Source organism: Halobacillus andaensis, assembly GCF_014636475.1.
GTDB lineage: Bacteria > Bacillota > Bacilli > Bacillales > Halobacillaceae > Halobacillus_A > Halobacillus_A andaensis.
Window position 1 is genome coordinate 346,030 of sequence record NZ_BMEL01000001.1, and the last position, 115,343, is coordinate 461,372.

Annotated in this window: 120 protein-coding genes and 1 riboswitch (2 of these 121 only partly in view); of the genes, 101 read left to right on the top strand and 19 right to left on the bottom strand. The window is 39.1% G+C overall.

Annotation, left to right across the window (positions count from 1 at the left end):
• The 8 genes from IEV27_RS01820 to IEV27_RS01855 form a co-directional block, all read left to right on the top strand.
• Positions 1 to 449: the 3' portion of a hypothetical protein gene (locus IEV27_RS01820; protein ID WP_188376787.1), read on the top strand. 151 nt of this gene lie to the left of the window's left edge; only the last 449 of its 600 coding nucleotides appear in the window; the start codon falls outside the window, past its left edge; the stop codon is at positions 447 to 449.
• A gap of 18 nt (positions 450 to 467) precedes the next feature.
• Positions 468 to 2,357 (top strand): 1-deoxy-D-xylulose-5-phosphate synthase, encoded by a 1,890-nt coding sequence (gene dxs / locus IEV27_RS01825; protein WP_188375742.1) that lies wholly within the window; start codon positions 468 to 470, stop codon positions 2,355 to 2,357.
• Positions 2,358 to 2,362: 5 nt separating this feature from the next.
• Positions 2,363 to 3,178 (top strand): TlyA family RNA methyltransferase, encoded by an 816-nt coding sequence (locus tag IEV27_RS01830; RefSeq protein ID WP_188375743.1) that lies wholly within the window; start codon positions 2,363 to 2,365, stop codon positions 3,176 to 3,178.
• A 62-nt stretch (positions 3,179 to 3,240) separates the two neighbouring features.
• Positions 3,241 to 3,690 carry a transcriptional regulator AhrC/ArgR gene (gene ahrC, locus IEV27_RS01835; protein WP_188375744.1) on the top strand — a complete coding sequence of 150 codons (450 nt, stop codon included), beginning with the start codon at positions 3,241 to 3,243 and terminating at the stop codon, positions 3,688 to 3,690.
• A gap of 18 nt (positions 3,691 to 3,708) precedes the next feature.
• Entirely contained in the window at positions 3,709 to 5,433 is a 1,725-nt protein-coding gene (gene recN, locus IEV27_RS01840) for a DNA repair protein RecN (protein WP_188375745.1), read from the top strand.
• A gap of 154 nt (positions 5,434 to 5,587) precedes the next feature.
• Entirely contained in the window at positions 5,588 to 6,838 is a 1,251-nt protein-coding gene (spoIVB, locus tag IEV27_RS01845; RefSeq protein WP_188375746.1) for a SpoIVB peptidase, read from the top strand.
• A 229-nt stretch (positions 6,839 to 7,067) separates the two neighbouring features.
• On the top strand, positions 7,068 to 7,841 hold the full coding sequence (spo0A, locus tag IEV27_RS01850; protein WP_188375747.1) for a sporulation transcription factor Spo0A: 774 nt from the start codon (positions 7,068 to 7,070) through the stop codon (positions 7,839 to 7,841).
• A gap of 121 nt (positions 7,842 to 7,962) precedes the next feature.
• Positions 7,963 to 9,309, top strand: a complete 1,347-nt coding sequence (locus tag IEV27_RS01855) for an aspartate kinase (protein ID WP_188375748.1) — start codon at positions 7,963 to 7,965, stop codon at positions 9,307 to 9,309.
• Positions 9,310 to 9,610: 301 nt separating this feature from the next.
• Here IEV27_RS01855 and IEV27_RS01860 read toward each other — a convergent pair whose 3' ends face one another.
• Genes IEV27_RS01860 through IEV27_RS01870 form a run of 3 tightly spaced genes read right to left on the bottom strand, consistent with a single transcriptional unit; the run spans position 9,611 to position 12,550 of the window.
• Positions 9,611 to 10,351, bottom strand: a complete 741-nt coding sequence (locus IEV27_RS01860) for a 3'-5' exonuclease (protein WP_188375749.1) — start codon at positions 10,349 to 10,351, stop codon at positions 9,611 to 9,613.
• The gene (locus IEV27_RS01865; protein ID WP_188375750.1) at positions 10,351 to 12,261 is read right to left on the bottom strand and encodes a DUF294 nucleotidyltransferase-like domain-containing protein; all 1,911 of its coding nucleotides are present in this window, start codon (positions 12,259 to 12,261) and stop codon (positions 10,351 to 10,353) included. The genes IEV27_RS01860 and IEV27_RS01865 overlap by 1 nt, the downstream gene beginning before the upstream one ends.
• Before the next feature lie 52 nt (positions 12,262 to 12,313).
• The gene (locus IEV27_RS01870) at positions 12,314 to 12,550 is read right to left on the bottom strand and encodes a DUF2627 domain-containing protein (RefSeq protein WP_188375751.1); all 237 of its coding nucleotides are present in this window, start codon (positions 12,548 to 12,550) and stop codon (positions 12,314 to 12,316) included.
• 135 nt (positions 12,551 to 12,685) lie between these two features.
• Between IEV27_RS01870 and IEV27_RS01875 the strand changes: the two genes are divergently transcribed.
• The 11 genes from IEV27_RS01875 to IEV27_RS01925 all read left to right on the top strand — a co-directional run bounded on the left by IEV27_RS01875 (position 12,686) and on the right by IEV27_RS01925 (position 24,798).
• A complete protein-coding gene (locus tag IEV27_RS01875) occupies positions 12,686 to 14,755 on the top strand; it encodes a sigma-54 interaction domain-containing protein (protein WP_188375752.1) in 2,070 nt (689 codons plus the stop codon).
• A 23-nt stretch (positions 14,756 to 14,778) separates the two neighbouring features.
• Entirely contained in the window at positions 14,779 to 15,681 is a 903-nt protein-coding gene (yqiS, locus tag IEV27_RS01880) for a phosphate butyryltransferase (protein WP_188375753.1), read from the top strand.
• Between the two features lie 15 nt (positions 15,682 to 15,696).
• On the top strand, positions 15,697 to 16,791 hold the full coding sequence (gene bcd / locus IEV27_RS01885; RefSeq protein WP_188375754.1) for a branched-chain amino acid dehydrogenase: 1,095 nt from the start codon (positions 15,697 to 15,699) through the stop codon (positions 16,789 to 16,791).
• A gap of 20 nt (positions 16,792 to 16,811) precedes the next feature.
• Positions 16,812 to 17,897 (top strand): butyrate kinase, encoded by a 1,086-nt coding sequence (gene buk, locus IEV27_RS01890; protein ID WP_188375755.1) that lies wholly within the window; start codon positions 16,812 to 16,814, stop codon positions 17,895 to 17,897.
• 15 nt (positions 17,898 to 17,912) lie between these two features.
• Complete coding sequence (gene lpdA, locus IEV27_RS01895) at positions 17,913 to 19,334, top strand: dihydrolipoyl dehydrogenase (RefSeq protein WP_188375756.1); 1,422 nt, start codon at positions 17,913 to 17,915, stop codon at positions 19,332 to 19,334.
• A 74-nt stretch (positions 19,335 to 19,408) separates the two neighbouring features.
• Entirely contained in the window at positions 19,409 to 20,347 is a 939-nt protein-coding gene (locus IEV27_RS01900) for a thiamine pyrophosphate-dependent dehydrogenase E1 component subunit alpha (RefSeq protein WP_229734896.1), read from the top strand.
• A 15-nt stretch (positions 20,348 to 20,362) separates the two neighbouring features.
• On the top strand, positions 20,363 to 21,346 hold the full coding sequence (locus IEV27_RS01905) for an alpha-ketoacid dehydrogenase subunit beta (protein WP_188375758.1): 984 nt from the start codon (positions 20,363 to 20,365) through the stop codon (positions 21,344 to 21,346).
• A gap of 18 nt (positions 21,347 to 21,364) precedes the next feature.
• A complete protein-coding gene (locus tag IEV27_RS01910) occupies positions 21,365 to 22,657 on the top strand; it encodes a dihydrolipoamide acetyltransferase family protein (protein WP_188375759.1) in 1,293 nt (430 codons plus the stop codon).
• Positions 22,658 to 22,774: 117 nt separating this feature from the next.
• Positions 22,775 to 23,206: a BrxA/BrxB family bacilliredoxin gene (locus IEV27_RS01915; protein ID WP_188375760.1), complete on the top strand. Its 432-nt coding sequence runs from the start codon at positions 22,775 to 22,777 to the stop codon at positions 23,204 to 23,206.
• Positions 23,207 to 23,289: 83 nt separating this feature from the next.
• Positions 23,290 to 24,240 carry an aromatic acid exporter family protein gene (locus IEV27_RS01920; protein WP_188375761.1) on the top strand — a complete coding sequence of 317 codons (951 nt, stop codon included), beginning with the start codon at positions 23,290 to 23,292 and terminating at the stop codon, positions 24,238 to 24,240.
• 57 nt (positions 24,241 to 24,297) lie between these two features.
• Complete coding sequence (locus IEV27_RS01925; RefSeq protein ID WP_229734898.1) at positions 24,298 to 24,798, top strand: L,D-transpeptidase; 501 nt, start codon at positions 24,298 to 24,300, stop codon at positions 24,796 to 24,798.
• Between the two features lie 75 nt (positions 24,799 to 24,873).
• On the opposite strand, the gene prli42 is transcribed toward IEV27_RS01925, so the two are convergent.
• On the bottom strand, positions 24,874 to 25,005 hold the full coding sequence (gene prli42 / locus IEV27_RS01930; protein WP_229734807.1) for a stressosome-associated protein Prli42: 132 nt from the start codon (positions 25,003 to 25,005) through the stop codon (positions 24,874 to 24,876).
• Between the two features lie 172 nt (positions 25,006 to 25,177).
• Here prli42 and IEV27_RS01935 point away from each other — a divergent pair, with 172 nt between their 5' ends.
• The 5 genes from IEV27_RS01935 to IEV27_RS01955 all read left to right on the top strand — a co-directional run bounded on the left by IEV27_RS01935 (position 25,178) and on the right by IEV27_RS01955 (position 31,743).
• Complete coding sequence (locus tag IEV27_RS01935; RefSeq protein ID WP_188375764.1) at positions 25,178 to 26,836, top strand: acyl-CoA mutase large subunit family protein; 1,659 nt, start codon at positions 25,178 to 25,180, stop codon at positions 26,834 to 26,836.
• Between the two features lie 16 nt (positions 26,837 to 26,852).
• Complete coding sequence (mce, locus tag IEV27_RS01940; protein ID WP_188376788.1) at positions 26,853 to 27,665, top strand: methylmalonyl-CoA epimerase; 813 nt, start codon at positions 26,853 to 26,855, stop codon at positions 27,663 to 27,665.
• A gap of 5 nt (positions 27,666 to 27,670) precedes the next feature.
• A complete protein-coding gene (locus IEV27_RS01945; RefSeq protein WP_188375765.1) occupies positions 27,671 to 29,218 on the top strand; it encodes an acyl-CoA carboxylase subunit beta in 1,548 nt (515 codons plus the stop codon).
• A 70-nt stretch (positions 29,219 to 29,288) separates the two neighbouring features.
• Positions 29,289 to 30,416 carry a M20/M25/M40 family metallo-hydrolase gene (locus IEV27_RS01950; RefSeq protein WP_188375766.1) on the top strand — a complete coding sequence of 376 codons (1,128 nt, stop codon included), beginning with the start codon at positions 29,289 to 29,291 and terminating at the stop codon, positions 30,414 to 30,416.
• Between the two features lie 82 nt (positions 30,417 to 30,498).
• On the top strand, positions 30,499 to 31,743 hold the full coding sequence (locus tag IEV27_RS01955; RefSeq protein WP_188375767.1) for a DNA polymerase IV: 1,245 nt from the start codon (positions 30,499 to 30,501) through the stop codon (positions 31,741 to 31,743).
• Between the two features lie 35 nt (positions 31,744 to 31,778).
• Here IEV27_RS01955 and IEV27_RS01960 read toward each other — a convergent pair whose 3' ends face one another.
• Positions 31,779 to 32,795: a S8 family peptidase gene (locus tag IEV27_RS01960; RefSeq protein WP_281063569.1), complete on the bottom strand. Its 1,017-nt coding sequence runs from the start codon at positions 32,793 to 32,795 to the stop codon at positions 31,779 to 31,781.
• 255 nt (positions 32,796 to 33,050) lie between these two features.
• On the opposite strand from IEV27_RS01960, the gene IEV27_RS01965 reads away from it, so the two are divergent.
• The 11 genes from IEV27_RS01965 to IEV27_RS02015 all read left to right on the top strand — a co-directional run bounded on the left by IEV27_RS01965 (position 33,051) and on the right by IEV27_RS02015 (position 44,724).
• Positions 33,051 to 33,608 (top strand): beta-class carbonic anhydrase, encoded by a 558-nt coding sequence (locus IEV27_RS01965; RefSeq protein ID WP_188375769.1) that lies wholly within the window; start codon positions 33,051 to 33,053, stop codon positions 33,606 to 33,608.
• 260 nt (positions 33,609 to 33,868) lie between these two features.
• The gene (locus tag IEV27_RS01970) at positions 33,869 to 34,084 is read left to right on the top strand and encodes a hypothetical protein (protein WP_188375770.1); all 216 of its coding nucleotides are present in this window, start codon (positions 33,869 to 33,871) and stop codon (positions 34,082 to 34,084) included.
• A 46-nt stretch (positions 34,085 to 34,130) separates the two neighbouring features.
• Entirely contained in the window at positions 34,131 to 34,439 is a 309-nt protein-coding gene (locus IEV27_RS01975) for a MerR family transcriptional regulator (RefSeq protein WP_188375771.1), read from the top strand.
• 26 nt (positions 34,440 to 34,465) lie between these two features.
• Positions 34,466 to 35,224, top strand: a complete 759-nt coding sequence (locus IEV27_RS01980; RefSeq protein ID WP_229734809.1) for a TetR/AcrR family transcriptional regulator — start codon at positions 34,466 to 34,468, stop codon at positions 35,222 to 35,224.
• Between the two features lies 1 nt (position 35,225).
• Positions 35,226 to 36,137, top strand: a complete 912-nt coding sequence (locus IEV27_RS01985; protein ID WP_188375772.1) for an ABC transporter ATP-binding protein — start codon at positions 35,226 to 35,228, stop codon at positions 36,135 to 36,137.
• On the top strand, positions 36,137 to 37,741 hold the full coding sequence (locus IEV27_RS01990; protein ID WP_188375773.1) for an ABC transporter permease: 1,605 nt from the start codon (positions 36,137 to 36,139) through the stop codon (positions 37,739 to 37,741). Before IEV27_RS01985 ends, IEV27_RS01990 begins: the two co-directional genes overlap by 1 nt.
• A gap of 229 nt (positions 37,742 to 37,970) precedes the next feature.
• On the top strand, positions 37,971 to 38,888 hold the full coding sequence (locus tag IEV27_RS01995) for a proline dehydrogenase family protein (protein ID WP_188375774.1): 918 nt from the start codon (positions 37,971 to 37,973) through the stop codon (positions 38,886 to 38,888).
• 29 nt (positions 38,889 to 38,917) lie between these two features.
• Positions 38,918 to 40,465, top strand: a complete 1,548-nt coding sequence (gene pruA / locus IEV27_RS02000; RefSeq protein ID WP_188375775.1) for an L-glutamate gamma-semialdehyde dehydrogenase — start codon at positions 38,918 to 38,920, stop codon at positions 40,463 to 40,465.
• A 122-nt stretch (positions 40,466 to 40,587) separates the two neighbouring features.
• Positions 40,588 to 41,850 (top strand): PucR family transcriptional regulator, encoded by a 1,263-nt coding sequence (locus tag IEV27_RS02005; protein ID WP_188375776.1) that lies wholly within the window; start codon positions 40,588 to 40,590, stop codon positions 41,848 to 41,850.
• Between the two features lie 142 nt (positions 41,851 to 41,992).
• Positions 41,993 to 43,474 (top strand): flotillin family protein, encoded by a 1,482-nt coding sequence (locus tag IEV27_RS02010; RefSeq protein WP_188375777.1) that lies wholly within the window; start codon positions 41,993 to 41,995, stop codon positions 43,472 to 43,474.
• Between the two features lie 266 nt (positions 43,475 to 43,740).
• Positions 43,741 to 44,724, top strand: coding sequence for a DUF4003 family protein (locus IEV27_RS02015; protein ID WP_188375778.1), 984 nt, complete (start codon positions 43,741 to 43,743; stop codon positions 44,722 to 44,724).
• A 24-nt stretch (positions 44,725 to 44,748) separates the two neighbouring features.
• On the opposite strand, the gene IEV27_RS02020 is transcribed toward IEV27_RS02015, so the two are convergent.
• The 3 genes from IEV27_RS02020 to yxiS all read right to left on the bottom strand — a co-directional run bounded on the left by IEV27_RS02020 (position 44,749) and on the right by yxiS (position 48,668).
• Positions 44,749 to 45,363, bottom strand: a complete 615-nt coding sequence (locus IEV27_RS02020; RefSeq protein WP_188375779.1) for a spore coat protein — start codon at positions 45,361 to 45,363, stop codon at positions 44,749 to 44,751.
• Between the two features lie 104 nt (positions 45,364 to 45,467).
• Entirely contained in the window at positions 45,468 to 48,227 is a 2,760-nt protein-coding gene (gene ppc / locus IEV27_RS02025) for a phosphoenolpyruvate carboxylase (protein WP_268235618.1), read from the bottom strand.
• 129 nt (positions 48,228 to 48,356) lie between these two features.
• On the bottom strand, positions 48,357 to 48,668 hold the full coding sequence (gene yxiS, locus IEV27_RS02030) for a protein YxiS (RefSeq protein ID WP_188375781.1): 312 nt from the start codon (positions 48,666 to 48,668) through the stop codon (positions 48,357 to 48,359).
• A 96-nt stretch (positions 48,669 to 48,764) separates the two neighbouring features.
• Here yxiS and msrB point away from each other — a divergent pair, with 96 nt between their 5' ends.
• Positions 48,765 to 49,337: a peptide-methionine (R)-S-oxide reductase MsrB gene (gene msrB / locus IEV27_RS02035; RefSeq protein WP_229734813.1), complete on the top strand. Its 573-nt coding sequence runs from the start codon at positions 48,765 to 48,767 to the stop codon at positions 49,335 to 49,337.
• 160 nt (positions 49,338 to 49,497) lie between these two features.
• Here the strand turns inward: msrB and IEV27_RS02040 are convergent, their stop codons facing one another.
• From IEV27_RS02040 to IEV27_RS02055, 4 genes are all read right to left on the bottom strand, one after another.
• Positions 49,498 to 50,859, bottom strand: coding sequence for an aldehyde dehydrogenase (locus IEV27_RS02040; RefSeq protein WP_188375782.1), 1,362 nt, complete (start codon positions 50,857 to 50,859; stop codon positions 49,498 to 49,500).
• A 17-nt stretch (positions 50,860 to 50,876) separates the two neighbouring features.
• Complete coding sequence (rnz, locus tag IEV27_RS02045; RefSeq protein WP_188375783.1) at positions 50,877 to 51,794, bottom strand: ribonuclease Z; 918 nt, start codon at positions 51,792 to 51,794, stop codon at positions 50,877 to 50,879.
• 79 nt (positions 51,795 to 51,873) lie between these two features.
• Positions 51,874 to 53,025, bottom strand: coding sequence for a glycosyltransferase family 2 protein (locus tag IEV27_RS02050; protein ID WP_188375784.1), 1,152 nt, complete (start codon positions 53,023 to 53,025; stop codon positions 51,874 to 51,876).
• Complete coding sequence (locus tag IEV27_RS02055; RefSeq protein WP_188375785.1) at positions 53,022 to 53,774, bottom strand: glycerophosphodiester phosphodiesterase; 753 nt, start codon at positions 53,772 to 53,774, stop codon at positions 53,022 to 53,024. The genes IEV27_RS02050 and IEV27_RS02055 overlap by 4 nt, the downstream gene beginning before the upstream one ends.
• Positions 53,775 to 53,853: 79 nt before the next feature.
• On the opposite strand from IEV27_RS02055, the gene IEV27_RS02060 reads away from it, so the two are divergent.
• From IEV27_RS02060 to IEV27_RS02080, 5 genes are all read left to right on the top strand, one after another.
• Positions 53,854 to 55,470, top strand: coding sequence for a M20/M25/M40 family metallo-hydrolase (locus tag IEV27_RS02060; RefSeq protein ID WP_188375786.1), 1,617 nt, complete (start codon positions 53,854 to 53,856; stop codon positions 55,468 to 55,470).
• 109 nt (positions 55,471 to 55,579) lie between these two features.
• Complete coding sequence (locus IEV27_RS02065; RefSeq protein ID WP_188375787.1) at positions 55,580 to 56,545, top strand: MBL fold metallo-hydrolase; 966 nt, start codon at positions 55,580 to 55,582, stop codon at positions 56,543 to 56,545.
• A gap of 4 nt (positions 56,546 to 56,549) precedes the next feature.
• Positions 56,550 to 57,344 carry an SDR family NAD(P)-dependent oxidoreductase gene (locus IEV27_RS02070; protein ID WP_188375788.1) on the top strand — a complete coding sequence of 265 codons (795 nt, stop codon included), beginning with the start codon at positions 56,550 to 56,552 and terminating at the stop codon, positions 57,342 to 57,344.
• Positions 57,345 to 57,415: 71 nt separating this feature from the next.
• Positions 57,416 to 57,751, top strand: coding sequence for an iron-sulfur cluster biosynthesis family protein (locus IEV27_RS02075; protein ID WP_188375789.1), 336 nt, complete (start codon positions 57,416 to 57,418; stop codon positions 57,749 to 57,751).
• Positions 57,748 to 57,966: a YqkE family protein gene (locus IEV27_RS02080; RefSeq protein WP_188375790.1), complete on the top strand. Its 219-nt coding sequence runs from the start codon at positions 57,748 to 57,750 to the stop codon at positions 57,964 to 57,966. The genes IEV27_RS02075 and IEV27_RS02080 overlap by 4 nt, the downstream gene beginning before the upstream one ends.
• 225 nt (positions 57,967 to 58,191) lie before the next feature.
• On the opposite strand, the gene IEV27_RS02085 is transcribed toward IEV27_RS02080, so the two are convergent.
• Entirely contained in the window at positions 58,192 to 59,109 is a 918-nt protein-coding gene (locus IEV27_RS02085; protein ID WP_188375791.1) for an aldo/keto reductase, read from the bottom strand.
• 90 nt (positions 59,110 to 59,199) lie between these two features.
• Here IEV27_RS02085 and IEV27_RS02090 point away from each other — a divergent pair, with 90 nt between their 5' ends.
• The 22 genes from IEV27_RS02090 (at position 59,200) to IEV27_RS02195 (ending at position 76,110) form a co-directional block, all read left to right on the top strand.
• Positions 59,200 to 59,745 (top strand): NUDIX hydrolase, encoded by a 546-nt coding sequence (locus IEV27_RS02090; RefSeq protein ID WP_308808300.1) that lies wholly within the window; start codon positions 59,200 to 59,202, stop codon positions 59,743 to 59,745.
• A gap of 123 nt (positions 59,746 to 59,868) precedes the next feature.
• The gene (spoIIM, locus tag IEV27_RS02095) at positions 59,869 to 60,507 is read left to right on the top strand and encodes a stage II sporulation protein M (protein ID WP_188375793.1); all 639 of its coding nucleotides are present in this window, start codon (positions 59,869 to 59,871) and stop codon (positions 60,505 to 60,507) included.
• Positions 60,508 to 60,616: 109 nt separating this feature from the next.
• Complete coding sequence (gene fur / locus IEV27_RS02100) at positions 60,617 to 61,078, top strand: ferric iron uptake transcriptional regulator (RefSeq protein ID WP_188375794.1); 462 nt, start codon at positions 60,617 to 60,619, stop codon at positions 61,076 to 61,078.
• A gap of 177 nt (positions 61,079 to 61,255) precedes the next feature.
• Positions 61,256 to 61,474, top strand: coding sequence for a DUF4227 family protein (locus tag IEV27_RS02105; RefSeq protein WP_229734814.1), 219 nt, complete (start codon positions 61,256 to 61,258; stop codon positions 61,472 to 61,474).
• 5 nt (positions 61,475 to 61,479) lie between these two features.
• Complete coding sequence (gene xerD / locus IEV27_RS02110) at positions 61,480 to 62,364, top strand: site-specific tyrosine recombinase XerD (protein ID WP_188375796.1); 885 nt, start codon at positions 61,480 to 61,482, stop codon at positions 62,362 to 62,364.
• Positions 62,365 to 62,459: 95 nt separating this feature from the next.
• Positions 62,460 to 63,638: a phosphopentomutase gene (gene deoB, locus IEV27_RS02115; protein ID WP_188375797.1), complete on the top strand. Its 1,179-nt coding sequence runs from the start codon at positions 62,460 to 62,462 to the stop codon at positions 63,636 to 63,638.
• A 12-nt stretch (positions 63,639 to 63,650) separates the two neighbouring features.
• Positions 63,651 to 64,469, top strand: a complete 819-nt coding sequence (locus IEV27_RS02120; RefSeq protein ID WP_188375798.1) for a purine-nucleoside phosphorylase — start codon at positions 63,651 to 63,653, stop codon at positions 64,467 to 64,469.
• A gap of 18 nt (positions 64,470 to 64,487) precedes the next feature.
• Complete coding sequence (locus tag IEV27_RS02125; RefSeq protein ID WP_188375799.1) at positions 64,488 to 65,789, top strand: pyrimidine-nucleoside phosphorylase; 1,302 nt, start codon at positions 64,488 to 64,490, stop codon at positions 65,787 to 65,789.
• Between the two features lie 121 nt (positions 65,790 to 65,910).
• Positions 65,911 to 67,083, top strand: coding sequence for a D-alanyl-D-alanine carboxypeptidase family protein (locus tag IEV27_RS02130; protein ID WP_188375800.1), 1,173 nt, complete (start codon positions 65,911 to 65,913; stop codon positions 67,081 to 67,083).
• 91 nt (positions 67,084 to 67,174) lie between these two features.
• Positions 67,175 to 67,528 (top strand): anti-sigma F factor antagonist, encoded by a 354-nt coding sequence (gene spoIIAA, locus IEV27_RS02135; protein ID WP_188375801.1) that lies wholly within the window; start codon positions 67,175 to 67,177, stop codon positions 67,526 to 67,528.
• Positions 67,525 to 67,965: an anti-sigma F factor gene (gene spoIIAB / locus IEV27_RS02140; protein ID WP_188375802.1), complete on the top strand. Its 441-nt coding sequence runs from the start codon at positions 67,525 to 67,527 to the stop codon at positions 67,963 to 67,965. The genes spoIIAA and spoIIAB overlap by 4 nt, the downstream gene beginning before the upstream one ends.
• A gap of 9 nt (positions 67,966 to 67,974) precedes the next feature.
• Positions 67,975 to 68,730 (top strand): RNA polymerase sporulation sigma factor SigF, encoded by a 756-nt coding sequence (gene sigF, locus IEV27_RS02145; protein WP_188375803.1) that lies wholly within the window; start codon positions 67,975 to 67,977, stop codon positions 68,728 to 68,730.
• Positions 68,731 to 68,823: 93 nt separating this feature from the next.
• Positions 68,824 to 69,441: a stage V sporulation protein AA gene (locus IEV27_RS02150; protein WP_188375804.1), complete on the top strand. Its 618-nt coding sequence runs from the start codon at positions 68,824 to 68,826 to the stop codon at positions 69,439 to 69,441.
• Positions 69,428 to 69,838, top strand: a complete 411-nt coding sequence (locus IEV27_RS02155; RefSeq protein WP_188375805.1) for a stage V sporulation protein AB — start codon at positions 69,428 to 69,430, stop codon at positions 69,836 to 69,838. Before IEV27_RS02150 ends, IEV27_RS02155 begins: the two co-directional genes overlap by 14 nt.
• Before the next feature lie 14 nt (positions 69,839 to 69,852).
• Positions 69,853 to 70,305 carry a stage V sporulation protein AC gene (gene spoVAC, locus IEV27_RS02160; protein ID WP_188375806.1) on the top strand — a complete coding sequence of 151 codons (453 nt, stop codon included), beginning with the start codon at positions 69,853 to 69,855 and terminating at the stop codon, positions 70,303 to 70,305.
• A 12-nt stretch (positions 70,306 to 70,317) separates the two neighbouring features.
• Positions 70,318 to 71,334: a stage V sporulation protein AD gene (gene spoVAD / locus IEV27_RS02165; protein ID WP_188375807.1), complete on the top strand. Its 1,017-nt coding sequence runs from the start codon at positions 70,318 to 70,320 to the stop codon at positions 71,332 to 71,334.
• The gene (spoVAE, locus tag IEV27_RS02170; protein WP_188375808.1) at positions 71,331 to 71,681 is read left to right on the top strand and encodes a stage V sporulation protein AE; all 351 of its coding nucleotides are present in this window, start codon (positions 71,331 to 71,333) and stop codon (positions 71,679 to 71,681) included. Before spoVAD ends, spoVAE begins: the two co-directional genes overlap by 4 nt.
• Positions 71,682 to 71,706: 25 nt before the next feature.
• Positions 71,707 to 73,173: a spore germination protein gene (locus IEV27_RS02175; RefSeq protein WP_188375809.1), complete on the top strand. Its 1,467-nt coding sequence runs from the start codon at positions 71,707 to 71,709 to the stop codon at positions 73,171 to 73,173.
• Positions 73,174 to 73,318: 145 nt separating this feature from the next.
• Positions 73,319 to 74,647: a diaminopimelate decarboxylase gene (gene lysA / locus IEV27_RS02180; protein WP_188375810.1), complete on the top strand. Its 1,329-nt coding sequence runs from the start codon at positions 73,319 to 73,321 to the stop codon at positions 74,645 to 74,647.
• Positions 74,628 to 75,062, top strand: a complete 435-nt coding sequence (locus IEV27_RS02185; RefSeq protein ID WP_188375811.1) for a peptidylprolyl isomerase — start codon at positions 74,628 to 74,630, stop codon at positions 75,060 to 75,062. The genes lysA and IEV27_RS02185 overlap by 20 nt, the downstream gene beginning before the upstream one ends.
• A gap of 19 nt (positions 75,063 to 75,081) precedes the next feature.
• Positions 75,082 to 75,540, top strand: coding sequence for a M50 family metallopeptidase (locus IEV27_RS20050; RefSeq protein WP_188375812.1), 459 nt, complete (start codon positions 75,082 to 75,084; stop codon positions 75,538 to 75,540).
• Between the two features lie 204 nt (positions 75,541 to 75,744).
• Positions 75,745 to 76,110 carry a GNAT family N-acetyltransferase gene (locus IEV27_RS02195; protein ID WP_188375813.1) on the top strand — a complete coding sequence of 122 codons (366 nt, stop codon included), beginning with the start codon at positions 75,745 to 75,747 and terminating at the stop codon, positions 76,108 to 76,110.
• Positions 76,111 to 76,140: 30 nt separating this feature from the next.
• Here the strand turns inward: IEV27_RS02195 and IEV27_RS02200 are convergent, their stop codons facing one another.
• Positions 76,141 to 76,611 carry a DUF309 domain-containing protein gene (locus tag IEV27_RS02200; protein ID WP_188375814.1) on the bottom strand — a complete coding sequence of 157 codons (471 nt, stop codon included), beginning with the start codon at positions 76,609 to 76,611 and terminating at the stop codon, positions 76,141 to 76,143.
• Positions 76,612 to 76,715: 104 nt separating this feature from the next.
• Here IEV27_RS02200 and IEV27_RS02205 point away from each other — a divergent pair, with 104 nt between their 5' ends.
• From IEV27_RS02205 to IEV27_RS02270, 14 genes are all read left to right on the top strand, one after another.
• Positions 76,716 to 77,492, top strand: coding sequence for a segregation/condensation protein A (locus IEV27_RS02205; RefSeq protein WP_188375815.1), 777 nt, complete (start codon positions 76,716 to 76,718; stop codon positions 77,490 to 77,492).
• Between the two features lie 50 nt (positions 77,493 to 77,542).
• Positions 77,543 to 78,124, top strand: coding sequence for an SMC-Scp complex subunit ScpB (gene scpB / locus IEV27_RS02210; RefSeq protein ID WP_188375816.1), 582 nt, complete (start codon positions 77,543 to 77,545; stop codon positions 78,122 to 78,124).
• 589 nt (positions 78,125 to 78,713) lie between these two features.
• Positions 78,714 to 79,751 carry a D-alanyl-D-alanine carboxypeptidase family protein gene (locus IEV27_RS02215; protein ID WP_188376791.1) on the top strand — a complete coding sequence of 346 codons (1,038 nt, stop codon included), beginning with the start codon at positions 78,714 to 78,716 and terminating at the stop codon, positions 79,749 to 79,751.
• Positions 79,739 to 80,329, top strand: coding sequence for a nucleoside recognition domain-containing protein (locus IEV27_RS02220; RefSeq protein WP_188375817.1), 591 nt, complete (start codon positions 79,739 to 79,741; stop codon positions 80,327 to 80,329). The genes IEV27_RS02215 and IEV27_RS02220 overlap by 13 nt, the downstream gene beginning before the upstream one ends.
• Positions 80,326 to 80,841, top strand: a complete 516-nt coding sequence (locus tag IEV27_RS02225; protein ID WP_188375818.1) for a spore maturation protein — start codon at positions 80,326 to 80,328, stop codon at positions 80,839 to 80,841. The genes IEV27_RS02220 and IEV27_RS02225 overlap by 4 nt, the downstream gene beginning before the upstream one ends.
• Before the next feature lie 133 nt (positions 80,842 to 80,974).
• Positions 80,975 to 81,703 (top strand): pseudouridine synthase, encoded by a 729-nt coding sequence (locus IEV27_RS02230; RefSeq protein ID WP_188376792.1) that lies wholly within the window; start codon positions 80,975 to 80,977, stop codon positions 81,701 to 81,703.
• Between the two features lie 53 nt (positions 81,704 to 81,756).
• On the top strand, positions 81,757 to 82,308 hold the full coding sequence (gene resA, locus IEV27_RS02235) for a thiol-disulfide oxidoreductase ResA (RefSeq protein WP_188375819.1): 552 nt from the start codon (positions 81,757 to 81,759) through the stop codon (positions 82,306 to 82,308).
• 27 nt (positions 82,309 to 82,335) lie between these two features.
• Complete coding sequence (gene resB, locus IEV27_RS02240; protein ID WP_188375820.1) at positions 82,336 to 83,961, top strand: cytochrome c biogenesis protein ResB; 1,626 nt, start codon at positions 82,336 to 82,338, stop codon at positions 83,959 to 83,961.
• 30 nt (positions 83,962 to 83,991) lie between these two features.
• The gene (gene ccsB / locus IEV27_RS02245; RefSeq protein ID WP_188375821.1) at positions 83,992 to 85,179 is read left to right on the top strand and encodes a c-type cytochrome biogenesis protein CcsB; all 1,188 of its coding nucleotides are present in this window, start codon (positions 83,992 to 83,994) and stop codon (positions 85,177 to 85,179) included.
• A gap of 86 nt (positions 85,180 to 85,265) precedes the next feature.
• Positions 85,266 to 85,982: a response regulator transcription factor gene (locus tag IEV27_RS02250; protein ID WP_188375822.1), complete on the top strand. Its 717-nt coding sequence runs from the start codon at positions 85,266 to 85,268 to the stop codon at positions 85,980 to 85,982.
• Positions 85,982 to 87,766, top strand: coding sequence for an ATP-binding protein (locus IEV27_RS02255; RefSeq protein ID WP_188375823.1), 1,785 nt, complete (start codon positions 85,982 to 85,984; stop codon positions 87,764 to 87,766). Before IEV27_RS02250 ends, IEV27_RS02255 begins: the two co-directional genes overlap by 1 nt.
• Before the next feature lie 39 nt (positions 87,767 to 87,805).
• Positions 87,806 to 87,986, top strand: a riboswitch (cobalamin riboswitch).
• 176 nt (positions 87,987 to 88,162) lie between these two features.
• Positions 88,163 to 88,567, top strand: a complete 405-nt coding sequence (locus tag IEV27_RS02260; protein ID WP_188375824.1) for a DUF4430 domain-containing protein — start codon at positions 88,163 to 88,165, stop codon at positions 88,565 to 88,567.
• 5 nt (positions 88,568 to 88,572) lie between these two features.
• Positions 88,573 to 89,088, top strand: coding sequence for an ECF transporter S component (locus IEV27_RS02265; RefSeq protein ID WP_188375825.1), 516 nt, complete (start codon positions 88,573 to 88,575; stop codon positions 89,086 to 89,088).
• A 95-nt stretch (positions 89,089 to 89,183) separates the two neighbouring features.
• Positions 89,184 to 89,453: a helix-turn-helix transcriptional regulator gene (locus tag IEV27_RS02270; protein WP_188375826.1), complete on the top strand. Its 270-nt coding sequence runs from the start codon at positions 89,184 to 89,186 to the stop codon at positions 89,451 to 89,453.
• Between the two features lie 34 nt (positions 89,454 to 89,487).
• On the opposite strand, the gene IEV27_RS02275 is transcribed toward IEV27_RS02270, so the two are convergent.
• Complete coding sequence (locus IEV27_RS02275; RefSeq protein WP_188375827.1) at positions 89,488 to 89,736, bottom strand: ferredoxin; 249 nt, start codon at positions 89,734 to 89,736, stop codon at positions 89,488 to 89,490.
• A 117-nt stretch (positions 89,737 to 89,853) separates the two neighbouring features.
• On the opposite strand from IEV27_RS02275, the gene IEV27_RS02280 reads away from it, so the two are divergent.
• Genes IEV27_RS02280 through IEV27_RS02295 form a run of 4 tightly spaced genes read left to right on the top strand, consistent with a single transcriptional unit; the run spans position 89,854 to position 93,276 of the window.
• Positions 89,854 to 90,927 carry a YpbB family protein gene (locus IEV27_RS02280; RefSeq protein WP_188375828.1) on the top strand — a complete coding sequence of 358 codons (1,074 nt, stop codon included), beginning with the start codon at positions 89,854 to 89,856 and terminating at the stop codon, positions 90,925 to 90,927.
• Complete coding sequence (locus IEV27_RS02285; protein ID WP_188375829.1) at positions 90,905 to 92,434, top strand: RecQ family ATP-dependent DNA helicase; 1,530 nt, start codon at positions 90,905 to 90,907, stop codon at positions 92,432 to 92,434. Before IEV27_RS02280 ends, IEV27_RS02285 begins: the two co-directional genes overlap by 23 nt.
• The gene (locus IEV27_RS02290; RefSeq protein ID WP_188375830.1) at positions 92,421 to 93,017 is read left to right on the top strand and encodes a CPBP family intramembrane glutamic endopeptidase; all 597 of its coding nucleotides are present in this window, start codon (positions 92,421 to 92,423) and stop codon (positions 93,015 to 93,017) included. Before IEV27_RS02285 ends, IEV27_RS02290 begins: the two co-directional genes overlap by 14 nt.
• Positions 93,010 to 93,276, top strand: a complete 267-nt coding sequence (locus IEV27_RS02295; RefSeq protein ID WP_188375831.1) for a hypothetical protein — start codon at positions 93,010 to 93,012, stop codon at positions 93,274 to 93,276. Before IEV27_RS02290 ends, IEV27_RS02295 begins: the two co-directional genes overlap by 8 nt.
• 30 nt (positions 93,277 to 93,306) lie before the next feature.
• Here the strand turns inward: IEV27_RS02295 and IEV27_RS02300 are convergent, their stop codons facing one another.
• The 3 genes from IEV27_RS02300 to IEV27_RS02310 are packed head-to-tail and all read right to left on the bottom strand — an operon-like array spanning position 93,307 to position 94,370.
• Positions 93,307 to 93,876 (bottom strand): manganese catalase family protein, encoded by a 570-nt coding sequence (locus IEV27_RS02300; protein WP_188375832.1) that lies wholly within the window; start codon positions 93,874 to 93,876, stop codon positions 93,307 to 93,309.
• A 21-nt stretch (positions 93,877 to 93,897) separates the two neighbouring features.
• Positions 93,898 to 94,125 (bottom strand): spore coat protein CotJB, encoded by a 228-nt coding sequence (locus IEV27_RS02305; protein WP_188376793.1) that lies wholly within the window; start codon positions 94,123 to 94,125, stop codon positions 93,898 to 93,900.
• 26 nt (positions 94,126 to 94,151) lie between these two features.
• On the bottom strand, positions 94,152 to 94,370 hold the full coding sequence (locus IEV27_RS02310) for a spore coat associated protein CotJA (RefSeq protein ID WP_188375833.1): 219 nt from the start codon (positions 94,368 to 94,370) through the stop codon (positions 94,152 to 94,154).
• A 180-nt stretch (positions 94,371 to 94,550) separates the two neighbouring features.
• Here IEV27_RS02310 and IEV27_RS02315 point away from each other — a divergent pair, with 180 nt between their 5' ends.
• The 5 genes from IEV27_RS02315 to IEV27_RS02335 all read left to right on the top strand — a co-directional run bounded on the left by IEV27_RS02315 (position 94,551) and on the right by IEV27_RS02335 (position 99,702).
• A complete protein-coding gene (locus IEV27_RS02315; RefSeq protein ID WP_188375834.1) occupies positions 94,551 to 95,453 on the top strand; it encodes a MerR family transcriptional regulator in 903 nt (300 codons plus the stop codon).
• Between the two features lie 124 nt (positions 95,454 to 95,577).
• Positions 95,578 to 96,162 (top strand): genetic competence negative regulator, encoded by a 585-nt coding sequence (locus tag IEV27_RS02320; protein ID WP_188375835.1) that lies wholly within the window; start codon positions 95,578 to 95,580, stop codon positions 96,160 to 96,162.
• Between the two features lie 117 nt (positions 96,163 to 96,279).
• The gene (locus IEV27_RS02325) at positions 96,280 to 97,215 is read left to right on the top strand and encodes a D-alanine--D-alanine ligase (protein ID WP_188375836.1); all 936 of its coding nucleotides are present in this window, start codon (positions 96,280 to 96,282) and stop codon (positions 97,213 to 97,215) included.
• A gap of 126 nt (positions 97,216 to 97,341) precedes the next feature.
• Positions 97,342 to 98,622 (top strand): Glu/Leu/Phe/Val family dehydrogenase, encoded by a 1,281-nt coding sequence (locus IEV27_RS02330; protein ID WP_188375837.1) that lies wholly within the window; start codon positions 97,342 to 97,344, stop codon positions 98,620 to 98,622.
• Positions 98,623 to 98,718: 96 nt separating this feature from the next.
• Entirely contained in the window at positions 98,719 to 99,702 is a 984-nt protein-coding gene (locus IEV27_RS02335) for a YpdA family putative bacillithiol disulfide reductase (protein WP_188375838.1), read from the top strand.
• Between the two features lie 130 nt (positions 99,703 to 99,832).
• Here the strand turns inward: IEV27_RS02335 and IEV27_RS02340 are convergent, their stop codons facing one another.
• Positions 99,833 to 100,804 carry an asparaginase gene (locus IEV27_RS02340; protein WP_188375839.1) on the bottom strand — a complete coding sequence of 324 codons (972 nt, stop codon included), beginning with the start codon at positions 100,802 to 100,804 and terminating at the stop codon, positions 99,833 to 99,835.
• A gap of 90 nt (positions 100,805 to 100,894) precedes the next feature.
• On the opposite strand from IEV27_RS02340, the gene prsW reads away from it, so the two are divergent.
• From prsW to spoIVA, 15 genes are all read left to right on the top strand, one after another.
• A complete protein-coding gene (prsW, locus tag IEV27_RS02345; protein WP_188375840.1) occupies positions 100,895 to 101,560 on the top strand; it encodes a glutamic-type intramembrane protease PrsW in 666 nt (221 codons plus the stop codon).
• A 101-nt stretch (positions 101,561 to 101,661) separates the two neighbouring features.
• The gene (gene sleB, locus IEV27_RS02350) at positions 101,662 to 102,453 is read left to right on the top strand and encodes a spore cortex-lytic enzyme (protein WP_188375841.1); all 792 of its coding nucleotides are present in this window, start codon (positions 101,662 to 101,664) and stop codon (positions 102,451 to 102,453) included.
• Positions 102,454 to 102,464: 11 nt separating this feature from the next.
• Positions 102,465 to 103,808, top strand: coding sequence for a germination protein YpeB (gene ypeB, locus IEV27_RS02355; RefSeq protein ID WP_188375842.1), 1,344 nt, complete (start codon positions 102,465 to 102,467; stop codon positions 103,806 to 103,808).
• 314 nt (positions 103,809 to 104,122) lie between these two features.
• Complete coding sequence (locus tag IEV27_RS02360; RefSeq protein WP_188375843.1) at positions 104,123 to 104,785, top strand: flagellar brake protein; 663 nt, start codon at positions 104,123 to 104,125, stop codon at positions 104,783 to 104,785.
• A 164-nt stretch (positions 104,786 to 104,949) separates the two neighbouring features.
• Positions 104,950 to 105,624: a (d)CMP kinase gene (gene cmk, locus IEV27_RS02365; RefSeq protein WP_188375844.1), complete on the top strand. Its 675-nt coding sequence runs from the start codon at positions 104,950 to 104,952 to the stop codon at positions 105,622 to 105,624.
• A 5-nt stretch (positions 105,625 to 105,629) separates the two neighbouring features.
• Complete coding sequence (locus IEV27_RS02370) at positions 105,630 to 106,220, top strand: lysophospholipid acyltransferase family protein (RefSeq protein WP_188375845.1); 591 nt, start codon at positions 105,630 to 105,632, stop codon at positions 106,218 to 106,220.
• A 91-nt stretch (positions 106,221 to 106,311) separates the two neighbouring features.
• Positions 106,312 to 107,454, top strand: a complete 1,143-nt coding sequence (rpsA, locus tag IEV27_RS02375) for a 30S ribosomal protein S1 (RefSeq protein ID WP_188375846.1) — start codon at positions 106,312 to 106,314, stop codon at positions 107,452 to 107,454.
• Between the two features lie 15 nt (positions 107,455 to 107,469).
• On the top strand, positions 107,470 to 108,513 hold the full coding sequence (gene fni, locus IEV27_RS02380) for a type 2 isopentenyl-diphosphate Delta-isomerase (RefSeq protein ID WP_188375847.1): 1,044 nt from the start codon (positions 107,470 to 107,472) through the stop codon (positions 108,511 to 108,513).
• 63 nt (positions 108,514 to 108,576) lie between these two features.
• Entirely contained in the window at positions 108,577 to 109,173 is a 597-nt protein-coding gene (locus tag IEV27_RS02385) for a YphA family membrane protein (RefSeq protein ID WP_188375848.1), read from the top strand.
• Between the two features lie 185 nt (positions 109,174 to 109,358).
• Positions 109,359 to 110,669, top strand: a complete 1,311-nt coding sequence (gene der, locus IEV27_RS02390; protein ID WP_188375849.1) for a ribosome biogenesis GTPase Der — start codon at positions 109,359 to 109,361, stop codon at positions 110,667 to 110,669.
• Between the two features lie 19 nt (positions 110,670 to 110,688).
• Positions 110,689 to 111,729 (top strand): NAD(P)H-dependent glycerol-3-phosphate dehydrogenase, encoded by a 1,041-nt coding sequence (locus IEV27_RS02395; protein WP_188375850.1) that lies wholly within the window; start codon positions 110,689 to 110,691, stop codon positions 111,727 to 111,729.
• Between the two features lie 60 nt (positions 111,730 to 111,789).
• Positions 111,790 to 112,050 carry a stage VI sporulation protein F gene (locus tag IEV27_RS02400; RefSeq protein WP_188375851.1) on the top strand — a complete coding sequence of 87 codons (261 nt, stop codon included), beginning with the start codon at positions 111,790 to 111,792 and terminating at the stop codon, positions 112,048 to 112,050.
• A 199-nt stretch (positions 112,051 to 112,249) separates the two neighbouring features.
• A complete protein-coding gene (locus IEV27_RS02405; protein ID WP_188375852.1) occupies positions 112,250 to 112,447 on the top strand; it encodes a DUF2768 domain-containing protein in 198 nt (65 codons plus the stop codon).
• A 13-nt stretch (positions 112,448 to 112,460) separates the two neighbouring features.
• The gene (locus IEV27_RS02410; RefSeq protein WP_188375853.1) at positions 112,461 to 113,183 is read left to right on the top strand and encodes a YphF family lipoprotein; all 723 of its coding nucleotides are present in this window, start codon (positions 112,461 to 112,463) and stop codon (positions 113,181 to 113,183) included.
• Between the two features lie 795 nt (positions 113,184 to 113,978).
• Positions 113,979 to 115,343 carry the 5' portion of a stage IV sporulation protein A gene (gene spoIVA / locus IEV27_RS02415; RefSeq protein ID WP_188375854.1) on the top strand. It continues 114 nt past the right edge of the window, so only the first 1,365 of its 1,479 coding nucleotides appear in the window; its start codon is at positions 113,979 to 113,981; the stop codon falls past the right edge of the window.

The following is a 115,343-nucleotide window of genomic DNA, read 5'->3' on the forward strand; positions in this document are numbered from 1 at the left end:
TTACTGGGGTAGTTTTTGATATGCTAGGAATAGCAGCAACTGCAGCCTCAGAGCCCCCATTTCACGCAATGGCCGCTGAAAAGATTCCCGGAGCTAAAGAAGCTATTATCATCGTTAGAAACGCAGATCGCTTCGCAAGTTTCTGTAACGACGTAATAGGGGATATATCTGGTATAGTGAGTGGAACAGCCACAGCTGTTGTTGTCATTCAATTAGCTAACGTTTTCGGTCATTCCGATGGTTCAACCGTTCAAATCACACTGTCAGTAGTATTGACGAGTATTGTTGCAGCATTAACTGTTGGTGGTAAGGCTGTTGGTAAATTTCTTGCCATACATTCTTCGACAAAGATTATTTTTATGACTGCTCGAGTGATTGCGTGGATTGAATCAAACTTTAAAATAAACATACTTTCCGCTTCAACAAAATCCACTCGAAAATCACGATAAAAATAAGGGGGTCCATTTATGGATCTGTACAAGATTAAAGATCCTTCTTTTGTGAAGGGAATGTCAATTGATCAATTAAATGAACTATCTGCAGAAGTAAGAAAATTTTTGATCGAAAATTTGTCTTCAACTGGAGGTCATTTAGGAGCAAATTTGGGCGTTGTTGAATTAACACTTGCTCTGCATAAAGTATATGAAAGCCCTAAAGACCGTTTTCTTTTTGATGTCGGACATCAGTCCTATATCCATAAAATCTTAACAGGACGAGCAGGAAAATTTGATACGCTCCGTCAATACCAAGGTCTTTGCGGGTTCCCCAAACGTAATGAGAGCGAGCATGATGTTTGGGAAACCGGTCATAGTTCGACCTCTCTTTCGGCTGCTATGGGAATGGCGATCGCAAGGGACTTAAATGAAGAAGACCACTCGATTCTTCCGATTATTGGAGATGGAGCATTAACAGGGGGAATGGCCCTTGAAGCTTTAAACCACATCGGAGATGAGAAAAAGAATGTAACCGTTATCTTAAACGATAACGAAATGTCCATCGCTAAGAATGTGGGTGCTCTTCATAGTGCTCTAGGACGCATGCGAAGCGCAGGCAAATACAATCGAGCAAAAGATGATTTAGAATGGCTCCTAAAACGGATTCCTGCTGTTGGCGGAAAGCTTGCTCAAGCTGCTGAACGCCTTAAAGACAGCATGAAGTATTTTGTTGTTCCAGGAATGTTTTTTGAGGAACTAGGTTTTACTTATTACGGCCCTGTTGATGGCCATGATTATCATGACTTATTAGAAAATCTGAATTACGCGAAGAAAACAGAAGGCCCTGTTATTATTCATGTGATTACTCAAAAGGGGAAAGGCTATCATCCTGCAGAATCTGATCAAAAAGATAAGTGGCACGGTGTAGGTCCATATAAAATTGAATCTGGAGAGAAGATTAAAGCAGTCGATTCTCCTCCTGCTTGGAGTGAAGTAATTAGTGAAACGCTAAGAAAAGAAGCGCGTAAAGATAAAAGAGTTGTTGCAGTCACTCCTGCAATGGTACTTGGTTCTAAATTAGAAAAATTCCAGGCCGAATTTCCGGACAGACTATTTGATGTTGGTATAGCAGAACAACATGCAACAACATTATCGGCAGGTTTAGCTACTCAGGGTATGAAACCTTTCTTAGCTATTTATTCTACATTCCTTCAGCGAGGTTATGATCAAGTGATCCATGATGTGGCTCGCCAAAATCTAAATGTGATGTTCGGTATTGATCGTGCCGGACTTGTTGGAGCTGATGGAGAAACACATCAAGGCGTATTTGATGTAGCTTTCTTACGTTCGGTTCCTAATATGGTTGTCATGATGCCGAAAGATGAAAATGAAGGACAGCATATGGTTCACACGGCCGTAAATTACGATGACGGTCCAATAGCTGTGCGCTACCCTCGAGGCAATGGAAATGGAGTAGAAATGGACGAAGATCTTATAACTATCCCAGTCGGAAGCTGGGAAGTGCTGCAAGAAGGAACAGATGCAGTGATTTTAACATTTGGAACGACTATCTCTATGGCGCTTGAGGCAAGTAAACGTTTACGAAAAGAAGGTTTATCTGTCCGTGTCGTTAATGCACGATTTATTAAACCGTTAGATGAGCCGATGCTTCACGATATTATGAAAGACAACCTTCCGATCCTAACAGTCGAAGAAGCGGTTCTTCAAGGAGGATTTGGTTCAAGCGTGCTTGAATTCAAAGAAGAGAATAACTATACTTCTTGGATTAAACGCTTAGGCGTTCCTGACCGATTTATTGAGCATGGAAGTGTACCTAAGCTTTGGGAAGAAATCGGGCTAACAGAAGATAATATTATTAAACAAATAAAAGGAATTACTTTAACTAAACAGCAAAGGGCTTAATATAAATGGGAAAAAAAGTACGGTTAGATGTTCTACTAGTTGAAAAAGGACTTATAGAAACAAGAGAAAAAGCTAAACGAACAATAATGGCTGGGCTGGTTTTCCAAGAGCAAGTTCGTTTAGATAAACCTGGTGTGAAGATCGATGAAAATGCGGAAATTACGATTAAAGGAAGACCTTTGCCGTATGTAAGTCGCGGTGGACTAAAGCTAGAGAAAGCTTTAAACGATTTTAATCTTAATATTCAAGGTAAAATTATGATTGATGTCGGCTCCTCAACAGGTGGGTTTACTGATTGTGCGTTACAAAATGGCGTGGCACGAAGTTATGCCGTAGATGTGGGCTACAATCAGCTGGATTGGAAGCTTAGAAATCATGAGCAAGTTATTGTGATGGAACGGACGAATTTTCGGTATATGACGTTAGATGATTTAAAACATGGGCAGCCTGAATTTGCGACGATTGATGTATCTTTCATCTCATTAAGAATTATCCTCCCGGTTCTTGCATCGCTAATAAAAGATGGAAGTGATGTAGTTGCATTGATTAAACCGCAGTTTGAAGCAGGTCGAGAGCAAGTTGGAAAAAAAGGCATCGTTCGAGAGCCTAAAGTCCATAAGAATGTAGTATCCAATATTTTAACGTTCGCTCAGGAACACGGTTATAAAACGAAAGCCTTAACCTTTTCACCGATTACAGGCGGAGATGGAAATATTGAGTTTTTAGCTCACTTTCGGTATGGAACAGCATCGGAAGAACCGGGGCCTGCAATTGATATTGATGAAATTGTAAAAGAAGCGCACGATAAACATAAAAAGTAATGAAAAAGAGGCTCACAGGCAGCCTCTTTTATTAAAGCAGATATAGTTTAGGGAGGGTGAATATGAATAAAGGGCAGCGCCATATAAAGATTCGAGAATTAATTACGAATGATGACATTGAGACACAAGATGAATTAGTCGATCGTTTAAAGGGTATGGGATATAACGTAACTCAGGCCACAGTTTCAAGAGATATTAAAGAACTTCACTTAGTTAAAGTTCCTATGATGGATGGGCGCTATAAATATAGTCTCCCTGCTGATCAACGTTTTAATCCATTAGAAAAACTTAAACGTTTAATGATGGATGCGTTTGTTAGCATTGATCGAGCTGGTCACTTCATAATTTTGAAAACATTACCAGGTAATGCTAACGCAGTGGGTGCTCTGATTGATAACCTTGAATGGGAAGAAATTATGGGTACAATTTGCGGAGATGACACATGCCTTATTATTTGCAGAAGTCAGGAACAAACCGAGGATATAAGTGAACAGCTGTTAAATATGCTATAAACTGAGGTGACTCACTTCATGCTAACAGAATTGTCAATTAAAGACTTTGCTATTATTGATCAAGTGTCTATTCATTTTAAAGAAGGGTTAACGGTTCTAACAGGTGAGACTGGAGCTGGGAAATCAATCATTATTGATGCTATTCAGCTATTATCAGGTTCACGTGGTTCTGTGGAATTTGTTCGCCATGGTACAAATAAAGCGGATATAGAAGGATTATTTACAGTTGAAAAGCATCACCCTGTTTATTTGAAGGGAGAACATTACGGGGTTGAGATTGATGATGGTATGATTGTTCTTCAACGCACAATAACCAGTCAAGGGAAGAGCATTTGCAGAGTAAACGGCAAACTTGTTACGTTAGGGATTCTAAAAGAATTTGGCCGTTCCCTTATCGATATTCACAGTCAGCATGAAACTCAATCATTAATGGATCCTGAACGGCACATTGAGTTATTGGATTTATATGCGCGCGACGAAATAGAACGTACATTGGCGGATTACACAATGCTATACAATCAGCTTAGTACCTTAAAGAAACGACACAAAGAATTAAGTGAAAACGAGCAGGAAATGGCGCAAAGGTTGGATTTGCTTGAGTTTCAATTTAGGGAACTGCAAGAAGCGGAGCTTTCTCCTTTAGAAGACGAGCAGTTAACCGAGGAACGGCAAAAGCTTATGAATTATGAAAAGCTTTATCAAGGCATTCATGACGCCTATTATGCTTTATACGGTGAACAGCGAGGTTTGGATTGGCTAAGTCATGCGATGTCTTCTCTTGAAGGTGCGGCAAATTACGATAGCCAAGTCGAGAAATTATCTGAAGAGATGACGAATTCTTATTATTTAGTTGAAGAACTGAGTTTTCAGCTAAGTTCCCAGATGGCTGAGCTTGAATTTGACCCAGACCGGCTGGATTTTATAGAATCTCGTTTAAACGAGCTAAACCGATTAAAGAAAAAGTACGGGCAAACTGTAGAAGACATGATGGAATACATGTCTCGGATCGAAGAAGAGATCGATGAAATACAAAACAAAGACTCTCATTTATCTCGTCTTCAGACTGAAATTGATGAGTGCGGAGAAGATGCTGTCCTGGAAGCCAAACATCTACATGACATTCGTAAAGGTGCATCCCAACAGCTTATAAATTCAATTCACCACGAATTGAAGGACTTGTATTTAGAAAAAGCAGCCTTTGACGTTGGATTTAGTGTTAAAGAAGGAAATACAACAGACCCATCAATAAATGGAAAGTCAGTAAAACTTCACAAAAAAGGTATGGATATTATTTCTTTTTTAATTACCACTAATCCTGGGGAACCTTTAAAAGAAATACATAAAACAGCATCTGGTGGAGAGTTATCCCGAATCATGTTAGCTTTAAAGCGGATTTTTTCCAAGCATCAAGGCGTTACAAGTGTTATTTTTGATGAAGTGGACACGGGGGTAAGCGGCAGAGTGGCTCAAGCCATTGCTGAAAAGATTTATGGGATTTCTGAAGGCTCTCAAGTGCTTTGTATCTCTCACTTGCCTCAGGTGGCTGCTATGGCAGATACGCATGTCAGAATAGAAAAGAAAGTTGAAAATGACCGTACTTCTACCGTTGTAAAAGAGTTATCGGATAAAGATAAAGCGGATGAAATATCCCGGATGATTACGGGTGCTGAATTGACGGCTACGACAGTTGAGCACGCAAAAGAATTATTATCACTAGCGAATAAACATAAGCAAAACGCATGAATATATTCATGCGTTTTTTCTTTTGGTGAATGTTTCATGACTAGGGAAACCATCCTATATTTTCTGTGATTATGCTCGTTTAAAAAAGTGCTTTAAGGCCCACATTATAAGTAAGCCAAATGATTGGTTCAGGAGTAAAAAGGAGTGGTAGACCTTGGATAAAAAACAGAGGGTGAAATATATTCTAGGCTCCATGCTCCTGTTGATGATGCTTGTTATTCCTTTATTAAGTCCACTTCAAGAGTATATATCAATTCCAACCGAGATCAACCTGTCTTCATCACAGCCAGTAAATGCCTCAATGAGTGATGAGGAAGGTTCAGTCCCTGCCTTTTCTATGGAGAAAACAAACACCTCAAACGCTATATTCCACGAGTATGCTGGAATTCCTGTTAAAAAAACAGATATGAAGCGAGTAAAAAATATTCGATTAGTTCCAGGGGGACAATCGGTAGGTGTAGAGTTACAGACAAAAGGTGTATTAGTGGTCGGTCACCACCTTGTTAGTGAAAATAAAGATCAACAGACATCACCGGGAGAGAATGGAGACATTCAAGTAGGAGATATTCTTTTAAAAGGGAATGGTAAAGAATTAAATCATATGGAAGACCTCTCCACTATCGTTAAAGAAGCTGGAGAGAAAAATAAAGGTGTGAAATTTGACGTTAAGCGTGGTGAAGAAACGTTTAATACCACGATTAAACCTGAAGAGAATAAAAAAGAGGATCAGTTCCAAATAGGCCTTTATGTTCGTGATTCTGCAGCAGGAATTGGGACGATGACTTTTTATGATCCCGATACGAAGAAATACGGTGCTCTTGGGCATGTGATTGCAGATATGGATACAAAGAAGCCAATCGAAATTCATGAAGGAACAATTGTGAATTCTCGAGTAACTTCAATTCAAAAAGGGAATCAAGGAGTTCCGGGAGAGAAGAAAGCAGAGTTTTCATTAACAGATGATCGAATGGGAACGATAACAAAAAATAGCTCTTTTGGGGTCTTTGGTGAATTAGAAAATCCAATTAAAAACGATCAATATAAAGATGGTTTACCCATTGCTTTGGATGATGAAATTGAAGAAGGACCAGCTAAAATTCTCACCGTTTTAAATGGGGACAAGTTACAATCGTTTGATGTTGAAATTGTCCGCAATATGCCAAAGGATTCACCTGTGACTAAAGGAATGGTAGTAAAAATTACGGACCCAGAATTACTGGATAAAACCGGCGGTATAGTGCAAGGGATGAGTGGGAGCCCAATTATTCAAAATGATAAAATTATTGGTGCTGTAACCCATGTATTTGTAAATGATCCTACTTCAGGATACGGTGTTCACATTGAATGGATGCTAGAAGAAGCTGGTATTGATATTTATGAAAACGTACAGGATAAAGCAAGTTAAAGGATAGGGAGCTCAAAAAGAGCTCTCTATTTTTTGTTCGACAAAATTCGACAATAATAAATTTAGATTGTTGAAAAATATCGAATTAAATAGAAAATAAGAGCAAATAGAAGCATTTTCAAGATAATCTTATTTTTTACAAATAAATTTGATATAATAAAGAGGGTTACCATTCCTGATGTCGAATTCATATAGTAAGTCAGGATTATTTTGTAAGGAGGAAGGGTAAATGGATAAAATTAAAGTGTGTTTAGCTGATGATAACCGTGAACTAGTAAGACTTCTGGAGGATTATTTCTCAGATGCTAAAGATATTGAAGTAATTGGTACGGCGTTCAATGGCAGAGATTGCTTGGAAATGTTAAAGGAAAAGAAACCGGATGTTCTCATTCTTGATATTATTATGCCGCATGTTGATGGACTAGCTGTCTTACAGGAACTAAAAGGCAGAGAGCAATCGCCGGAAGTTATTATGCTCACTGCTTTTGGACAAGAAGAAGTGACGAAAAAAGCTGTGGAGTTAGGTGCTGCTTACTTTATGATGAAACCGTTTGATTTGGACCACTTAGGGGAGCAAGTTAGACAGATTAAACATGTGGGAGATCCAATCAATCGCGCAATGGGAAGCAGTTATACGAGGTCGAAAAAGCCTGATTTAGACACAAGTATTACCCATATTATTCATGAAGTAGGAGTTCCTGCACACATTAAGGGTTACCTGTATTTAAGAGAAGCCATTACTATGGTGTATACAGACATTGACCTTCTTGGTTCCATTACAAAAGTCCTTTACCCAGACATTGCTGCTAAATACAATACGACGGCCTCAAGAGTAGAACGAGCCATACGTCATGCCATAGAGGTAGCTTGGAACCGTGGAAATATTGAAGCTATTTCTTCCTTGTTTGGCTACACGATCTCCTCTACGAAAGCAAAACCGACAAACAGTGAATTTATTGCGATGGTTGCTGATCGTTTAAGATTAGAACATAAAGCATCTTAATAGGAATAAATAAAGATTCTCCTCATCCGTGAGGGGAATTTTTATTTCATCTTCTCGACAGATTATGGTACAATTCTTAATTATTAGACACTTTAGTTCATCATAACAGGGAGTTGTAACAATGAAAGTCGTAAAATTTGGCGGCAGTTCAGTTGCCGATGCCAATCAATTAAGAAAAGTAACTGAAATTATTAAAGCTGATCCTGAAAGAAAAGCTATTGTTGTATCAGCGCCAGGAAAAAGGCACTCGAAAGATACTAAAACCACAGACCTTTTAATAGCTCTTGGGGAATCTGTACAAATTAATGTAAAGAATCAAGTCATTTACGATCAAGTGATTGAACGCTTTGCCTCTATTATAAGAGAACTTGAATTGGATCACTCCATATTAAGCACGATTCAAGAGAGAATTGATGCCGCTTGTGCTCTTATTAAAACCGATCTTAAAAGAGGTATGGATTCTTTAAAATCTTGTGGAGAAGACGGTACAGCACTTATGTTAAGTGCCTACTTGAACAAGAGGGAACTGGAATCTTCTTATGTAAACCCGAAGGATGCAGGCATTTTTGTGAGTGACCAGCCTGGCGGTGCTTTGGTATTAGATGAAAGTTTCGATCAGCTCTATAAGTTAAGGGAAAGAGAGGGAATTCTTGTAATCCCTGGATTCTTTGGCTATACGCTAGAAGGAGATTTAGTCACCTTTTCCCGCGGTGGATCCGATATTACAGGCTCCATAGTAGCTGCAGGTATGAAAGTGGATTTATATGAAAACTTTACAGATGTAGACTCTGTTTACTGTGTTAACCCGATGATTGTAGATCAGCCTAAAGAGTTAAAAACATTAACCTATCGGGAAATGCGTGAATTGTCTTATGCAGGCTTTTCCGTTTTCCATGATGAAGCATTAATTCCTGCATTTAAAGAAAAAATACCTGTGTGTATTAAGAATACGAATAACCCTAGCGGTGATGGAACAATGATTGTAGCAGAACTTCCTGAAAGAGAAGGCCACGTGGCTGGTATAGCAAGTGACTCAGGGTTCTTAAATCTATATGTAAGCAAATACTTAATGAACCGTGAAGTAGGTTTTGGTCGTAAGCTGCTACAAATCCTTGAAGAGGAAGGCATTTCATTTGAACACGCTCCATCTGGAATTGATGATATGTCTGTCATTATTAGGGATCATCAGCTTCCTCAAGAGAAGGAAGAGTGTGTTAAAGAGCGAATCATGAAGGAATTAGATGTAGATACCATTTCGATCGAACGTGATATGGGAATGATTATGATTGTAGGAGAAGGCATGAACGAAGCCATTGGTATAGCCGGCAAGGCTACTACGGCATTCAGAGATGCTGAAGTGAATATTGATATGATTAACCAGGGCTCTTCAGAAGTGTCCATGATGTTTGGGATTAAAGCAGAGGACTTAAATCGGGCTGTTCAATCACTATATCGCGCATTTTTCTAAAACAAAAAGATTGGAACGATGCAGGCATGATATCACTCGGTTCCTCGATTATGGTTTAGAGAAAAGGAACGGAAAAAGCGCCGTTTTCCGCGATCTCCGGGGCCTCTCTCCTGGCTGATCGTCCCGCAGGAGTCGTCACTTTTCCGTTCCCTTTTGATCAAAATAGGCGTTCGCAACTATTGAAGTATGAAGCCTCGTTGAAGAGGAGAGCCTAGCTGCCACTTGGTCACGCAAGGAATGTTTACACTTTCAAGATAAAAGAGAAAACTAAAGCTTCTATACAATCTAAGCGGGAAACCTATTAACGGTTTCTCGCTTTTTGTTTTTCTGAAAGCAGAGTTTTTAACTCATCGAACGTTAGGTCTTTTTCTGAAGTAATATCTTCAAGTAAATAACTGTATAATTCAGCGGTCATCGTGGCATCGTTTAAAGCATGGTGCCTTGTTCGTCTTTGGATATGAAATTTCTTTAAAAGAGGGTCAAGCTGATGCTTTTCGTTAGGATACAGAAACTTGGCAAGCTTTTGTGAATCTATAACAGGGGTGTCTAAAGACGGAAGCTTCCACCGTTTAAGCATTGTTTGTATAAACCTCATATCAAATTTAGCGGGGTGAGCCACTAGTACGGATCCCTTACAAAAGGAAAGAAACTCCTGAAAACCATCCAAAAAAAAGTCGGATTGTACCAGCTGTTCTTTTTTTAGGCCTGTTAATTTAAGGGTTTGTTTGCCTACGGGACGTATCGGGTTAACTAATTTGTAAAACGTTTGATTTTCACAAATCGTATGTCCATTCATTCGTATGGCCCCAATGGAGATAATTTCATGGCCAATCTCAGGAATAAAACCTGTGGTTTCTAAATCAAAAATAGTGTAATCAAGCTCAAGTAAGCTTTTATCCTCAACTTCAGGGCGCTCATACTCTTGCAATTGAATACACAGTTCCCGGTGAATGTCACTATTAATAAAAGGACGTATTTTATAATAATAAATTGGTTTCTCAAAGAATAAATACTTTAATATTTGTAAATCAATGGGTAGCATTACATCACCCGATTTCGATTATAGCTGAGTTCGAGTACTTGCTGAAGTCGTTTAGCTATGTTAAGGGCTTCTTTAAGGGATTTCCGTTCATCTTTGTTTAATTTTCCGAGTTTTAGCTCGTTAGACAGCGGCTCATTATTTTTTAATTGGTCTAAGTTTTCGTTGATTCGAAAAGCCATTAACCGGTGAAGGGCGAGTTTTGCGTTTTCAGCATCCCGCGGATGAAATCTTTCCTGCTCGGCCAATGCGTTGAGCCGGCTTACGGTATTGATGTTTTCAATGCCATATTTCATGCTGTAAATTCGAATGGCATTTACGATTTGCATTATAGCTGACTTTTTAAGATTTAATGTTTTTCGTTTTCCAACACCTGAAATTCGGCCAAAGGGTTGCACGGGCACCCTGAACCGTAACGTATCTTTCATAAGAAGCTGATGGAGACCTAGCGAACGTTGAACTCGAGTAGTCACATATTTTTTAAGGTCATAAGCTAATGAAAAATCACCGAAAATCGGACGGAAGTCCATAAATATAGTGAAATCACGAATTTCTTCCGCATCCATTTTTTTAATCCATTGATCGATACTTTCATGCCATTGACTCTTTTGCTGACGCCATTTATCTTCTTTCGCCATGATCCCTCCCGTACAGAATGGAAAGCCGCATTGGTTAAGTAGGGAGTTTATTTTCTCGGAAAGCAATTTAAAGTAGGAGTTAATCTGCTCCTTGTTGCGAGAGTGTTCATAATCTGCCAGTATCATTCCGTTATCTTGATCAGTAGAAAAAGCTTGCTCTTTACGTCCTTCACTGCCCATAACGAGAAAACAATAGTTAATTGGCGGAGCACCTAACCCTGCTGCAATCATTTCATCTTCGGCAATTTGAACAATCTGCTTATGGATCCGATCATTGTAGTTTGTAATGAGCTCTGCAATATCGTAAGCCATCATATGATCTTCAATCAAGCTAGAGACAAAATCTTGAAAGCGGGTATTATAAACAGGTGACAAATCTTTCAATTCATCAACGCTAGTGGCATTTGAAATTCGATATGTTAGATCAAAATAAACAGAATTACTGATCGTAAAAAAGGAAGACTGTCGTAATATCCCTACAATTTTATCTTTATGGTGCACAGGAATAATTTCAGTAGGATGATGTTTTAAGTAACTTAACGCATCGTAAATAAACTCTTGATCACTTATGGAATAAGGCTCTTCTGACATGTGTAGATAGACAGAATCTCTATGGTTATTTTCAAAGTAAGCCTTCAGCAAATCGCCATATCCTATCATCCCTAAAAGGTTCTGACGATCTTCACTAACGAGCAGCGCTTCAATTTTTTGCTGTTGAAGCATTCGCGCCGCTTTCTCAATGGAATCTTGAGGGTGGATAAAAGCAGGTTGTTCCATATAAGCTCCTGCTCTTTTTTTGTATAACTCACGATCATCCTCTTCATCTGTAGATGAGCTTTTAAATTTCACTTCATCATACAAGCTTTTCATTAAATGGCTTATCCCCTCCATGACTACTTTTGAGAATTGGGTGTTGTTAGACATAATTTTCAAAAAGGATTCACGCTTAAAGCAAAGTGTCTTAATAGGTTCTAACGCTTGTACAGAAAATCTCATTTCTCCGCTTGTGAGTAAAATCATTACTCCAACTAGATCACCAGGGTAATAAAACCTCACGGACAATTGCCTTCCATTCGAACGGTGCATAATATTCTTAGCCAAGCCTGATAATAAAAAGTGGATATCAATCGTATCTTCACTTTGATCTTCATGAATAATAAATTCATTGCTGCTATACTCTTTGACTTCAGCATTATTAATGATTTCATCAAATTCTTTGTCTGAAAGAAGGTCAAATGGATATTGAGTTCTGTAAAAATCTAAGGAATGAGCCAAGGTGATTACCTCCTTTGTAAATGTTCTTTTAAAAAAGTAGAGAGAATTTACTCTACTTTTTCTTAAAACGTCCTTTAGTTAAATTTCTTTTTCGGTCACGATGCAAAATGAAGCCACCAATAAAGGCAATTCCACCAATCACACATAGGAGTCCGAAAACACCTTGAATGACGATATGAAAGAAAACAGGATGAAACACATTAAATAAAGCATCCCGTATTAGTTTTATCCCAATCACAGCTATTATGCCGGGTGTAGCAATAAGCAAAAGAGCGATCAATCTCATCATAATAACCCCTTTATTTGTTCAATCCTTCATTAGTATATCAGAAGCACTTTGAACTGAAAATAGAGTTGGCTCTTGCTAAAACGTGCACAATCATGTACGATAAAATTGCGCAAAAAATTGCAGGGTGTGAAAACTATGAAAAGAGTATTAATTGTTGGAGCAGGTAAAGGCGGTACAGCACTTATGAAACTGTTGAGTGAAACAGATAAATTAAGTGTTGTAGCTGTGACCGATATAAACCCGCACGCCGTCGGATTCAGTAAAGCGAAATCCTTAGGAATTCCTACTGGGGAAAATTGGAGAGCGTTTATACATAAAGATATCGATATTGTAATTGAAGCTACTGGCAAGGAGGATATTTTTGAACAAATACGGGCAGAACGTCCTGCGCATACCGTTGTAATTCCGGGTGCAGTGGCTTATATTACCTCTGAGCTTTTAGAAGAAAAAGAAACGCTGCTGAAAGAATTTAAACAGCAAACGAATAATCAAGAACTTATCCTTAATAGCATCCACGATGGCATGATTGTAATTGGTCATGATGAACGTGTATCTTTTTTAAATAAAAGTGGAGAAAAAATACTTGGGAAGTCCCGAACTTCGATTATTGGCAAAGATGTTAGAGAAGTCATTCCGGCATCAGGATTGCCACAATTATTAGAGACGAAAACGAAAGAAATAAATCAAGAGTTAGAATTAGAAAATGGAAAAAAAGTCATTACAACGCGGATTCCTTTAATTGGAGCAGATGGTGAGCCTGTTGGTGCTTATGCTGTTTTCAAAGATATTACTGAAGTGGTTGAATTGGCGGAAGAAATTACAGATTTAAAAGAAGTAAAAACAATGCTTGAAGCGATCATTCAATCCTCTGATGAAGCGATTTCTGTGGTCGATGAAAATGGAAGCGGTTTAATGATAAACCCTGCATACACACGAATCACTGGCTTGGAAGAGAATGAAGTGATAGGCAAACCTGCAACGGTAGATATTTCCGAAGGGGAAAGTATGCACATGAAAGTGTTGAATACGAGACGTCCGGTACGAGGTGTACGGATGAAAGTGGGTCCTGCGAAGAAGGATGTTCTCGTCAACGTCGCTCCAGTGATTGTCGATGGAAAAGTGAAAGGAAGCGTAGGGGTTTTACACGATGTCACAGAAATTCAATCGTTAACGAGTGAATTAAAACGAGCCAGACAAATCATTAGAAGCTTAGAAGCTAAATATACATTTGCAGATATTACAGGAGATTCTCAAGAACTAACCATTGCATTAGAACAAGCAAGGGTGGGAGCGAAAACGCCTGCTACCGTATTGTTAAGAGGTGAATCAGGGACTGGTAAAGAACTATTTGCTCACGCCATTCATAATGAAAGCAATCGGCGTCACAATAAGTTTATTCGAGTGAATTGTGCGTCAATTGCGGAGTCGCAATTAGAAAGCGAATTGTTTGGATATGAGGATGGAGCCTTTGAAGGTGCAAAGCAGGGCGGTAAGAAAGGGTACTTTGAAGAAGCTAATCATGGAAGTATTTTTCTGGATGAGATTGGTGAACTTACGTTGCCGATGCAAGCAAAGCTTCTGCGAGTTTTACAAGAAAAAGAACTCGTTCGCGTTGGTGGAACGAAGCCGGTTGTTGTTGATGTGCGAGTCATCGCTGCCACAAATATTAATTTAGAAAAAGCTATTATGCGTAAAACGTTTCGAGATGATCTCTATTATCGTCTCAACCGGCTGCCAATATATATTCCGCCTCTCAGAGAGAGAAAAGAGGATTTGTCACCTCTAATCACTCATTTAATTCAAAAGTTAAACGAGGATTATGGAAGAAATGTACGAACGATTGATGATGAAGCTTTTGAAAAGCTTGTGGATTACGATTGGCCTGGTAATGTGCGAGAGCTTGAAAATGTAATCAGCCGAGCTATGATTTTTATGGAGCACACAGAAGAAGTAATTCGTAAAAGTCATATTCCAACCTTACTAAAAACAGAAACGAATCATTATGGTGAAGAAGCGGCCTGGCAAAGATCAAGCCTTCAAGAAGCTGTGGATGATTATGAGAAAAGTTTATTAACGGATGCGTTTAGAACGCACAATTTTAATAAAACTAAAACGGCAAAAGCATTAGGCATCTCGATTAGAAATTTATATTACAAACTAGAAAAGTACCAATTGGACAAAGATGATTTGCAAGGTTTTTCATAGTATGCAAAAAAGGAGTGGTGAGTATGAAGTCGCTCGACGAACTTATCACCAATTTAAAACACCAAAAATCTAATAAAGTAGCGGTTGCACAGGCTGCTGATAAAGAGGTGCTCTTAGCCGTAAAGAAGGCTGTTGAATTACAGTTAGCTACCTTTATTCTTACAGGGGATAAGGAAGAAATTCAGCGTCTTGCTGAAGAGGTAGAACTTGATGTTCACGCAAGAAGCGAGATACAAATTGTTGATTGTTTAAATGAAGAAGCGTCTTTAGAAGCTGTTAAATCAGTTAACAAAGGTTCAGCTCACGTGGTTATGAAAGGAAATGTTGATACCAAATCGCTGCTTAAAGCGGTCCTTGATAAACAGTATGGATTGAGAACAGGCAGAATTTTATCTCACGTTGCCCTTTTTGAAATTCCCGGCCAGGAACGATTAATATTCTTAACGGATTCAGCAATGAATATTGCACCAACCTTAGAAGAGAAAGTTCAAATTGTTAAGAATGCAGTTGATGTAGCAAAACGGAGTGGCTGGGCGATGCCTAAAGTAGCTCCTTTAGCAGCAGTTGAAGTTATTAATCCTTCGATGCAGGCAACTATTGATGCCGCTTCTCTCACACAAATGAACCGGAGAGGACAAATTAGCGGTTGTGTAATAGATGGGCCCTTAGCTTTTGATAATGCTGTAAGCAGGATCTCTGCTGACCAAAAGGGTATCAACTCTGAGGTAGCAGGAAATGCAGATATCTTAATGGTTCCTACGATAGAAGTAGCGAATGCCTTATACAAATCATTCATGTACTTTGCTCACGCAAAAGTTGCAGCGGTTATTAGTGGTGCAAGCGCCCCAATTGTCCTAACTTCTAGATCGGACACATCTGAAAGTAAAGTTTATTCATTAGCTTTAGCCTTACACTCAAGCAAATAGTAGGAGGAATTAAATATGGAAATTTTTAAGTATATGAGCAAATACGATTATGAACAATTAGTCATGTGTCATGATGAAGCCTCTGGTTTAAAAGCAATTATCGCCATTCATGATACTACGCTAGGACCTGCACTAGGTGGAACACGAATGTGGACCTATGGCAGTGAAGAAGAAGCGATAGAAGATGCTTTGCGCTTGGCTAAAGGAATGACTTATAAGAATGCGGCAGCTGGCCTTAATCTTGGTGGAGGAAAAACTGTTATTATCGGTAATCCCCGGGAAGATAAAAATGAATCGATGTTCCGTGCGTTTGGCCGCTACATTCAAGGGTTAAACGGGAGGTACATTACAGCAGAGGATGTAGGGACGACTGTTCAAGATATGGATGTAATTCATGAGGAAACAGATTACGTAACCGGCATTTCTCCAGCTTTCGGTTCTTCAGGAAATCCTTCTCCAGTAACAGCTTACGGCGTATATCGAGGAATGAAAGCTGCGGCAAAAGAGGGATTTGGCAGTGACTCCTTAGAGGGGAAAACGATAGCCGTGCAAGGCGTAGGAAATGTAGCTTACCATTTATGTCGTCACCTTCATGAAGAAGGAGCGCATCTAATTGTGACAGATATTAATGAAGAAGCTGTACAAAAAGCTGTAGATGAATTCGGCGCACAAGCAGTGGGGATAAACGAAATTTATAGCGTGGATTGTGACATTTACGCTCCGTGTGCGTTAGGTGCTACAATTAATGATGAGACGATTCCGCAAATTAAAGCTAAAGTAATTGCAGGGGCAGCGAACAATCAGCTAAAAGAAACAAAACATGGTGACATCCTTCATGAAAAAGGTGTCGTTTATACTCCAGACTATGTTATAAATGCAGGTGGAGTAATAAACGTAGCAGATGAATTGAACGGATATAATAAAGACCGGGCCATGAAGCGCGTAGAGACCATTTATGATAACGTTACAAGAGTTTTTGAAATTGCTAGACGCGATCATATTCCTACTTATAAAGCGGCTGATCGAATGGCGGAAGAGCGTATTGAGTCAATGCGCAAATCTCGCAGCCAGTTCCTACAAAATGGACACCATATTTTAAGCAGACGATAGGCAACGGAGGGTAAAGGATTTTGCAGATACATCGAATATTAGTCATTAACCCTGGATCAACCTCAACGAAGATTGGAGTTTTTGATAACGAAGCGGAAATTTTTGAGAAAACGATTCGGCATTCACATGAGGAGATCAATCAATATAACCGAATCATTGACCAATATGATTTTCGTAAATCAGTCATATTAAAAGAACTGGACCAAGCGGATATTAACATTCACTCTTTAAGTGCAGTCTGTGGCCGAGGCGGTTTACTGCGTCCAATTGAAGGCGGAACATATGAAGTAAATGATGCCATGCTAGAGGATTTGAAAAATGGCTATAATGGTGAACACGCCTCTAACCTTGGAGGGATTATTGCCAGCGAGATTGCTAAAAGTATGAATATAAACGCTTATATCGTGGATCCGGTTGTAGTGGATGAACTTCAAGACATTGCGCGAGTTTCAGGAGTTCCTGAAATCCCCAGGAAAAGCATATTTCATGCCTTAAATCAGAAAGCGGTAGCTAGAAGGGTAGCAGAAGATCTTAGTAAACCTTATAATAAATCTCGTTTAATTGTTACTCATATGGGTGGAGGTATTACCATTGGGGCGCACGCGGACGGTCGTGTAATTGATGTGAATAACGGTCTTCATGGAGATGGCCCCTTTTCACCCGAACGTGCTGGTACAGTCCCTGCTGGTGACCTTGTATCTATGTGTTTCTCTGGCCACTATTATAGAGACGAAATCATGAAAAAGCTTGTTGGTCAAGGCGGATTAATGGCGTATCTTGATACGAACGATGGCTTAGAAGTAGAAAAAATGATTGAACATGGGGACAAAAAAGCAAAACTGATTTATGAGGCAATGGCTTATCAAATTGCCAAAGAAATTGGCAGTATGAGTGCAGCACTTGAAGGGCGTGTTGATGCTATTGCATTAACAGGCGGCTTAGCCTACGGAAAAGACTTTACCGATGAAATTTCCAAAAGAGTGAGCTGGATTTCGGATGTATTAATCTACCCGGGAGAAAATGAGTTAGAAGCTTTAAATGAAGGAACTCTCCGCGTGCTGAATCGAGAAGAACTGCCAAAGCATTATCCAAATTTTGCTGAGTAAAAGGAGTCGTTTAGAATGGCAGAAGAGTATGACTTAGTCGTATTAGGTGGGGGTACAGGTGGTTACGTAGCCGCTATACGTGCTTCTAAATTAGGATTAAAAGTGGCTGTTGTTGAAAAAAGAGAAATGGGTGGAACTTGCCTGCATCGTGGGTGCATTCCTTCAAAGGCATTGCTTCGAAGTGCTGAAGTATTTCGTCAGACAAAAGAAGCAGATGCGTTCGGTATCGAGACATCCACTCCTACTCTTAACTTTCTGAAGGTACAAGAGCGTAAACAATCGATCGTAGATACCTTACATAAAGGCGTTCAAGGATTGATGAAAAAAGGGAAAATAGACGTATATGAGGGATTTGGCCGGATTTTGGGTCCTTCAATTTTTTCACCATCCGCAGGAACGATTTCAGTTGAATTAAATAACGGGGAAGAGAATGACATGTTGATACCCAAAAATGTTTTAATTGCAACTGGATCCAGCCCGAAAACACTTCCAGGTTTAGAGATTGACGGAAAATATGTAATGACCTCAGATGAAGCACTCAATATGGAAGAACTCCCTAATTCCGTTATAATTGTAGGCGGCGGTGTCATCGGTATTGAATGGGCATCGATGCTGGCTGATTTCGGGGTAGAAGTGACCGTTCTTGAATATTTACCTCATATTCTACCAACGGAAGACGAAGACGTATCGAAAGAAATGTTAAAACAGCTGAAGCAAAAAGGCGTTACCTTTGTCACTGATATAAAAGTGTTGCCAGAAAGCTTAAAGGTGGAAGGGCAAGTTGCTATCCAGGGAGAAGTTAACGGTGAAACAAAAACGTATGAGGCAGAACGTATGCTTGTTTCTGTGGGACGCTCCGCTAATGTGACAAATATAGGGCTGGAGAATACGGATATTGAAGTAGATCGTGGGGTAATTTTAACCAATAAATATTATCAAACGAAAGAGTCCCATATTTATGCGATAGGCGACGTAATTGGCGGTATGCAGCTGGCTCATGTAGCCTCTCATGAAGGGATTACAGCAGTTGAACATATGGCTGATAAGCACCCGCATGTTATGAATTATGACCAGGTACCAACTTGTATTTATTCAAGTCCAGAAGCAGCAAGTGTAGGGATAACGGAAAAACAGGCTAAAGATGAAGGGTATAACATCAAAGTTGGTAAGTTTCCATTTAAAGCAATTGGGAAAGCTTTAGTTTTTGGAGAAACCGACGGGTTTGTTAAAATAATTGCCAATAAAGAGAATGATGATTTACTCGGAGTCCACATGGTTGGACCACATGTAACAGACATGATCTCGGAAGCCGGACTTGCTAAAGTTCTCGACGCTACACCTTGGGAAATCGCTGAAAGTATACATCCTCATCCAACGCTATCAGAGGCAATCGGTGAGGCAGCTATGGCTGTAGATGGTAATCAAATTCATGGATAATTAACAAAGGAGGAATTCCTGTGGCTGAAAATCGTCATAAAACGTTAGGGTTAAGTGATGATGAAGTGCTGGACATGTTCCGCACAATGTTATTAGCACGAAAAATTGATGAAAGAATGTGGCTTTTAAACAGAGCTGGTAAAATCCCGTTCGTCATCTCATGTCAAGGTCAAGAAGCCGCTCAAGTAGGAGCATCTTTTGCTCTGGATCGTGAAAAGGATTACGCCTTACCTTATTATCGAGATATGGGCGTTGTTCTTGCTTTTGGTATGACAGCGAAAGATTTAATGTTATCTGGATTTGCAAAAGCTGAAGATCCAAACTCAGGCGGCCGACAAATGCCGGGTCACTTTGGCCAAAAGAAAAACCGTATCGTAACAGGTTCATCTCCCGTTACCACTCAAGTTCCACATGCAGTGGGGATTGCGCTAGCTGGGAAGATGGAAAATAAAGACTTTGTTTCTCTTGTTACATTTGGAGAGGGCTCTTCAAACCAGGGGGATTTTCACGAGGGTGCAAACTTTGCTGGGGTTCACAAATTGCCTGTTATTTTTATGGTAGAAAACAATAAATACGCCATTTCTGTTCCAGTTTCTAAGCAATTAGCTTGTGAAAAAGTATCTGATCGCGCAATAGGTTATGGAATGCCAGGACACACCGTCGATGGAAACGATCCATTAGCTGTATATGAAGTCGTTAAAGAAGCAGCTGATCGTGGACGAAATGGTGAGGGGCCAACTTTGGTTGAAGCTGTTTCCTATCGTTTAACTCCGCACTCCAGCGATGACGACGATCGAACATACCGAGAGCGTGGTGAAGTGGACGAAGCGAAGAAGAAAGACTCCATCGTTACGTTTGCTCAATACTTAAGAGAACAAAATATATTAACGGAAGAAAAAGAAAAAGCTTTAAACGAAGAATTAGATCAGTTAGTCAATGAAGCAACGGATTATGCAGAAAATGCAGCGTATGCTGAAGCTGAATCCGCACTGCATTATGTCTACGAAGAGTAAGGAGGGGGAGATCGTATGGCCGTAATATCATATATTCAAGCTGTGACTCAAGCTTTGAAAGAAGAAATGCAACGAGATGAGAAAGTGTTTGTTTTAGGTGAGGACGTTGGGAAGCGTGGAGGCGTTTTTCGTGCAACTGATGGTTTATACGAAGAATTCGGTGAAGCCAGGGTACTAGATACTCCACTCGCTGAGTCCGCTATTGCAGGAGTGGGTATTGGCGCTGCGATGTACGGAATGAGACCGGTAGCTGAAATGCAATTTGCTGATTTTATTATGCCTGCGGTAAACCAAATCATTTCCGAAGCCGCAAAAACACGCTATCGTTCTAATAATGACTGGTCGGTTCCAATGACTATTCGTGCGCCTTATGGCGGCGGTGTTCACGGAGCTCTGTATCACTCCCAGTCAGTAGAAGCTTTATTTGCTAATCAGCCTGGTTTAAAAATTGTTATGCCTTCAACTCCTTATGATGTTAAGGGCTTACTAAAGGCATCTATTCGAGACAACGACCCTGTTCTATTTTTCGAACATAAAAGAGCGTACCGTTTAATTAAAGGTGAAGTTCCTGATGAGGATTATACGCTACCAATAGGGAAAGCTGATGTTAAACGCGAGGGTTCAGATATTACTGTAATTACCTATGGACTTTGTGTGCATTTTGCTTTGCAAGCGGCAGAAAAACTTGCAGAAGAGGGTATTGAGGCACATGTTTTAGATTTAAGAACAGTTTACCCGCTTGATCAAGAAGCGATCATTGAGGCGGCTTCTAAAACTGGGAAGGTATTGCTCGTTACAGAAGATAATAAAGAAGGTGGAATTATATCTGAAGTTTCAGCGATCATCAGCGAAAATTGCTTGTTTGATTTGGATGCGCCGGTAAAACGTTTAGCAGGACCGGATATTCCTTCCATGCCTTATGCGCCTACAATGGAAAAATACTTCATGATGAACCCTGATAAAGTCGAGAAAGCAATGCGTGACTTAGCGGAATTTTAATATAGAGGAGGAGTTCCCATGGGGTTAGAAAAGATTAATATGCCTCAGCTCGGGGAAAGCGTTACAGAAGGTACGATCAGCTCTTGGCTCGTACAACCCGGTGATCAAGTTAATAAATATGATCCAATTGCAGAGGTAATGACAGATAAGGTGAACGCTGAAGTTCCGTCATCTTTTACAGGAACGATTAAAGAGCTTGTTGCACAAGAGGATGACACCATTGAAGTGGGCGAGCTTATGTGCTATATCGAAGTTGAAGGAGCGGGCAGCACAGAGGAAGCGCCGGTTGAAAAGGAAGTAGTTGAAGTGGAGAAGTCATCCGACTCGCCTGCGTCTTCTTCACAGTCAAAGCAGAATAAGACAGCAATAAGCGATGACACGACGAGCAAGACACGTTACTCACCAGCGGTTATGACCCTTGCTCAAGACAATAATATTGATTTAAATCAAGTAGAAGGTTCTGGACGAGGCGGTAGAATCACTAGAAAAGACGTTGAGAAAATTATTCAAAGCGGCGATATTCCGACTTCCGCATCCTCAGAGTCTGATCAGTCTGAAAACAAACGCTCAGAATCAGCGACGGCTCAACCTTCTGGCGTACAAACAGCTGAAGGGGATATTGAAATCCCGGTTACTGGCGTAAGGAAAGCCATTGCCCAAAATATGGTGAAGTCTACAACTGAAATTCCTCATGCTTGGATGATGGTAGAAGTTGACGTCACTGGATTGGTAGAGCTTCGCAACTCTGTTAAAAACCAGTTTAAAGAAAAAGAAGGGTATAGCTTAACTTTTTTCTCCTTTTTCGTAAAAGCTGTGGCTCAAGCCTTAAAAGAATATCCGCAATTAAACAGCACGTGGGCTGGTGACAAAATTATTCAGCGAAAAGCTGTAAACTTAAATATAGCTGTAGCAAAAGAAGACGAGCTCTTCGTCCCGGTTATTAAAGATGCAGATGAAAAAAGCATTAAAGGAATCGCTAAAGACATTACTGCGTTAGCTTCAAAAGCACGTCAAGGAAAGTTGACTTCGAAGGATATGGAAGGCGGCACTTTTACAGTAAATAACACAGGGTCTTTCGGTTCTGTACAGTCGATGGGCGTCATTAACCATCCGCAGGCAGCGATTCTTCAAGTAGAATCCATTGTTAAAAAACCAGTGTTCCAGGATGGCATGTTCGGAGCACGTGATATGGTTAACCTTTGCCTATCTCTAGATCATCGAGTGCTCGATGGTTTGGTAGCAGGTAATTTCTTAGCACGTGTTAAAGAGATTCTTGAAAAAATGACGAAGGACAATACTTCCGTTTATTAATCCAATCCCCTGGTTTTTCCCCAGGGGATATTTTTTATTGTGTTTTTCTTAATTGAAAGGCTGTATAAATATTGATAAACTATTGTTAGCACTTATAGAAAAGGGGCCACGAATGATATGGATTTCAATATTTTTATGAACGATGTCGTAACAAAAGCTCGTGAAGAAATTACACAAGCAGGGTATACAGAATTAACAACTAAAGAAGAAGTTGATGAAGCTTTAAATAAAGAAGGTACTACTCTAGTGATGATTAATTCAGTGTGCGGGTGTGCAGGTGGTATAGCTCGTCCGGCAGCCTCTCATGCGATTCATTATGATAAGCGCCCAGATCAGCTTGTAACTGTATTTGCTGGACAAGATCGTGAAGCTACGGAAAGAGCACGCGAATATTTTGAAGGGTTCCCTCCTTCCTCTCCATCTTTTGCTTTACTAAAAGATGGGAAAATCCAAACAATGGTTGAACGACATGATATTGAAGGCTTTGAACCAATGGAAGTCATCGCAAAATTACAGCGTCAATTTGAAGAATATTGTGAGGAAGTGTAAGCAAAACTAGTAGAAGTCGAGGATCTTTGTTATGCAAAGGTCCTCTTTTGTGTAGAAATGGATAACTTGAGGTGGAATAACCGTTGAAGATTGGGTATCGTACGATAAAAACAGCTATCGGCACACCATTTGCCATATGGATTGCTACTTTATTAAATTTAGAGAATTTTGCATCGGCAGGAATTCTGACGATTCTATGTATACAAATCACAAGGAAACGTTCGATGTTATCTGCGTGGCATCGGTTTGCTGCGTGTATGATTGCTATCGTTTTTTCATTTATTTTTTTCGAGTTAATCGGGTATAATCCTCTTGCAATAGGTCTTATGTTATTTGTTTTCATCCCTACAACCGTATGGCTTAAGATTACACCGGGCATTGTGACCAGTTCTGTCATTATCCTGCATCTTTTTGTAGCTGAACCAATTGGGTGGGGAATTATTATAAATGAATTTTTATTAATCATTGTAGGGATTGGAACTGCGTTACTGCTTAATTTATACATGCCTAGCCTAGAAGGGAAGCTGGAAGATTATCAATTAAAAGTTGAAGATAACTTTTCAACGATCCTTAAAGAAATTGCTCGCTATTTACGCGATGGTAATGAGGTTTGGATCGGTAAAGAACTTACCGAAACAGCTTCTCTTCTTGAGGAAGCTAAATCACTGTCTTTTCGTGATGTGGAGAATCATTTATTAAGAACGCATAATAAGTATTACCATTATTTTCATATGAGAACGAAGCAATTCGAAATACTGGAGCGTATACTTCCGCTCGTTACGCGAATCTGGGGAGATAATAAGCATGCCCATGTAATTGCCGATTTTTTTGAAGATCTATCAGGAGCCATTCATCCGGGAAATACGGCCGTCATTTACTTGCAAAAGCTAAAAGAAATGAGAGATGAGTTTCGAAATGATGATCTGCCTGCTACGCGGGAAGAGTTCGAAAAAAGAGCGAGCCTTTTTCACTTATTAAATGAAATTGAACAATACTTAATATTTAAACGCTCCTTTAAGAAAAGTGATGTATAAGCTCAAGGGAATGAGGCATACTTTGAAAAAAGGATGACAATGATGCCTTTCATTCATATGTTTTATTTTATAACTGCGTTATTTCTCCCTCCAGCTGTAACTGATGATACATTAGTAATTGTAAATAAATCTTCTAATGAACTAGTGGCTTATCAATACGGTGAAGCGATCTTTCAATCAGAAGTAGCGACAGGAAAAACGAAGGAATTGACGCCTGAGGGTGAATTTACATTTAAAGTAAAAGCTATTGATCCTTATTATAGGAAGAAAGATATTCCTGGAGGAGATCCCGAAAATCCTTTAGGGAGCCGCTGGATTGGATTTGACGCTAAAGGAACCGATGGAAGAATCTATGGTGTTCATGGAACCAATGACCCTGATTCAATCGGGAAAGCTGTGTCGGCAGGATGTATTCGAATGGAAAATGAAAAAGTTGAAAAGCTTTACTCTTTAGTGAAAGAAGAAACAGACATTATTATTACTTCAGAAACTGTAGAATTTGACGAGTTATATGAAAATTGGGAGAAAGATCAATTAAAGCAAATTTTAGGAGGCTAAGCCGAGCATCTGCTCGGCTTTTTTATGTAAAAAAAAGAGCCTATTAAATAATAGACTCCTTCATTTAGCTGCGTATTATAAAAAGAAAGAAGCTCCTGCGAGAAGAGAAGATAGGAACATAGAAAGGATCATTAGGTAAATGATGAACTTCATACGTTTCTCACGTTTAGACTTTTTCTTTTTTGCTGGTTCATTTTGATTAGCCAAGGTATAGTAACCTCCTTCATTTCCTACTACAAACATTTTAAATGATATCAAAGAATTGGACAAGGGAGAGAAATGAATTAAAATAGTATTATGAATTCTACTAATTTTTTGAAACGTAAGCGCTTTATTTCTGGTATGCTTACTATATAGTTTTACTAGAGGGGGTAGACACATGGGAAATTCATCAGATTTTCAGCAAGGAAAAGAGAAGTGGGAAGCAGATGTTGAAAAAGCAAGTCAACGTTTCCCTGAACGAAAGAAGCAATTTGTAACGAGCTCTGATATTGAAATTGATGCTTTGTATACTCCATCTCAAGAGGAAACACACTCATATGAAAAAGATTTAGGATTCCCGGGGCAGTATCCTTATACTCGAGGAATACAGCCTACCATGTATCGTAGCCGTTATTGGACGATGAGGCAATATGCAGGATTCGGGTCGGCGAGCGAAACGAATAAGAGATTTCGTTATTTATTAGGTCAAGGCCAAACCGGGCTTTCTGTTGCATTTGACTTACCTACTCAAATTGGTTATGACTCTGATGACCAGATGGCCGAAGGAGAAGTCGGGAAAGTTGGGGTAGCGATTGATTCACTTAAGGATATGGAAGTTCTTTTCGATCAAATCCCTTTAAATGAAGTAAGTACTTCGATGACAATAAATGCTCCCGCCTCTATTCTGTTAGCTATGTATATTGCTGTAGGTGAAAAACAAGGAGTAAAAGCAGAGGAACTCACAGGCACCATTCAAAACGACATTCTTAAAGAATACATTGCAAGAGGTACATATATCTATCCTCCTAAACCGTCGATGAGATTAATCACGGATATTTTTGCGTATTGTCAGGAGAACTTACCGAAGTTCAATACCATTAGCATTTCCGGCTATCACATTAGAGAAGCTGGTTCAACGGCGGTCCAAGAGGTAGCTTTTACGATTGCAAATGGAATCGCCTATGTAGATGCCGCCATTGAAGCTGGATTAAAAGTGGATCAGTTTGCTCCACGTTTAGCTTTCTTCTTCAATGCTCATAATCAATTTTTTGAAGAAGCAGCAAAATACCGTGCGGCAAGAAGAATATGGGCTAAGATTATGAAGGAGCATTACCAAGCTGAGGATCCTAAAAGCTGGAAGATGCGGTTTCACACCCAAACGGGCGGTAGTACATTAACAGCCCAGCAGCCAGATAATAATATCGTCAGGGTCACCCTTCAAGCTCTAGCAGCTGTAATGGGCGGTACGCAAAGTTTACACACGAATTCTAAGGATGAAGCACTCGCTCTTCCAACTGAAGACTCTGCTCGAATCGCGCTTCGAACGCAGCAGATTATCGCACAGGAAAGCGGTGTGGCTGATACAATTGACCCTCTTGCAGGATCCTATTATGTGGAAGCGCTAACAGATAAGATTGAAGAACAAGTAAATGAGTACTTAACCCGCATATCTGAAATGGGCGGGGCGGTTCAAGCTGTGGAAGAAGGATATATGCAGCGTGAGATTCATCAAACGGCTTATGACGCCCAAAAGAGAATTGAATCGAAAGAAGATATAATCGTTGGGTTAAATGAATATAAAGTGGATGAAGAAATCAATCCAGATTTATTAAGAGTAGATGAAAAATTAGAAGAAAATCAAATCAATCGAACTCAGCAAGTACGGGTGACTAGAGATCAACAAAAAGTAGATAAATGTTTAGAGTTGCTAAGAAAAGCAGCCAATACTAACGATAACGTAATGCCTCATATCGTCGAATCAGTGAAAGCTTATGCCACTGTAGGAGAAATTGCGAACGTACTCAGAGCCGAATTTGGAGAATATACGGCAATGTAGGAAGGATGACATAATGATGAAACCTATTCGTGTATTAATCGCTAAGCCGGGTTTAGATGGCCATGATCGAGGAGCTTTAATTATTGCCCAAGCATTAAGAGACCATGGGATGGAAGTTATTTATACTGGATTAAGACAGTCCCCTGTGCAGATTGCAAGAGCAGCTGTTCAGGAAGACGTAGATGTAGTCGGTCTGTCTTCATTATCAGGAGCCCATAAATCTTTATTTCCTAAAGTAGTAGAAGCTTTGGCCGATGAGCAGGCAGCAGACATCCCAGTTATTGGAGGGGGAGTCATTCCAGCAGAGGATATTCCTTATCTTGAGGAAAAAGGGGTCGCTAAGATTTTCACTAGCGGAGCACCAACGGATGCCATAGCTGTTTATATTAAACAGTTAATGAATCATGATACGATAGAACCACCTAAGAAAATTGCTCATATAGGAATAGCCGTGGAAAGCTTAGAGATGGCACTGCCTTTTTACCAAAATACATTAGGTCTTTCATTAGAAGCTGTTGAAGAGGTAAGTTCAGAAAAGGTCCGTGTGGCATTTTTTCCTATAGGAGATACAAAGATTGAATTACTTGAGCCTACCAGCGATGATTCTCCCATTCATCAATTTATTTCAAAAAAAGGAGAAGGCATTCACCACATTGCACTAGAAGTGGATGATATTTCGCATAGATTGCAACAATATATAGATGAGGGCGTTGCCTTAATTCATAACGAGCCTAAAGAAGGAGCCCACCAAAGTCAAATTGCTTTTCTGCATCCAAAAGCTGCGAAAGGCGTTATGTATGAACTTTGTCAACCGAACCAGGAGGACTGATTGAAATGGATATTTACGATAAAATTAATGAACTCTATGATAAGCGCCGGCAAGTTCAATTAGGCGGCGGTGACGAACGTATTGATAAACAACATGAAAAAGGCAAGTGGACAGCAAGGGAACGAATCGATTACTTAGTAGACGAAGGCTCCTTTGTAGAGTTGAATCCATTTATTGAACATCGGCATAATGATTTCGGGATGAACGGAAAAGAAGCTCCCGGAGAAGGTGTAGTAACAGGGTACGGAAAAATTCATGGAAAGCCGATTTATTTATTTGCACAGGATTTTACCGTTTTTGGCGGAGCATTAGGTGAAATGCACGCGAAAAAGATTGCTGCGGTAATGGATTTGGCAGTGAAAAATGGTACGCCATTTATTGGATTGAATGATTCAGGCGGAGCTAGGATTCAAGAAGGTGTGTCCTCTTTAGACGGATACGGACAAGTTTTCTATCGCAATTCTATATATTCAGGAGTTATTCCTCAAATAAGTGTCATTATGGGTCCTTGTGCTGGTGGAGCTGTGTACTCTCCAGCCATTACAGACTTCGTTATTATGGTGGAAAAATCTTCGCAAATGTTTATTACGGGTCCTAAAGTTATTGAAACAGTAACCGGAGAAAAAATATCTTCAGAAGACTTGGGTGGAGCGGACGTACATAATTCGCTCAGTGGAAATGCTCATATTAAAGCAGAAAATGAAGCAGAAGCGTTAGACGCAGTACGTCAGTTAGTTCAGTATTTACCCCAGAACAGTAAAGAAAAGCCACCTATACTTGAAGTAGATGAATCAGATGATTACCGCCCTGATTTAACAGATAAGATTCCTTTTGATCCGATTCGTCCTTATGATGTGCGTACTATTATAGACGAGGTTGTAGATGAGGGTTCTTTTTTTGAAATACATTCAGATTTTGCTAAAAATATTGTAGTAGGATTTGGAAGATTGAAGGGTGAAAGTGTAGGTCTCATTTGTAATCAACCCAAATATATGGCCGGCGGATTAGACATTGATTCAAGCGACAAGGCGGCTCGATTTATTCGATTCTGCGACTCTTTTAACATTCCGTTAATTACTTTTGAGGATGTAACTGGATTTTTCCCTGGTATAAAGCAGGAGCATGGCGGTATCATACGTCACGGTGCAAAGATTCTATATGCCTATTCAGAAGCCACTGTTCCTAAACTTACCGTGATAACAAGAAAAGCATATGGAGGCGCTTATGTAGCTTTAAACAGCAAGTCCATAGGAGCTGACCTTGTTTATGCCTGGCCTAATGCTGAAATCGCTGTAATGGGACCTGAAGGAGCAGCGAATATCATTTTTGCTAAGGAGATTCAGGAAAGTGAAGCACCAGAAGAGACAAGGCAAAATAAAATCAACGAATATCGTGAAAAGTTTGCTAATCCTTATGTCGCTGCAGGGCTTGGGATGATTGATGACGTTATTGATCCTCGAGAGACGCGACTTACTCTGATTAAAGCTTTGGATATGTTGAGAAATAAACACGAAGATCGTCCATATAAAAAACATGGAAACATACCACTTTAATTGACATGCTATGATCGTTCGGCTAGCGTACAGAGGGTAGTATGTTTACATAGAGAGGGGTTTTGGTTTTATGGTAACGATTAACAAGCAACGACTATTAGATGAATTTTTAGAGTTGGTGCAAGTTGACTCTGAAACAAAAGAGGAAGCTGAAATAGCTGAAGTTTTAAAAGATAAATTTACCCAGTTAGGACTTGAAGTCATAGAAGATGATGCGAAAGAGAAAACCGGTCATGGTGCGGGAAATTTAATATGTAATTTACAGGGCTCTAACCAAAGTGCAGATACGATTTATTTTACATCTCATATGGATACAGTGGTACCTGGCAATAACATTAAACCTTCTGTAGAAAATGGGTATGTAATTACAGATGGAACAACCATTCTTGGTGCGGATGATAAAGCTGGGATTGCAGCTATTCTGGAAGCGGTCAGAAGTCTTAAAGAACAAAACATCGACCACGGAGATCTTCAATTTATTATTACAGTGGGGGAAGAAAGTGGCCTTGTTGGTGCAAAAGCACTAGAGGCCAGGCACTTAAAAGCCAAGTATGGCTATGCCATAGACAGTGACGGCCAAGTTGGAAACATCATTGTAGCTGCTCCTACTCAAGCTAAAATTTTAGCGAAAGTAAAAGGGAAAACCGCCCATGCTGGTGTAGCTCCTGAAAAAGGAGTGTCAGCTATCACGCTTGCTTCTAAAGCTGTGGCGAAAATGCCGCTTGGACGGATTGATGAGGAAACCACGGCAAACATTGGCAGATTTGAAGGTGGAAAGCAAACGAATATAGTTTGTGATTACGTCGAAATCTTAGCAGAAGCTCGTTCTTTAGTGCCTGAAAAAATGGAAAAGCAAGTTGAAAAGATGAAACAAGCTTTTACTGAAACGGCTGAAGAAATGGGCGGTGAAGTTGAGCTTGATGTAGAAGTTATGTATCCCGGGTTTAAGCACGCTGAAGGAGATCAAGTCGTAGAGGTTGCGCGAGCAGCGGCAGCAAAAATTGGCCGCGAAAGTGAGCTGTTAACGAGCGGTGGAGGAAGCGATGCTAATATAATCGCTGGATTTGGCATTCCTACTGTAAACTTAGCTGTAGGTTATGAAGAAATTCATACGACCAATGAACGAATCCCTGTAGCTGAACTCGAAAAAGTTGCAGAATTCATTACCTCAATTATAGTTGAGGCTTCTGAACAATAAAACAAAGAACAGCCATGTCAAATACATGGCTGTTTTTATGGTATAATGTGAGAACAACCGTTCGAAAAAAGGAAGGATCACTATGTCGAAGTGGTATCCAAAAAGCGGCCGCGTCATTTTTCACGTTGATATGAACAGCTTCTATGCTTCCGTTGAAACGGCTTTTAACCCTGCATTAAAAGGTAAACCTTTAGCCATTGCAGGGAATCCAGAAGAGCGTCGAGGGATCGTTGTTACGAGTAGTTATGAAGCAAGAAAATATGGCGTTAAAACGACAATGCCTGTTGGAGAAGCAAAGCGTCTTTGCCCTGATTTGATCGTTATGCGTCCTACGTTTGAACGATATCGAACAGCTTCTAAAGAAATGTTTAAAATTTTAGCTGACGTGACCGATCTCGTGCAGCCTGTTTCTATTGATGAAGGTTACCTTGATATTACTGGCTGTGAAGCTCAAGGGTCTCCCCTTGAAATTGCAGATAAAATACAAACAAGAATTAAAGAAGAGTTAGATCTACCCTGCAGTATAGGGGTTGCGCCTAACAAATTCTTAGCTAAAATGGCGTCAGATATGAAGAAACCTATGGGGATTACAGTATTACGTAAACGGGATTTACCGAAACAGTTATGGGTTTTGCCCATTGAAGAAATGTATGGGGTTGGAGAAAAGACAGCTGAGAAGTTAAGAAAAATAAAGATTTATACCATAGGAGATCTTGCGCATCATTCTACTTTTGAATTGAAACAGCTTTTAGGAGTAAATGGCGAAAGGTTGCAAAATAGAGCAAATGGAATTGATGAGCGGCCTGTTGACCCAGAAGCAGTCCACGAGTTTAAAAGTATAGGTACGTCTACTACACTAGCTCAAGACACAACGGATGATATTGAAATACGTCGAATATTTAGACAACTGGCTAATAAGGTTGAGGCACGAATGAAAAATAAAAGCGTCGTTGCTAAAAATGTGCAAATCACGATTCGTTACCATGATCGAAAAACGATAACACGCAGTAAACAGCAATTGGATTTTTTAGAAACGGGAGATGATCTCTTTCAAGTCTCTATGCAGTTATTTGACGAACATTGGAATCAAATGCCCGTTAGACTGTTAGGCATTACAGCTCAAGACTTAGCTGAAAAATCTGAAGTGACTCAGCAGCTGGACATATTTAGTTATGAGCAGTATGCGAGTAAAGAAAAGCTTTATAAAGTCATGGAGAGTTTAACTGAGAAATATGGGGAAGATACGTTTCGCTCTTTAAAAAACAACGAAGAAGCAAAGGTCACCACAAGTTTCCAAAAAGATTTCTTAGATGATTATAAAAAATAGCCACCTGTTTTTTCTAAAACAGGTGGCTTTATATTTTAGGATTTTCTTGAGGCAGTGACTTTTCTTTTTCGACTCGGTAAGTTATATGGAGTAGTAAAGGTTGTAAATAATTGTTCGAACTGATCTAAGATAGCCAGGGCGAGTAAACCATTTCCTTCCGCAGATTTTGGGTAACCAAGGGGAATCGTACGTCTAACAAGCTGTGCGTAAAGTTCTGCCTCAGTTAACCTCCTGTCAAACTGCTCCTCAGCTATCTTCGTTATTAATGCCAATGCCCCGGAAACGTGAGGAGTAGCCATAGAGGTGCCTGATAACTTTGCATATTTGCTGTCTAAATAAGTAGATAGTATGTTTACGCCCGGTGCTACGAGGTCAATTTCATCATTTGTGTTACTGAATGGAGCAATTTCTTTATTAAAATTTATCGCACCAACTTGAATGACTTCATTGTACGAACCTGGATAAGCGAGCTCATCTGTATCATGACGGTCGTCTCCCTCATTTCCCGCCGCACAAACGACAGGTATTCCCTCATCAACGGCTCTCTTGACCGCTTCGTAAAGTTCAGGTACATCAGTAGGTCCGCCAAGGGACATGGAGATCGCCCTTACTTTTTCGCCATTTTCACCTTCCCAGTCTATGGCGTAATGTATTCCATCAATAATCCATTGATAGTCACCGCTTCCATCCTCGCTTAGCACTTTAACCACTAAAATATTGGCAGCAGGTGCCACACCGTATATACCTTCTTCATTAGCTGAAGAAGCAGCAATTGTACCGGCTACATGGGTTCCGTGACCATTATTATCATCATAATTTTCTTCATCCCCATTGTCGTCGGTAGTAAAATTCTTTCCTCCAACAATGCGGTCCTTTAAATCAGGGTGATCAATCTGACAGCCCGTATCGATGACTGCAATTACGTTTCCTTTTCCCTGCTCGGTTTTTTCCCATACATCAGGAGCTTGAATCATTTTTACACCCTCAGGTGTTTCAGAGGAAACCTCGATAATTTCGTCAATTTCATAAGGGATTAAATGAATTTTACTCATCATACTCCTCCTTCATAAGTTATACAGCAAGGTACACTATTGGATTTTTGCTATGAATAAACATCAGCTCTTAAGGGTTAAAATTGCACATATGGTACATGTTCCCTTGTTTATATTTGTAAAACGTTGAGAAAGACCTATATTTTTAAAAATAGATGCAATTTTTAAAATTAAAAAGGCAGAACACTTTTCAACAGGCTGAAAGAACGCTAATATAGTATAAAAAGAAATAATGAGAGAGTAGGAGTAGATAAGATGAAGTTACTTGAAGAAATTTTGGCTCATAACGAACAGTTTGTGGATAGTAAAGCCTATGAAAAGTATCAGCGTGGAAAACTCCCTAATAAGAAACTTGTGATTGTTTCTTGTATGGATACGAGATTAGTAGAATTACTTCCTAAAGCGATGAATGTAAGAAATGGTGACGTAAAAATCGTCAAAACCGCTGGTGCAGTGGTTTCTCATCCATTTGGCAGCATTATGAGAAGTATTCTTGTAGCGATTTACGAACTAGGTGCAGAAGAGGTTTGCGTTGTTGGTCATTACGATTGTGGAATGGCCAGTTTAGAGTCGGAGAGCATTATGAATAAAATGAAAGATCGAGGAATTCAAAAAGAAACATTAAATACGTTAAATTATTCAGGTGTTGAGTTAGAGCAATTCTTGCAAGGCTTTAGCAGTGTAGAAGATAGTGTGAAACAGAGTGTTTCCACTGTTAATAATCATCCTTTATTGCCCGAAGGTGTTCCTGTTCATGGCCTCATTATTGATCCAGAAACGGGTAAGCTAGATAAAGTTATTGACGGATATTAATAAGTAAAAAACACAACTCAATTTATTGAGTTGTGTTTTTTTTATAGACCTATGTTATTATTCCTTACATGAGCGGCGGAATGTGGTGGGTTTAATGTTAGATTTTCTTACATAACAACTGACAAACAATTATTTTTCATCTATCCTTATACTAACGAAACAGAAAAGGGGAGCAGCTAGTTAGTTTTGTGAAATCATTTTCCATTTCGTCCTAGTCCTGTTTACAATAAGAAGTTTTTAATTAAGGGAGGAATAGTTAAATGGAACAGTCTAAAAGTTATAAGGCGAGAGATGAGTATAATTGGATTATGGATATTTCAGAACCTAATCAGTTAAGAAATGCCGTTTATGAAATGAAACAGTATTATATTAATAAACTTATAGAAGCTAAATTGTTAGATGATTCAGCTAAGGATGAATGTACACTTACTGTTAGTCAGCTTAAAATAATTATGGATCATCACCAGCTTCTGTAGGCGGGATACTTCAATTAAATAACTTTGTTGATTAAAGGAGTTAATTATGTCTTCTTATAAGGATAAGAAAGTCATTACAATTGGAATTGTGAATGAAATCACAGGTTTGACGTGCCGAATGATTCGTTATTATGAATCACGGGGCCTGATTTTTCCAGAACGAACGGAGCGAGGAACAAGAAAATATTCCTTCTCTGATATCGAATTATTGATGGAAATTGCAGATAAACGGGAGGAAGGAATCCAAACCTATGAAATCAAACAAGAATTATTAAACGACAATAAAAAACGTGAAGTACGAGACCAATTGATTCAAGGTCAGCTTAATGCCCAATTTAATATGAAAAAGTTGTAAACCGCCGTGGATATGGCGGTTTTTTAATGGCTGTACTTATACATATTAAGTTAAAAGCTTTGCATAAAATTATTATTGACCATACTGGTCGAAAGGAATATAATGTAATGGACCACATTGGTCTACGGATCCTGAAGGGGGTAATTTCCATTACTCATAAGTTTGAGAGTTTAGAAGAAGAAAAGAAAAACAGAATTTTAAATGCCGCTTTTAAAGTATTTGCGGAGAATTCATATGAACAAGCTTCAACGAATGCCGTAGTTAAAGAGGCACAAATAGGAAAAGGCATGTTGTTTTATTATTTTAAGAATAAAAAAGCATTATATCGTTATCTCGTTGAATATAGTTTTGACTTTATAAAGGAAAAGTACCTCGTGCATATTGATGGAGAAGAAAGAGATCTTATTGAAAGGTTTAGAAAAACAACAATCATTAAAATGCAAGCGTTCAGAGAGTTTCCGCATGTTTTTAACTTTATAGGCAATGTTTTAGTAAATGGTGAAGAACAGCTGCCAGAGGGGTTAAAGCCGAAATATATAGAACTGCAAAGGCAAGGATTTGCAAAGCTATATGAGAATATAGACTATTCGTTGTTTCGCGATGACATTGACAGAGAGAAGGCCTTTCAACTTATTCAATGGTCTATAGACGGTTACCAGGAACATATTAAAGCTAAGTTAAAAGATGAAAATATAACGACCCTGAATATGGATAAATATTGGGAGGAATTTAACGAATATTTAGAAGTGTTAAGAACGAGTTTTTATAAAAAAGGGGTGATTTAAAATGTCAGTTCTAAAAACGAATCATTTAACGAAAAAGTATGGTGACTTTAAAGCGCTTGATGCTGTAAATATTGAAGTGAAAAAAGGAGAAGTTTATGGGTTCATTGGGCCAAACGGGGCGGGAAAATCGACGGCTATACGAGTGCTGCTTGGCATTTTGAAAGCAACAGAGGGAAGCGCTGAGATTTTTGGTCAAGACGCTTGGAGAGACGCAGTAGAGATTCATAAACGCATTGCTTATGTACCCGGAGATGTCAACCTGTGGCCGAACTTAACAGGTGGCGAAGTCATAGATTTGTTTATGAAACTACGAGGAAATAAACAAAGCAATTATCGTGAAGAACTTATGAAAAGGTTTGATTTGGATCCTACCAAAAAGTGCAGAACGTACTCTAAGGGGAACCGCCAAAAAGTAGCTCTCATAGCCGCCTTTGCATCTGATGCTGATTTATATATTTTAGATGAACCTACCTCTGGCCTGGACCCTTTAATGGAACGAGTATTTCAAGAGTGTGTTCTAGAAGTAAAAGAAAAAGGGAAAAGTGTGTTACTTTCAAGCCATATTCTTTCAGAAGTAGAAAAATTATGTGATCGTATCGGTATTATTCGCCAGGGGAAGATTATTGAAACTGGTACGTTACAAGAATTAAGGCATTTAACGAGAACAAATTTATTAGTAGAAACGAGGAATACAATAGCAGGGTTACATCATTTGAAAGGTGTGCATGAGCACGAAGCTGAAGGAAACACCCTTCGTTTTCAAGTGGATACAGAAGAGTTGGAGCATGTGATCGCCCATATCGCTCAGTACGGAGTCATAAAACTGGAAAGTGCGCCGCCGACATTAGAAGATTTATTTATGCGTCATTATGAGGGAATGGAGGATTCATCCGAAAGAGGAGGTGTATCCTAATGTTACGGAAGTCTCTTGCACAGACGAAGGTTTTAACTTTTTTTGTTATTCGACGAGATCGTATTCGTATACCAATTTGGATAATTTCCATTGTCGCTTTTACATTATTAGTCGTGCTATCATTTACAAGTTTATATGGAACTGAGCAAGAAAGGTTATCTATGGCTGAAACAATGTTGAATCCGGCGATGACGGCTATGGTAGGTATAGGGTATGGATTAGACAATTACACGATCGGTGCGATGATGGCCCACCAAATGTTACTTCTAAGCAGTGTCACTGTAGGAATAATGAGTATTCTACTAATAGCCCGCCATACACGTGGCGATGAAGAGGAAGGGCGGATCGAGCTCATTCGTTCGCTTCCATCGGGAAGACTATCTACTTTATTAGCTTCGGTTATTGTATTGTTTGGTGTGAATGTGCTTCTAGCCATGTTATTAGCTGTTGGATTGTTTGCTTCTGGAGTAGATAGTATAGATTTGGAAGGTTCGCTATTGTACGGGGCAGTCATGGGAGCAACAGGCATTTTTTTCACTGCTGTAACAGCCCTGTTTGCTCAACTGTCTGAATCATCGCGAGGAACAGTCGGTCTATCTATGATTGTTCTTGGAATCGCGTATCTTGTACGTGCTATTGGGGATGTAAGTAACGAAACCCTATCATGGTTTTCTCCGTTTGGCTGGGTAACTCGTACTGAAACATATGTAACTAACATTTGGTGGCCGCTTTTACTATTATTAATGGTTTCTATTGTTCTGTTCGCGGTTGCATTTTATCTTAGCAGCATTCGTGATTTACAGGCTGGCTTTTTGCCTTCAAAACCAGGGAGAAAACATGCTTCCCCATTTCTGCAGGGGCCAGTAGGGTTAGTAGTCAGGCTCCAACGGACAGCTATTATTTCTTGGGCAATCGGTATGTTTGTGCTTGGTGCTTCTTATGGGTCTGTGCTCGGTGACCTTGATTCTTTTTTTGAAGAAATAGATATGATGGAAGAGCTGTTACAACCTATATCTGGTGTTTCTTTAACAGAGCAATTCATTACAATGTTAATGTCAGTGATTGCTATGATCGCTACCATTCCTCCTTTAATGATCCTATTTAGACTTAAGGGGGAAGAAATAAAAAATCGAATGGACTCATTTTTAAGTCAATCAATTTCTCGCTATCAATTAGCAGGAAGTTATTTTCTAGTATCTTTAGTCGTAGGTTTCTTCATGCTTTCCTTCGCTGCTTTAGGTATGGGGAGTGTAGGCACCACAGTCATGAACAATGAAATTACATTATTGACTTTTTATCAAGCTGCAATTGTCTATTTACCTGCTATGTGGTGCATGATTGGGTTGGCTGTGCTTTTTGTAGGATTCAAACCTTCCTGGTCCGTTTTGACTTGGTTGTATTTAGGATTCTCTTTTATAGCCGTGTATTTAGGAGGTTTATTTCAGTTCCCGGAATGGGTGTTGAATTTATCACCTTACGCTCATATCCCTAAACTCCCAGTTGAAGACATGTCCTTTATTCATGTCATTATATTAATCGTACTTGCATTATTAGTTGCAGCGGCAGGGTTTGTTGGATACAGAAGAAGAGATATAACAGGGTAAGAATTATGAATGAACTCGTCATTTTCTAAAAGGGGAAATGACGAGTTTTTTATTTGACTTTTCACAAGTTGTGCATGGACCACAATTGAAAAGGCTTAAGTTTGTGGTATATCCACGTTGTCACCAACTGACATTAATCGTTATAATTTTCTTAATAGATCAAATACTAAAAAATCTATTGAATAGATCCACATGGTTTTAAATGCATGATAGAAAGGGTGTGGTGATCTTGGAAGCCATAAGTAAGAATTTTTTCTTATACCTTTCCAACAACAAAGTCTTAGATCGTTTAGCGAAGCGATTTGGATCAAGATTTGGGGCTGACAAGATTGTAGGAGGAGAAACATTTAGTCAGGCAATACCAATTATAGAACAGCTTAACCATGATGGATTGCAAGTGACGGTTGATCATTTAGGTGAATTTGTTACTTCAGAAGAAGAGGCTCGTAACCGTGCTGAAGAATGTGTAGAAGCGGTTCAATTGATTGCTGAAAACCAACTGCAGTCAGAGATCTCTTTAAAGCTAACTTCTTTAGGTCTCGATATCAGTCATCAATTAGTAATCGAAAATATGGAGAAAATCCTCAAAGAGGCTCAAGCACGTGAGGTAACGGTTACAATTGATATGGAAGACTCATCGAGGTGTGAGTCCACTTTAGAAATTTATAAATCTTTAAAAAAAGATTATTCAAATTTAGGTACAGTTATTCAATCGTACCTTTATCGTTCAGATTGTGACATTGAGGAACTTCATTCCGTCGACCCATATTTAAGACTTGTGAAAGGCGCCTACAAAGAATCTGGAAAAGTAGCATTTATTGACAAAGAAATGGTCGATTCTAATTTAAAACACTTAATTAAGAAAAATTTAAAGAATGGGCATTATACGGCGATAGCTAGTCATGATGATGCGATCATCAATTATACGAAACAGCTTGAACGAGAGATGTCTCTCTCTAAAGATCAATTTGAGTTTCAAATGCTTTATGGAATGCGCAATGAAACTCAAAAGCAGCTTGTGAAAGAAGGATATACTGTACGTGTTTATCTGCCTTATGGAGAAGATTGGTACGGTTATTTTATGAGACGCTTGGCTGAACGGCCGGCAAATGTTGCTTTTGCTATTAAAGGTATTTTTAGTAAATAAATTTTAAAATTGGAAAGGGGAATAAAACTATGGTTACACCTTATAAGCATGAACCGTTTACAGATTTTACAATTGAGGAAAATAAGAAGGCTTTCGAAGAGGCGCTCAAGCAAGTAAAGCAAGAACTTGGTCAAAAACACGATCTTCTCGTTGATGGGGAAAGAATTCGTACCGATCAAGAAATTGTTTCTACTAATCCGGCTAATACAAAAGAAGTAGTCGGAACAGTTTCAAAAGCAAACCAAGAGATAGCTGAAAAAGCCATTCAAGCAGCTGCCACTGCATTTGAAGATTGGAGAAAATGGGATGAGCGTGCACGTGCCGAACTACTATTCCGTGCAGCAAGTATTATTCGCCGTCGTAAGCATGAATTCTCAGCTTATCTTGTTTATGAAGTAGGAAAGCCTTGGAAAGAAGCCGATGCTGATACTGCTGAAGCAATAGACTTCCTTGAATACTATGGTCGTCAAATGATTGAACTAAAAGATGGCAAACCTATTGAAAGCCGTGACGGTGAGCAAAACCGTTATATATACACCTCTACTGGTGTAGCTGTTGTTATTCCACCTTGGAACCTGGCATTTGCTATTATGGCTGGAACAACAGTTGCCCCACTAGTCACAGGAAGCACAGTTGTTATGAAACCGGCCAGTAATAGTCCGGTTATTGCAGCAAAGTTTGTTGAAGTCTTAGAAGAAGCGGGACTTCCTAAGGGTGTACTAAACTTTGTACCTGGAAGCGGAGGAGAAGTTGGAGATTATTTAGTGGATCATCCAAAAACGGCCTTAATCTCATTTACTGGCTCCCGCGACGTCGGAACGCGTATTCTTAAGCGAGCGGCAGACATTAAAGAAGGACAGACTCACATTAAGCAAGTCATCGCTGAAATGGGTGGGAAAGATACTGTAGTAGTTGATAACAAAGCTAACCTTGAAACTGCAGCTGAAGCCATCGTCGTATCTGCTTTTGGATTTTCTGGTCAGAAGTGTTCTTCCGGTTCCCGTGCAGTGGTGCATGAAGACGTTTACGATGAGCTGCTTGAAATGGTCAAAGAGAGAACAGAAAAATTAACTGTTGGAAATGCGACAGAAGAAAATGTGTATATGGGTCCTGTAGTAGATCAAGGAGCCTATGATAAAGTAATGAGCTATATTGAAGTTGGTAAAGAAGAAGGAAGACTAGTTACAGGAGGAAAAGGAGACAATTCTAAAGGGTATTTTATCGAACCAACAGTGTTTGCTGACTTGGCACCTAAATCCCGCATGCAGCAAGAAGAAATTTTTGGACCGGTTGTATGTTTTACAAAAGCTAAAAACTTTGACGAAGCTATTGAGATTGCCAACAACACAGAATATGGTTTAACGGGTGCTGTCATTTCTGACAATCGTGATCACCTAGAAAAAGCGAAACGTGATTTCCATGTCGGTAACCTTTACTTTAACCGTAACTGTACGGGCGCCATTGTAGGATACCAGCCATTCGGCGGATTTAAGATGTCCGGCACCGACTCTAAAGCTGGCGGACCAGATTATCTTGCCCTTCACATGCAAGCAAAAACTATCTCTGAAATGTATTAAGAGACAGGGGTTAAGAAGCTCTCCATAACTGGAGAGCTTTTTTTCTTTTTCTTTCCATCATTAATCGCTATAATAATGGGTAACTAGTCACAAAGTGACGCCTTGGAAAGGTATGGATTTTTATGGAAGTAAAAGAGTTGATTTTTCAAGTAGACGATGTACACAAAGCTACAGAGCTTATTAGTTCAAGATTAAAAAAACCCGTGATTATAGAAAATAAAAACTTTGAACTGATTTCTTACAGCTCTTCTTTTGATGAGTTTGATCAAACACAACAAAAAACGATCCTTTCCAAAAAGTGCCCAATCTTTATTATTGACCGTCTTAAAAAAGAAGGGATTGTTCAAAGGTTAGAAAAGAGACCTGACCCCATTAGGGTTCAGCCGATTGAAGAACTTGGTTTTCATCAACGAATCGTCATTTCCGCCAAGCATCTTGGACATACGATGGGATATGTTTGGGTGCAAGAATCTGATCGATTATTAAAAGATGACGAGCTTACATTTTTAGAAGAGATTACGCCTCATATAGGAAAGTTAATTTATGATGTTTATGCCAAGGCTAATGCGAAAGAAGGGCGTAAGGAAGAACTTATTTGGAAAATGCTTCATCACGAGTATGGCAGTGAGAGTCAGATTCGTCACGATGCATCTTTGGCCAAGCTTCCCTTGCCAGAGCGATTTTCAGTGGCTGTCTTTTCCATCACAACACCGAAGCATAAATACATGCTTGATTATTTAGAAAAGGTTATTCAACAATCTCCAGAACGAAAACAACTGCAATATTTGAAAACAGAGTTTCAGATCATTATCGTGGTTCTAGGAACAACAGAAGAGGAATTTTCTTCACGCGAAATTGCGAGGAGATTAACTGATGATGTTAAATATGAGACAGGGGAAAAAGAATTTTATCATTTTCTCATAGGAGTAGGAAAAGAGTATACGACTCTATACAATTTAAGAAAAAGCTTTTTAGAAGCCTTAGAAGTCATTGAAACAGCAAACTTTATCACACCTCGACCTGAGTCAATGCCCCGTGAGTTTGCTAAGCTGGGCATTTACCGCTATCTTGCTGCTCTTTATGAAAAAAATAGTTCAGAAGATTATTACAGCGAGGATCTGCTTAAACTAATTCAAAATGACACAGAAAAACAAACCAATCTATTACGTACATTAGAAGTCTACCTTGCTAATAATGGCAAAGGGAAACAAACAGCCACTCAATTGTATATACATCCTAACACGCTTAATTATCGAATCAAACAAATTCAAGAGCTGACGAATATTGATTTTAATGATTTTAATATGAAAAGCTATATTTATACTGAACTGCTTCTGCTTAACAACGTGGAGGCTTATTATCAGCGTTATATGGAAGCATTATAAATCTTCCTCATGTTTGAGGGGGATTTTTCTGTTTTTATAGAAGAAATTACAAAAGTAGTGAAACTTTTGTAAGGTTGTCATCGTTATGTAATATAGTATCCATTTCAGTGAAATGGAAAGTAAAAAGAGGAGGGGTTAAAAAATGCTAGAAAGTACTTTATCCGTAATTATTTTAATGATCTTAGGAGTGGTGGCCCTCGCAGGGGGAATCATCACCTTTGTCATTTTTCGATTGCGTTACAAAACAGCAAGCTCAAATGAAGCATTAATTGTAACAGGGCCAAAGCTTGGTGATCCCGAAAAAGAAAAAAACGTATTTGAAGATGATAACGGTCGTTCCGTTAAGATCATTCGAGGTGGAGGATATCGCTTACGTATGTTCCAAACGGCTACACCGATCGATTTGACTTCTTTTCAACTGCAAGTAAACTCAGAAAAAGCATATACGAAAGAGGGAATTCCCGTACGTGTAGCAAGTACTGCGGTCATTAGTATCGGGAGCGAACTGGAAATTATGGCGAATTTTGCTGAGAAATTTTTAGGGAAGAAGCAGAATGAACGGGAATCTGAATTGAAAGATGTGTTGAACGGTCACCTTCGTTCAATTATTGCTTCACTTCCAATCGAAAAAATTTATAACGATTTCAAAGAAGTAAATACACAAGTGAAGAAAATTGCCGAGTCGGATTTAAAGGGAATGGGTTTTGAAATTACGTCGTTTGCTTTAAATGACGTAGAAGATGTGGATCAAGAGAATGGTTACATAGACGCACTAGGTCGCCCTCATATTGCTGAAGTGCAGAAAAAAGCAAATATGGCGGAATCTGATGCAACAAAAGAAACTCGCATTTATCATGCAAAAAATGATCAGGAAGCAAAAGATGAAGAAAACCGCCGTCTCACTGCTGTAGCTGAATCTACAAATGAAAAAGAAATTAAAGAAGCTGAATTTCAAAAAGAAACAAACCGTGCTAAAGCAAAAGCTGATCAAGCAGGCGAACTTGAAAGACAAAAACTTGCTCAGCAAATTAAAGAAGAAGAGCTGAAGGTGAAATACATAGAGAAGCAGCGAGCCGTTGAGCTGGAAGAAGAAGAAAACAAACGTAGACGCTCTATCGCCGATGCACAAGCTTATGAAGTAACCAAGCGAGCGGAAGCCGAAGCAGATACCGAGCGAATTAAGGGTGAATCTGAAGCGGAGGTCATCCGCCAGCGTGGTATGGCAGAGGCTGAATCGAAGGAGCGTATGGCCAAAGCGATGGAACATTATGGCGAAGCTGCGATCATGGAAATGTTGATCGGTGTGTTACCTGACTACGCAGAGAAGGTTTCAGCGCCGCTGTCACAAATTAAAGACATGCGAGTCATTGATATGGGAGGATCCAATTCTCAAGGCGGATCGGCTAAAGTAGCGAATAGTGTAACGTCTACGATGTTGGGCATCCAGGAATCTTTGAAAGAAACAACAGGCATGGACTTAAAAGCAATGCTTGAAAGCTATGTATCTCGAGGTCACGTAAATAACTTTAGTTCAGAGGCTAACAAGTCGTTCGAAGAAGTCTCATCAACAAAGGAAGAAGATTCACAACCGGATGAAAGTGGTAAAGAAGAAAACCAATCATAAAAAGTAAATTCATTTAAATGTAAAGAGCATGTAGTATATCCGTTGTACTACATGCTTTTTTATGATCAAGCTCTGTTAATCGCTATTATTGAGGAAAAAGCTTATTAGAGATGCTCCTACCGAAAAAAGGTGGCAAGAACCTATAGCGGCATGTATTAAGAATACTCGATATAATCATTTCATAAAAAGCTGTTTCAAAAAAGTCGTTGAAACTTTTTGAAAGAGAAGACGTAAATAAAAGTAACTTCAAATAAGGACGTGATCAAATGGAAGCGGATGAATTGGCGCCAAATATTAAAGAATATAAGCAAATCTTTTATGACATGGCTGAGGAGTTTAAGTGGACGGATAAAAAAGTTCTCATGCTCGCGGCTTCTGTTTATGTTATGCATGACCAGCGATTTTCTCCCCGGCAATTTAAGGAACTGTGCGAGTATATAAAAAAAGAATCTGGGCTTTTTTCTCCTTTGAAGTCAGATTTGCGCTTTACAGTGGCTGCTCTTTTAGACGTACATGGAGAGGCCCCAAAAGAAAAGTATGATAAGTTGCATCATGTGTACGATAAGTTAGTTGAGCACGGGTTTAAAAAAGGAAATTTTACGTATATTGCAGCTCTCATTATTCTAACGGGTGAACGATTACAAGCAGAAGATGACCAAATGAATCGAGCGCTTACTATTTATAAAGAAATGAAAAATGAACACCCTTTTCTGACAGCAAAAGAAGATTATCCGTTGGCTTTCCTTCTGTCTAAAACAGATGGAGAAGTAAAGGATGTCGTAAATAGGGTGGAATTTTTTTATAAGAAATTGAGTCAGGATGTTTTCCGTAAAGGAAATGATCTTCAATTCTTAAGTCACATTTTATCTTTGGATGAAGAACACGAAAACGAGCGTTTAGTTGAAAGGGCTGGCCACATCTATGATCAAATGAAACATCTTTCCATTAAACCTAAAACTGTCCATTACCCTGAAATCGGATTGCTTTCTCTTTTTAATGAAGGAACCAAAGAGTTAGAAACCATTAAAGCAGTTAAAAAAGATCTTGATCAATCTAAACACTTCAAATGGAATAAAGACATAAATTTTAAAATGGCAGTTAATTTGTCGGTTAGTCATCGTCTGAAGGACTCAAGTATTGCAGCCACAGGATTATTTACAACCATAGAATCAATTATGCAAGCGCAGCAGGCTGCCATGATGGCAGGAATGGTAGGGGCAGTAGCTGCTTCAAATACTACCAACACTTAAAAAAACAGCCAATTGGCTGTTTTTTTAATGTAAATCCTGGTTTGGAGCTGGAGCATAACTATTCGTCATTTGAGCAATATCTTGAGGGGCCAGTTGAGGGACTTGATAGTACCCGTGTTTATTTTGGTACAGAAACACTTCGTAACTCATTTCAATGAGATTAGGAACACTATCGGCTATCACTCTTCTTAAGACTGGATTCGTCATTTCTAATGCAGTCATTGACATTAAAGAAGCTAAGCCTTTCGTTTGACCAAGCATATAAGCGGAAAGGCCTTGATCGGATAGGTCATTAATCGACTCATTTGGCTTTTTAGGCTTAGTGGGCTGCATACCATAGGTTACATCATTATTTTGTTCCATCTTGTAAATGTGAGTCGACTGGGATGGTTTAGCTCCGGTTTGTAAGCATTCAACCATAATGTTATACAACTCTGTTAAAAATGATGACTGACGTGAAGCGATTTGTTTAAGCTCCTCATCTTGCATGTGCTGATCGTATAATTGATATTGATCTAATAAGCTTATAACGGAAGCAATCACTTCATGAGCATCAAACAATTCGTGCCCTCCATGACTCATAGAAGTGGGAAGGTTAGCAGAAGACTGTGGATTATTATTTGGCAGTTGTTGGTCCATATTTATTCCTCCTATAAAATGAATTCCTCCCTATTGTGATGCTCTAGACTATAATTATGCATAGGCAAATAAAAATCCCGAGCTATAGTAGCTCGGGACAATCGTTAACCCGTATTTCGAAGTCCTGCAGCAATTCCGCTTATTGTAAGCAAAACTTCCGTTAGTAATTCTTCATCAGTTTCATCAAGTTCTCGAAGTTCCTTGATCAAATCGACTTGTAAGAAGTTTAAGGGATCCACGTAAGGGTTGCGCAAACGAACAGATTCTTGAATAGTCGGTTGATGATCAAGTAACTCGTTGTCACCTGTAATCTTGAGTAGAATCTCTTTAGTTGTATTATATTCATCAACGATGTTTTGGAAGATGCGTTCACCCATTTCCCGATCATTTACAAGAGCTGAATATTCTTTAGCCGTAGGCATATCCGCTTTTGTAAGAGCCATTTGTAAATTGTCGATTGTGGACCGGAAAAATGGCCAGTTTTGATACATTTGTTTTAAATGAGTTAAATTTTGATCGTTTTGATCCGCATATCCTGCAAGGCCGGTACCTGCTGCATACCAGGCAGGGAGGAGCTGACGGTTTTGAGTCCAAGCAAAGACCCACGGAATGGCACGCAGGTTTTCGAATTTTGTACTGTCTTTACGTTTCATAGGACGTGATCCAATATTTAATTCACTGATTTCTTGTAGAGGTGTCACTTCATTGAAATAAGTTAAGAAGTCTTTATCAGCAAATACAAGCGACTGATATTTTTCCAATGAAGCATTTGCGATATCCTCCATCACCTGCTCCCAATGCTCCTCCCAGCTTGTAGCTTGTTCTGTTTCTCTTGAAACGTGAGCCGCTCCTTCAAGAAGGGTAGAAACACCTTGTTCCAGACTACGATAAGCAATGTCAGTTAATAAGTATCTAGAAGATAACACTTCACCTTGCTCGGTAATCTTTACTCCATCTCCAAGTGTTTCTACAGGCTGTGACGCAATGCTTCGGTTTAGCGGACCGCCGCCGCGACCAAGAGAACCACCGCGGCCATGGAAAAACTTAAGTCCTACGTTAAAGTCTTTAGCCATTTCGTGTATCTCTTGTTGAGCTTTATACAATCTCCAGTTAGCCGTTAGAGTACCACCATCTTTACTGCCATCGGAATAGCCCAGCATAATTTCCTGATCGTTACCGCGGGCGTTTAAGTGTTTCTTATACACATCCATAGAAAATAGGGTTTGTAGGATCTCAGGTCCGGCTTTTAAGTCATCTACAGTCTCGAGTAAAGGAGCAATGTCTAAATTGCTCTCTACTTTACCATCCGCATGCAATCTGTAAATTCCTGCTTCTTTTGCAAGAAGGAGAACTTCCAGTAGGTCACTGGCCGATTCTGTCATGCTGATCAAGTAAACTTGAATGGAGCGTTTGCCAAACTCTTTATGTGCTTCTCTAATGAGTTGGAAAACTTTAAGCATTTCTTGAGTTTCTTCAGAATAATCTTCATTTAATAAGGAAATAGGGCGGGGATCCCTTAGTACTTGACCAAGTAAATCCACTTTTTCTTGTTCGTTTAATTCAGCATAATTTTCAGTAATATCAACTTTTTGCAGCAGCTCGGTTATGGCCGTTTCGTGTTCGCCGCTGTGGTTACGAATATCTAATGTAGCTAAATGAAAGCCGAATAGCTTAACTTGTCTAATCAGTTTCTTTAACATTTTTAATTCGCGTTTAGTCGGATGATGGTAATGTACGTTTTCTTGAATTTCTTCTAAATCTTTTTGTAATTCATCCGCTGTTTCATAACCAACCCTTGATGTTCCTACTTGGCGCAAACGCTCAAGAATAATGGCAAACTTGCGTCGGTAAATTTCACTCTCAACCCGCCAGCGTTTGTCTTCAGGGATGGTCTCCTCTTCTTTTCGAATCGTATTCAAAAAGTCTTCACTTATCTTGACTCTTGTAGTCGAATGACTAAACCGTTTCATCAATTCAACTAACACAGCATCATATTTTTTTAGTACTAATTTACGTTGTCTTTCTAAAGTAGACCACGTAACTTCGGGAGTAACATTCGGATTTCCATCACGGTCGCCGCCAATCCAGGAACCAAAATGCAAGAAATTTGGCACTGTCCAATCTTCATCAGGATAGACCTCTTCTAAGCGATTTTCCAGTTCCTGATGAATGTCGGGCAGTACATCGAACAATGTTTGATCAAAATAATACAGACCATTACGTACTTCGTCCATTACCGTTGGTTTTCTGTGGCGTAGTTCATCTGTCTGCCATAATACGGTTACTTCATTAAACAAGCTTTCTTCAATGTTTTCTCGTTCGTGGCTTGTTAATTGAGGGTGGTCTAACTTGATTAATATATTAGCAATTCTTTTTTGAATTTCCAATACAGTTCGTTTTGTTGCTTCTGTTGGATGTGCAGTGATTATAAGTTCTAGAGATAATTCATTTAACACGTTTTGAATGACATCTTTTTCAATGTTATTTTCTTTAAGATTAGTTACAGCACTTTCTAAGGAGTAGGGCTGTACTCCATGATCCTCACGTAATTGATATTCACGACGTCTGCGGATGCGGTGGTTTTGTTCCGCAATATTGACAAGGTGAAAATAAATAGAGAAAGCACGGATAACTTGTCCTCGTATAGGGGGTTCAAGATTTGAGATTTTTTGTTTTAACTTTTCATAAGTATCAGATTCGCGGTTTTCCCTTAAATCCTTTGTAAGCTTGCGAATCGATTCCACCTTGTTAAGTAATTCTTCTCCACCATGGTGGACAAGAATCTCACCAAGCATGTTTCCTAGTAAGTTTACGTCCCGTCGTAACGGTGTCGTATGGTCATTATTTTTTGTTTGTAGTGTCACGCTTTCACCATCCTGTATAATCATTGTGATTACCACGGTTTGTAGACCGTGACTCATATTTTAATTATGTTATCAGAATTTTTTGGATAGTCAAATGAATAGGTTGAGGAAAACCTTATTGAAAACGCTTTATTTATCACTTTCTGTGCGATTTTGTTCGATATATTCAGCGACCTTAAAGGCAAGATCATCGTTTTCGAATAAGGCTAATATTTCTAATAGCGCGTCACTTGAAATAAGCTCTGATTCATTTTTTGGTGCCGTTTTTTCTATAGCCTCGTTAAGTTTCTCATTTTTACTTTGATGCGGGTATGCTTCTTCGTAAACTTGTATAGGATCCAAATTGTTATTGATGCACCACTGGGCAAAAATTACAATCATCATATCTTCATCTTGTCGATATTTTTGTATCACACGTTCTTCAATTTCTTTCTTTTCCATGATTTCCCTCCATTCTATGGGCTAATCCTCATTTATGACTAACAATAAATAAGGTGATAAAATTATAATAACTATTATATAAGAGGAGGGTATCGATTGTACAAAATAGTGATGGCTCTCATTTTTATTGTAGTTTTAGCTGTAATCTTCACTCCGTCTTTCGTTGAACGTATGGCAGGAGGTAAAGAAGTTGATAAAAAGGAAGAAGTAATGTTTGAAAAAGATGGAAAACAAGTAACGTATTCTCAAGAAGAATTGAAGGATCAACTAACGGCTATTCAATACGAAGTAACTCAGAAAGACGGAACGGAAAAAGCTTATAACAATGAATATTGGGACTTGAACGAGGAAGGAATATATGTAGATATTATTTCTGGTGAACCGCTGTTTAGTTCAAATGATAAATACGAGTCGGGTACAGGCTGGCCCAGTTTTGTAAGACCGCTAGTTGAAGACAACATCGTAGAAAAAGAGGATCCTGGCCTCTTTGGAGTTCGTACAGAAGTGAGAAGTAAACATGCTGATTCCCATTTAGGCCACGTATTTGATGACGGACCTGATCCAACGGGACTTCGTTATTGTATGAATTCCGCAGCCTTGAAGTTTATCCCGAAAGCTGAATTAGAGAAAGAAGGATATGGAGAATTTTTAACTGAATTTGAAGAATAGAAGCCCTCAAAATGAGGATTCTTTTATAGGGAAACTTTATTCTGTAAGTTTTTTTACCTTAATTGCTTGCGATAGGTAGAGGGGCAAGAAAAAAGCTTGCGGAAAACCAAGGGTTTCTCCACAAGCTGGAGCCCTCTACTAGAAGGAGGGCTTTTTGATTTTATCCTAATAACGTTTTTACAGCTTTTAAACCGAGCTTAGAGCCTGGGTAGCGGAACTTTTGATCGAATTTAGTGGTTTGCTTAGTGATGCTTTTTTCATGAGAAAATGTTTCAAAACTAGCTTTTCCATGGTAATGACCAATTCCACTTTCTCCAACTCCTCCAAAGGGTAGGTGAGGATTTAATATGTGATAAAGCGTATCGTTAATGCAGCCACCTCCAAAGGATATTCTTTCTGTAACTTGCTGCTGGTCTTTTTCGTTCTCACCGAAATAATATAGAGCCAACGGTTTAGGACGGTCGCTTATTTGTTTAATGACTTCATCTAATTCATCATAAGTCAGAATAGGAAGAACAGGTCCGAAAATTTCATCTTGCATCACATGATCTGTCCACGTTACTTGGTCCATGACGGTAGGTTCAATTCTAAGTTGGTTAGAGTCTACACGTCCGCCTACCAAAATGTTACCTTCATCTAAATAACTTGATATTCGGTCGAAGTGAGGACGATTGACGATCTTCACGTAATCTTCATTTAACAAAGATTCTTCCCCGTAAAACTCATAAATATATTTTTTGATTGCTTTAACAAAATCTGCTTTAACCTCATGATGAACGTAAAGATAATCAGGGGCAATGCATGTTTGTCCCGCGTTTATAAATTTACCCCAAGCAATTCGTTTAGCTGCTAAGTCAATGTTAGCATCTCGATGGACTATGGCTGGGCTTTTACCTCCAAGCTCAAGCGTTACAGGAATAAGACGTTTACTAGCTTGTTCCATTACCTTTTTACCTACAGGAACGCTTCCTGTGAAAAATACATAATCCATAGGCTGGTTCAGGAGTTCTTGAGTAACTTCTTTGTCTCCTTCGATAACAGAAATGTAGTGAGCAGGAAAGTACTGTTCGATCATTCTTTTAATCACCCATGATACAGTAGGTGTCAGTTCTGAAGGTTTAATGATAACTGTATTCCCACTTGCGATAGCACCGATGACAGGGGCAATGGCCAGTTGAAGCGGGTAGTTCCACGGTGCGATGATAAGTGTGGTACCATATGGTTCTTTAATAATATAGTTCTTCGAACCCGTGTGAGTTAAAGGCGCTTTCACGCGTACAGGAGCCATCCACTCTTTTAAATGTTTTAGATGATCATCGATCTCTGTTTTTAAAAAAGCAATCTCTGCTGTATAAGCCTCATACTCTGATTTACTTAAGTCGAACTTCAATGCTTGTAATATAGGTTTTTCAAATGTAACTAGCATTTTCTTTAGTTTTTTCAGCTGTTCTTTCCTGAATTCGTAACTTTTTGTGTGTCCTTCTTTGTACCAATCTTTTTGGAGCTTAACTACAGGGTGCATAAAAGTTGGCCTCCTACTTATTTGATTTGATGCTGGTAAAAATCAAAGGCAATCGATGTGCGATCAAAGATGGATTTTGCTTCTCTCTCTAGCTGTTTTACGGCCTCTCCGTGATAACGAGAGGAAATATGGGTGAGAATAAGCTCTTTTACATTGGCTTGTTTAGCTAATTGAGCAGCTTGTTTCACTGTAGAATGAAAGTAATCATGAGCCATTGCTTCTTCCTCACTAGCAAAAGTAGCTTCATGAACAAGCACATCCACTTCCGACAGCTTTTCTTTAAGTTTTGGCAAATAACGCGTATCCCCAAGAATGGCTAGTTTTCTTCCTTTCTTGGGAGGACCTAATACTTCATCCCTATGAATGGTGCGGCCATTTTCTAGGATTGTTTTCTCCTGTTCTTTAATTTCTTGATAAATAGGGCCGGGATGAACACCTAATTCCTTCAGCCGATCTGGAAGCAGTTCTCCAAGCTTGTCTTTTTCTTTAATGAGATAACCGAAACTTTCAAGACCATGTTGCAGTTTAATTGCTTCAACTTCATAATCCTCATCTTCAAATAGAAAGCCTTCTTCTACCTCTTCAATATAAAGAGGGTACTTCAATCGTGTTCCGCTGATACTTAAGCTGATTTCGATATAATCCTTCAATCCGCTGGGACCATAAATCGTTATTGGAGTTTCTCCTCCTTGAAATGAACGACTGCTTAATAAACCGGGTAATCCATATATGTGATCTCCATGTAAGTGTGTAATAAATATTTTTTCAATTCGTCTTGGCCGTATATTAGTGCTTAGTATTTGATGTTGTGTAGCTTCTCCGCAGTCAAATACCCACGTTCTTCCGCTTTTTTCAAGTAATCGAAGGACGAGGGAAGAGACATTGCGTTCTTTTGAAGGTACTCCTGAGCCTGTACCTAAAAAAAATAGCTCCATATATGTTCCCCCTTTCTATCTATCATACCACCGCAATAAAGTAGATACACTTCATTTTATCTTAGAGCTATCAGCTTCTTTATTTTGTATCTTTATAAAATTTCTTTAATTCATCTATAGAATAACGGCTATCACGCCAGCTTATTTCCTTTCGAGTCATTGTTAACAGCAACGCTCTAGAGAGCATGTACACAAATAGAAGGGAAAACAGCGGCCAGCCAACCACTATCCAAATAGGGTAGCGTGTAAAGTGTAAGGTAGAAATTGTATAGGCCATGGTCACGAGGAGCACCGTGATTCCACTGAGCAATTGCTCAGTGCTCGAACCATAAAAAAGATGCCAGAAAGGGAATATTTGAGAAATAATAACTCCTGTAATGGCAAAGCCAGCCATAAAATAAGAATAATTTAAACCAGCGAAGGCATTCTTCTCGAAACCCTTAAAAGCTGCGTTTAAGTTGGGGTACCACTCCACAGTGAGACGCAGAAGAGAAGTAACGAACCTCTGCTTATACCTAGAATTTTTAACAAGTTGACCTAATGCGAGATCATCATCAGGTCGAAGCCGTAATCGTTCGTGACCGCCTACACCTGTATAACACTTTCTTGTGATGAGTTGAAAGGCACCTATGCCAATCCCTTTTTTGGAGGATGTTTTGTTAGCTTCCCACGGTTTATTTAAATAACTAAATCCAAAAAGAAAATAAGAAATGAGGCCTTTTAGGAGAAAAGATGAGGCCTTTAAGTGAGGAGCTACAGTAACATGATCAGCCTCGTGGGTGACCATATAATTAAATGCACGAGCTAAAGCAGTTTTATCAAAAACCACGTCTGCGTCGGTAAACAATAAATAGTTGCTGCGTGCAAGTTTAACTCCTTCATATAAGGCGTAATTTTTTCCCAGCCATCCGTTTGGCAAGCTGGTTATAGTAATTGCTTTAACATTAGAGTGGCGGCTGCTAATGTCGTCAATTATTTGTTTTGTCCGATCGCTAGAACGGTCATTTACGACAATCAGTTCGAGTTCTATGTTTTCTTGAGCAACTATAGAAAGGATTGTGTCTTCAATATGCCTTTCTTCATCTTTTGCCGCAACAATAACAGAAACAAGTTGAGGAGTTTCTTTCATTGGATAATGGTCAATCGATTCTATAGTTTTAAACCCACGTAAGAACTCCACTAGTATCCATATCCAAAAGCCAAGGAGCAGAATGTAGAAGTAAATAATCATAATTGCTCACTCACTTTTTGAAATTTTTTCCGGTACTCCACAGCTTCGTGAGGCACATCTGTGAAAATGCCGTCACAGCCAAGGTTGAAGCATTTTTCCATATAAGAAGGTCGATTAATGGTGTAAACTCTCAAGGACATATCGTTTCTTCGGCAGTTTTTAAGTAACTTTTTATCAAGTAAGCGATACTTAACATGTAAGGATGTGGATCCGTTTTCTTTAGCAAATTTCGCTAAGTTCTGACGTTTTGTCGAAGTTAGAAAAGCTGTTTGAACATTTGGATTTATCTCATGCATTCTTGTAATACTATTTAAGTTAAAACTGGAAATAACAGTTCGATTTAGCATGCGGTGTTTCGCTAATGCTTCGTATACGATGTTTTCAATTTCCTTATATTCGATCACGTTTGTTTTCAGTTCTACATTTAATACCATAGGTTTGAATTTGAACCAGCATAGAAATTCTTCCAATGTTACAATAGAACAATCAGAAAATTTTGTAGAAAACCAGCTTCCTGCATCCAGTTTTTTTATATAATCTAATGTGTACTCTTGAACAAAGCCAGTTCCGTTTGTAGTTCTGCGTACATTTTCGTCGTGAATAAGAACTGGAATTCGGTCTTTAGTCAGCTGGACGTCTATTTCTATGCCGTCAGCTCCGGATTCACTAGCGAGTTGATAGGCAGGCATTGTATTTTCAGGAGCAAGCTTACTCGCTCCTCGATGAGCGTAAATTAGAGTTTTTTTCACACTTTTCACCTCAATTAAAGGTTTAATTCGTTTTGATTGTGGGTGATGAAATAGGAAAAGTCAAAGGGAGTGGTTCTTTATGAGTAAATGGCAAACGAAAGAACAGCTGATCGATTTATTATGTTCATTAGTGGAATACCCTAGTATCACAGGTTCTAATGCTGAGATCGCAATCTTTGAATATTTATATTATATTTTAAGCGATCAGGAATATTATCAAAAACATCCAGAGTACTTAAAGTTACATCCCTTAGAGGATGGACGCCAATTTGTCTCAGCTCTTGTAAAACAAGATGAAGCTAGCGAAACGATTGTTTTAATTTCCCATGCAGACGTAGTGTCGGTCCAGGACTATGGATCATGGGGAAACTTAGCCTTTTACCCTAAAGAGCTTACCCAGGAGTTCCAAAAAAACGTAGATGCATTACCTTCACAGGCAGCTCGGGATTTACAAACGGGTCAGTGGATATTCGGCCGCGGTACGATGGATATGAAGGCTGGCTTAACCGTTCAATTATCATTGTTGGAAAAAGCCATGAATGGAGAATTTAAAGGAAACTTACTGCTTATAGCTGTTCCGGATGAAGAAGTGAATTCTGAAGGAATGCTTGCCGCTCTCCCGGTATTGGATGAATTAAAAGATAAATTTAACCTTACTTATAAAGCAGCCCTTAACGGGGAACCGATGTTTAGTAAGTATCCGGGGGATCCAGCTTACTACCTTTACACGGGATCAATTGGCAAAGCGCTCCCCGGGTTTCTTTGTTACGGGAAAGAAACGCATGCAGGGGAACCGTTTGGCGGATTAAATGCCAACTTAATGATCAGTTACTTAGCAAAGGAATTAGAACTGAATGAAGCTTTTATTGAAGAAGTAGATGGAGAAAAGACCCCCCCTCCGATCAGTCTAATGCAACGAGACTTAAAAGAAGAATATTCAGTTCAAAGTCCCCAAGCTGCTGTAACGATGTATAATGTTCTATACATGAAACAATCCATAGAAGATATTAATAAAAAGTTAATTCAAGCCGCCGAGAGAGCAAAGAAGAATGTTATCGATCATTACTATAAGCAAGCTTCTTTTTATTTAGACGAAAATCAAAAGTCTACCTTTAAACCGAATATTACCGTTTTAACGTACGAACAGCTTTATAAGGCGGCTGTGGACCGTTACGGTAAGGAAGAAGTGAAGAGAAGACAAAACTTATTAATGAAACAAAGGGATCAAGGAGATCGGGATTTTTCTACGTTATTAGTTCAAGATCTTGCAGCTTTATGCAAAGATATAACGCCAATGATGGTGCTTTTTTACAGTCCGCCGTTTTATCCGGCAGTATCATCTAATGACGATCCTTTTATTAAAGAGACTTCACAGTATGCAATGGATTATGCTCGTCAGTCATTTGGCATGGAGTTGCAAACGCAAGAGTACTTTACTGGTTTATCTGATTTAAGTTTCGTTGGTCCAGTATCTACCCAATCTTCCATACAACAGTTAGTCGACCAAATGCCGATCCAAGGAAAGGGATTTAATTTACCATCGAATTTAATGGAGTCCATTACAATGCCTATTATTAACATAGGTCCTTTAGGAAAAGATCCTCATCAGTGGACAGAACGTTTAGAGTTAACTTATAGTTTTGAAAAACTTCCTGTCATTTTAACAAATACTATTCATCATATGTTCCGCTCATAAAACCGCCTCCTGGGCGGTTTTTCTATCTGTCGTATAAACAAATAGGATAATAGGAAAAATCATGCTAGAATGAATAATGAATGACCATTCACTTTTTGGAGGTTATAGAATGAGAACGATTAAGGATACCATTCATCAAATTACCATGCCCACTCCTTATGCTGTAGGAGATGTACATGCCTATTTGTTAGAAGGCGACATGTTAACGTTAATTGATGCGGGAGTGAAAACTGAAGAAGCGTGGCAGGCGATGAAGGGGGAGCTAAAAAAACTTGATGTAACACCTAATGATATTGAACAAATTGTATTAACACACCATCATCCTGATCATATGGGGCTTGTAGAGAATTTTCCTCATCTAAAATCAGTGGCCGGTCATCCTTTAGTGCGTCCATGGTATGAACAAGATGAAGCGTTTTTTATTAGATACGAAGACTTTTTTCAGCAAATGTACACGGAATCAGGTGTACCCGAAGAATTTTTCTATTTACTTAAGAATTTGCGAAAACCATTAAAATGGACATCTTCCGGTAAGCTTAAAGAAGAGTTGGTAGAAGGAGATGTACTCACTGGCCATCCTGAATGGAAGGTGATTGAAACACCCGGCCATGCGCAAAGTCATATCTCCCTTTATAGAGAGAGTGATCAATCTCTAATTGGTGGAGATCATTTGTTGGCTCACATATCATCGAACCCGCTTTTGGAACCTCCGAAGGCTGCAAGTAAACCTCGGCCGCGTCCCTTACTTCAGTACAGAGACTCAATGAAAAAGCTTTTACATTATCATGTAGATACAGTTTATCCTGGTCATGGAGAAGTATTTCTTGAGATGGATGCTTTAATTACACAAAGGCTAAAGAGTCAGGAAGTCAGAGCAGCTAAAGTATTAAGCATGCTGCAAGGGGGAGAGATGACCGCTTATCAAGTTTGTGAAAAGTTATTTCCTAGACACCTACAATCTCAATTCGGCTTAACGATGTCTGAAACGATTGGCCAATTGGATTATTTAGAAGATACCAATCAAATTCGTTTTCATTTCATAGGTGAACAAAAATTTTATTATGTAAACAGGTGATCATATGAAGAAAATTTTAAAAGGAAAAAAGATATTAATTACTGGTGCTTCAAATGGAATTGGAATGTATTTAGCAATTCATGTCGCTGGCCAAGGCGGCGAACCAATCCTTGTATCTCGTTCTATAAACAAGCTGCGTGTTATTAAAGATATGATTGAAAGAAAATATGATGTTCCTGTCCATTGTTACGAAGCAGATTTATCTGACGATAAGATGTGGAAAGACGTTTTACAAACCATTTATACAGAACGAGGCTCTCTAGATGCTCTCATTAACAATGCCGGAATAGGGAAATTTGATGCCGTAAACGAATCAAATTGGAATGATATTAATCAAATGATAAGTGTAAACATTAGAGCTGCGTTCCGCTCCACCTATGAGACATTACCTTACTTAATTGAACAAAGAAGGGGGCATATTATTAATATAGGGTCCCAATCAGGCAAGATGGCTACTCCAAAATCGGCTGTTTATTCAGCCACTAAACATGCCATTATAGGATTCTCTAATGCGCTTAGAATGGAAGCTGAGCCATACGGAGTTTATGTAACCACAGTAAACCTTGGACCTGTAAAAACTAATTTCTTTCAATATGCTGATCCAACAGGTAAGTATGAAAAGGCCGTGCAAAAAATCATGCTTCACCCTAACCGAGTAGCACGTGCAATTGTACAAACGCTGTTCATACCAAAACGTGAAATTAATAGACCTGTTTGGATGGACCTTGGAAGTAAATGTTATCAGCTTTATCCATCTTTATTCGAAACCTTGTTAAGATCTCAATTTAACAAAAAATAGGGACAAACTCAGCATGAGGATTGATTTGCCTATTTACCTTATTTATGATGGAAACATGAAGAGGTGATAAGATGAAGCTAACGATCACAGAAGCAGCATGGGAACAATTAAATTTGTTAATGGATGAATGTCACACTACACTTAGGCTTTATTACGATACTGAAGGATTAGGATGTGGAGTTAATGGACAACCTACGATCCGCTTAGTCGATACAAATAAGAGAGAAGCCGATCAAGAAGTGGAGAATGAACATCTCCCTGTTATTATTGACCATCAACAAGCCATTTTTTTTAGAAAAGAAATGAAGCTTGATCTTGTAAAAGGGACATTTCGCTTATCAAGTCCTGAAGGGATATTAAATCCGATTATTCCAACAGGAACTGTGAAAAACGAGGTGGCACTATGAAAAATAAAAATAAAGGATCATTGTCCGAACAATTAAATGGAGACTTGCTTAAGCAGCTGCAAGATAAAAAATCAACGTTAAAACAACAAGAAAAAGAAAGAGAAGAGAAAGAGCGGCAAAAAAAGGTGAAGGAAAGAGAAGAACGAGAGGCGAATAAAAGCTTCGAAGAGTTATTAAATGAAAGTGAATTGGACTGGAAAAAATTCAAAAGATAGGCTTTGTTTTCAGTGTAAATATTTTTCAGTAAATAAAGAAGAGTTCCGTTGGGTGGTGAAACGAGTCGCTTTCGGTGGGCGTATGATGAGCCTGCTATGGCTTTTTTTGAGCCCCTTTCTCGACACAAAAATATTGGAACGTCCTGCCGTGATCTGGAAATAACAATACCAACGTTTTAAACAGTTAAACGATAAAAAAAACGCCCAGCTGAGTGGGCGTTTTTATTACCGGTGTTTTTGATAGGTTAATGATTTAGTTAACGTTTGAATTTCTCCAAATATTTGTTCTGTTAGCGGGGCAGCCTCCAGGTAGCTAAGATTTTCTTCCAACTGATCTAATGAACTCGCCCCAAACACTGCAGTGGCTACAGTAGTGTGATGAAGAATATATTGTAAGGCTAAGGCTTCCAGGGTTCTCTCATCGCTTTCATAATCTTTCCATTTATCGATGGTTGCAAGCAGTTCTTCATAGCTATAGTCTAAGAATCCATCTTTTCCTTTTTGGTTCACTTTCTCCTGTCCTTTAGAGGATAACATTCCTTTCGCCAAGGGTCCTCGAGCTAATACGCTAATATTGTTTTCTTCAAGAAATCCCAATAGTTCTTCAGGGCGACGGTCAAAAGCACTATATTGCATCATCACTGTTGCTATGTTTGACTTTTTAACAAATTCCCTTATGACATTCGGGCGAATGGAGGAAATGCCGTATTCCCTAATTAATCCTTCCGATTTTAATTCTTCAAAAGCTTCAATTGTTTCATCAATAGGATCATCAATCGTGCCTCCGTGAAGTTGATAGAGGTCAATATAATCAATACCTAAGCGCTGTAGACTGTCTTTTACAGTGCTTTTTATATGAGACTTAGATGGGTCCCATGTCCATCCTTCTTGTCCCGGGGTGAATTTATTACCAGCTTTTGTGCCGATGAGAATATCTTCGCGTCGCCCTTTGATGGCCTCTCCGACAATTCGCTCGTTCTCCCCAAAATCATAAAGATCGGCTGTATCTAAATAATTAATTCCTGCATTTAATGCTCGGTCAATAATTTCTTTGGCCTTATTAGGATCCTTGCCGAGTGACATACACCCAAGACTCAATTCTGAAATATATAAATCCGTATGACCAATTTGTCTTTTATTCATCTAATCTTCCTTTCGTTATATAATCATCATTCTATTATTTACTCTCTCTATGATAAACTATCGATAGATGAAAAGAGAGGATGAATGTTTGTGCGTAAATTTGAAGAAGTAACTACAGAATCGAAAGAAATATTTAAAGGGAAGATTGTTCACTTAAAAGTAGACACAGTTACTTTACCCGATGGGAATACATCTAAACGAGAGATCATTAAACATCCTGGAGCTGTAGCAGTTATTGCTCAAAAAGAAGACGGAAAAATTATATTTGTAGAACAATATCGTAAAGCGCTGGAAAAGAGCGTGGTGGAGATTCCCGCAGGAAAGCTGGAAGAAGGGGAAGATCCGCTCGTAACGGCAAAACGAGAATTAGAAGAAGAAACGGGCTATACGACAGATAACCTACAGTTAATTAATAGCTTCTACACCTCACCCGGATTTGCTGATGAACTTGTTAATGTGTATTTCACAGATCAATTAACGAAATTAGAGCATAATGTGGCAGGGGATGAAGATGAATTTGTCGAGTTAATGGAGCTCACATTAGAAGAAGCCGAACAGCTTGAAAAAGAACAACGAATACATGATGCTAAAACATCTTATGCTTTACTCTATTTAAAAATAAGAGGGTTGAAATAAAAGCAATATATAGAAACTAAGAGACCGTAATCTTGCGTTAAGAAATCTCTCTTTCTTGGTCTACTTTTCCTTCTCCGCTCATAGAGTACTTATAGATCGATGATGAGAAAGGATGAAGAGTAGATGCAGCGTGGCGTAAGAATGGTAAAAAGTGACTTTAACAACCATATAAGCATCTTCGTTTTTATATTTGTATTGTTTATTATGGGCATGGTATTTGGTGCCATAATCGTGAACAGTATGAATTTTGTACAGAAAGAGGATCTATTCTTTTATCTAAAACAGTTCTTTGAACAAATGGTAGACCGAAGCAATCCAGATAAGACAGCTTTATTAAAAGATAGTATTCTTTACCATGTAAAATACATGCTCTTACTGTTCCTATTAGGCATTTCGATTGTAGGTATGCCAATTATAACCGTGTTGTTATTTATTAAGGGACTAGTGGTCGGTTTTTCAGTAGGGTTTCTCGTTAATCAGATGGGATGGTATGGTTTGCTGCTTTCCTCAGCTTCTATAGCTCCTCAAAATTTAATTATTATCCCTGTTTATTTATTAGCTGGAGCCTTAGCTTTACTTTTCTCACTAACGTTGTGTAAGCAACTATTTATAAAAAGGGTTCATCAACCTATTTTGCAAGCTTTTGCAAAATACAGCCTGTTATTTGGTGCGCTGCTGCTCATTTTAGTTACGGCTTCGTTGATAGAAGTATTTATCGCTCACCCTTTATTAGAGGTAGCTGTGAAATGGATATACAAATAAAAGTGTTAAATTATAATGATTATCATTAACACTTTATAATTATTTTAATTTGACACTGTTTCCTTCTCTGCTTATAATTAAAATGGAATTACGAGGGAGGGACGACGAGATGGAACATCGTTTGGAACGGATTAAAAAGCAATTACATTCCCAGAGTTATAAACTGACACCGCAGCGAGAAGCTACTGTAAGAGTTCTTTTGGAAAATGAGGCCGACCATTTAAGTGCCGAAGATGTTTACCTCCTCGTAAAAGAGAAAGCACCTGAAATTGGCCTGGCTACAGTATATCGTACATTAGAATTATTATCAGAGCTTAAAGTTGTTGATAAAATTAACTTCGGAGATGGCGTATCTCGTTATGATTTACGTAAAGAGGGTGCTGAACATTTTCATCACCACCTTGTTTGCACTGAATGCGGATCCGTAGAAGAAATTGAAGAAGATTTGCTAGGTGATGTTGAGAAACTAGTGGAAAATCAGTGGGGATTCCAAGTTAAGGATCACCGATTAACCTTTCATGGGGTTTGTAAAGTTTGTCAAAAAGCTGCAGTTGCGAATAGCTCCAATTAAACATTGATGATCGTAAAACCGTTATGAATCTAGTATTCGTGACGGTTTTATTAGTTGATAGGTTTCTATTTACAAATGTATAGAAATCGTTTATGTTAATTTTAGAAACGTAATTTGTATGTATACTCGTATGATTTTTAGACATATCCTGTATAAATAAAGTTTATGGAGGAGCTTATGTCTAAAAATAACACACAATTTAAAGAGATTGTGAAGGTTTTAATTATATTTACAATATGTACAAGTGTATTTTATGTAGCTCTGCGCGTCATTCACGATCAGCACGAAAGAAGTCATCGGTACGACCCACCTGAAGGTGCAGCGGTCAAGGTAATGAATCCTATGGGGTCAGATTGGTCGAATCGCTTATCGATTTTCTTTCAATTAGGAGAGTAGACGGAATGAAATTTGCCTTGGAAGATTTTTTTCATTATTTAACTGTAGAGCGGGGGCTGTCCCAAAATACCATTCATTCTTATAAGAGAGATTTAAATCAATACCATTTATTTTTACAAGAATTGAATGTAGAAGATTGGGATGAAGTGTCGCGGACTCATATTATGAAGTATTTGCATGCATTAAATGATAAAGGACGGTCTTCGGCCACTGTGGCTCGGTTTTTATCTTCGATTCGCCTTTATCATCAATTTCTGGTTCGCGAAAAAATTACAAACCAAGACCCGAGCCTACATATCGAAACGCCAAAAAAAGAACGAAAGCTGCCCAAAGTCTTATCTTCAGATGATGTAGACAAGCTGTTAAATTTACCGGCTAAAGATCCTTTAACGTATAGAAATAAAGCGATGCTTGAAATACTATATGCTACAGGATTGCGCGTCACTGAACTTATTACATTAAAAGTTAGTGATCTACATTTAACGATGGGTTTTGTACGATGCATGGGGAAAGGGTCTAAAGAAAGAATTATTCCGCTAGGGGATCTAGCTAAAGAGGCGCTTGAAGCCTACCTCAATGGTCCTAGAGCACAACTAGTCAAGCAAAAGCAAACGGAAGAATTATTTGTGAATCAACACGGTTCTCGTTTATCGAGACAAGGGTTTTGGAAGATATTGAAAGCGGTTGCTAGGCAGGCGGGAGTGACAAAGGAAATTACACCGCACACGCTGAGACACTCTTTTGCAACGCATTTACTGGAAAATGGAGCAGATTTAAGAGCTGTGCAAGAGATGCTGGGACATGCTGATATATCTACGACCCAAGTTTATACCCATGTTACTAAAACTCGATTGAAAGATGTCTATCGCTCGTATCATCCGAGGGCGTAGTCTCTTTTTGTTTTTAGTTGTCTGACATCCTACAACTATTATTTTTTGACTATATTTTGCAAGCTTAGGGAAAGTAAACATTAGGAGGTATCGTTATGAAAACTTTTGAACGAGTATTTTTAATTGTTATGGACTCAGTTGGTATTGGGGAAGCTCCAGACGCTGAAAAATTTGATGATAAGGGGGCCAATACCCTGGGTCACATTGCTGAACATATGAATGGTTTAAATATGCCCCATATGGCTCAGCTGGGTCTCGGTAATATTCGCCCAATACAAGGCATTGAAAAAGCAGAGAGTCCTCGTGCTCACTATACAACGATGGTAGAAGCATCGAATGGGAAAGATACAATGACTGGTCACTGGGAGATCATGGGATTGAATATTCAACAACCTTTCCGCACTTTCCCTGAAGGATTTCCAGATGAGCTGCTAGATCAAATTAAAGAGAAAACCGGTCGAGGTATTGTTGGGAATAAACCGGCTTCTGGTACTGAAATTCTAGTAGAATTAGGTGAACATCATGTGAATACGGGAGACTTAATTATTTATACTTCTGCTGATTCTGTTCTTCAAATTGCTGCTCATGAAGAAGTGATTCCACCCGAAGAGTTGTATGAGATTTGTGAATATGCTCGAGAACTAACACTAGATGAAAAGTATATGGTAGGCCGTGTGATCGCCCGGCCTTTTGTAGGAAAGCCCGGTGCTTTTGAACGCACATCCAATCGTCATGACTATGCACTTAAACCTTTTGGTGAAACGGTAATGAATCATTTAGAAGATGCGAATTTTGATGTTATAGCATTAGGGAAGATTTCGGATATTTACGATGGAGAAGGGGTTACTGAGGCCATCCGCACATCTGATAACATGGACGGTATGGATCAACTTGTTGCGTCGATGGACAAACCATTTAAAGGGTTAAACTTCTTAAACCTCGTAGATTTTGATGCGAAGTTTGGCCATCGTAGAGACCCTCAAGGGTATGGTAAAGCGCTTGAAGCTTTTGATCAACGTTTACCTGAGGTCTTAGAAAAGTTAAAAGATGATGATCTGCTTCTTATTACAGCGGACCACGGCAATGATCCTGTCCATCATGGCACGGATCACACACGAGAGTTGGTACCTTTGCTCGTTTATCATAACGGGATTAAAGAAGGCAAAGAAATAGACCAGCGTCAAACATTTGCAGATATTGGAGCGACGATCTCAGATAACTTTTCTGCTAAAATGCCCGCACATGGGAAGAGCTTTCTAAAAGATATTAAGTAAGGGGAGATAAAAATGGCGATGCAAAGTAAAGAGGCAGCAACATTTATTCAGAATAAAATTAATAACGTACCAACGGTTGGGTTAATCTTGGGATCAGGTTTAGGAGTTTTAGCTGAGGAAATCGAAAATCCTACGATCATTCCTTATCATGAGATTCCCCATTTTCCTGAATCCACTGTATCAGGTCATAAAGGTCAGCTCGTGGTTGGGCAATTGCAAGGACGCCAAGTATTAGCCATGCAAGGCCGCTTTCACTATTACGAAGGTTATGATATGAAACAAGTGACATTCCCAGTGCGTGTAATGAAAGAAATCGGGATTGACACATTATTCGTAACAAATGCAGCGGGTGGAATTAATGAAGAATTCGACCCTGGAAATCTTATGGTGATCACAGATCACATTAACAATATGGGGGATAATCCATTAATGGGAGCAAATGATGAGGACTTAGGACCACGCTTTCCTGATATGTCTGAAGCCTACGATCGAGCGTTAATTCAGCATGCTGAAAACAGTGCAGAGCGACTTGGTCTGCAGATTCAAAAAGGCGTATATGTTGGAAATACAGGACCAGCCTACGAAACGGGAGCGGAAGTTCGTATGCTGCGCACGCTGGGCGGAGACGCTGTCGGAATGTCCACGGTCCCCGAAGTAATCGTAGCCAATCACGCAGGTATACGTGTCCTGGGGATTTCTTGTATCTCAAATATGGCGGCGGGGATATTGGACCAGCCTCTTACGCATGATGAGGTTATTGAAACAACAGCACGTGTAAGAGAAGATTTTCTTGGGTTTGTAAAAGATTTACTTAAAACTTTGCCGGCATAAACTAAGGGGGCGTAATACATGAGAATGGTTGATGTAATTATTAAGAAGAGAGATGGCGGAGAACTAACAAAGGAAGAGATCGAATTTTTTGTAGATGGGTATACAAAAGGTGAGATCCCTGATTATCAAGCTTCTGCGTTAACAATGGCTATATATTTTAAGGGAATGACACAAGAAGAAACAGCGACCTTAACACAAGCTATGGTGGACTCTGGTGAAACGATTGACTTGTCAGCGATTCACGGACATATTGTAGACAAGCATTCAACTGGAGGCGTAGGAGATAAGGTAACCTTTATTGTTGGTCCTCTCGTTGCTTCAGCAGGCGTTCCTGTGGCCAAAATGTCTGGTCGAGGACTAGGACACACAGGAGGAACATTAGACAAGCTTGAAGCGGTCAAGGGCTTGCAGATTGAAATGACAAAGGATGAGTTCATTGAAAATGTAAACACCCATAAATTAGCTGTTGCAGGTCAAACAGGTAATTTAGCCCCCGCAGACAAGAAACTCTATGCGTTGCGTGACGTCACAGGTACGGTTAACTCATTGCCGCTAATCGCAGGTTCCATTATGAGTAAAAAACTTGCTTCAGGCGCAGATAGCATTGTTTTAGATGTTAAAACGGGAAGCGGCGCTTTTATGAAAACACTCGAGGATTCAGAAGCACTTGCCCGTGAGATGGTGAACATTGGAAATAACTTAGGGCGCAATACGGTCGCAGTTATTAGTGATATGAATCAACCTCTAGGATTTGAAGTAGGCAATGCGAATGAAATTAGAGAAGCAGCTGAGATTCTTCAAGGTAAGAAGGTTGAAGACTTAAGAGAGTTATCATTAGAAATAGCTTCTCATATGACTGTTTTAGCAGAAGTATTTGCTACCTATGAAGAGGCCTATGCAGCACTAGAGAAAAACTTAGAAAACGGCAAAGCATTTGAAGCTTTCCGTAACTTTATTGAAGCTCAGCATGGGGATACTTCGATGATTGATGATTTAAGCTTGTTGCCTAAAGCTGCCTATGAAATTGAAGTGAAGGCTGATCGTGGTGGATACGTTGCAGAGATTGATGCTGAATCCATCGGTGTTGCGGCTATGTATTTAGGAGCAGGGCGAGCAACAAAGGATGACATCATTAATCATGGGGTAGGGATTACGTTAAATAAAAAAATTGGAGATCCCGTGCGTGCCGGGGAGGCCTTAGTTGTTCTTCATAGCGATAACGAACAAGCTGAGGATTCTATCCAAAAAGTGAAAGAGGCCTACCAGATTACAGATGATAAAGTAGACACACCGACATTAATTCATAAAGTAATTAAATAATGAATAAGAGAGAACTCCACGAGGTGGGGTTCTTTTTTTCGTGGCAGCAGATCTTATTTTTAGTATAGAACCCATAGTTAAGGGGAAAATAGGAGCACTTAAAGATGCAGGAGGTATCATTATGCATAGGTTTATAAGCCTACTATTAACCATGAGTGTTATCTGTTCAATGTTTTACCCGACTTATGTGAATGCTGAAGATAATAACAAGTCTATCGCACAGAATGCCCCATCAGCCATATTGATGGAGAAGAATAGCGGGATGACATTGTTTGAAAAAGAGGCGGATAAAGAACTGCCGCCAGCGAGTATGACCAAAATTATGACATTGCTTTTGATCATGGAAGAGCTAGACAAAGGAACGCTGTCTTTAAATGAAACGATCCGTGTAAGTGAATACGCAGCTTCAATGGGCGGTTCACAGATCTTTCTGGAAGAAGGCGAAGAAATGTCAGTCGATGATTTATTAAAAGGGGTAGCTGTGGCATCTGGTAACGACGCTAGTGTTGCCCTGGCGGAAAGAATCGCGGGAAGTGAAAAAGAATTTGTAAAAATGATGAACGATAAAGTAAAAGAACTCGGTTTGAAAAATACACATTTTGAAAACCCAACAGGTCTGCCGGCAGATAATCATTACAGTACAGCAAATGATATGGCGGTAATGGCTAGAGAATTGCTTTTGCATGAGAACATCACAGATTATACAAGTATTTATGACGATTACTTAAGAAAAGGGCAGGACAATGAATTTTGGCTTGTTAACACAAATAAGCTTATTAAATCTTACCCAGGCATGGACGGGTTAAAAACAGGATTTACGAAAAAAGCGAAATATTGCCTGACTGCTACTGCGAAAAAGGATGATCTTCATATGATTGCAGTGGTAATGGGAGCTGAAAAACCAAAAGAACGTAATGCTGCGATCACCAGCTTGTTAGATTATGGATTTGGTCAGTATGAAGGAGAACTTCTTCACTCTAAAGATGATATTCTTCATCAGATGACCAACCCAAGAGGGACTCCGCATACGCTTCCACTAAAACCAGAAAAAGATGTAGTGGTTTTAAAACGGAAAAATGAACCAAAAGGGAATTATACAACCTCTGTCACTATGAATGAAGCGGTTGATTTACCAATTAAAAAAGGAGATCATCTTGGATGGTTAACAGTTAGTAATGGAACTGAAGAGGTTTCTAAGGTGCGACTCGAAGCAGCTGAACCTATGAAGAAAGCTAACTTGCTTGAATTGTGGGAACGTTCATTTAGAAATTTAGCAGGATTTGAGAAGTTTTAGCGATTCATCACTAGTTTTGTTTTGGAGCAGGAAAATGAGCTTTTCTTTACGAAAAGACTAAGTGACTCTAATTGATAAGGAGGAACTACACTTGAGTCTTTCCGTTAATTTTATCGTTAAAGAATCCGTACTACTTGTTCGACTTGAAGGAGAACTAGATCACCATGAAGCCACAAACCTAAGAGAAGAATGGCAAGCACAGCTTGCTCAGAACAATGTAGGGCACGTCATTGTGAACTTAGAAAAGCTTACTTTTATGGATAGCTCTGGATTAGGGGTTATGCTTGGCCGCTATAAGGAAATACAAGCAGCCGGATGGGAAATGATTATTTGCTCAGTCTCACCAGAAGTGCGTCGTCTTTTTGATCTGTCAGGGATGTTTAAAATCGTCAGACTTGCCGATAATGAAGATTTTGCTTTGCAAATGTTGGGGGTGGCTTCATGAAGAACCATATGAAGATCGAATTCTCAAGTATAAGTCAAAATGAGTCATTGGCGCGTGTGGCTGTAGCCTCGTTTATTAGTCCTTTAAACCCTACGGTTGATGAATTGACGGATATTAAAACGGTTGTTTCAGAAGCTGTAACGAATGCTATCATTCATGGCTATGAGGAAAACGCCGAAGAGAAAGTAATTCTAGAGTGTTCTATAGATCAGTCTCAAATTGAAATTATTATTGAAGACTTTGGCAAAGGAATAGAAGACATTGAGGTCGCGAGAGAACCATTGTACACCTCTAAACCTGAGTGGGAACGGTCTGGTATGGGCTTTACGATTATGGAAAACTTTATGGATCAAGTAGATATTCAATCTAAGGAAAATAAAGGAACGAGAATTACGTTATCAAAGCAGTTGACTTCAACGAAGGCCATTTGTAATTAGGCTGGGGCCATGAATATGAAAACAGAAACCAAAGAGGAACGTTTATCCGACAAGGAAGTCCGTGATTTAATTAAACGAAGTCAGGCAGGGGATCAGGAAGCTCGTCACTTCTTAGTGGAAAAAAACACTCGTCTTGTTTGGTCAGTTGTTCAACGGTATTTAAGGCGTGGGTATGACCCAGATGATTTATATCAAATAGGCTGTATAGGGTTACTGAAGTCTGTAGATAAATTTGATTTAAGCTTTGATGTGAAATTTTCAACGTATGCTGTACCGATGATTATTGGAGAAATTCAGCGGTTTATCCGCGACGATGGAAGCGTGAAAGTAAGTCGAAGCTTAAAAGAAACGTATCACAAAATTCGTGTGAAAAAAGAAGAGTTACTTAAAGAACATGGACGATCTCCGACAATTAACGAATTGGCCGAAGCTCTTGAGCTGACGACAGAAGAAGTCATCCAAGCTGAAGATGCAGGTCGTTCACCGCAGTCTATTTATGAAACAGTATATGAAAGTGAAGGAGATCCCATCACTCTGGTCGATCAAATTGCTGAGGAAGACTCTCGATGGTTCGAACATTTAACGCTTCACGAGGTCATGAACACGTTAGATAAGAGGGAACGCCTTATCATATATTTAAGGTATTTTAAAGACCAGACTCAATCTGAGGTAGCGGAGCGGATTGGAATCTCACAAGTACAGGTGTCCAGGTTAGAAAAGAAAATATTAGAACAAATGAAAGAGTCAATGAGCGACTCTTCCTAGCGAAAACTACGCACCCAGCGTAGTTTTTTCTTTTGTATGAAATTGTAAAGATGTCACATACTAACGATGAGTTCTTAAGAGGCAGGCGATAGCATGACCACACCTATTTATGTTCGTATGAAACAATCCATTCGTATCCCTGTTAAGAAAGAAATTCGCCTTTATGATGTAGCTAAAGTAACGGGCACCCTGTTAAAGAAACAAACCATTGAAAACATGATTCTACATAGAATCAAAGCTGAAGATAAAAACATTATTGTTATTGATAGCTATTCTATTGTCGATCAAATCGTTTCTCGTTTTCCAGAAAGGGAAGTGGAGATTCTTGGACCTAATCAATGTGTTGTTCATATCGAGCGAAAGAAGAAGAAACCTCCATTTTTCGTCGTTTTGTTTATTTGGTTGTTACTCTTCATAGGGGCGGCCATGGCTATTATGAATTTTCATTATGATGTTGCCATGGAATCTGTGCAGCAAAAACTGCATTATATGTTAACTGGAGAAGAAGAAAAGCACCCATTATGGATACAAGTCCCCTATTCCTTAGGGCTGGGCATAGGAATGATTTTATTTTTTAACCATTGGTTTTCAAAGAAATTTAATGAAGAGCCTAACCCTATGGAAGTCGAAGTTTTCAAATACCAAGAGGATTTAGATCATTATGTAGCTATTCATGAGAATAAGGTGGAGCAGAAGGATGAAGATCGTTGAGTCGTTGATAGGGCTCGCATCAGGAATAGCTGTTGGTGCTGGCTTTGTAGCTTTCATTACTGTGCTCGGCATCGTTCCGAGACTGATGCAGCTCAGTCATACAGAATCTAAAATCATCTATTATGAGATTGCCATAATACTGGGGGTTTTTTTTGGTATTTATCTTTCGTTTGGAGACCACTCCTTTACGTTGCCTGTTGTTGGATTAATTGTGTGGGGTCTACTGCACGGGGTGTTTGTTGGTATGCTAGCTGCTGCTTTAACTGAAGTATTGAATGTATTTCCTTTATTGTTTAAAAGAATTGGAATTGAAAATTATTTGTTTATCTTGTTGATGGCCCTGTCTCTAGGGAAAATTGCGGGGTCTCTGTTTCAATGGGTACTATTTGTAAGATGAAGGAGTCGGTAATAATGCCAGGTTTTAATTCAAAAGAATATAAAAAGACGAGTCAAGGCTATCATCCAAAGCCTCCATATTTCATAAACGCACTTAAAGCTTTTGTTGTGGGTGGACTAATTTGCGTTCTAGGTGAGCTGCTTTCAGAAATGTATATCCATTGGTTTGGATTTAAAGAGAAAGATGCAGGAGATCCAACCGTAGCCACGTTAATTCTATTAGCCGCATTAGCTACAGGGTTTGGGGTGTACGATCGGTTAGGGCAATTTGCGGGTGCAGGGTCTGCTGTTCCTGTAACAGGATTTGCGAATTCGATTACCTCTGCTGCACTTGAACATAAAAGTGAAGGGCTTGTGCTTGGCGTAGCAACGAACTTGTTCAAATTGGCTGGTTCAGTAATTGTGTTTGGCGTAGTGGCTGCCTATGTTCTTGGTGTCATCAGATTTACTTGGCAGGCATTATTTTAAAGGGGGATCGTTATGACTAAAATTGGAAAACAGACGTGGGGCTATACAAAACCCGTGTATATTCAATCAACAGGTACAGCTGTAGGCCCACTTGAAGGACAAGGGCCATTAAAAGATACATTTGATAAAGTCTATAGCGAGCTGCATTGCAATGAGGATAATTGGGAGCTGGCGGAGAGAAGGCTTATGCTGGATGCCGTCAACCAATCGTTGCAAAAAGCTGGGGTGGATCAAAGGAATATAGACTTGTTTTTAGCAGGAGATTTGCTAAACCAGAATGTCACAGGAAACTATGTTGCTCGTCATTTAGGCATTCCGCTTATTGGAATGTTTGGGGCGTGTTCAACATCTATGGAAACGCTCGCTACAGGCGCAGCTTTGATCTCCAGTGGTTATGCCAAGCATGCCATTGCTGCTGTCAGTTCTCATAATGCAACAGCAGAACGTCAATTTAGGTATCCAACAGAATATGGTGGGCAGAAACCGAAGACAGCAACTTATACTGTTACTGGAAGCGGAGCGGCATTATTATCTTCTAAACCGTCAGCTGTAAAAGTAGAAGCTGCAACGATAGGTAAAGTTATGGATTACGGGATTACAGATCCATTTGATATGGGATCAGCTATGGCGCCGGCCGCATGGGATACGATAAAAACCCATTTAGAAGATATGGGGAGAGTTCCAAATGATTACGATGTCATTGCCACTGGTGACCTTTCAGCCGTTGGCTCACCTATTGTAAGAGATATGCTTAAGGATGACGGTTATAATATTTCGGAAGTACACAAAGATTGCGGTTTGCTGATCTACCATAGTGAGCAGCCAGTATTTAGCGGAGGCAGCGGATGTGCCTGCTCAGCCGTAGTTACTTATGGCAAACTCCTAAATGGGTTAAAAGACGGAACCTACAAACGGATTCTCGTGGTGGCGACGGGGGCTCTTATGAGTCCAATGATGCTGCAGCAAAAAGAATCCATTCCTGGCATCGCTCACGCAGTCGTATTGGCGAAAGAGGAGGGATATGAATGACTTTTTTATGGGCTTTTATAGTGGGTGGATCGATATGTGTGATTGGTCAACTGCTTCTTGATATCGCTAAACTGACACCAGCTCACGTCATGTCTTCTTTTGTGGTGGCAGGTGCAGTTCTTGATGCGTTTGATTTGTATGATAACTTAATTGAGTTTGCTGGTGCGGGAGCCACGGTTCCAATCACAAGCTTTGGACACTCGCTTTTACATGGAGCTATGGAACAGGCTGATGAACATGGATTTATCGGGATCGCTATCGGAATTTTTGAATTGACGTCAGCTGGTATTGCTTCTGCTATATTATTTGGATTTATTGTAGCTGTTATTTTTAAACCTAAGGGGTAACGGGATAGAAAGGAGATCTCATCACATGCCAGCTCCAAAAGATACGCCGATAGTTATGAAAATCGAACAAAACCGCTCCATTATGCATGAAAGGTTAGGTATTGGTAAATCCTTTGACGTGGGCTGCCGAACATTAAACATTTTAGGTCATGAAGTGGACCTTTATTACGTAAATGGTCTTTGTGAGTCGCCTGTAATTGTAAACCTTTTGAGGCAGCTATTTGAACTAAATGAAGGTACAAGAGATAAAAAGTCGGCTTTTAAGCATATTTATAATGATCTGGCGCATCAGCAGGTAGAAGTGGAAGACAAAATTGAAAAGTGTGTGACCCAAGTCCTTTCTGGTCTAATTGCCATCTTTGTGGAAGGTGAAGCAGAAGCTATTATAGTGGATGTGCGGGCTTACCCCGGGAGAACACCTGAGGAACCAGATACTGAAAAAGTCGTTCGAGGATCTCGTGATGGATATACGGAGAATATTATAGAAAACACAGCCCTTACTCGAAGAAGAATAAGGGATGATCGATTAAGAAATGAGCTTCTTCAAGTTGGAAAACGATCAAAAACAGATATTTGTATCTCTTATATTCAAGATGTAGCAGATCCTGGACTGATTCAATTAATTAAAGATGAATTACAGCAAATTGATATTGATGGGTTATCCATGGCGGATAAATCGATTGAGGAGTTTTTAGTTAAACAAGGATATAATCCATTTCCTTTAGTGAGATATACAGAAAGGCCGGACATTGCATCTGCTCACTTATTAGAAGGGCACGTCATTATTATGGTTGATACTTCTCCGAGTATGATTATTACGCCAACCACTTACTTTCACCATGTACAGCACGCTGAAGAGTATCGGCAGTCACCTGCAGTAGGTACTTTTATTAGATGGGTAAGGTTCTTTGGATTATTTTCTTCTGTATTTCTCTTACCTCTTTGGATGTTGTTTGTTATTCAGCCTGACCTCTTACCAGAATCTTTAGACTTTATTGGACCTAATGAAGAAAGTACACTACCTATCATCATACAATTACTCATCGCTGACTTAGGGATCGAGATGTTACGAATTGCTGCCATTCATACACCGACACCTCTCTCTACAGCTATGGGTTTAATCGCCGCTGTTCTCATTGGTCAAATTGCCATTGATGTCGGATTATTTGTACCAGAGGTTATTTTGTATGTAGCCGTTAGTGCTATTGGATCCTATGCCACACCGAGTTATGAACTTTCCGTTTCTAACAAAATGTCCCGCCTTACTATTCTGGGATTAGCGGCGTTGTTTGGATTAAGCGGCTTCGTTATAGGCTGTACATTGTATATCCTTCTATTAGCGCGTACGAAATCTCTTAACACGCCATATCTATGGCCTTTCTTACCTTTTAATGCCAAAGCTTTTGGGCAGATATTAGTAAGAATGTCTGTACCTTTAGGTAAAATTAGACCGAGTATTGTTCACCCGCAAAATAATCATAGACAAAGATAATTGCCCGTTTTTTCAACATGTGATAAATTTAATATAATTTTAAATGTTCCTTTATCAAGAAGGAGCATTTTCTTTTGTGTTGGAAACTAACCATTTAAAATTTAAAGATATAAACATAATCTACATTTTGGAAAGGCGGAGCAACATGAGGCGTGAAATCAATGATCAAGGTAAGCTTCTTATTGGGGGGATCCCTGCTTCTGTGATTGCGGAAACTTATGGAACCCCTGTATATGTATATGACGTTGCAAGAATTCGTCAAAATGCGAGGGCATTTGTTCAAACATTTAAGAAACATAATATCCCGGCGCAAGTAGCCTATGCAAGTAAAGCCTTCTCATCTATTGCCATGCTAGAGGTAGCTAATCAAGAGGGGTTAAGTTTAGACGTAGTATCTGAAGGTGAACTACATACTGCCATACGTGCTGGCTTTCCAGTAGAGAAAATTCACATGCATGGGAATAATAAAAGTCTTGCAGAACTCCAAATGGCCGTAGAGTATAATATAGGCTGTGTTGTTGTTGATAACTTTTATGAAATCGCGCTGTTAACTGACGTATTAGCTGAAAAAGAAAAATCAATGGATGTTCTTCTACGCGTAACTCCAGGAATTGAAGCTCATACCCATGACTATATTCTAACTGGTCAAGAAGACTCTAAATTTGGTTTCGACTTATCTAGTGGACAAGCTGAAAAGGCGTTTCAGCTATTAAACGCGAACGATCAAGTAACTGTGAAAGGCCTTCACTGTCACATAGGATCTCAAATTTTTGAGACAAGCGGCTTTACATTAGCTACGCAGAAACTTTTCGAAACAATGAAAGACTGGCGTGAGCGTTTTAACTACAATGCTGATGTGTTAAACCTAGGCGGCGGCTTTGGTATTCAATATACAGAAGAGGATGATCCTCTCGAGCTCGATCAATATGCTATCGCCTTAATAGATGAAGTAAAACTTCAATCTGAGAAGCTGAATTATCCAATGCCTGAAATTTGGATTGAGCCGGGTAGAGCTATTGTTGGGGATGCAGGAGTTACCTTATACACGATGGGTTCCATTAAGGAAATTCCGGGAGTAAGGACTTATGCTTCTGTAGATGGCGGAATGACTGACAACATCAGACCAGCCCTATACCAAGCTAAATACGATGCCGTTTTAGCTGATAAAATGCACCAACCTGCTGAAAAGGAATATGCTATTGCTGGTAAGTGCTGTGAATCGGGAGATATGCTATTATGGGATGTGAAGCTCCCTAACGTTGAACCCCATGATTTAATGGCCGTATTCAGTACAGGCGCTTATGGATATGCTATGGCTAATAATTATAATCGCTTTGGTAAAGCTGCTGTAGTGTTTGTAGAAAATGGGGAGCATCAACTTGTTGTGAGAAGGGAAGACTTTGAGGAAATTACAAGATTAGACTTATCTTATACGAAGCAGGAGGAGAACAATTATGAAACAAGCAACGATTGAATTTGAAAATGGTGAAAAGCTAAAGGTTGAACTCTACGATGAAGCAGCTCCTAATACAGTTGAAAATTTTGAAAAGCTGGCTAATAACGAATTTTATGATGGATTAACTTTTCACCGTGTTATACCGGATTTTGTGATCCAAGGTGGAGATCCAAATGGAAACGGTACAGGAGGACCTGGCTATACCATTAAGTGTGAAACAGAAGGCAATCCTCATAAACATGAACGCGGAACTCTTTCAATGGCTCATGCTGGAAAAGATACAGGAGGCAGTCAATTCTTTATCTGTCATTCACCGCAGCCTCACTTAGACGGCAGACATACGGTTTTTGGAAAAGTGATCGAAGGTGTAGAAACCGTGGATCGTGTAAGTCCTGGTGATGTGATGCAGCGAGTAAGAGTTGAAGATGAGTAAATAAAAATCGATTATTAACATGATTGGATTACTATTTTTTCTATTGTTGGTCGCAGCCCCAATTGCTCTAGTTATACATGAACTTGGTCATATCATTACTGGTGCTCTATGTGGAGCTCGCTATTCAGTATTGACCATTGGAACCGGACGTTCTATAATACGTATTAAATTCCAAAAATTGCACATAATTATAGGTAGTCTATTTTTTATTGGGGGACACTCCATAAATGTAAAGGAACCTGAATTTACCAGATTACAGAAAGTCTTAATAAGCAGTGGGGGACCATTAGCAAATGGTGTGATTTGCGGTCTCCTCCTTATATTCCCTAATAGTAATGAAATAGAAGTGATCCATTTATTTTTCTTGTTTAATCTTTATCTGGCCGTTGTGAACCTTATCCCTTTTCGGATAGGTGAGCGTAAATCTGACGGTTATTTAATCTTGAAGAATTTAAACGGGAATTGGGTTGAATCTTGAATTGTTTTACAGTATCCTAATGCCTAGGCTTGAATGAAGGGTAGTGGGGACTGGCAATGAAAAAGAGAAATTGGATCCTCTTTACGATATTATTCATTATGAGTTTGTCCTGGGGCGTATATTATTGGTTCGGTATCGTCATGTAATCACTAGCGTATTTTAATAGTTTTACAAAAATTTTATTGAGCAATACGAGGGGTTATTATGTTAATTCGATTTAAAAAGTCATTTGAAAAAATCGCAATGGGTCTTCTTTCTTTTATGCCTGAATGTAAAGATGTACGCAGGCTTCAAGACACTATACAAGAGTACGAACAGAATCCAAATTGGCACCTTTATTTATGGAAAGAGGAAGATATACTCGGAACTGTAGGTGTACGTACAGAAGGTGATACAGCTTATATACAGCATGTTTCTGTTAATCCTTCTCATCGTAATTTAGGGATAGGGAAGAAGATGATATTAGCTGTTCAGGAGCAATTGGAAAAAGAATATCAAGTCAGACCAGATGAAACTACAGAAGCTTTTTGTGATAAATGTGAAATGGAAAGCTCATCATCAAAGGTATAAAAGGAGACGCCTAAACGAGGGCGTCTCCTTTTAGGTTCTGTTCCACTTTATGTGCCTGTGAATTAATTTCTCGTCACTTAAATCACTAGGCTGGCCATAAGGAACATTCCATTCGATGCATATTCTTTTTACATACTGCTGTAATTCAGGTTCATTTATTGGCAGCATTACGCTTTTATAAGGTGCTTTTCTTTCAATGTTGTTTTTTACAGAGGTTGACAACTTGTGCAATTCTTGAGCGTTTATCCCAAGCGTATAAATGCGGTCGTAATTGGAAGGCAGTTTCTCTATTGTTTTATTGATAAGAATGAGTGCTCCCTTTAGATTTCCTCTTCTATAATGATAGAGTGTAACAGCAAATTGGATAAATAAAACCCACACTGAATTTCGGCAGCCCGGTTCCACCTCTTTCCAATACTCCTCTAATACCTCGTGGCATTCAAAATAATCACGAGTTCCGTGAAAATGAGCGAGGAATTCAATGTAAGATTTAGGGTACATTTCCATACTCCCTTCTTAATTTGCGAGATCGTATTAACGGTTTGCATAATTTCTGATACTATTATTTCAGTAAGTAAACTTCTGAATACAAAGGACAGAATACTATGACAGATCGTTATCATGTTAAACTTGAAGGATTCGAAGGTCCGCTTGACCTTTTACTTCATTTAATTAATCGCTATGAAATTGATATATATGATATCCCAGTTTCTACTATAACAGAGCAATATATGAATTACATTCATGCGATGCAGGAATTAGAATTAAATGTTGCAAGCGAGTATTTAGTAATGGCCGCTACACTGTTAGCAATTAAGAGCCAGATGCTGCTACCTTCTCCATCTCTGAATGATGAGTTTGTTGATGAAGAAGCTGAGGACCCTCGGGAAGAATTAATCAATCGACTTATTGAATATAAGAAGTATAAAAACGCTGCTGAAGATTTAAAGAATAAAGAATTGGAAGAAAACCGAATATACACACGTCCACAAATGATCATTGAACACAACGAGGGGGAAGAAGTACCGATTACCCCGGGAGAAGCTTCTGTATTTGAAATGGTAGAAGCGGTTCAACGGTTATTAAAAAAAAGTAAACAAAAAACGACTAATGAAACAAAAATAAAGCGCGATGAAGTATCTATTCAGTTAAGAATGGATGACATTCTAAAAAAAGTTGAAGTTTCAACAGAGGGCACTCGCTTTTATGACTTGTTTGAAGAACATACGAGGTCGCACGTAGTTGTTTCATTTATCGCGATATTAGAATTAATGAAAAACAATGATATCATTTGTACGCAATCTAATCACTTTGATGAATTAATGATATTTCGTACATTAGAACAAGAGGAAACAAATGTAATAGATGTTGAACAAAACTGAAGAACGATTTTCAGCCCTTAGGTTTCATGTTAGATCGATGGAGGAACATAATGAATAATGACGAAAGAAAAGCACTCATAGAAGGATTACTCTTTGCTTCTGGTGAAGAAGGAGTATCCAAAAATAAACTCACTCAAATAATGGATTGTACGCTGCGGACGTTGAACGAGCTACTCGAATCTCTATATAAGGACTATGAAAGTCCAGGTCGTGGAATCAAAATTATGGAATCAAACGGCACTCTTCATCTTACTACGAAACCAGAGCATGCAGCTTACTATGAACAATTGCTCAATACGAAAGGGTCCACGAGACTTTCACAAGCATCGCTCGAGGTATTAGCTATCATAGCTTATCGTCAGCCTATTACTAGAATTGAAATTGATGAACTTCGAGGAGTTAAAAGTGATCGTGCTGTACAGACGCTTGTAAATCGAGGTTTAATTGAAGAAAGAGGGAGAAAAGAAGCGGTAGGACGTCCCGTGTTATTTGGTACGTCAACTGCTTTTCTTACCTATTTTGGCTTGTCTTCAATTGAGGAGCTGCCACCTATAGAAGAATTTCGTGAAGATGAGAATGTAGAAGATGAAGCTGACTTGTTCTTTGAAAACTTCTCTGATGAAGAAAGTTAACGTTTTTAGCGGTCAAAATCAGATCGGAGGGGAAACGAATTTTAAAATTTATACAGGCATATGGCCAGTGCAGCAAGAATGATGTTTCGATTTGTTCTTCCATTGTTTTTTACGTAGATAAAGGAAAGGAACAATCATTTGAAGTAAGGTACCCTGAAAATACACAAGAAGAAATTACAAATCGATTTTCAATTCCTAAAGAAACCATTGTACACATCGTTTCACTAGCTTGCCTTATTAAATATCCCGAATACAAACATCGAACGAGCATCTTATTAAAAAAAGAAGAAATCTTACTCGTATTTGAAGATCTTCACTTACTTTCAATCCAGAACCTTTATCGGGATATTCAGGAGCTTGGGGAAGTTGAGCTTGAATCCACTTTAGCTTTTTTTGACCAATCTTAATAGGTCGTTTTATCTTTCTTCTCCATTCACTCATAAGACTGCGAATCTTACTCGCAGTCTTTTTTTCGTTCTCATAAGCTTGTACTCTTTTGCATAAGGATAAGCAAGAGTAGAAGATTGGAGGAAGATCTCTTTTGAAAACGATCATTTATACGATAGTCATCGTATTTATTTGCGTATGTATGATAAAACCTAATCCTACCTATTCCTCACCCAGTTTAGATGTTTCAGCAGAGCACGCTGTGCTTATGGATGCTCAATCAGGAAGGGTATTATTTGAAAAGGATAGTTACACTCCTTCTTTAATTGCAAGTACAACAAAAATCCTTACAGCCATAATTGCTATTGAATCCGGTAAGATGGATGAGGACGTAGTTGTAAGTGAGAGTGCCATACGCACAGAGGGATCATCTATTTATTTAACAGAGGGTGAAAAAATAAAGCTTGAAGACTTGGTTTATGGGTTAATGCTGCGTTCTGGGAATGATTCTGCAGTGGCAATAGCGGAACATGTTGGGGGAAGTATTGAAGGGTTTACTTACCTAATGAATGAAAAAGCAGCATGGCTGGGTATGGAAGCTTCAAATTTTGAAAATCCTCATGGACTGGATGGGGAGAACCATGTATCAAGCGCATATGACCTGGGGCTGTTAATGGCATATTCTATGAAAAATGAGACATTCAGAGAGATAACAGGAAGTACTTCATACAAATCTGAGAATCGTACATATTCCTGGCAAAATAAAAACAAGTTACTAACGATGCTGTACGACCATACGACAGGCGGTAAAACAGGATTTACAAAAAGAGCGGGAAGAACGCTAGTGAGCAGTGCAGAGAAGGATGGAATGGAATTAATAGCTGTTACGCTAAATGCACCAAGTGATTGGAATGATCATGAGCGTATGTATGAGTGGGGTTTTGAGAATTTTGAGACCTATAAGTTACAGGAAGAAGGCTACACAAAAGAACATGGTAAACGCAGTTACCTGCCAAAGGATATTCATTTTCCGTTAACGGAACAAGAAAAAAAACAAATCACAGCCGTTTATGAACCTAATACATTAGATAATTCCTATGAAGGCGTTAGAGCCTATCGCTTAAATGACCAATTAGTAGCTGAATCGTTTGTGCTATCTAAACGTCCTGTGCAACCCTGGTTGCCTAGCAGTTTGTCATTTTTTAAACGAATGGTGGGGGTGGAGCCATGGTCAACTTAATCTGGGTGATCTTGGCAGGAAGCGGTATTCTTTATGCTGGGTTTAATGGAACAATGAACGAGGTAAATAAAGCTATTTTTGAAGCAGTGGATGAAAGCGTCATGATCGCCCTTAGTTTATTAGGGGTACTTGTATTTTGGCTAGGGTTAATGAAAATTGCAGAAGAAGCAGGTCTTTTAAGGGGGTTGGCAAAGCTTTTTAAACCATTTGTCAGAAGAATTTTCCCTGAAGTTCCCTCGAATGACCCTGCTATCGGATATATCCTGTCAAATATGACGGCTAACATGTTTGGTTTAGGAAATGCCGCGACACCCATGGGCCTTAAGGCAATGAAAGAACTCAAACGTCTTTCGGGCAATAATGAAGCGAGCAGATCAATGATTACGTTATTAGCTATTAATACATCTTCATTAACTATTGTGCCAACTACTGTGATCGCCATTCGTATGAAATATGACTCCATTGATCCTACTAGTATAATTGGAGCAACCGTTCTTGCTACAGTGATATCTACTTTGGCCGCGCTATTAATTGATCGTTTCTTTTATTATCGACGCCAAAGGTTAGGTAGAGCATGATGAGTGTCTGGCTAATTCCTGCGATTATACTTATTATATTAGTCACAGCTACGATTAAACGTGTACCTGCTTATGAAGTATTTGTTGAAGGAAGTAAAGAAGGTATACAGCTGGCCATATCCCTTTTACCGTTTTTATTAGGAATGATGGTTTCCATCGCTATATTTCAAGCGTCTGGGGCCATGGATGCCGTGCTTAGCATATTTAAACCATTAATGATGATGCTTGGTGTTCCGGAACAAATTTTACCATTAGCGATGATTCGTCCCATTTCAGGTACGGCGGCCTTAAGTATGACCACTGAACTCATCCGCACTTTTGGACCTGATTCGTTAATTGGACAAATGGCGTCTGTCATGCAAGGAAGTACAGACACGACGTTATATATAATTACAGTCTACTTTGGAGCGGTGGGAATTCGAAAAATGGGGGATGCTTTAAAGGTTGGACTTCTAGCCGACTTAGTTGGTATAATAGCCTCAATAATCATCGTTATTATTTTATTAAGCTAATCGAATAATATCTTTGTTCAATTTATGTTAAAGTATGTATAATAGTGAAGAGATTAAGCCGCGCTGGACTTGCCTAGCGTGGCTTCCTGATGTTTACGATAAAAAGAATTAGGAGGACTTTCCTATGTCCAAATTGGAACGTCTGCAAAAAGTGATGGCCCACGCTGGGGTCGCATCGCGAAGAAAAGCAGAAGAAATGATTAAACAAGGTAAAGTAAAAGTAAATGGTGATGTAGTGAAGGAACTTGGCACTAAAGTTGGTCCAAACGATGATGTAGAAGTTGAAGGCGTCCCTTTAGTAAAAGAAGTCCCTGTCTATTATTTGCTTTATAAACCTAGAGGGGTTATTTCTAGTGTGAAAGATGATAAAGGACGTAAAGTAGTAACCGATTACTTACCGGAGGTAGAGGAAAGAATTTTTCCTGTGGGTCGCTTGGATTATGATACCTCCGGTGTTCTTCTGCTTACAAATGATGGGGAGTTTGCAAACTTGCTGATGCACCCTAGTCATGAAATTGACAAAGTTTATATTGCTAAAACAAAAGGGATACCAACTGCAGAAGAATTAAAAAGTTTAAAAAAGGGCTTAACCATCGACGGGGAATATATGAAGGCTGTTCATTCTAAAGTAATGTCAACTGACTCCAAAAAGAATACGGCTATCGTTAAACTTATCCTGCACGAAGGAAAAAACCGTCAAGTACGTAAAATGTTTGATGCATTAGGGTATCCTGTAGATAAATTGAAGAGAGAACGCTTTGGAAGCATTACATTACAAGGGATGAACGCGGGTGATTGTCGTCCATTAAAACCTCATGAAGTAAAACAATTACGTCAAGCAGCTGAAGAAAATGTTAAATAATTTTCAAAAATTCCATAGCTCATCAATGATATAATGGTCTGGGAGTGAAAGCTATGAAGGAAAGCACATTAAAAAAGAAAAAGAAACGGCTTGTTTTTCGCTCGGTCATGCTGGCTGTCATGGTGGGACTTATTGCATTTGCGCTAATATCTAACAACAATAGCGATAAAAGCGTCGTTGCTAAAGGCGAAGAGCCGCCTGACTTCAAGTTAAAAAAATTCGGGACAGAGGAAACGGTGTCACTAAGCGATTATGAAGGACAGGGAGTTATGATTAACTTTTGGGCTACGTATTGTGAACCATGTAAAGATGAAATGCCATATATGGAAGAGTTATACGACGACTATAAGGAGCAGGGTGTAGAAATACTGGCGATTAACCTTGACTCTACAGATCTTGTTGTGCAGCGCTTTCTTGATCGATATGGACTGAGTTTCCCAATTTTACATGACAAAGATGGCCAGGTAATGGATGAATATAACGTGGGACAATTGCCTTCTACATTATTTATTAACCCTGAAGGGGAAGTAGAAGAACAGGTAGTCGGTCCTTTAACCTTAGACAGACTCGAAGGCTATCTGAACGAAATTACACCTGAGAGTTAAGTTCGTATGAAATTGTGAGGTTTTACTATGAAGAAGATTACATGTGAATGCGGACATGTGAACCCTGAGGGGACGGTGTTATGTGAGTCATGCGGGAAACCCGTTGAAGACAACCAGCATCTAAATGGGAATGATGAACAGCATCTGCTAAACATGAGATACGATGGAAGTGCCAGACGATCACAAACTTACAATCGTACGTTAGTTGATAAAGTATGGAATTTCTTCTCCTCTGTTAAAGTTGGTGTTTGGTTAATAGTGATTACGTTAATTGCATCTGCTGTCGGCACCATTTTTCCCCAAGAGATGTATATTCCACCAGGTTCGAATGCCGCCACACATTATCGAGATCAATATGGCTTAGCGGGTCAGATTTATTATCAATTAGGTTTTCATAATTTATATACCTCTTGGTGGTATATGATCCTGCTAGCTTTGATCGGTATTTCTATTGTTATCGCCAGCTTGGATCGGTTTATTCCACTATACAAAACGTTGAAAACTCAAAAACCTCAACGACATGATTTGTTTCTGAAAAAACAGCGGATCTTCGGGAAGACAGATTCAACTGAAGTGGATATGGATTTACTTAAGCAAAATTTAAAAAAGCATCGATTTAAAGTGAGAGAAGAAAATGGAAATCTGTTAGCGGAAAAGAATCGTTTTTCAAGATGGGGTCCCTATGTCAACCATATTGGCCTTATTATCTTTTTGCTTGGTACTTTACTTAGATTTGTTCCTGCCTTTTATACCGATGATTTCATCTGGGTGAGAGAGGGAGAAACGAAGGTTATCAATGGGACAGATGGTCAGTATTACATCAAAAATGAAGAGTTCATATTAGAAAATTATGATGAAAATGATGAACGTTTCCAAGAGGCAATTCAAAGAAATGGCCAGCCTGTACCTAAGACATATCAGACGAATGCAACGATTTATGAGAGGACAGATGAAGTAGTAGTTGGGACTGATCCCGAACTAAAAGAAATCAAGCAAGCACAGGCTAGAGTCAACCATCCTATAAAGTTTGAAAACTATACGCTTTATCAAGCTAGTTATCAACAAAATGAATTTAAAGATATGACCTTTAAATTACATGACATGGATGATGAAGATACAACGTACGGAGAATTTACAATTGACCTAAGTGATCCTAAATCCGAATATGAATTAGACGATGGATATAGAGTTGTGCTCGATTCTTATTTTCCAGAATATGAGTTAGATGATGGTCAGCCTGTTTCTAAGTCTAAATTTCCCAAAAATCCAGCATTCGTATTTAATGTTTATCCACCCGGCGAGTCAGAACCTGAAGTTAGTTTTGCTGGAATTGGAGCAAATGTGGATGGATCAGGAGAAAATGAGCATAAAGTTGGTTTAGTAGACTTCGATGTTAGAGATGTTACGGGGCTTACCATAAGAAAAGACTATACCCTGCCATTTATCGCCTTAGGAGGGGCTATATTCATGATTGGTGTTATTCAAGGCATGTACTGGAACCACCGTCGGATTTGGATTAAGCCTAAAGAAAATGGAGTTTGGATTGCTGGTCATACAAATAAAAACTGGGTAGCCCTAAAGAGGGAAATAGACAAGGTGATCGAAGATACAGGAGTAACTTCTCCAACCGATCAACAAGAACTGAAAGGCTAGCCTGCATGAGACAAATAAGGAGGAAAGGCCATGGGTGATTTAAGTTCCATTAGCAGTAACTTGCTTTATGCTGCTTTCTTTATCTATTTGATTGCTACGTTTTTCTTTGCGGGAACCATTCGTGATAAAAAAAACACCAATACTGGTACTGTAGGGAAAATCGCAATAACAATTACGATTATCGGTTTTTTAACTCAATTGGGTTACTTTTTCACAAGGTGGGGCGCAGCAGGTCACGCACCTGTTAGTAATCTATTTGAATTCATTACGTTCTTTGGAATGATGCTCGTTTTAGCGTTCATCGTTATGTATTTCATCTATAAGATTAATATATTGGGTGTTATTGCTTTGCCTATCGCCCTCTTAGTCATTGCGTTTGCCAGTATGTTTCCTACAGAGATTTCGCCGCTGGTGCCATCTTTACAGTCACACTGGTTATATATTCACGTTACGACAGCTGCTTTAGGACAGGCTATTTTATCGATCAGCTTTGTTGCTGGTTTGATCTTCTTGATACGTCAAGTAGACCAGACGAAAAAGACAAAACAAACGTTTTGGCTAGAGTTTGTCATTTACATGGTAGCGACTACGCTTGCGTTTATTATTATATCTTCGACTTTCAGCGCCTTTAACTATGAAGCTTCATTTGAAGCTCCAATAGAAGGTCAAGTAGTAGAAGTTACTTATGAAATGCCTGCAATTGCAGGGCCTTATGATGGAGAATTAATTACAGAGGGTGCAATGAGTCCGTTGTTTTTATCACCTGAATGGATGCGTGGTGTAGACGCATCTATTAAATTCAATACTATGATTTGGTCGCTGTTAGGTGGACTAGTTATATATGGTTTACTACGACTACTCTTTAGAAAACGCATTGGCTCAGTACTTCAGCCATTATTGAAAAAAGCTAACCCTGAGATTATTGATGAAGTTGGTTATCGGGCCGTAGCGATAGGATTCCCCGTATTTACGTTAGGAGCTCTTATCTTTGCAATGATCTGGGCGCAAGAGGCATGGGACCGTTTCTGGGGCTGGGATCCTAAAGAGGTTTGGGCATTAATTACATTCTTCTTCTATGCCGCTTATTTACATTTACGCCTTTCAAGAGGCTGGCAGGGAATGAAGTCTGCATGGTTAGCCGTTGGAGGTTTTGCAATTATTATGTTCAATCTGCTAGCGGTTAATTTGATTATTTCAGGTTTACATTCTTATGCATAATAACTTATGTGGCAGGTAGGATTTGTTTATCCCACCTGCCATTTATTATAATAAGAAAGAAGAAGTTTATTTGAGGGGGCTAACAAATGGATAAAGAAGCCAGAATTTTAGTCGTAGATGATGAAGATCGTATTCGTCGACTGATAAAGATGTACTTAGAAAGAGAAAACTATATAATTGATGAAGCAGAAGATGGTCATGAAGCCCTCAGTAAAGCACTCAATGAGGATTATGACGTTATATTATTAGATATCATGATGCCTGGTAAAGACGGGGTGGAAGTATGTAAAGAGCTTCGTGAAAAGAAAGCTACTCCTGTGATTATGCTGACGGCTAAAGGCGAAGAAGCTAATCGAGTACAAGGGTTTGAAGTTGGGACAGATGATTATATTGTGAAACCTTTTAGTCCGCGAGAAGTCGTTTTACGCGTGAAAGCGCTTTTGCGCAGAGCTTCTTCGACGAAGTTTCTTGAAACGGATACAGCTACAAGAAATGTATTGGTTTTTCCGCATATGACGATCGATAATGATGCTCACAGAGTAACGGCAGATGGTACAGAAGTTTCCCTAACCCCTAAGGAATACGAACTATTGAATTACATGGCACAATCACCTGATAAAGTATTTGATCGTGAACAATTATTAAAAGAGGTATGGCAGTATGAATTTTTTGGTGACTTACGTACAGTCGACACGCACGTCAAACGGTTAAGAGAAAAATTAAGCAAGGTGTCTTCGAAAGCGGCCGGTATGATCGTGACTGTATGGGGAGTAGGTTACAAATTCGAGGTTAGTGGGGACTGATGTTTTGGCGGAGTGTTGTAGGCAAGCTTTGGTTTACCATTTTACTGCTTGTATGCTTTGTTTTGTTCATACTAACCGTCCTTTTACTAGAGTTCTTTGAAAATTATCATGTGCTCGAAGCTGAAAAGGAGCTTCTACAAGATGCTGCCAAAGTTTCTGATGTGGTATCTGAATACGAGGAAGAACAATTAATTCTCTCCATGACAGATTTAATTAAAGACCCATCTAGTGAAATTGTTATTACGAATGGTGAAGAAGATTTAATGACGTCAAATTCAAACGACTCTGCTTTACCTCAATTGGGTTATGATTGGTTTATGGATGATGCTGAATTAGCTACAGTAGTAAGCGATCGTGAAGAAGTAATGAAAGTGGCTGATGTGGGCAGTTCGGAGATGGGATTATTAGTCGTCGGTACACCCCTTAAGGATGAAGAAGGGGCTGTTTTTGTGTATCAGTCTCTAAATACAATTGAAGAAACTTCCGAGCAAACGACTAAAATTATCTTTCTTGGAGCCGGGATTGCGATTATTTTAACAACCATCTTTGCTTTTTTTCTATCAACGAGAATTACTTCTCCTCTCATCAAAATGCGAAAGGGTGCTCTTGAGTTAACAAAAGGGGAGTTTAATACAAAAATACCCATTCGTACTCATGATGAAATTGGTGAATTGGCTATGGCGTTTAATCGAATGGGTCGACAGTTGAAGTTCCATATTGATGCGCTTAACCATGAAAAGGAACAGCTTTCGGGCATTCTGCGTTCAATGGCGGATGGTGTACTTACAATGAATCGTCAAGGAGACATTCTCGTCTCTAATCCGCCAGCTGACCAATATTTAAATGCTTGGTCATTTGAAAATGAAGAACAATTAACAGATGATGAAGCATCAAGAAAAGTTTTGCCTTCTCCCATGAGGAAACTTTTTGAGGAGGTAATTAATTTAGAACACGAACAGATGACAGAAGTGACGGTCCAAGGCCGCTCCTGGGTTATTATTATGACACCGCTTTATGATCAAGATCACATTAGAGGAGCCGTAGCTGTTCTTCGTGATATGACAGAAGAGAGAAGATTAGATAAGTTAAGAAAAGACTTCATTGCCAATGTCTCTCATGAGCTGCGAACTCCAATTTCTATGCTACAAGGGTATAGTGAAGCAATTGTCGATGATATTGCTGAATCAAGAGAAGATAAAAATGAACTGGCTGCCATTATTCACGATGAATCGCTGAGAATAGGCAGGTTAGTTAATGAATTATTGGATCTAGCCAGGATGGAAGCCGGGCATATTTCCTTGCGTGTAGAAGAGATAGAGGTTGAACCTTTTATTGAAAAGATTTTGCGTAAATTTAAAGGATTAGCTGATGAGAAGCAAGTGAAGCTTGATCTTAATTTAACAGTGAATGAGCAGATGATACGAGTCGATGCTGATCGTATTGAACAAGTATTAACGAATCTAATAGATAATGCGATTCGACATACAAGTGTAGAGGGCTTCGTGTCAGTGGATGTAAAAACAGACGAGGAATTATTTATACAAGTGACTGATTCAGGTTATGGAATTCATGAAGAAGATTTACCATTTATTTTTGAACGATTTTATAAAGCGGACAAATCCCGAAAAAGAGAATCATCACAGAAGGGTACGGGGTTAGGTCTGGCTATTGCCAAGAATATTGTTGAAGCTCATAAAGGTAATATTCAAGTCCACAGTAAACTAAATGAGGGAACGACGTTTACTGTGCAGATCCCTAATGAAAGGGATGATTCAGAAAATTAGATTGCTATTCTTGAAATGATCATGTAGTCTAGATAAAGAACTTCATAGCTTGATGTTGGTGCCTGAATTAGGCTGAAAAGGGAATCTGGTGTAATTCCAGAGCTGTCCTCGCAACTGTAAGTGTAGACGAACAGAAATAACCACTGTAGGTTTATTACGGGAAGGTTTCTTAGTAGAAAGACACACAAGTCAGTAGACCTGCCAAAATCACTCGTTTCAAAGCTTCGGGGATTGAGCGTTTGAGGCAGCCATTAGGTACGAATTTACTTGATTTCATTCCACTTGGTTTGTCTTTAGTCTGCTCTTTGTCGAAAGGGGCAGACTTTTTGCGTTGTACATAAACATGTCTCGAATTTTAAAGCATTGAAACAGTAATTACAGAAAGGAAGATGGACAATGGGGAAGAGTATGCAAGCATTATTGTTCTCACTACTAGCTGCTGCTTTGTTAGCGGGATGTCAGTCAGAACAAGACACAAGTAATGAGTCTTCAGAGGAGAATAATCAGCAAGAGGAAGTTACTATTGAAGTGGAAGTTTCAGAAGATGAGGGAGAAGAGGTTATTTCTACAGAAGAACATTCGGTGGAAGAAGGTACACTTCTATTGGATGTTATGGAAGAAAATTATGAAATTGAACAAGAAGAAGGTTTTATTAATAGTATTGAAGGTATAAGTGCTGAAGATGGAGAACAAAAAGCATGGATGTATACGGTAAATGGTGAAGAAGCTACTGTAGGAGCTAATGAATACGAAGTGGAAAAAGGGGACGAAATTAACTTCGATTTTCAATCATGGGAATGATGTAAATGAAGACTTATAAAATTACGTTAATCGCAATGCTGGCTGCGCTTGCAGTCGCTGGAAGAATAGCAATGGGACATTTACCTAATATCCAGCCCGTTACAGCTATTGTTATTTTGACGGGATTTTGGCTAGGTCCTTTTGCTGCTGTTATTATGGCTATTTTAACCACTTTTTTATCGAATGTTATTTTAGGAATGGGAATATGGTCGATCTGGCAAATCGTTTCGTGGTCTGTTATTGGAATGATTGCCGGGTTACTAGGTAAGTATTGGTCTTCTATTCCATTATGGTGCTTAGCCGTTTACGGATTCTTAAGCGGAATATTTTTTGGTTTTATGATATCTGTGACAATGTACACGGCAGGTCAGCCCTTCTGGGGATATTATTTAGCTGGTCTTCCTATGGATGTTAATCACGCGATTGCTAATACTGTATTCATCGCACTTTTATCACCTGTACTAGGTACCTTATTTAACCGGTATCAAAAAAGAAACCTTTCACAAAAGGCTGCCCATTAGAGGCAGCTTTTTTTTAAAGTTATGAAGGTGTCGATACATAGAATAATAGATGTGTATCTGATAAAATGGAAGAAGTTAAGAAGGGGAAGGTAAGAATGGATCGCTACGAGTTAAGAAAAATAGTTTCGGTCAAACTAAAACTTGTACGAGTAGAGGCAGGCTTTACCCAAAGCACCATGTCCCATATGATCGGCTTGTCGAAAAAAACGCTCGTTCAAATTGAAAAAGGGCGTCTAGTAGCAGGATGGTCTACAGCTGTTTCTGTATGTGCTTTGTTTTCTGAGAGCCGAATATTAAGAACGGCCTTGGAAGATTCACCTATAAAGGTCATAAAAAAAGTAGGTTTCAATGAGCGGGAGCAGTAAAAAAGTCCCTCTCTTTAGAGAGGGACTTTTTCATTTACTCAAATTTTAGCGGGTCACCGTTGAAGGGCTCGTCTTCTATTTTGATGGAGTCTGTTGGACAACCTTCGTAAGCATCTTCCATATCATCCTCCAAATACTCTGGGACTTCTTCCAACCCTTTATTTTCATCTAAAACGACATAGGCTAACCCTTCATCGTCATAGTCAAATATATCTGGAGCGGCTGCGCCACAGGCTCCGCATGCAATACAAGTGTCTTGATCTACTATCGTATATTTAGCCAATTCATGAACCTCCTTTATGTTTTACCTCATGAAGATTGACGTAGAGGATCAATACTATACGTTTATTGTAAATTGATAAACGAGACATTTCAATACATAAAGAAAAGAGGACGTCACATGTTTGAAGCAATCTTGTTGAAATGTATTCTATCGTTAAAAGGAGAGCGTTCCATTTCTGGTATTTATCATTTAATTCAAGGGAAGCGTTCTTCACAAACGTTACAAGATGCTAGAATCTATGAAATAGACCGCTTTTTTGGTGTATACCCGCAACTGAATAAAGCACAAGTAAACCGTGTGATGGATCAAATGGTTAATAAGGGGTGGATAGAAATAAACGAAGAAGGTCTGCCTGCAATAAAGGATGCAGGCATGAATTACTTAGCTTCTTCATTCATTAATAAGAAACACTATTTTAACGGAATGGTGTATCATCGCCACGTAACTATATTTGAGAAAAGGTTACGGTTACTGATTCAAACGGTAACTTGCACTCAAATGAATAACTTATCCTTTCTCCCCATTGAAGATGATGCAAACATACAAAAATGGGTGAAAATAAAATATAAAGAGCATCGTCCGAAGGATTTAGTAAAAGCTCTATTTCAAGAGGTATATGAATTATTACTTACCGTACGTGAAAAAGAGGCTGAACTGTTTACAGCCCGGTTAACGGGCGGCAATTTGACAGGAAGAACGAGAGAGCAGCTAGCCTTACGGTACCAAATGTTAAAGGAAAATGTTGATTTGAACATTCGTCATACATGGTTTTATATGTTTCAGCAGGTCATAAACAATCCACGCTCGTTTCCAGCTCTTTTTATATGTATGGAAGGGTTGCAGGCGAATGATCTCATCACAGACTCGGCCAAACAAACCTATGAGTGGCTTAGAAGAGGCTATGAGCTTGAAGAAATTTGTAAGAAGCGAAGGTTAAAAATGAGCACCATCCAAGATCATGTGGTGGAAGCCGCGTTAGTGATGCCGACGTTCGACATTACGCCTTTCATTTCGGTAGAGAATCAAGAAACTATTGGCCGAATGCAAGCAGCATTGAAAACCAATAAACTAAAAAACTTATACGAATCATTGAATAGAAAATATACTTATTTCGAACTGAGATTAGTACTAGCCAGAACAAATTATGCACAAAAGGAGAAGAATACTCATGGGCAGCCCACATCTTCTTGATCATTTAAAACAGCATTTTGGGTATTCGAGTTTTAGAGAAGGACAGCAGGAGATCATTGAAGATGTCCTAGACGGGAAAGATGTACTAGGAATTTTGCCAACGGGTGTAGGTAAATCACTTTGTTTTCAATTACCTTCTTTACTGCAAAAAGGTACCACAATCGTAGTATCACCACTGATTTCCCTAATGGTCGATCAAGTTAAACAGTTAAAAGCTAAAGGTTTTAAATCTGTGATCGCTCTTAATAGCTTTATGGAACCTAAAGAGAGAAAGGCAGTCTTTCAATCTTTAAATAACTATCGTCTCATTTACTTGTCTCCGGAAATGCTGCAAAATCGAATCATTACTCAAGAATTAAAGAAACTTTATGTCGAATTGTTTGTTATTGATGAAGCACACTGTATCTCACAGTGGGGTCATGAATTCAGAACAGATTATTTGAAATTAAGCCAAGCGACGAAGGAATTTGGAGATCCCGTTATTCTTGCACTAAGCGCAACTGCTACGCCAGAAGTACAGGATGATATCAAACGTCAGTTAAATAAGCCTGACATGGTTCCTCATATTTATAGAATGGACAAACCAAATATGAGTTTCGCGGTGGAAGATGTTCTCTATCACCAAGAGAAAGTGGAAAGAATTAAGTCGATTGTCTCGAACAAACCTGCGCCGACTATGATTTACTTTTCCAGCCGTCAAGCGGCTGAACAAGTGGCAGTGGAATTGACTGTTGCGCTCGATCAGCGAATTGCTTTTTATCATGGCGGTATGGAAAACATGGATCGATTACTTGTCCAACAACAATTTATGAAAGATGAACTTGATGTCATTTGTTGTACAAGTGCTTTTGGCATGGGGGTAGATAAACCGAATATTCGAAGAGTCATTCACTATCATTTTCCAACTCAGATTGAATCTTTTATCCAAGAAATCGGCCGAGCAGGAAGAGACGGGAAACCATGTGCCAGTCTTGTGTTACACACCCCTAGTGACCAGGTACTTCCTCAAATGTTATTAGAGAAGGAATTGCCTCAAGAGGAGGACGTAGATCGTTTAATTCGGTGGATGGAACAAAAAGACGAATTGCAAGTAGATGAAGAGATGGCAGAAATCTTACAACTTTCAGAGTCACAATGGAATTTTCTGAAATATCATTTGGAGCATCATCATGTAGTAAGTAATCGAACGATTCAACGCAATATAGATTTAACCGGTTTACGTGCTAAAATAAGCCAGCGCTTAAAAGAACGATGGCTTTATAAGAACAGGAAGTATAAGCAGATGGTCAACTGGATTCATTGTAGTGGCTGTCGAAGAAAACAATTGTACGCTCCTTTTCAAAAGGAAATATCAAAGCCGATGGTGATGTGCTGTGATTACTGTGGTTTTTCTATAGATGATCTCGAGATAAAAGAAGCTCGAGTAGAATCAGGAGATGCAATTGAAAATTGGCAAGACAGGCTAAGAACATTATTTCTGCAGGAGACTACCTATGACAAAACGTAGTCAAAGTGATTTAATTAACCAGCTGTCTAGTCGTGAGATTACAAAGCATTTAATCATTACTCAGATCATTTTATTCCTCATTGCTATTCTAGCGAGTATAGTTTTATTTCAAACACCAATTAAAACGTGGTTTTCTCTCTTTTCCATACAAATAACGGACGTTATATTGTTTGGCGTACTTCCAGCTGTCTTAATAGTATCTATTGATTTTACTTTAATGAAACTTCTTCCTGAACGATATTACGATGATGGGGGAATTAATCAAAAAGTATTTCAAAACCACGGCATACTCAACATTTTTTGGTTGACCTTGCTTATTGCATTTTGTGAAGAAGCTTTATTTAGAGGGGTAATTCAGACATCATTTGGCTATTTCACAGCTAGTACATTATTCGCACTCATCCACTTTAGGTATTTAAAAAAATTGGTCTTATTAATTTCTGTTTTATTTGTTAGTTATTTTCTTGGTTACATGTTTGAGATAACAGGTAATTTACTCGTGACCATCACATCTCATTTTCTAATCGATTTTATTTTAGGCGTGTGGATTTCATTGCGAAATGGGAGGGGACAAAGTGACTGAATCGGAAATTGAAACGACAGAACTCGTTTCAGAAGAAGAAACTGCTTTAGGTTTACCATCTCGATCAGAAACACATAGGAAGAAGAAAGCTAGTGCCAGCTGGAGGTTTAGTTTACTATGGTTCAAGTGCTTACTCAGTGTTTTTATTATATTAATCTTATTGGTTATCACTCACCCTTATTGGAGCAGCTGGGTAGAAAATAATAAATGGCAGAATGAAGAACCCGTTTCTTACATTGAAGAGATATCTATACAATAAAACAGCTCCCGTTTTGGGAGCTGCTTTGTTTTAGAAGATATGCTTGCGATTTTGTTCTTGTTTTAATATCTCTACTGCTTCTCTAAAACGTTGGGAATGTACAATTTCTCTTTCCCTTAGAAATTTCAAACTGTCATTTAAGCAAGGATCATCTGACATATTGATAATCCATTGATATGTTGCTCTTGCTTTTTCTTCGGCGGCAATGTCCTCATATAAATCAGCAATAGGATCACCTTTGGCTTGAATATATGTTGCCGTCCAAGGGTTACCTGCCGCATCATGGTAAAATAATGCATGATCATGATTGGCATAATGGGCCCCTAATCCTGCTTCTTTGAGCTGCTCTGGTGTTGCGTCCTTAGTTAACTTATAAACCATGGCAGCGATCATTTCGAGGTGGGCAAATTCTTCTGTACCTATATCGGTAAGCAGCCCGATCACTTTATCTGGTATTGAATATCTTTGATTTAAGTATCGAAGGGCGGCAGATAATTCACCATCTGCACCGCCATATTGTTCGATGAGATACTTGGCTAATCGTGGATTGCACTCACTCACCTTTACCGGATATTGTAACTTTTTTTCGTAATACCACATAAGGATCCTCCTTTTACTAAATTACATCTGCCAGGGCCAAGGGGACTCGTTCCAACTCCATGGAAACGATGAAAAGCTTTCTCCAAATTGTCTTAACGGTCCAAATTGCTGTTCATACTGTGATTTTAGCTGTTTACTTTGTGCTGCTAACTGATTAAACTGTTGTATGGCGTTATAATCTTGAGGATGTGTATCTAAATATAAGGTGAGTTCGACTAACGCGAAATCGACTTGTTGAATCTGTTCCATTAATTGCAGTTGCTCACGACTTGGCTTCAACGGTCTTCACCTCGAATCGGCGTCGGATACGGATCAAATAACACCGGCCACAAAACTCCTTTATAGAGAGCTTCCTTTAGCGGATATTGCGGAAGTCCAGTGGGTTGAAATCCAAGATATAAATTCGGAGGCGTTTGATAATACTTCCATTCTATCGGCGGGCAAGGATCGGCTGTACTAGCGTAAGGGTGATACCATTTAATTGGGGTGTTCATATCCATCACCTTTCTTAACGGTCATACCTTCACCATATGATGAAAGAACCCGTCCTATTCGGTTAGAGGTTTAATTCGAGGCCAGTGTTAAAATAATGTTATACGAAGAATATACAAACTTTACACAATGATAAAACAAACACTATAATTAATGTAAAACCTTCTAGTGGAGGGGAAATAATGCCAACACCAAAAGCGAAATATAATATTAAAGCGGTTTCCAATATGCTAGGCATTCAAGCGGGAACTCTCAGAGCTTGGGAACGTAGATACCAAATTATCCGCCCTGCTCGTAATGAGGCTGGTCATCGCTTATATACAGACGATCATCTCCAAACATTAAAATGGCTTATAGAAAAAGTTAATAAAGGGTTTACGATATCTCAAGCTGTCTCTTTATTGGAAAACAGTGAAAACCTCTCTGAGCCTCCGCAGATAGAAGAAGAAAAGAATCATTTAACGGCCACTGGAGATCAATTGCTCCAAAGTTTATTATCTTTCGATGAACGTGCAGCGCAACTAAAACTTGATGAAGCTTTTAGTTTATTTACTCCTGAAACAGTAGCCATCGATATGATAGGACCTTTATTGGTCAAAATAGGGGATATGTGGGAAAATAATGAAATCACGAGTGCACATGAACATTTTGCTAGCAACTTTTTGCGTTCTCGTATGGGAATGATGCTGTTAACGATGCCTACCGAAAGTATTCAACCAAAGGCTTTACTCGTGTGTGGCCCGAACGAACGTCATGAGTTAGGGTTGCTAATTTTTGCCTTGTTTTTAAAGCGGCGGGGCTATGAAGTCGTATACTTAGGGCAAAGTATTGCCGGGGGAGATATTGAAGTTGTTATTGATGAAGTTGAACCAGCATTTGTGTTCATGTCTTGTACGATGAAAAAAAATATATCTATGGCCATTCGATTGGTTGAAGAATTAGACGAGCAGTACGCAGATTTAAGAATCGGACTGGGCGGTTATGCTTATGAAACCTTGCCTGAATTAGATAAAAAAAGGCTTCAGCCGTATATTGTTGGGAGTACAAAGGACGAATGGGAACAATGGCTTCAGAGAAGTCTATAGTAGATTAAGAAATGATTGCCCCTAAGTGAAGTCACGGATATAATTCTAAAAAAAGTGCCATATTTAGAGAGGTCATCATAAGATATAGATAACAGATATCCTTAACAAAAAGGGGGGCGTATACATGCGAGTCGAAAGAATGTCTAACGAGAAATTTAAAATCTTCTTAACCTTTGATGATTTGTTAGACAGAGGCTTGACAAAGGAAGAGCTTTGGAGTGATCTCCCAAGGGTACACCGGGTATTTAGTGATATGATGTATGACGCCGGTGTAGAATTGGGTGTTGAATTAAATGGGATGCTTCTCGTTCAAGTTTATTTGCTGCAGGCACAGGGAATGCTCGTAGTCGTGACTAAATCTAAGGAAGAAATAGACGAAGATGATGGTTATCTTGAAATGAAAGTAACTTTAGATGAGAGTAAAGAGATGATATTTGCTTTTGATGACTTTGAAGATATTATTCAAGCGGGATTGCACTTGTATGCTTTAGAGGTGCACCAGGGTGATGTATATCTTTACAATGACCTTTATTATATGGTGCTTGACGACGAATCTATCTTTCACTTAGATGCCGAACAAGTTATCGCTTTACTATCTGAATTCTCCTCAGCTTCAGCGGTTACTTCTCATCGTTTAATTGAATATGGTCAACCCATCATGGAAAAGAATGCAATGCAAATTATTAAACGACACTTTTCCCCATCATAAGATAAAGTTAGAACGAAGCACACGCTTTCGTTCTTTTTGTTTGATTAAATTAGAAGGCCGCTAAAGAACGTGTTAAAATAAGGTGAAACTTTGGAGTGAAGAATGGAGTGTTCATGCATGAAAGTTGCAGTGTTATACGGGGGAGTCTCCGGTGAAAGAGAAGTATCTTTATCTACAGGTAAAGGAATTATTCAAGCTTTAAAAAATAAAGGCCATGAAGTAATAGGTATTGATTTTGATCCAAGTAAAATAGAACAACTTATTCATTTAAAGGTGGATCTAGTGTTTATTGGCCTGCACGGACGCTTTGGAGAAGATGGAAGAATTCAAGGGCTGCTAGACATGTTGGATATCCCATATGTCGGGTCAGGAGTACTTTCTTCTGCTTTAGCTATGGATAAAGCGAAATCAAAACAAATCTTCGCTACGAATGATATCCCCACCGCTTTAAGCCAATCCTACCAAGTAAACAGATATGAGAACCGTTCAGTGATTGCTGCAGAAGTCAAAGCAAGCTTTACTACACCTTTTGTTGTTAAGCCGAATCAAGAAGGTTCTACATTAGGTTTGACGATCGTGAAAGAAGAGAGCCAAATTGATAAAGCTATAGAAATTGCGGCTGCTTCCGATACTGTTATCTTGGTAGAGGAATATGTAGGGGGCAGGGAAGTTACAGTGCCAGTAGTCGGTAAGCAAGGAGAAGAGACGGCATTGCCTGTGATCGAAATTATTCCAAAAAGTGATTACTATGATTTCGATTCAAAATACAAGCCTGGAGGCAGTGAACATATTGTTCCTGCTAAAGTTTCTGACGAACTGACAGAACAATTACAGAATTACGCCGTTCAGGCTCATCAATTGTTAGGATGCAGCGTGTATTCTCGAGTAGATTTTATTATTAATGAGAATAATATACCTATTATATTAGAAGTAAATACATTGCCTGGCATGACACCTACGAGCCTTTTCCCTGATTCTGCTCAAGTCGTCGGTTTGAGCTACGATGACTTAGTTGAGCAATTTGTTACGTTATCTTTACCAAATAAAAGTTAAGGTTTGTAATCGCTTTCATTTCTTTTAAAAAAATAAGAGAGAAAGCTAGGCATAACGGTAGGTTACGTGTATACTATTGACTGAAAGAGCACCCTTAGCGAATGGTTTCACATAGGAGGTAAATCGATGGTAGCCGATAAAGCTGACGTCAATGCAAATGATCAAAATGATAAGTTAGATGTTTTAAAATCCACACAAAAAGTAGTGAAAAAAGCCCTGGATAAATTGGGTTATCCTAATGAGGTCTATGACCTGCTGAAAGAACCTGTGAGAATGATGACGGTTAGAATTCCCGTTAGAATGGACGACGATTCTATAAAAATCTTTACCGGATTTAGAGCTCAGCATAATGATGCTGTTGGTCCTACTAAAGGGGGCGTACGGTTTCATCCGAACGTTTCTGAAAAGGAAGTAAAGGCATTATCTATTTGGATGAGCTTAAAAGCAGGAATTGTAGACTTGCCTTACGGTGGCGGAAAAGGCGGTATAGTGTGTGATCCAAGAGACATGTCTTTTAGAGAGTTAGAAGGGGTAAGTCGAGGCTACGTAAGAGCGATTAGTCAGATTGTAGGCCCGACGAAAGATATACCGGCTCCTGATGTGTTTACAAATTCGCAAATTATGGCTTGGATGATGGATGAGTATAGTCGAATAGATGAATTCAATAACCCAGGATTTATTACCGGAAAACCTTTAGTGTTAGGTGGTTCACATGGCCGTGAATCAGCAACGGCAAAAGGGGTAACGATTTGTATAGAAGAAGCGGCTAAAAAGAAAGGGATTCAAATCGAAGGTGCACGTGTTGTTGTACAGGGGTTCGGAAATGCAGGAAGCTTCTTAGCAAAGTTCATGCACGATAAAGGGGCAAACGTAGTAGGCATTTCTGATGCTCATGGAGGATTACACGACCCTGATGGCTTAGATATTGATTACTTACTTGATCGAAGAGACAGCTTTGGTACGGTTACTAACCTGTTTAAGAATACAATTACAAATCAAGAGTTATTAGAACTCGATTGTGATATTTTAGTACCAGCAGCGATTGAAAACCAAATTACTGAAGAAAACGCAGGCAAGATAAAAGCAGATATAGTAGTGGAAGCAGCAAATGGTCCTACTACTTTAGAGGCTACAAAGATTCTTTCTGATCGGGGTATCTTACTTGTGCCAGATGTATTAGCATCAGCAGGCGGTGTTACGGTTTCTTACTTCGAATGGGTTCAAAATAACCAAGGATATTATTGGACGGAAGAAGAAGTGGAAGAGAAATTACACAAAGTAATTGTTAAAGGCTTTGATAATGTATTTAGAACAGCTGAAAACCGCAGAGTTGACATGAGGCTTGCCGCTTATATGGTGGGCGTGCGTAAAATGGCTGAAGCCTCCAGATTCAGAGGATGGATATAGGTTGATTCTAAAGTTTAAATCTCCTATCATTTATATGGTAGGAGATTTTTACGTGTTAAACCTAAGTTTTGTTGGTAATAAAGAGGAGTGACAAAGGTGCAAGAAGAACAAGTCATCATCATTGGCGCCGGCCCTTGTGGGATGAGCGCAGCAATTGAATTAAAAAAATTAGGTATCGATGCTTTACTTATAGAAAAAGGGAATGTCGTAAATTCGATTTATCATTACCCAACCCATCAAACTTTTTTCAGTTCTAGTGAGAAACTAGAGATTGGGGAAATTCCGTTTATTACAGAACGACAAAAGCCTGTCAGAAATGAAGCGCTAGCTTATTACCGTGCTGTAGCTGAAAGAGAAACGTTACGAATCCACTCCTTTGAACAAGTAACAAATGTTACGAAAGAAGAAAATGGGTTTTATCTCAGGACCTTAAGAAACGATCACGCAGATAAGCAGTACTATGCGAAGTATGTGATCGTAGCAACAGGCTATTATGACCAGCCAAATCCTTTAGGTGTAGAAGGTGAAGAATTAGAGAAAGTTATGCACTACTTTAAAGAGGCTCACCCATATTTTAATAAAAATGTGGTCGTTGTCGGCGGGAAAAACTCTGCTGCTGATGCGACGTTAGAACTTGTAAAAGCAGGGGCAAACGTAACAGTGTTATACAGAGGAGAAGAATATTCAAAGAGTATAAAACCTTGGATTTTGCCTCAATTTGAGGCTTTAGTGAGAAAAGAAATCGTGGATATGGAATTCTGTGCTCACATAAAGGAAATTACAGAGAACGAAGTTGTTTATACTTGTAAGGGCGAAGAAAAACGAATTAGTAATGATTTCGTTTTTGCGATGACTGGTTACCGTCCTAATCACCAGTTTTTAACCTCGATGGGTGTGGATATGGATGAGAAGACAGGTCGTCCAACATTTGATGAGGACACAATGGAAACGAATATCAATGATATTTATATCGCTGGGGTTATTGCAGCAGGGTATAATAATAATGAAATATTTATTGAAAATGGCCGGTTCCACGGAGCACAGATTGCCCGCTCCATTTGTGATAAAGAAGAAGATTGACCACGGAAAGCGAAGTATTTTGACGGAGCAATGGTAAACTCCTTTTTTGGCACATAAATAATCCGAACTGATTTCAATAAAATCGTTCGGATTATTTTTATGCCTTATTCAGTTTTGTCCCAGCCTCTTCTTAATAACCAAACATAGGGGTTAATTCTAATGGGTTATTCGTCATCTCTAAAGCAACCATTAATTTAATCCTTGCTTTAGGACCTGTTAAGCCATTGGCAAAAATGACCCCCAATTCTCTAAGATTGCGTCCTCCCCCTTCGTAACTATAAGTATCTTGGACGATGCCTTGATAACATCTGGAAACGAGAACGACTGGGAGGCCTTTTTGAATGGTCTCTTTAATGGCCGGCACTGTTTCTGGAGGAAGATTTCCTTGCCCCAAGGCTTCAATAACCATTCCATTGGCGCCGCTCTCTCGTGCGGCTTCAATAATAGACCCATCCATGCCAGCGTAAGCTTTAATAAGTACAACTTTTTTTGTAAGCTGCTGAATAGGGTAAGAATCGTGACTTGTTGATTTATGATGAAAGAAGACGTCATTTTTAGTCGTAATGCCAATAGGGCCATATTGTGGACTTTGGAACGTTGCTACATTACTTGTCGATGTTTTCGTTACATTACGTGACGTATGAATTTCATCATTCATGACGACGAGTACCCCTTTATCTTGAGCTTCATCACAACTTGCTACTTTTATCGCACTTAATAAATTGTAAAGGCCATCTGAACCAATTTCATTACTTGACCTCATAGCCCCCGTTACAATAACCGGCTTTCTTGTTTGTAAAAATAGATCTAAAAAATAAGCCGTTTCTTCTAAAGTATCTGTTCCATGAGTGACGACGATTCCGTCATAATGTTGAACAGCTAATTTTTCATGAATGAATTGCCCTAGTTCTAACATATGATCCGGGCGGATATGAGGGGAAGGTAAATAAAATAGGATTTCATCTTCAACTTCTGTACTTCCGCTTAAAAATGAAGTGATCTCTTGGAGGGGATGTTGCTCGCCTGTGTTTACTTCACCTGTCTCTTTATTCTCTTTCATAGAAATTGTTCCGCCGGTATGTATAACTAAAATTGTTTTCATAAGAACCTCCTGCTAGTTCAAATATTCCTTTTCTTACCTTTACATGATACGATGAAATTCAGCGGAAGGAAAGAGAAGGGGAGATGACAATTGGCAATTTTAACAGCAGCTGTCGCACCGGCCGTGGCACTGATGACTTTTATTTATTTAAGTAAACGAATTGAATTAGAACCTCTTCCCCTAATTATAAAAATGTTTATTTTAGGAGCTATTCTAGTCTTCCCGCTTATGTTTATTCAGTACGCTTTTGAAAGCGAAGGAATATTCCAGTCGCCTATAATGAGGTCTTTTATTTTAGCAGGATTATTAGAAGAGTTCTTTAAATGGTTTTTCTTTCTGTTTGTAGCCTATCGGCACGCTGATTTTGACCATCATTATGACGGCATTATTTATGGAGTGGCTATAAGTTTAGGCTTTGCTACATTAGAAAATATTATTTATCTATTTGCTAATGGAATAGAAATTGCTCTCCTCAGAGCTGTTTTCCCTGTTTCTTCTCATGCATTATTTGGATTGTTAATGGGTTTTTACATGGGTAAAGCAAAATTTTCATTACGTTATACGCGACTTTCGATTTCTTTAGCACTAATTATTCCTGTTCTCTTACATAGTTTATATGATTACTTTATCGTAAGTTCTATTTGGTTATATTTGATTATTCCTTTCATGATTTTTTTATGGTTAATAGGCGTTCGCAAAATTAACCTTGCTAATAAGCATCATGATAATCTTTTATCTCCGGATCCTGATCATTAGCTGCCTCCTTGAGGCGGCTTTTTTATTTGCTTATGTATATTGTTCTCTATTTGTACAAAACTACCTCTATAAATAAAAGATGGGTCAGGGGTGTAAATGAGATGGCTAGGAAGAAAACTGTAATGTTTGCTTTATTGTTCACGCTTCTAATATTACCTGTGCCTGAAATGAATCATAGTGGTAAGATTCATGCTTTCACAAATCAGGTAATACAGCAAGGGGCAGTTGGTCAAGATGTTATAGAATTGCAGGCGAGGTTAAAACATCTAGGGTTTTACAGCAAAGATGTAGATGGTGTATTTGGATGGAGTACCTACTGGGCAGTAAGAAATTTTCAATATGAATTTGGAATGGAGATCGATGGCTTAGTAGGACCAGAAATGAAAAATAAATTAGTTAAAGCTTCAAAAGGTTATGAACAGTACTTACCCTCAGGAGACGGTCAGACCAACAAGCAAGGTCAGGCTCAAGGCGGTGGCGGGGGTGGACAGCAGAGCACACCTTCAGAACCAACGGCTGTGAATGTACCAGGAGGTTACTCTCAAAACGATATTAAGTTAATGGCGAACGCTGTTTATGGCGAGGCACGCGGAGAACCTTACGAGGGTCAGGTAGCCGTAGCGGCAGTTATCCTAAATCGTTTAGATAGTGCCACGTTCCCTAATACAATCTCAGGTGTCATCTTTGAACCTAGAGCATTTACAGCGGTGGCTGATGGGCAGATTTGGCTGACTCCAAATGATACAGCGGAAAAAGCGGTAATTGATGCGATTAATGGGTGGGACCCTTCAGGGAATGCAACCTATTACTTCAACCCAAATACAGCCACTTCCGGTTGGATTTGGTCTAGGCCGCAAATTAAGCAAATTGGAAAGCATATCTTTTGTAAATAGGAGGTGGAGTGATGTTTCGCTGGATTACGATTTCATTATTGACACTTTTAGTTGTTGGAGTCGCGGTGTTTGCGTATAAAGAGCATCAGGATAAAAATGCGATACTTATCCAAGCAGAAAATAGTTATCAGCGCGCTTTTCATGAATTAACTTCTGATGTGGATACTCTCCATGATAAAATTGGAGCAACTCTTGCTATGAATACACGGAAACAGCTTTCTCCTCAAATGGCAGAGATTTGGAGGATTACATCTGAAGCAAGCTCTGATGTTGGACAGTTACCTTTAACACTGCTTCCATTTAATAAGACGGAAGAATTCTTATTTGATATTGGTGATTTTGCTTATAATACGGCGATTAGAGATTTAGATAAAGAACCTTTATCTGAAGAAGAAATTGCCGGGTTAGAAGAATTATATAAGCAATCGGGTGACATTAAAAATGAACTTAGAAAAGTTCAGAATATGGTTTTAAAAGATAACCTAAGGTGGATGGATGTAGAACTTGCATTAGCAACTAATGATGAAACTGGAGATAACACGATTATTAACGGGTTTAAAACGGTAGAGAAGTCAATGGATGGTTTTCAGCAGACGAATATGGAGACAGGTATATCTTCTAGACCTGATGAGAAAGATCTTTCTCATTTAAAAGGGGAAAAGATTAATAAAGATAAAGCCATCCAGATTGCTCAAGAGTGGTTCGGCGAAGTTGAACCTTCTGAGTTTACGATTACCGACTCTGGTAAGGGAGCTGACATACCGACTGTAACTGCTTCTTTTCATAAAGATAAGAGAAACGGATACATGGACATGTCTAAGCAAGGTGGATATCCTTTAACCATCATGGTAGCAAGAGATGTAGAAGAGACGAAGATTAGTTTAAATGAAGCTTCCAATAAAGCTAAAGAATATGTGGATAAACTTGAACTAAAAGACATGGAACTGATCGAAAGCAGTCAATATGATAATGTAGGTGTCTTTAGATATGTGTATACGGAGGACGATATTCGCTATTATCCAAGCACTGTCCAAGTGAAAGTGGCTTTAGATAATGGGGAAATGCTAGGGCTGGATGCGCTTCAGTATTATAGCCGTCCAAACGAATCCATTAATCAAGAGCCTAGTTTGTCGGAAGAAGAAGCGAAAGAGATGATTAATCCTAATCTGGAAGTTCAAGAGAATTATTTGGCAGTTATAGAAAATGATGCTCAAGAGCTTGTTCTATGCTATGAATTTTTAACGACTAAAGATGACGAAACCTATCGGATATTTATAAATGCCGATAATGGAGAAGAAGAAAAAGTAGAGACGTTAAACACCAGTGAGGAAAAGTTTACTACAGACATATCTTAAAAAAGCTGCTTTTCGCAGCTTTTTTTGTTTGTTGAGAAACCTTAATTTCTCGACAAGAATTTTTAACTCATGGTTAAAGAGTTTAAAAATGAGAGGTACATGTGCAGTACAGGGTAATAGAAGCGACACCCTTTCCGTCATGCCCAGCGGAAAGCTATAGTTTGTCCTGTTCCTTTGTCCTAGACAAAAAGAGGGAACCGTGTGAAACCAAGTTTACATCCGATCAAGTTTATTGAATCGAAAGTTCTATGCTTTTCTTACTATTATTTTTTTGAGATAATTGAAATAAAAGTGTGAAGGAAAGAGGGGAAACCATGTTAAAAGTGGGAACATCAATCACCCTGGAATTGCTTGCTGATAAACAAGAAGATATAGAAAAGTTTAAGTGCAGGCTGGTCGATCATTCAGAAGAGCACATCTTTATTGATTATCCTGTGAAACTTATTACCCAGAAAACCGCTTTTTTCTTTGAAGGTACTCAGTTTCAAGCTAGTTTTTTAGGGGAGGACGGGTCCGTCTATTGGTTTGAAACAGAAGTGCTCGGTCGTCTAAAGAAAAATATACCTGTTCTAATGCTTAGTTTTCCGGGGAATGCCGCACTGGTTAGAGTTCAAAGAAGGCAGTATGTAAGAATCGATACAGCAATTGATGTGGCGGCCAAGGGAAAGGAAGGTCCAGTACAGTTTACTACGGTAACCAGTGATCTTAGTGGAGGCGGCATGGCGATTTATGAGCCAAACGGTACTTCATTACCAACTAATCAATTATTTGATTTTACGCTTGTCCTGCCTATGAATGATGGAGAGTACCATTATATAGATGTCCTTGGGTCTGTTGTAAGATCGTCATCCAAGAAAGGGAGTCATCTCACGGCTGCTTCGGTAGAATTTGTGGAACTTAATGAAAAGCATCGTCAACTTATCATTCAATATTGTTTTGAGCAGCAAATGCAAATGCGTAAAAGAAAAAGACTATAGCGATTTGTATAGATATTGATTAGCTTTTTATGTTATTCTTTACGAGTATATTATAGAAAACGGTGTACATAAATACGACAATTTTAGAGGTCGGAAACCAAACGCGCTTTCTTATTAAATGGTGCGTTTTCGTATGTAGCATTGTAAATATTGGAGGAAGAAAGATGACACGCAAACTTGCCATAGCTATTGATGGACCAGCAGCAGCAGGAAAAAGTACAGTCGCAAAAAAGGTTGCTGAGCAATTATCCTATATTTATATAGATACAGGTGCTATGTATCGGGCGATTACATTGAAAGCTTTGCATCACGAAGTAGACCTTAATCAGGAAGAAGCACTTGAGCAGCTGCTTAAACAGACGAGTATTGAACTCGTTCAAGAGTCTGATGGACAACACGTAAAACTGGATGAGCTTGATGTGACTAAAGATATTCGTACACATGAAGTAACGTCTAGTGTTTCTTACGTAGCAAAGCACCCTAAAGTGAGAAAAGAAATGGTAGCCAGGCAGCAAAAGCTTGTAGAACAAAGAGGAGTTGTGATGGACGGACGTGACATTGGGACTCATGTCATTCCCGACGCAGAAGTGAAAATTTTCATGATTGCTTCTGTTAGGGAAAGAGCTGAACGTCGTCATAAAGAGAATATAGAGAACGGCTTTTCATCTGACTTAAACGAATTAATGGAAGAGATACGAAAAAGAGATGAAATCGACTCGCAACGGGAAACAGCACCATTGGTTAAAGCAGCAGATGCTATAGAAGTGGATACAACCTCGTTGTCAATTGAAGAAGTCGTTGGTAGAATTATTCATATAGTTGAGCAGGCAGGGAGGTAGTAAAGATGAATTTATATAAATTAGGAAAAGCTCTCTGTGCCATTATCTTTTACCCTCTTTATCGCATAAAGGTGGTAGGAAGAGAAAATATTCCTGAAAAAGGTCCGGTTATTATTTGCAGTAATCACATTTCAAATTTCGACCCCCCTATTGTAGGTATTACAAATAATCGTAATATTTATTTTTTAGCAAAAGAAGAATTGTTTAAAAACAAGTTCATTGGGGGAATTTTGAAAAGAGTGCATGCATTTCCAATTAAAAGAGGTATGAGAGATCGTAACGCTTTACGTAAAGGGCTAGACATTCTTAAACAAAATCATGCTTTAGGATTGTTCCCAGAGGGTACTAGACAAAGGAACGGAGAAATTGGTAAAGGACTAGCTGGAGCAGGTTTCTTTGCTCTTCGTTCAGAAGCGGCAATTGTCCCGTGTGCGATTATTGGCCCGTACCGCAAGTTTAAACCTCTTAAAGTAGCTTATGGAAAGCCAATTGATTTGCAGCCCTATCGTGATGAGAAAGCACCCGCACAAGTCGTTACAGATCTAATTATGGAAGAAATCAGACAATTGCATAAAATCCACAGCGAAAAAGGGTAAATACTTGACAAACCGCTTCAAATATTAGAAGTTAGACAAAAGGGCATTTCTGTAATCAGGTTGTGTCGGAAATTGAAGGAGGTAGCTTGGCATGGATGAAATGAACCATGAAGTATCAGGTATGAAAGAATTTTCTGCAGGGGATATCGTGACTGGTAAAGTCGTGAAAATCGAAGAAAAACAAGTCCTTGTAGATGTAGGATATAAAGTTGAAGGAATTGTTCCTATTAGTGAATTATCCAGTCTTCATGTAGAAAAAGCCTCAGACGTCGTTAGCGAAGGTGACGAACTTAAACTTCAAGTGAAAAAGGTAGAAGATGATGAGATTGTCCTGTCTAAAAGGGCTGTAGATGCTGATAAAGCTTGGCAGGACCTTGAAGATAAATATGAAAGCGGTGAAACTTTTACTGCTGAAGTAAAAGACGTTGTTAAAGGTGGACTTGTAGTAGATATCGGACTGCGAGGTTTCATTCCCGCTTCCTTAGTTGAAACTTATTATGTTGAAGATTTTGAAAATTACAAAGGTAAAGAACTAACACTAAAAGTTGTAGAGCTGGATCGTGATCAAAACCGCGTGATCCTTTCACACCGTGCAGTTGTAGAAGCTGAAGAATCTTCTAAAAAGCAAGAAGTTCTTCAATCACTTGAAGAAGGACAAGTGATTGAAGGAACAGTACAACGCCTAACTGACTTTGGTGCTTTCGTTAACCTTGGTGGTATTGACGGTCTTGTACATATCTCACAGCTTTCTCATGAACACGTGGAGAAAGCTTCAGATGTGGTAGAAGAAGGTCAAACCATTAAAGTGAAAGTATTGTCTGTAGATCGCGATAATGAAAGAATCTCACTATCTCTTAAAGCTACTCAGCCTGGACCATGGCATGATATTTCCAGCCGCGTGCAGTCTGGTGAAGTAGTAGAGGGAACTGTGCGCCGTCTCGTAAGCTTCGGTGCGTTTGTGGAGGTTTTTCCAGGTGTTGAAGGACTCGTTCATATTTCTCAAATTTCGAATCGTCACATTGGAACGCCAGGTGAAGTATTGGAAGAAGGTCAAACCGTCAGCGTAAAAGTTCTTGATGTGGATGAAGATGCGAAAAGATTATCGTTAAGCATGAAAGAACTTGAGCGTGAACAAAGCAGAGAAGAAGTAAAACAGTATGAAAAAGAAGAAGATAATGCTGGCTTTTCTCTTAGTGATATGATTGGCGACCAATTAGATAAGTACAAAAAGTAACAGGCGGTGATGGGTATGTCGAGAGCCAAGCGGAAGCTCGATCATATCCGCCACGCACTTAGTCATGAACATGATGTTTATAATCACTTTGATGATGTAAACATTGTGCATCAAAGTTTAACTGGTTTAAATTTTGATCAACTTCATTTAAGAGCACATGTAGGAGAACTTACTTTAAGTTCTCCTATTTTTGTAAATGCGATGACTGGTGGTGGCGGAGAGCAAACGTTAACAATAAATCGCGAATTAGCTAGAGCAGCTGCTGCAACTGGGATCGGTATGGCGGTGGGGTCACAAATGTCAGCTATAAAAGATCCTTCTGAGAGATCAAGCTATGAAATCGTAAGAAAGGAAAATAGAGACGGCGTTCTATTTGCAAACGTAGGAAGTGAAGCTTCTCTAGAACACGCCAAAACAGCTATAGATATGATTGAGGCTAATGCACTGCAAATTCATTTGAATACCCTTCAAGAATTAATTATGCCGGAAGGAGACCGTGATTTTGCAGGGCGCTTAGAGAAAATAGAGGCTATAGTAAACAAAGCGGACGTTCCTGTTATTGTTAAAGAAGTTGGCTATGGAATGTCTCGCGAAGCGATTCAAAAGCTTATAGAGCTAGGAGTCCGTTATATTGATGTAGGTGGAAGAGGAGGTACGAACTTCTCAAAAGTTGAAAATATGCGACGTACTAAACCTTTCGCCTCCTTCGATAATTGGGGAATTCCTACACCAATGTCTCTCTTAGAAGCAAAACAATTAGAAGAAGAGTACGAACTTACGATCTTAGGTTCAGGAGGTATACGCCACGGGGTTGATGGTGCCAAAACAATTGTCCTCGGTGCCAAATCCTTTGGTATGGCCGGTGTATTGCTAAAGGTTTTGGTAGAAGAAGGATATGAATCTTTAGTGGAACAAATCGAACATATTAAAAAGGAATTAAAAATGGTGATGATGTTAACGAATTCAAAAAGTGTTGAAGACTTGGGAAGCTCTACTTTTACTTTACATGGGGAAACGAAAGAGTGGGCAGAACAGCGCATTAATTTAAATACTCATTGACCAACTTAATACGCGTTTAAATTGCAAAGTAAATAGCCATAATGGAAGTAAGGAGAGAACATTATGGCTAGCACTTACTATTGGTATGCATGGGTAGTATTCATTATTATTACATTTTTCTTAAATGCTAAATCGAGTAATAAAAACGCATTACTCATGTTTGTTCTAATTCAAATGATTATGATTACGAACTACATACAACATCAAGGACCGTTTTGGATATCTTTTTTCATTCAGTCTTTTTTTGGTGTTTATTTATGGGCAGAATCCCGGCCTGTTCTTCAACACCTCTGGCCGATCCTTTTCACCTGCTGCTGGACGGTCTACCAATTATTTTTATTAAGTAATCCTGTGTGGTATCTTTTTCCCGGTGTTCAATTAAGCATCATACTTCTTGTGGGTATTATTTATTATTTAGGATTCTCTTTGAATAGTCAGTTAGGGTTATGGATGCTTATGAATGCTTTTGGAGTAATTACGGCTTACACCGTAAGTCATGCACTATATCTAGACTTTATGCCTAATTACGTGGAGTTTCATATTACTCTATTTAAAGGGATGATTGCTATATTTGCTTTAAATGGGGTAGCCTATGTTAAGAAAGTTTCAAGGCGCGTAAAAAGGAAAAAGAAGGGGATGCCTAAAGCTTCCCTATTGTAGTGAACAAAAATACAATTGTATATGGTTAAGGAATTTGCTAATATAAATAGGTTAGGTCATTTCTGCTATTCTTTATGGAAGTATGCTTGAACTAGCAATTCCATAGAACAGCAGTATTTTTTTATTTGCATGCATAATAGGAACGCAATAACTGATAAATAGGATAGGGAAAGGATGATCCTTTCATGCGAAAATCTATAGTAGCCATAGTAGGGCGCCCAAATGTTGGCAAGTCCACTATATTTAATCGATTAGTAGGAGATCGTATCTCAATCGTTGAAGATACTCCTGGAGTGACAAGAGATCGAATTTACGCTGAAGCTGAATGGTTAAATACTACGTTCAACTTAATTGATACGGGTGGTATTGAATTAGGGGATGAGCCCCTTCTTGTTCAAATGAGAGCCCAAGCTCAAGTAGCCATCGATGAAGCAGATGTGATCGTGTTTATGGTAAATGGAAGAGATGGGATTACAGGGGCCGATGAAGAAGTAGCTAAAATTTTATTCAAATCAAATAAACCTGTGGTTCTCGCAGTTAATAAAGTAGATAATCCAGAGATGAGAGAAGACATTTATGAGTTTTATTCTTTAGGATTCGGGGAACCTTATCCAATCTCAGGTACTCATGGTCTTGGTCTAGGGGATATGCTTGATGCTGTAGTCGAACATTTTCCAGAACGTGAGATCGAAGAAGTTGATGATGATATTATCCGCTTTAGTTTGATTGGGCGGCCCAATGTTGGTAAATCATCACTCGTTAACAGTCTTTTAGGTCAAGAGCGAGTGATTGTAAGCGAGATCGCCGGTACGACAAGAGATGCCATTGATACGCCTTTCTCAAAAGATGATCGTGATTTTATTATTATCGATACTGCCGGTATGAGAAAAAGAGGAAAAGTTTACGAATCTACGGAGAAATACAGTATTATGAGGGCTTTAAAAGCGATTGAACGATCAGATGTCGTGTTGAGCTTGATTGATGCTGAGACAGGCATACAAGAACAGGACAAAAAGATTGCCGGGTATGCCCACGAAGCTGGAAAAGCCGTAATCATTGTGGTGAATAAATGGGACACTGTAGAATCTAATGAAAAAGCGATGAAGGAATTTGAAGACGATGTGCGTTCCAATTTCCGCTTTTTGGATTATGCACCCATAGCCTTTTTATCGGCAAAAACCAAGAAGAGGACTCACACGCTTCTGCCTAAGGTCATTGAAGCTAGTGAAAATCATGCCCGCAGGGTACAAACAAACATTTTAAATGAAGTAATTATGGATGCGCTTGCTATGAATCCTGCTCCATCCATTAAAGGACAAAAACTGAAAATTTTCTATGCCACACAAGTGGCGGTTAAGCCCCCGGCTTTTGTGGTATTTGTTAATGAACCCGAACTTATGCATTTCACGTACGAACGTTTCTTAGAAAATCGTATAAGAGAAGCGTTTGGATTTGAAGGAACTCCAATTAAAATCATTGCAAGAAAACGTAGCTAGTATGAGAGGAGAATAAGAAATGGGTAAAGTAGCTGTTTTAGGTGCGGGAAGCTGGGGTACAGCTCTCGCCATTGTATTAGCTGATAATGGGAACGACGTTCAATTGTGGTCACATCGAGAAGAACACGCTCATGAAATCAACACCACACATAAAAATGAAAAATATTTAAGTGGGATCGAAATTCCCCATTCTATTCATGCAAGTTCTGATATGAAAAGCGTTGTTCAAAGTGTCGAGCATATCGTGCTTGTTGTGCCTACAAAAGCCATACGTGAAGTATGTAAAGAGCTAGTTGGATATTTAACGCAAGAAGTCACAATCACTCATGCAGCTAAAGGAATTGAACCGGAAACGTACAAACGTGTTTCGGAGATTATCGCAGAGGAAGTTCCTAAAGAATATTATAAGGATATTGTTGTATTGTCTGGACCAAGCCATGCGGAAGAGGTAAGCCTTAAACACCCAACGACGGTTACCGTTTCTTCTCAGGATTTAAACGTTGCAGCCACCGTTCAAGATCTGTTTATTAATGAAAAATTTAGAGTTTATACATCACCAGATCTGGTTGGGGTTGAACTTGGAGGAGCTTTGAAGAATATTATTGCTCTTGGGGCCGGTATTTCAGATGGGCTAGGGTTTGGAGACAATGCAAAAGCGGCTCTTATTACTCGTGGTCTAGCAGAGATTGCTAGATTAGGTACTTCTATGGGAGCCAATCCGCTAACCTTTTCAGGTTTGACTGGAATAGGTGACCTTATCGTAACTTGTACAAGTGCCCACAGTCGTAATTGGAGAGCAGGTAATAAGCTCGGTAAAGGAGCCGACTTAGATCAGGTGCTTGAAGAGATGGGGATGGTAGTAGAAGGAGTAAGAACGACGAAAGCCGCCTTCCAGTTATCTAAAAAACAAGAAGTTGACATGCCCATCACATCTGGAATATACCAGATTTTGTTTGAGGATGCTGATCCCCGCGATGTAGTTACACAGCTGATGACTCGTATTAGAAGGCATGAAATGGAAGATTTGACAAATATCCTTGATGATCAAATGAATAACTAACACATTATTCTTCTCGTGCATATACTACCAAGAACAAATTGCGCGAGGAGGTCAATAGTAGTGAGTAATTTTCAAAAAAACATTTTTGATCATTTGCAAAATAAAGCAAATATTAATCCAGAGGACGTATACCAAGTAGCTGATTCAGTGAAGAATGCGGACTTTAGCGATGAAAAAGTGGTAAGGCGCTTAGTAAGACAGCTAGCTCGTGTTGCTAATAAGCCTGTTTCGAAACAAAAAGAGGATAAAATTGTTGAGGCTATTGTAAATCAAAATATACCTTTAGATATGAATACGTTAAGTAAATACTTTAAAGGTTAACCATATGTAGGCGTTTTAAGGAGACAGTCCTCCAAAATTGCGCATACTATAATCCGTAGCAATTAATACGTATGAGCTATTAACGGGAATTATTTAGTCAACCGGAGCAATCAAGCTCCGGATTTTTTTTGACTTCTTAAGAAGGGACACCTGTGGTATAATACCATCGTGTTGATTGGGATTTTAGGAGGAAGTTTTTATGTCAGTAGCGATGCTAAAAATGTACATATCTTTTGCAGGTATCATCTCTTTATTTCTCGCAACCGGCTTGATTTACCTCAGCCGTTTTAAATTATCAGGGATTATATCAATTATAACCGCTATTTTTGCTTATCTTTTTATGATTTTTGGCGGCCTGATTATACTTTACATCGTATTTAGCGGGCCAACAGGTTAGAAGGAGGACCATCATGAATTTGCTAAAATGGGTGAGCATCCCTCTGCTAGTGTTTGTGCTGACTGGGTGTCTTTATCCTGAGTCAGAATTAAACAAGAATAACGCCACGAATCAGGAGCAACTAGATTCGGTACAAGCGTCTGTTTTACAATACCAGGAACAAGAGTCTGGTTTGCTTCCCATAAAGACCAAAGAAGAAGATACTCCGCCCTTTTTAAAGTATCCTGTGGACTTCTCTAAGCTTCGAGAACGCGGATTGATTGGAGAAGCTCCTGGTAATTCATTTGAAAATGGTGGACATTATCAATACGTTATTATTCACCCTGATGAAGAGCCCACTGTGAAAGTAGTTGATTTACGGTTGACTGAAGCTTTGCGATCTCTTCAATTAAAAGTGGATTTCTACGAAAATGAGAATGAATTCCCGCCTCTTAATAATAAGGTGGCTAAAGGTGTATACGATCTTAAGTATGAAGAGATGGGTCTTGAAAGCCCGCCCACAGTAGATAGCCCCTATTCTGATCAGCAGCTTCCTGTTTATATTAATGAACGTGGGGAGCTTCTTGTTGATTACCGTAAAGAACTCTATCAATTATTAGAACAAGAAGAGCACTCTTACGACGAAGGTGATGATATTCGTTATTTACTAACTGATCATACACCGTTTGCTCCAGCTTATTCTCCAGCTTATACGATTGAAGATGGAGAACCTGTGTTTATGTCATCAGAGTCGTAGTGTAAACCAAGCCCTTTATTCACCAGAATAAAGGGTTTTCAGTGTGTAGAGAAACTTTAGTTTTCTCTTTTACCTTGAAAGTGTAAACATTCCTTGCATGCCCAAGAGGAAAGGGTTTTAGGGAACGACTCCCTTTCCATGGCCTCTCACCACGTGGCGGTGTTCGATGTTGGCACACCCGAACTACTTCGCTACCTCGCAGAAAAAGACCAGGTCTTTTTTGAGGACGTGCCGAACTTAATCGACCTTCCTATTTAAGACTTCCACAGGATTCCGCCCTCTGGCGTCACACCTTATTCGTATCTCCCATTGGAGTCCCCGTTTCCTAAAACCCTTTTTCGATAAAAGATCACTAGAGCAAGAAGTGAGGCTAGGCTTTCCTCTTATAGAGACACAGACGTTAACAAGGCTCCATACTTCAATGGTTCCGATAGCCTAATTTGATTAAAAGGAATTGAAAAAGTGACGACTCCTGCTGGACGAGCAGACATGAGAGGCACCAGACGTCGCAGACCGAGGAGACTTTCCGTCACGACACGCGGAAAGCTGCGTTGTTTCCTGTTCCTTTTCTATAGACCATAATGGAGGGACCGAGTGATACCACGCCTACATCCATCCCAGGTTGTTCGACAGCCTAGAAACTCTTTATTCACATACTGAATAAAGGGTTTTGTTATTTGAAACTGTGGCGAACTTAGATAACTTCACGAAATCAAGCATAATTCATAATGGTCATGTCATAGAATGAGAGTGTCCAAGCTTGTAATTTGTGAAATTTATCTGGGAGGGGATCTTTTGGAAAAGGTTGATATTTTCAGTGATATCTCCAAGCGCACGAATGGAGATATTTATCTGGGAGTTGTAGGTGCTGTTCGTACAGGGAAATCTACATTTATAAAAAAGTTTATGGAACTCGTTGTTATTCCACATATGGAAGATGATTCTGAAAGAGAAAGAGCGATGGATGAACTGCCACAAAGTGCGGCAGGAAAAACAATTATGACCACAGAACCTAAATTTGTTCCTAATCAGGCGGCCACCATTCAATTTGATGAGCATTTGGATGTTCGTGTCCGTATGGTTGATTGTGTGGGGTATGCTGTAAACGGTGCTGTAGGCTACGAAGATGAAAGTGGTCCGAGAATGATTCACACGCCTTGGTATGAGGAAGCAATCCCTTTTCACGAAGCAGCAGAAATTGGAACTCAAAAGGTAATTCAGGAACATTCTACGATCGGAATTGTAGTGACGACAGACGGTACAATCGGCGAAATTTCTCGTGAGGATTATGTGGAAGCTGAAGAAAAAGTTGTGGAAGAGCTTAGAGAAGTAGGAAAACCATTTATTATGGTGGTGAATTCGGCTCAGCCGCATAGCGACCGAACTGAAAAATTAAAAAATCAACTTCAAGAGAAATATGATATCCCCGTTCTTGCCTTATCTGTAGAGAGCATGAGAGAACAAGATGTACACAGCGTCTTGCGAGAAGCACTTTTTGAGTTTCCGGTACTTGAAGTTAACGTAAACCTGCCTAGCTGGGTGATGGTTCTTGATTCACGCCATTGGCTAAGGAAGCATCTACAGACAGCTATAGAGGAGACGGTTCAAGACATTAAACGCTTGCGTGACGTTGATCAAGTGATAGGGAACTTTGATCAATATGAACACATTACAGGCGCTCATATCTCTGGGATGGACCTTGGGGAAGGCATTGCAGAAATTGACTTGCAGGCTCCTGACTATCTGTATGATCATATTTTAAAAGAAATTGTAGGTGAAGAAATCAGAGGGAAAGACCATCTCCTCGAAATCATGCAGGATTTTTCACATGCGAAGCGAGAGTATGATGTAGTGGCAGATGCCTTGCAAATGGTGAAGCAAACCGGCTATGGCATAGCAGCACCTTCTCTAGAAGATATGGCGCTTGATGAACCCGAGATTATTCGTCAAGGCTCTCGATTTGGAGTCAGATTAAAGGCGGTAGCTCCATCTATTCATATGGTGAAAGTTGATGTTCAATCAGAATTTTCTCCAATTATTGGGACAGAAAAGCAAAGCGAAGAACTTGTGCGCTATTTAATGCAGGACTTTGAAGAAGATCCATTATCTATTTGGAATTCAGATATTTTCGGTCGTTCACTGAGTTCTATTGTAAGGGAA

What these genes read in the sequence shown, in the direction of transcription:
- IEV27_RS01945 (WP_188375765.1), top strand. Translation starts at nt 27,671, where the DNA reads ATGGATATTTACGATAAAATTAATGAACTCTATGATAAGCGCCGGCAA.
- xerD (WP_188375796.1), top strand. Translation starts at nt 61,480, where the DNA reads ATGAAATTTGCCTTGGAAGATTTTTTTCATTATTTAACTGTAGAGCGG.
- ypeB (WP_188375842.1), top strand. Translation starts at nt 102,465, where the DNA reads ATGTTTCGCTGGATTACGATTTCATTATTGACACTTTTAGTTGTTGGA.
- IEV27_RS02265 (WP_188375825.1), top strand. Translation starts at nt 88,573, where the DNA reads ATGAAGACTTATAAAATTACGTTAATCGCAATGCTGGCTGCGCTTGCA.
- IEV27_RS02080 (WP_188375790.1), top strand. Translation starts at nt 57,748, where the DNA reads ATGAAAAATAAAAATAAAGGATCATTGTCCGAACAATTAAATGGAGAC.
- spoVAE (WP_188375808.1), top strand. Translation starts at nt 71,331, where the DNA reads ATGACTTTTTTATGGGCTTTTATAGTGGGTGGATCGATATGTGTGATT.
- IEV27_RS02280 (WP_188375828.1), top strand. Translation starts at nt 89,854, where the DNA reads ATGTTTGAAGCAATCTTGTTGAAATGTATTCTATCGTTAAAAGGAGAG.
- spoIIM (WP_188375793.1), top strand. Translation starts at nt 59,869, where the DNA reads ATGCAGCGTGGCGTAAGAATGGTAAAAAGTGACTTTAACAACCATATA.
- IEV27_RS02320 (WP_188375835.1), top strand. Translation starts at nt 95,578, where the DNA reads ATGCGAGTCGAAAGAATGTCTAACGAGAAATTTAAAATCTTCTTAACC.
- IEV27_RS01900 (WP_229734896.1), top strand. Translation starts at nt 19,409, where the DNA reads ATGTTCCGCACAATGTTATTAGCACGAAAAATTGATGAAAGAATGTGG.
- IEV27_RS02200 (WP_188375814.1), bottom strand. Translation starts at nt 76,611, where the DNA reads ATGTACCCTAAATCTTACATTGAATTCCTCGCTCATTTTCACGGAACT.
- IEV27_RS01925 (WP_229734898.1), top strand. Translation starts at nt 24,298, where the DNA reads ATGTTTTATTTTATAACTGCGTTATTTCTCCCTCCAGCTGTAACTGAT.
- IEV27_RS02405 (WP_188375852.1), top strand. Translation starts at nt 112,250, where the DNA reads ATGTCAGTAGCGATGCTAAAAATGTACATATCTTTTGCAGGTATCATC.
- IEV27_RS02130 (WP_188375800.1), top strand. Translation starts at nt 65,911, where the DNA reads ATGCATAGGTTTATAAGCCTACTATTAACCATGAGTGTTATCTGTTCA.
- IEV27_RS01970 (WP_188375770.1), top strand. Translation starts at nt 33,869, where the DNA reads ATGGAACAGTCTAAAAGTTATAAGGCGAGAGATGAGTATAATTGGATT.
- IEV27_RS02250 (WP_188375822.1), top strand. Translation starts at nt 85,266, where the DNA reads ATGGATAAAGAAGCCAGAATTTTAGTCGTAGATGATGAAGATCGTATT.
- sigF (WP_188375803.1), top strand. Translation starts at nt 67,975, where the DNA reads ATGAATATGAAAACAGAAACCAAAGAGGAACGTTTATCCGACAAGGAA.
- IEV27_RS02085 (WP_188375791.1), bottom strand. Translation starts at nt 59,109, where the DNA reads ATGAATAAAAGACAAATTGGTCATACGGATTTATATATTTCAGAATTG.
- IEV27_RS02255 (WP_188375823.1), top strand. Translation starts at nt 85,982, where the DNA reads ATGTTTTGGCGGAGTGTTGTAGGCAAGCTTTGGTTTACCATTTTACTG.
- IEV27_RS02260 (WP_188375824.1), top strand. Translation starts at nt 88,163, where the DNA reads ATGGGGAAGAGTATGCAAGCATTATTGTTCTCACTACTAGCTGCTGCT.
- IEV27_RS02205 (WP_188375815.1), top strand. Translation starts at nt 76,716, where the DNA reads ATGACAGATCGTTATCATGTTAAACTTGAAGGATTCGAAGGTCCGCTT.
- IEV27_RS20050 (WP_188375812.1), top strand. Translation starts at nt 75,082, where the DNA reads ATGATTGGATTACTATTTTTTCTATTGTTGGTCGCAGCCCCAATTGCT.
- dxs (WP_188375742.1), top strand. Translation starts at nt 468, where the DNA reads ATGGATCTGTACAAGATTAAAGATCCTTCTTTTGTGAAGGGAATGTCA.
- IEV27_RS02065 (WP_188375787.1), top strand. Translation starts at nt 55,580, where the DNA reads ATGAGAACGATTAAGGATACCATTCATCAAATTACCATGCCCACTCCT.
- IEV27_RS02175 (WP_188375809.1), top strand. Translation starts at nt 71,707, where the DNA reads ATGCCAGCTCCAAAAGATACGCCGATAGTTATGAAAATCGAACAAAAC.
- IEV27_RS02215 (WP_188376791.1), top strand. Translation starts at nt 78,714, where the DNA reads ATGATAAAACCTAATCCTACCTATTCCTCACCCAGTTTAGATGTTTCA.
- IEV27_RS02325 (WP_188375836.1), top strand. Translation starts at nt 96,280, where the DNA reads ATGAAAGTTGCAGTGTTATACGGGGGAGTCTCCGGTGAAAGAGAAGTA.
- ccsB (WP_188375821.1), top strand. Translation starts at nt 83,992, where the DNA reads ATGGGTGATTTAAGTTCCATTAGCAGTAACTTGCTTTATGCTGCTTTC.
- fur (WP_188375794.1), top strand. Translation starts at nt 60,617, where the DNA reads ATGGAACATCGTTTGGAACGGATTAAAAAGCAATTACATTCCCAGAGT.
- IEV27_RS02330 (WP_188375837.1), top strand. Translation starts at nt 97,342, where the DNA reads ATGGTAGCCGATAAAGCTGACGTCAATGCAAATGATCAAAATGATAAG.
- IEV27_RS01955 (WP_188375767.1), top strand. Translation starts at nt 30,499, where the DNA reads ATGTCGAAGTGGTATCCAAAAAGCGGCCGCGTCATTTTTCACGTTGAT.
- sleB (WP_188375841.1), top strand. Translation starts at nt 101,662, where the DNA reads ATGGCTAGGAAGAAAACTGTAATGTTTGCTTTATTGTTCACGCTTCTA.
- IEV27_RS01910 (WP_188375759.1), top strand. Translation starts at nt 21,365, where the DNA reads ATGGGGTTAGAAAAGATTAATATGCCTCAGCTCGGGGAAAGCGTTACA.
- IEV27_RS01980 (WP_229734809.1), top strand. Translation starts at nt 34,466, where the DNA reads ATGGCTGTACTTATACATATTAAGTTAAAAGCTTTGCATAAAATTATT.
- IEV27_RS02360 (WP_188375843.1), top strand. Translation starts at nt 104,123, where the DNA reads ATGTTAAAAGTGGGAACATCAATCACCCTGGAATTGCTTGCTGATAAA.
- ahrC (WP_188375744.1), top strand. Translation starts at nt 3,241, where the DNA reads ATGAATAAAGGGCAGCGCCATATAAAGATTCGAGAATTAATTACGAAT.
- lysA (WP_188375810.1), top strand. Translation starts at nt 73,319, where the DNA reads ATGAGGCGTGAAATCAATGATCAAGGTAAGCTTCTTATTGGGGGGATC.
- IEV27_RS02310 (WP_188375833.1), bottom strand. Translation starts at nt 94,370, where the DNA reads ATGAACACCCCAATTAAATGGTATCACCCTTACGCTAGTACAGCCGAT.
- IEV27_RS02385 (WP_188375848.1), top strand. Translation starts at nt 108,577, where the DNA reads ATGGCTAGCACTTACTATTGGTATGCATGGGTAGTATTCATTATTATT.
- IEV27_RS02300 (WP_188375832.1), bottom strand. Translation starts at nt 93,876, where the DNA reads ATGTGGTATTACGAAAAAAAGTTACAATATCCGGTAAAGGTGAGTGAG.
- IEV27_RS02070 (WP_188375788.1), top strand. Translation starts at nt 56,550, where the DNA reads ATGAAGAAAATTTTAAAAGGAAAAAAGATATTAATTACTGGTGCTTCA.
- IEV27_RS01830 (WP_188375743.1), top strand. Translation starts at nt 2,363, where the DNA reads ATGGGAAAAAAAGTACGGTTAGATGTTCTACTAGTTGAAAAAGGACTT.
- IEV27_RS02305 (WP_188376793.1), bottom strand. Translation starts at nt 94,125, where the DNA reads ATGGAACAGATTCAACAAGTCGATTTCGCGTTAGTCGAACTCACCTTA.
- IEV27_RS02370 (WP_188375845.1), top strand. Translation starts at nt 105,630, where the DNA reads ATGAATTTATATAAATTAGGAAAAGCTCTCTGTGCCATTATCTTTTAC.
- spoVAD (WP_188375807.1), top strand. Translation starts at nt 70,318, where the DNA reads ATGACTAAAATTGGAAAACAGACGTGGGGCTATACAAAACCCGTGTAT.
- spoVAC (WP_188375806.1), top strand. Translation starts at nt 69,853, where the DNA reads ATGCCAGGTTTTAATTCAAAAGAATATAAAAAGACGAGTCAAGGCTAT.
- IEV27_RS01875 (WP_188375752.1), top strand. Translation starts at nt 12,686, where the DNA reads ATGAAAAGAGTATTAATTGTTGGAGCAGGTAAAGGCGGTACAGCACTT.
- IEV27_RS02225 (WP_188375818.1), top strand. Translation starts at nt 80,326, where the DNA reads ATGATGAGTGTCTGGCTAATTCCTGCGATTATACTTATTATATTAGTC.
- IEV27_RS01965 (WP_188375769.1), top strand. Translation starts at nt 33,051, where the DNA reads ATGAAGTTACTTGAAGAAATTTTGGCTCATAACGAACAGTTTGTGGAT.
- IEV27_RS02015 (WP_188375778.1), top strand. Translation starts at nt 43,741, where the DNA reads ATGGAAGCGGATGAATTGGCGCCAAATATTAAAGAATATAAGCAAATC.
- IEV27_RS01905 (WP_188375758.1), top strand. Translation starts at nt 20,363, where the DNA reads ATGGCCGTAATATCATATATTCAAGCTGTGACTCAAGCTTTGAAAGAA.
- IEV27_RS02285 (WP_188375829.1), top strand. Translation starts at nt 90,905, where the DNA reads ATGGGCAGCCCACATCTTCTTGATCATTTAAAACAGCATTTTGGGTAT.
- IEV27_RS02315 (WP_188375834.1), top strand. Translation starts at nt 94,551, where the DNA reads ATGCCAACACCAAAAGCGAAATATAATATTAAAGCGGTTTCCAATATG.
- recN (WP_188375745.1), top strand. Translation starts at nt 3,709, where the DNA reads ATGCTAACAGAATTGTCAATTAAAGACTTTGCTATTATTGATCAAGTG.
- IEV27_RS01985 (WP_188375772.1), top strand. Translation starts at nt 35,226, where the DNA reads ATGTCAGTTCTAAAAACGAATCATTTAACGAAAAAGTATGGTGACTTT.
- IEV27_RS02270 (WP_188375826.1), top strand. Translation starts at nt 89,184, where the DNA reads ATGGATCGCTACGAGTTAAGAAAAATAGTTTCGGTCAAACTAAAACTT.
- rpsA (WP_188375846.1), top strand. Translation starts at nt 106,312, where the DNA reads ATGGATGAAATGAACCATGAAGTATCAGGTATGAAAGAATTTTCTGCA.
- IEV27_RS02050 (WP_188375784.1), bottom strand. Translation starts at nt 53,025, where the DNA reads ATGATTATTTACTTCTACATTCTGCTCCTTGGCTTTTGGATATGGATA.
- IEV27_RS01855 (WP_188375748.1), top strand. Translation starts at nt 7,963, where the DNA reads ATGAAAGTCGTAAAATTTGGCGGCAGTTCAGTTGCCGATGCCAATCAA.
- IEV27_RS01860 (WP_188375749.1), bottom strand. Translation starts at nt 10,351, where the DNA reads ATGCTACCCATTGATTTACAAATATTAAAGTATTTATTCTTTGAGAAA.
- IEV27_RS02410 (WP_188375853.1), top strand. Translation starts at nt 112,461, where the DNA reads ATGAATTTGCTAAAATGGGTGAGCATCCCTCTGCTAGTGTTTGTGCTG.
- IEV27_RS01935 (WP_188375764.1), top strand. Translation starts at nt 25,178, where the DNA reads ATGGGAAATTCATCAGATTTTCAGCAAGGAAAAGAGAAGTGGGAAGCA.
- deoB (WP_188375797.1), top strand. Translation starts at nt 62,460, where the DNA reads ATGAAAACTTTTGAACGAGTATTTTTAATTGTTATGGACTCAGTTGGT.
- IEV27_RS02150 (WP_188375804.1), top strand. Translation starts at nt 68,824, where the DNA reads ATGACCACACCTATTTATGTTCGTATGAAACAATCCATTCGTATCCCT.
- der (WP_188375849.1), top strand. Translation starts at nt 109,359, where the DNA reads ATGCGAAAATCTATAGTAGCCATAGTAGGGCGCCCAAATGTTGGCAAG.
- spo0A (WP_188375747.1), top strand. Translation starts at nt 7,068, where the DNA reads ATGGATAAAATTAAAGTGTGTTTAGCTGATGATAACCGTGAACTAGTA.
- IEV27_RS02020 (WP_188375779.1), bottom strand. Translation starts at nt 45,363, where the DNA reads ATGGACCAACAACTGCCAAATAATAATCCACAGTCTTCTGCTAACCTT.
- cmk (WP_188375844.1), top strand. Translation starts at nt 104,950, where the DNA reads ATGACACGCAAACTTGCCATAGCTATTGATGGACCAGCAGCAGCAGGA.
- IEV27_RS02120 (WP_188375798.1), top strand. Translation starts at nt 63,651, where the DNA reads ATGGCGATGCAAAGTAAAGAGGCAGCAACATTTATTCAGAATAAAATT.
- IEV27_RS02340 (WP_188375839.1), bottom strand. Translation starts at nt 100,804, where the DNA reads ATGAAAACAATTTTAGTTATACATACCGGCGGAACAATTTCTATGAAA.
- spoIIAB (WP_188375802.1), top strand. Translation starts at nt 67,525, where the DNA reads ATGAAGAACCATATGAAGATCGAATTCTCAAGTATAAGTCAAAATGAG.
- resB (WP_188375820.1), top strand. Translation starts at nt 82,336, where the DNA reads ATGAAGAAGATTACATGTGAATGCGGACATGTGAACCCTGAGGGGACG.
- pruA (WP_188375775.1), top strand. Translation starts at nt 38,918, where the DNA reads ATGGTTACACCTTATAAGCATGAACCGTTTACAGATTTTACAATTGAG.
- yqiS (WP_188375753.1), top strand. Translation starts at nt 14,779, where the DNA reads ATGAAGTCGCTCGACGAACTTATCACCAATTTAAAACACCAAAAATCT.
- IEV27_RS02005 (WP_188375776.1), top strand. Translation starts at nt 40,588, where the DNA reads ATGGAAGTAAAAGAGTTGATTTTTCAAGTAGACGATGTACACAAAGCT.
- rnz (WP_188375783.1), bottom strand. Translation starts at nt 51,794, where the DNA reads ATGGAGCTATTTTTTTTAGGTACAGGCTCAGGAGTACCTTCAAAAGAA.
- IEV27_RS02185 (WP_188375811.1), top strand. Translation starts at nt 74,628, where the DNA reads ATGAAACAAGCAACGATTGAATTTGAAAATGGTGAAAAGCTAAAGGTT.
- IEV27_RS02040 (WP_188375782.1), bottom strand. Translation starts at nt 50,859, where the DNA reads ATGCACCCTGTAGTTAAGCTCCAAAAAGATTGGTACAAAGAAGGACAC.
- IEV27_RS02105 (WP_229734814.1), top strand. Translation starts at nt 61,256, where the DNA reads ATGTCTAAAAATAACACACAATTTAAAGAGATTGTGAAGGTTTTAATT.
- IEV27_RS02290 (WP_188375830.1), top strand. Translation starts at nt 92,421, where the DNA reads ATGACAAAACGTAGTCAAAGTGATTTAATTAACCAGCTGTCTAGTCGT.
- IEV27_RS02155 (WP_188375805.1), top strand. Translation starts at nt 69,428, where the DNA reads ATGAAGATCGTTGAGTCGTTGATAGGGCTCGCATCAGGAATAGCTGTT.
- IEV27_RS02125 (WP_188375799.1), top strand. Translation starts at nt 64,488, where the DNA reads ATGAGAATGGTTGATGTAATTATTAAGAAGAGAGATGGCGGAGAACTA.
- IEV27_RS02060 (WP_188375786.1), top strand. Translation starts at nt 53,854, where the DNA reads ATGAGTAAATGGCAAACGAAAGAACAGCTGATCGATTTATTATGTTCA.
- IEV27_RS01950 (WP_188375766.1), top strand. Translation starts at nt 29,289, where the DNA reads ATGGTAACGATTAACAAGCAACGACTATTAGATGAATTTTTAGAGTTG.
- IEV27_RS01915 (WP_188375760.1), top strand. Translation starts at nt 22,775, where the DNA reads ATGGATTTCAATATTTTTATGAACGATGTCGTAACAAAAGCTCGTGAA.
- mce (WP_188376788.1), top strand. Translation starts at nt 26,853, where the DNA reads ATGAAACCTATTCGTGTATTAATCGCTAAGCCGGGTTTAGATGGCCAT.
- fni (WP_188375847.1), top strand. Translation starts at nt 107,470, where the DNA reads ATGTCGAGAGCCAAGCGGAAGCTCGATCATATCCGCCACGCACTTAGT.
- yxiS (WP_188375781.1), bottom strand. Translation starts at nt 48,668, where the DNA reads ATGGAAAAGAAAGAAATTGAAGAACGTGTGATACAAAAATATCGACAA.
- IEV27_RS01870 (WP_188375751.1), bottom strand. Translation starts at nt 12,550, where the DNA reads ATGATGAGATTGATCGCTCTTTTGCTTATTGCTACACCCGGCATAATA.
- IEV27_RS01990 (WP_188375773.1), top strand. Translation starts at nt 36,137, where the DNA reads ATGTTACGGAAGTCTCTTGCACAGACGAAGGTTTTAACTTTTTTTGTT.
- lpdA (WP_188375756.1), top strand. Translation starts at nt 17,913, where the DNA reads ATGGCAGAAGAGTATGACTTAGTCGTATTAGGTGGGGGTACAGGTGGT.
- scpB (WP_188375816.1), top strand. Translation starts at nt 77,543, where the DNA reads ATGAATAATGACGAAAGAAAAGCACTCATAGAAGGATTACTCTTTGCT.
- resA (WP_188375819.1), top strand. Translation starts at nt 81,757, where the DNA reads ATGAAGGAAAGCACATTAAAAAAGAAAAAGAAACGGCTTGTTTTTCGC.
- IEV27_RS02395 (WP_188375850.1), top strand. Translation starts at nt 110,689, where the DNA reads ATGGGTAAAGTAGCTGTTTTAGGTGCGGGAAGCTGGGGTACAGCTCTC.
- IEV27_RS02220 (WP_188375817.1), top strand. Translation starts at nt 79,739, where the DNA reads ATGGTCAACTTAATCTGGGTGATCTTGGCAGGAAGCGGTATTCTTTAT.
- IEV27_RS02195 (WP_188375813.1), top strand. Translation starts at nt 75,745, where the DNA reads ATGTTAATTCGATTTAAAAAGTCATTTGAAAAAATCGCAATGGGTCTT.
- IEV27_RS01960 (WP_281063569.1), bottom strand. Translation starts at nt 32,795, where the DNA reads ATGAGTAAAATTCATTTAATCCCTTATGAAATTGACGAAATTATCGAG.
- IEV27_RS02075 (WP_188375789.1), top strand. Translation starts at nt 57,416, where the DNA reads ATGAAGCTAACGATCACAGAAGCAGCATGGGAACAATTAAATTTGTTA.
- bcd (WP_188375754.1), top strand. Translation starts at nt 15,697, where the DNA reads ATGGAAATTTTTAAGTATATGAGCAAATACGATTATGAACAATTAGTC.
- IEV27_RS01975 (WP_188375771.1), top strand. Translation starts at nt 34,131, where the DNA reads ATGTCTTCTTATAAGGATAAGAAAGTCATTACAATTGGAATTGTGAAT.
- IEV27_RS02010 (WP_188375777.1), top strand. Translation starts at nt 41,993, where the DNA reads ATGCTAGAAAGTACTTTATCCGTAATTATTTTAATGATCTTAGGAGTG.